Annotated in this window: 102 protein-coding genes (1 of these 102 only partly in view); 27 read left to right on the top strand and 75 right to left on the bottom strand. The window is 73.9% G+C overall.

From position 1 onward, the window contains the following. Positions 1-25 precede the first annotated feature (25 nt). The gene (locus tag ACU4ZT_RS07435) at positions 26-640 is read right to left on the bottom strand and encodes a sulfite oxidase-like oxidoreductase (protein ID WP_445338561.1); all 615 of its coding nucleotides are present in this window, start codon (positions 638-640) and stop codon (positions 26-28) included. Between the two features lie 112 nt (positions 641-752). Between ACU4ZT_RS07435 and ACU4ZT_RS07430 the strand changes: the two genes are divergently transcribed. Beyond that, positions 753-1,259 (top strand): metallophosphoesterase family protein, encoded by a 507-nt coding sequence (locus ACU4ZT_RS07430; RefSeq protein WP_063072721.1) that lies wholly within the window; start codon positions 753-755, stop codon positions 1,257-1,259. Between the two features lie 39 nt (positions 1,260-1,298). Here ACU4ZT_RS07430 and ACU4ZT_RS07425 read toward each other — a convergent pair whose 3' ends face one another. Beyond that, positions 1,299-2,516: a M20/M25/M40 family metallo-hydrolase gene (locus tag ACU4ZT_RS07425; protein ID WP_414748017.1), complete on the bottom strand. Its 1,218-nt coding sequence runs from the start codon at positions 2,514-2,516 to the stop codon at positions 1,299-1,301. Continuing rightward, positions 2,513-2,881, bottom strand: a complete 369-nt coding sequence (locus tag ACU4ZT_RS07420) for a hypothetical protein (RefSeq protein WP_063072720.1) — start codon at positions 2,879-2,881, stop codon at positions 2,513-2,515. The genes ACU4ZT_RS07425 and ACU4ZT_RS07420 overlap by 4 nt, the downstream gene beginning before the upstream one ends. Before the next feature lie 167 nt (positions 2,882-3,048). On the opposite strand from ACU4ZT_RS07420, the gene ACU4ZT_RS07415 reads away from it, so the two are divergent. Further along, positions 3,049-3,978 (top strand): oxidoreductase, encoded by a 930-nt coding sequence (locus tag ACU4ZT_RS07415; RefSeq protein ID WP_063072719.1) that lies wholly within the window; start codon positions 3,049-3,051, stop codon positions 3,976-3,978. Here the strand turns inward: ACU4ZT_RS07415 and ACU4ZT_RS07410 are convergent. Beyond that, a complete protein-coding gene (locus ACU4ZT_RS07410) occupies positions 3,966-5,297 on the bottom strand; it encodes an MFS transporter (protein ID WP_063072718.1) in 1,332 nt (443 codons plus the stop codon). The two genes, ACU4ZT_RS07415 and ACU4ZT_RS07410, sit on opposite strands and share 13 nt — an antisense overlap. A 152-nt stretch (positions 5,298-5,449) precedes the next feature. On the opposite strand from ACU4ZT_RS07410, the gene ACU4ZT_RS07405 reads away from it, so the two are divergent. The 3 genes from ACU4ZT_RS07405 to ACU4ZT_RS07395 all read left to right on the top strand — a co-directional run bounded on the left by ACU4ZT_RS07405 (position 5,450) and on the right by ACU4ZT_RS07395 (position 9,692). After that, a complete protein-coding gene (locus tag ACU4ZT_RS07405) occupies positions 5,450-7,138 on the top strand; it encodes a long-chain-fatty-acid--CoA ligase (RefSeq protein WP_445338558.1) in 1,689 nt (562 codons plus the stop codon). A 97-nt stretch (positions 7,139-7,235) separates the two neighbouring features. Further along, positions 7,236-8,234 carry an SDR family oxidoreductase gene (locus ACU4ZT_RS07400; RefSeq protein ID WP_063072716.1) on the top strand — a complete coding sequence of 333 codons (999 nt, stop codon included), beginning with the start codon at positions 7,236-7,238 and terminating at the stop codon, positions 8,232-8,234. A gap of 9 nt (positions 8,235-8,243) precedes the next feature. Next, complete coding sequence (locus tag ACU4ZT_RS07395; protein WP_270980341.1) at positions 8,244-9,692, top strand: phytoene desaturase family protein; 1,449 nt, start codon at positions 8,244-8,246, stop codon at positions 9,690-9,692. A gap of 16 nt (positions 9,693-9,708) precedes the next feature. On the opposite strand, the gene ACU4ZT_RS07390 is transcribed toward ACU4ZT_RS07395, so the two are convergent. From ACU4ZT_RS07390 to ACU4ZT_RS07345, 10 genes are all read right to left on the bottom strand, one after another. After that, positions 9,709-10,251, bottom strand: coding sequence for a hypothetical protein (locus tag ACU4ZT_RS07390; RefSeq protein ID WP_445338556.1), 543 nt, complete (start codon positions 10,249-10,251; stop codon positions 9,709-9,711). Beyond that, positions 10,226-10,810, bottom strand: a complete 585-nt coding sequence (locus ACU4ZT_RS07385) for a hypothetical protein (RefSeq protein WP_270980344.1) — start codon at positions 10,808-10,810, stop codon at positions 10,226-10,228. Before ACU4ZT_RS07385 ends, ACU4ZT_RS07390 begins: the two co-directional genes overlap by 26 nt. A gap of 318 nt (positions 10,811-11,128) precedes the next feature. Continuing rightward, positions 11,129-11,647, bottom strand: a complete 519-nt coding sequence (locus tag ACU4ZT_RS07380) for a hypothetical protein (protein ID WP_270980345.1) — start codon at positions 11,645-11,647, stop codon at positions 11,129-11,131. Positions 11,648-11,949: 302 nt separating this feature from the next. Further along, positions 11,950-12,348, bottom strand: coding sequence for a hypothetical protein (locus tag ACU4ZT_RS07375; protein ID WP_414748024.1), 399 nt, complete (start codon positions 12,346-12,348; stop codon positions 11,950-11,952). A 130-nt stretch (positions 12,349-12,478) separates the two neighbouring features. Next, positions 12,479-14,755 (bottom strand): hypothetical protein, encoded by a 2,277-nt coding sequence (locus tag ACU4ZT_RS07370; RefSeq protein WP_445338554.1) that lies wholly within the window; start codon positions 14,753-14,755, stop codon positions 12,479-12,481. Beyond that, positions 14,752-15,072: a DUF6507 family protein gene (locus ACU4ZT_RS07365; protein ID WP_445338552.1), complete on the bottom strand. Its 321-nt coding sequence runs from the start codon at positions 15,070-15,072 to the stop codon at positions 14,752-14,754. Before ACU4ZT_RS07365 ends, ACU4ZT_RS07370 begins: the two co-directional genes overlap by 4 nt. A 31-nt stretch (positions 15,073-15,103) precedes the next feature. Then, the gene (locus tag ACU4ZT_RS07360) at positions 15,104-15,475 is read right to left on the bottom strand and encodes a hypothetical protein (RefSeq protein WP_445338550.1); all 372 of its coding nucleotides are present in this window, start codon (positions 15,473-15,475) and stop codon (positions 15,104-15,106) included. After that, on the bottom strand, positions 15,472-16,476 hold the full coding sequence (locus tag ACU4ZT_RS07355; RefSeq protein WP_414748027.1) for a DUF6177 family protein: 1,005 nt from the start codon (positions 16,474-16,476) through the stop codon (positions 15,472-15,474). Before ACU4ZT_RS07355 ends, ACU4ZT_RS07360 begins: the two co-directional genes overlap by 4 nt. Before the next feature lie 17 nt (positions 16,477-16,493). Next, positions 16,494-16,808 carry a pore-forming ESAT-6 family protein gene (locus tag ACU4ZT_RS07350; protein ID WP_063072706.1) on the bottom strand — a complete coding sequence of 105 codons (315 nt, stop codon included), beginning with the start codon at positions 16,806-16,808 and terminating at the stop codon, positions 16,494-16,496. Between the two features lie 18 nt (positions 16,809-16,826). Beyond that, positions 16,827-17,168 carry a WXG100 family type VII secretion target gene (locus tag ACU4ZT_RS07345; protein WP_414146362.1) on the bottom strand — a complete coding sequence of 114 codons (342 nt, stop codon included), beginning with the start codon at positions 17,166-17,168 and terminating at the stop codon, positions 16,827-16,829. A gap of 186 nt (positions 17,169-17,354) precedes the next feature. Between ACU4ZT_RS07345 and ACU4ZT_RS07340 the strand changes: the two genes are divergently transcribed. The 8 genes from ACU4ZT_RS07340 to ACU4ZT_RS07305 all read left to right on the top strand — a co-directional run bounded on the left by ACU4ZT_RS07340 (position 17,355) and on the right by ACU4ZT_RS07305 (position 27,822). Next, on the top strand, positions 17,355-18,494 hold the full coding sequence (locus tag ACU4ZT_RS07340) for an RDD family protein (RefSeq protein WP_414748028.1): 1,140 nt from the start codon (positions 17,355-17,357) through the stop codon (positions 18,492-18,494). Further along, a complete protein-coding gene (locus ACU4ZT_RS07335; protein WP_063072704.1) occupies positions 18,484-18,741 on the top strand; it encodes a hypothetical protein in 258 nt (85 codons plus the stop codon). Before ACU4ZT_RS07340 ends, ACU4ZT_RS07335 begins: the two co-directional genes overlap by 11 nt. Next, a complete protein-coding gene (locus ACU4ZT_RS07330) occupies positions 18,738-20,048 on the top strand; it encodes an EsaB/YukD family protein (protein ID WP_270980355.1) in 1,311 nt (436 codons plus the stop codon). Before ACU4ZT_RS07335 ends, ACU4ZT_RS07330 begins: the two co-directional genes overlap by 4 nt. A gap of 2 nt (positions 20,049-20,050) precedes the next feature. Further along, positions 20,051-20,962 carry a hypothetical protein gene (locus ACU4ZT_RS07325; RefSeq protein ID WP_063072702.1) on the top strand — a complete coding sequence of 304 codons (912 nt, stop codon included), beginning with the start codon at positions 20,051-20,053 and terminating at the stop codon, positions 20,960-20,962. Further along, positions 20,959-24,897, top strand: coding sequence for a type VII secretion protein EccCa (gene eccCa / locus ACU4ZT_RS07320; RefSeq protein WP_063072701.1), 3,939 nt, complete (start codon positions 20,959-20,961; stop codon positions 24,895-24,897). Before ACU4ZT_RS07325 ends, eccCa begins: the two co-directional genes overlap by 4 nt. Further along, the gene (locus tag ACU4ZT_RS07315; RefSeq protein WP_063072700.1) at positions 24,890-25,525 is read left to right on the top strand and encodes a hypothetical protein; all 636 of its coding nucleotides are present in this window, start codon (positions 24,890-24,892) and stop codon (positions 25,523-25,525) included. Before eccCa ends, ACU4ZT_RS07315 begins: the two co-directional genes overlap by 8 nt. Positions 25,526-25,589: 64 nt before the next feature. After that, positions 25,590-26,036 (top strand): SRPBCC family protein, encoded by a 447-nt coding sequence (locus ACU4ZT_RS07310; protein WP_063072699.1) that lies wholly within the window; start codon positions 25,590-25,592, stop codon positions 26,034-26,036. Positions 26,037-26,133: 97 nt separating this feature from the next. Beyond that, a complete protein-coding gene (locus tag ACU4ZT_RS07305; RefSeq protein WP_063072698.1) occupies positions 26,134-27,822 on the top strand; it encodes a long-chain-fatty-acid--CoA ligase in 1,689 nt (562 codons plus the stop codon). A gap of 89 nt (positions 27,823-27,911) precedes the next feature. Here ACU4ZT_RS07305 and ACU4ZT_RS07300 read toward each other — a convergent pair whose 3' ends face one another. Both ACU4ZT_RS07300 and ACU4ZT_RS07295 read right to left on the bottom strand, forming a co-directional pair. Beyond that, entirely contained in the window at positions 27,912-28,610 is a 699-nt protein-coding gene (locus tag ACU4ZT_RS07300; protein WP_445338546.1) for a hypothetical protein, read from the bottom strand. Between the two features lie 110 nt (positions 28,611-28,720). Beyond that, entirely contained in the window at positions 28,721-29,431 is a 711-nt protein-coding gene (locus ACU4ZT_RS07295; protein WP_445338545.1) for a DedA family protein, read from the bottom strand. 140 nt (positions 29,432-29,571) lie between these two features. Here ACU4ZT_RS07295 and ACU4ZT_RS07290 point away from each other — a divergent pair, with 140 nt between their 5' ends. Beyond that, on the top strand, positions 29,572-31,212 hold the full coding sequence (locus ACU4ZT_RS07290) for a hypothetical protein (protein WP_445338543.1): 1,641 nt from the start codon (positions 29,572-29,574) through the stop codon (positions 31,210-31,212). Between the two features lie 29 nt (positions 31,213-31,241). Here ACU4ZT_RS07290 and ACU4ZT_RS07285 read toward each other — a convergent pair whose 3' ends face one another. From ACU4ZT_RS07285 to gatC, 4 genes are read right to left on the bottom strand one after another with little or no spacing between them, the layout of a single operon-like run. Next, entirely contained in the window at positions 31,242-32,879 is a 1,638-nt protein-coding gene (locus tag ACU4ZT_RS07285; RefSeq protein WP_270980359.1) for an ABC-F family ATP-binding cassette domain-containing protein, read from the bottom strand. Continuing rightward, positions 32,876-34,378, bottom strand: coding sequence for an Asp-tRNA(Asn)/Glu-tRNA(Gln) amidotransferase subunit GatB (gene gatB, locus ACU4ZT_RS07280; protein ID WP_063072694.1), 1,503 nt, complete (start codon positions 34,376-34,378; stop codon positions 32,876-32,878). Before gatB ends, ACU4ZT_RS07285 begins: the two co-directional genes overlap by 4 nt. Then, positions 34,378-35,925: an Asp-tRNA(Asn)/Glu-tRNA(Gln) amidotransferase subunit GatA gene (gene gatA / locus ACU4ZT_RS07275; protein WP_063072693.1), complete on the bottom strand. Its 1,548-nt coding sequence runs from the start codon at positions 35,923-35,925 to the stop codon at positions 34,378-34,380. The genes gatB and gatA overlap by 1 nt, the downstream gene beginning before the upstream one ends. A 7-nt stretch (positions 35,926-35,932) precedes the next feature. After that, entirely contained in the window at positions 35,933-36,301 is a 369-nt protein-coding gene (gene gatC / locus ACU4ZT_RS07270) for an Asp-tRNA(Asn)/Glu-tRNA(Gln) amidotransferase subunit GatC (protein WP_414748031.1), read from the bottom strand. Positions 36,302-36,357: 56 nt separating this feature from the next. On the opposite strand from gatC, the gene ACU4ZT_RS07265 reads away from it, so the two are divergent. Then, positions 36,358-36,849 (top strand): META domain-containing protein, encoded by a 492-nt coding sequence (locus ACU4ZT_RS07265; protein ID WP_414748032.1) that lies wholly within the window; start codon positions 36,358-36,360, stop codon positions 36,847-36,849. A 10-nt stretch (positions 36,850-36,859) separates the two neighbouring features. On the opposite strand, the gene ACU4ZT_RS07260 is transcribed toward ACU4ZT_RS07265, so the two are convergent. The 4 genes from ACU4ZT_RS07260 to ACU4ZT_RS07245 all read right to left on the bottom strand — a co-directional run bounded on the left by ACU4ZT_RS07260 (position 36,860) and on the right by ACU4ZT_RS07245 (position 43,291). After that, positions 36,860-38,158 carry an alpha/beta hydrolase gene (locus tag ACU4ZT_RS07260; RefSeq protein ID WP_445338540.1) on the bottom strand — a complete coding sequence of 433 codons (1,299 nt, stop codon included), beginning with the start codon at positions 38,156-38,158 and terminating at the stop codon, positions 36,860-36,862. 282 nt (positions 38,159-38,440) lie between these two features. After that, the gene (gene ligA, locus ACU4ZT_RS07255; protein WP_445338538.1) at positions 38,441-40,918 is read right to left on the bottom strand and encodes an NAD-dependent DNA ligase LigA; all 2,478 of its coding nucleotides are present in this window, start codon (positions 40,916-40,918) and stop codon (positions 38,441-38,443) included. Between the two features lie 7 nt (positions 40,919-40,925). Then, positions 40,926-42,089 (bottom strand): tRNA 2-thiouridine(34) synthase MnmA, encoded by a 1,164-nt coding sequence (gene mnmA / locus ACU4ZT_RS07250; protein ID WP_270980367.1) that lies wholly within the window; start codon positions 42,087-42,089, stop codon positions 40,926-40,928. Further along, on the bottom strand, positions 42,086-43,291 hold the full coding sequence (locus ACU4ZT_RS07245) for a cysteine desulfurase family protein (RefSeq protein ID WP_445338537.1): 1,206 nt from the start codon (positions 43,289-43,291) through the stop codon (positions 42,086-42,088). The genes mnmA and ACU4ZT_RS07245 overlap by 4 nt, the downstream gene beginning before the upstream one ends. 19 nt (positions 43,292-43,310) lie before the next feature. Here ACU4ZT_RS07245 and ACU4ZT_RS07240 point away from each other — a divergent pair, with 19 nt between their 5' ends. Further along, positions 43,311-45,368, top strand: coding sequence for a glycogen debranching protein (locus ACU4ZT_RS07240; protein ID WP_445338536.1), 2,058 nt, complete (start codon positions 43,311-43,313; stop codon positions 45,366-45,368). Between the two features lie 60 nt (positions 45,369-45,428). On the opposite strand, the gene glgP is transcribed toward ACU4ZT_RS07240, so the two are convergent. After that, the gene (gene glgP / locus ACU4ZT_RS07235; RefSeq protein WP_445338535.1) at positions 45,429-47,984 is read right to left on the bottom strand and encodes an alpha-glucan family phosphorylase; all 2,556 of its coding nucleotides are present in this window, start codon (positions 47,982-47,984) and stop codon (positions 45,429-45,431) included. A 581-nt stretch (positions 47,985-48,565) separates the two neighbouring features. Between glgP and ACU4ZT_RS07230 the strand changes: the two genes are divergently transcribed. Further along, the gene (locus tag ACU4ZT_RS07230) at positions 48,566-50,671 is read left to right on the top strand and encodes an alpha-1,4-glucan--maltose-1-phosphate maltosyltransferase (RefSeq protein ID WP_445338635.1); all 2,106 of its coding nucleotides are present in this window, start codon (positions 48,566-48,568) and stop codon (positions 50,669-50,671) included. After that, complete coding sequence (glgB, locus tag ACU4ZT_RS07225) at positions 50,668-53,256, top strand: 1,4-alpha-glucan branching protein GlgB (RefSeq protein WP_414763280.1); 2,589 nt, start codon at positions 50,668-50,670, stop codon at positions 53,254-53,256. The genes ACU4ZT_RS07230 and glgB overlap by 4 nt, the downstream gene beginning before the upstream one ends. Positions 53,257-53,333: 77 nt before the next feature. Here the strand turns inward: glgB and ACU4ZT_RS07220 are convergent, their stop codons facing one another. Beyond that, positions 53,334-54,320, bottom strand: coding sequence for a tetratricopeptide repeat protein (locus ACU4ZT_RS07220; protein ID WP_445338533.1), 987 nt, complete (start codon positions 54,318-54,320; stop codon positions 53,334-53,336). Further along, on the bottom strand, positions 54,317-56,167 hold the full coding sequence (locus tag ACU4ZT_RS07215) for a DUF8094 domain-containing protein (RefSeq protein ID WP_270980376.1): 1,851 nt from the start codon (positions 56,165-56,167) through the stop codon (positions 54,317-54,319). The genes ACU4ZT_RS07220 and ACU4ZT_RS07215 overlap by 4 nt, the downstream gene beginning before the upstream one ends. A 292-nt stretch (positions 56,168-56,459) precedes the next feature. On the opposite strand from ACU4ZT_RS07215, the gene ACU4ZT_RS07210 reads away from it, so the two are divergent. Both ACU4ZT_RS07210 and ACU4ZT_RS07205 read left to right on the top strand, forming a co-directional pair. After that, entirely contained in the window at positions 56,460-58,229 is a 1,770-nt protein-coding gene (locus ACU4ZT_RS07210; protein WP_063072685.1) for a coiled-coil domain-containing protein, read from the top strand. Positions 58,230-58,255: 26 nt separating this feature from the next. Continuing rightward, complete coding sequence (locus tag ACU4ZT_RS07205) at positions 58,256-59,314, top strand: AI-2E family transporter (protein ID WP_063072684.1); 1,059 nt, start codon at positions 58,256-58,258, stop codon at positions 59,312-59,314. Between the two features lie 12 nt (positions 59,315-59,326). On the opposite strand, the gene ACU4ZT_RS07200 is transcribed toward ACU4ZT_RS07205, so the two are convergent. The 11 genes from ACU4ZT_RS07200 to ACU4ZT_RS07150 all read right to left on the bottom strand — a co-directional run bounded on the left by ACU4ZT_RS07200 (position 59,327) and on the right by ACU4ZT_RS07150 (position 69,728). Then, positions 59,327-60,058, bottom strand: coding sequence for an alpha/beta hydrolase (locus ACU4ZT_RS07200; protein WP_445338532.1), 732 nt, complete (start codon positions 60,056-60,058; stop codon positions 59,327-59,329). Then, positions 60,055-60,351, bottom strand: coding sequence for a hypothetical protein (locus tag ACU4ZT_RS07195; protein WP_063072682.1), 297 nt, complete (start codon positions 60,349-60,351; stop codon positions 60,055-60,057). The genes ACU4ZT_RS07200 and ACU4ZT_RS07195 overlap by 4 nt, the downstream gene beginning before the upstream one ends. A gap of 34 nt (positions 60,352-60,385) precedes the next feature. Continuing rightward, positions 60,386-62,116, bottom strand: a complete 1,731-nt coding sequence (locus ACU4ZT_RS07190; protein WP_414748038.1) for a cation:proton antiporter — start codon at positions 62,114-62,116, stop codon at positions 60,386-60,388. A gap of 68 nt (positions 62,117-62,184) precedes the next feature. Next, positions 62,185-62,814, bottom strand: a complete 630-nt coding sequence (locus ACU4ZT_RS07185) for a lytic transglycosylase domain-containing protein (RefSeq protein ID WP_254654591.1) — start codon at positions 62,812-62,814, stop codon at positions 62,185-62,187. 193 nt (positions 62,815-63,007) lie between these two features. Next, positions 63,008-63,553 (bottom strand): DivIVA domain-containing protein, encoded by a 546-nt coding sequence (locus ACU4ZT_RS07180; protein ID WP_063072679.1) that lies wholly within the window; start codon positions 63,551-63,553, stop codon positions 63,008-63,010. A 10-nt stretch (positions 63,554-63,563) separates the two neighbouring features. Next, the gene (locus ACU4ZT_RS07175) at positions 63,564-64,604 is read right to left on the bottom strand and encodes a phosphatidate cytidylyltransferase (protein ID WP_270980381.1); all 1,041 of its coding nucleotides are present in this window, start codon (positions 64,602-64,604) and stop codon (positions 63,564-63,566) included. Further along, complete coding sequence (frr, locus tag ACU4ZT_RS07170; protein ID WP_063072678.1) at positions 64,605-65,123, bottom strand: ribosome recycling factor; 519 nt, start codon at positions 65,121-65,123, stop codon at positions 64,605-64,607. 148 nt (positions 65,124-65,271) lie between these two features. Continuing rightward, positions 65,272-65,988 (bottom strand): UMP kinase, encoded by a 717-nt coding sequence (gene pyrH, locus ACU4ZT_RS07165; RefSeq protein ID WP_063072677.1) that lies wholly within the window; start codon positions 65,986-65,988, stop codon positions 65,272-65,274. A gap of 155 nt (positions 65,989-66,143) precedes the next feature. Beyond that, positions 66,144-66,971: a translation elongation factor Ts gene (gene tsf, locus ACU4ZT_RS07160; protein WP_063072780.1), complete on the bottom strand. Its 828-nt coding sequence runs from the start codon at positions 66,969-66,971 to the stop codon at positions 66,144-66,146. Between the two features lie 110 nt (positions 66,972-67,081). Then, positions 67,082-68,044 (bottom strand): 30S ribosomal protein S2, encoded by a 963-nt coding sequence (gene rpsB / locus ACU4ZT_RS07155; protein ID WP_445338529.1) that lies wholly within the window; start codon positions 68,042-68,044, stop codon positions 67,082-67,084. Positions 68,045-68,270: 226 nt separating this feature from the next. Beyond that, complete coding sequence (locus tag ACU4ZT_RS07150; protein ID WP_063072675.1) at positions 68,271-69,728, bottom strand: sugar porter family MFS transporter; 1,458 nt, start codon at positions 69,726-69,728, stop codon at positions 68,271-68,273. Positions 69,729-70,361: 633 nt separating this feature from the next. Here ACU4ZT_RS07150 and ACU4ZT_RS07145 point away from each other — a divergent pair. After that, positions 70,362-70,757: a murein hydrolase activator EnvC family protein gene (locus ACU4ZT_RS07145; protein WP_270980386.1), complete on the top strand. Its 396-nt coding sequence runs from the start codon at positions 70,362-70,364 to the stop codon at positions 70,755-70,757. Between the two features lie 170 nt (positions 70,758-70,927). Here ACU4ZT_RS07145 and ACU4ZT_RS07140 read toward each other — a convergent pair whose 3' ends face one another. The 9 genes from ACU4ZT_RS07140 to ACU4ZT_RS07100 form a co-directional block, all read right to left on the bottom strand. Continuing rightward, positions 70,928-71,857 (bottom strand): tyrosine recombinase XerC, encoded by a 930-nt coding sequence (locus tag ACU4ZT_RS07140; RefSeq protein WP_445338527.1) that lies wholly within the window; start codon positions 71,855-71,857, stop codon positions 70,928-70,930. Between the two features lie 88 nt (positions 71,858-71,945). Further along, complete coding sequence (gene dprA, locus ACU4ZT_RS07135) at positions 71,946-73,337, bottom strand: DNA-processing protein DprA (RefSeq protein WP_445338632.1); 1,392 nt, start codon at positions 73,335-73,337, stop codon at positions 71,946-71,948. 119 nt (positions 73,338-73,456) lie between these two features. After that, positions 73,457-75,004, bottom strand: a complete 1,548-nt coding sequence (locus tag ACU4ZT_RS07130; protein WP_445338525.1) for a YifB family Mg chelatase-like AAA ATPase — start codon at positions 75,002-75,004, stop codon at positions 73,457-73,459. Then, positions 75,004-75,360 carry a YraN family protein gene (locus ACU4ZT_RS07125; RefSeq protein WP_445338523.1) on the bottom strand — a complete coding sequence of 119 codons (357 nt, stop codon included), beginning with the start codon at positions 75,358-75,360 and terminating at the stop codon, positions 75,004-75,006. Before ACU4ZT_RS07125 ends, ACU4ZT_RS07130 begins: the two co-directional genes overlap by 1 nt. A 107-nt stretch (positions 75,361-75,467) precedes the next feature. Continuing rightward, complete coding sequence (locus tag ACU4ZT_RS07120) at positions 75,468-75,791, bottom strand: DUF2469 domain-containing protein (RefSeq protein WP_063072670.1); 324 nt, start codon at positions 75,789-75,791, stop codon at positions 75,468-75,470. Positions 75,792-75,906: 115 nt separating this feature from the next. Further along, the gene (locus ACU4ZT_RS07115) at positions 75,907-76,566 is read right to left on the bottom strand and encodes a ribonuclease HII (protein WP_445338522.1); all 660 of its coding nucleotides are present in this window, start codon (positions 76,564-76,566) and stop codon (positions 75,907-75,909) included. Then, on the bottom strand, positions 76,566-77,318 hold the full coding sequence (gene lepB, locus ACU4ZT_RS07110) for a signal peptidase I (protein WP_063072668.1): 753 nt from the start codon (positions 77,316-77,318) through the stop codon (positions 76,566-76,568). The genes ACU4ZT_RS07115 and lepB overlap by 1 nt, the downstream gene beginning before the upstream one ends. 66 nt (positions 77,319-77,384) lie before the next feature. Beyond that, positions 77,385-77,729: a 50S ribosomal protein L19 gene (rplS, locus tag ACU4ZT_RS07105; protein WP_063072667.1), complete on the bottom strand. Its 345-nt coding sequence runs from the start codon at positions 77,727-77,729 to the stop codon at positions 77,385-77,387. A 172-nt stretch (positions 77,730-77,901) separates the two neighbouring features. Beyond that, the gene (locus ACU4ZT_RS07100) at positions 77,902-78,393 is read right to left on the bottom strand and encodes a hypothetical protein (protein ID WP_414748040.1); all 492 of its coding nucleotides are present in this window, start codon (positions 78,391-78,393) and stop codon (positions 77,902-77,904) included. Between the two features lie 70 nt (positions 78,394-78,463). Between ACU4ZT_RS07100 and map the strand changes: the two genes are divergently transcribed. Further along, the gene (gene map / locus ACU4ZT_RS07095) at positions 78,464-79,231 is read left to right on the top strand and encodes a type I methionyl aminopeptidase (protein ID WP_270980390.1); all 768 of its coding nucleotides are present in this window, start codon (positions 78,464-78,466) and stop codon (positions 79,229-79,231) included. Between the two features lie 15 nt (positions 79,232-79,246). Here the strand turns inward: map and trmD are convergent, their stop codons facing one another. From trmD to rpsP, 4 genes are read right to left on the bottom strand one after another with little or no spacing between them, the layout of a single operon-like run. After that, entirely contained in the window at positions 79,247-79,933 is a 687-nt protein-coding gene (gene trmD / locus ACU4ZT_RS07090) for a tRNA (guanosine(37)-N1)-methyltransferase TrmD (RefSeq protein ID WP_063072664.1), read from the bottom strand. Between the two features lies 1 nt (position 79,934). Further along, positions 79,935-80,621, bottom strand: a complete 687-nt coding sequence (gene rimM / locus ACU4ZT_RS07085; RefSeq protein ID WP_107490213.1) for a ribosome maturation factor RimM — start codon at positions 80,619-80,621, stop codon at positions 79,935-79,937. Continuing rightward, positions 80,599-80,835 carry an RNA-binding protein gene (locus ACU4ZT_RS07080; RefSeq protein ID WP_012038054.1) on the bottom strand — a complete coding sequence of 79 codons (237 nt, stop codon included), beginning with the start codon at positions 80,833-80,835 and terminating at the stop codon, positions 80,599-80,601. Before ACU4ZT_RS07080 ends, rimM begins: the two co-directional genes overlap by 23 nt. Positions 80,836-80,838: 3 nt before the next feature. After that, on the bottom strand, positions 80,839-81,252 hold the full coding sequence (gene rpsP, locus ACU4ZT_RS07075; protein WP_063072662.1) for a 30S ribosomal protein S16: 414 nt from the start codon (positions 81,250-81,252) through the stop codon (positions 80,839-80,841). Positions 81,253-81,523: 271 nt separating this feature from the next. Between rpsP and ACU4ZT_RS07070 the strand changes: the two genes are divergently transcribed. Both ACU4ZT_RS07070 and ACU4ZT_RS07065 read left to right on the top strand, forming a co-directional pair. Continuing rightward, a complete protein-coding gene (locus ACU4ZT_RS07070) occupies positions 81,524-82,657 on the top strand; it encodes a glutamate--cysteine ligase (RefSeq protein ID WP_063072661.1) in 1,134 nt (377 codons plus the stop codon). Between the two features lie 19 nt (positions 82,658-82,676). Then, entirely contained in the window at positions 82,677-83,870 is a 1,194-nt protein-coding gene (locus ACU4ZT_RS07065; protein WP_063072660.1) for a MarP family serine protease, read from the top strand. A gap of 28 nt (positions 83,871-83,898) precedes the next feature. On the opposite strand, the gene ACU4ZT_RS07060 is transcribed toward ACU4ZT_RS07065, so the two are convergent. The 4 genes from ACU4ZT_RS07060 to ACU4ZT_RS07045 all read right to left on the bottom strand — a co-directional run bounded on the left by ACU4ZT_RS07060 (position 83,899) and on the right by ACU4ZT_RS07045 (position 90,734). Beyond that, complete coding sequence (locus tag ACU4ZT_RS07060) at positions 83,899-84,276, bottom strand: VOC family protein (RefSeq protein ID WP_063072659.1); 378 nt, start codon at positions 84,274-84,276, stop codon at positions 83,899-83,901. Positions 84,277-84,421: 145 nt separating this feature from the next. Beyond that, positions 84,422-85,993 carry a signal recognition particle protein gene (gene ffh, locus ACU4ZT_RS07055; RefSeq protein ID WP_063072658.1) on the bottom strand — a complete coding sequence of 524 codons (1,572 nt, stop codon included), beginning with the start codon at positions 85,991-85,993 and terminating at the stop codon, positions 84,422-84,424. Between the two features lie 38 nt (positions 85,994-86,031). Then, entirely contained in the window at positions 86,032-86,907 is an 876-nt protein-coding gene (gene ftsY / locus ACU4ZT_RS07050) for a signal recognition particle-docking protein FtsY (RefSeq protein ID WP_063072657.1), read from the bottom strand. A 20-nt stretch (positions 86,908-86,927) separates the two neighbouring features. Beyond that, positions 86,928-90,734: a chromosome segregation SMC family protein gene (locus tag ACU4ZT_RS07045; protein ID WP_445338518.1), complete on the bottom strand. Its 3,807-nt coding sequence runs from the start codon at positions 90,732-90,734 to the stop codon at positions 86,928-86,930. Positions 90,735-90,888: 154 nt separating this feature from the next. Between ACU4ZT_RS07045 and ACU4ZT_RS07040 the strand changes: the two genes are divergently transcribed. Beyond that, a complete protein-coding gene (locus ACU4ZT_RS07040; protein WP_445338516.1) occupies positions 90,889-92,013 on the top strand; it encodes a GNAT family N-acetyltransferase in 1,125 nt (374 codons plus the stop codon). A gap of 13 nt (positions 92,014-92,026) precedes the next feature. Here ACU4ZT_RS07040 and ACU4ZT_RS07035 read toward each other — a convergent pair whose 3' ends face one another. The 12 genes from ACU4ZT_RS07035 to ACU4ZT_RS06980 all read right to left on the bottom strand — a co-directional run bounded on the left by ACU4ZT_RS07035 (position 92,027) and on the right by ACU4ZT_RS06980 (position 104,842). Beyond that, positions 92,027-92,803, bottom strand: a complete 777-nt coding sequence (locus tag ACU4ZT_RS07035) for a hypothetical protein (RefSeq protein WP_445338514.1) — start codon at positions 92,801-92,803, stop codon at positions 92,027-92,029. Then, positions 92,800-93,360 (bottom strand): acyl carrier protein, encoded by a 561-nt coding sequence (locus ACU4ZT_RS07030; protein WP_445338512.1) that lies wholly within the window; start codon positions 93,358-93,360, stop codon positions 92,800-92,802. The genes ACU4ZT_RS07035 and ACU4ZT_RS07030 overlap by 4 nt, the downstream gene beginning before the upstream one ends. After that, on the bottom strand, positions 93,357-94,616 hold the full coding sequence (locus ACU4ZT_RS07025; protein WP_445338510.1) for an MFS transporter: 1,260 nt from the start codon (positions 94,614-94,616) through the stop codon (positions 93,357-93,359). Before ACU4ZT_RS07025 ends, ACU4ZT_RS07030 begins: the two co-directional genes overlap by 4 nt. A gap of 288 nt (positions 94,617-94,904) precedes the next feature. Then, the gene (mutM, locus tag ACU4ZT_RS07020) at positions 94,905-95,819 is read right to left on the bottom strand and encodes a bifunctional DNA-formamidopyrimidine glycosylase/DNA-(apurinic or apyrimidinic site) lyase (RefSeq protein ID WP_445338508.1); all 915 of its coding nucleotides are present in this window, start codon (positions 95,817-95,819) and stop codon (positions 94,905-94,907) included. A 6-nt stretch (positions 95,820-95,825) separates the two neighbouring features. Beyond that, positions 95,826-96,542 (bottom strand): ribonuclease III, encoded by a 717-nt coding sequence (gene rnc, locus ACU4ZT_RS07015; RefSeq protein WP_414748053.1) that lies wholly within the window; start codon positions 96,540-96,542, stop codon positions 95,826-95,828. A 25-nt stretch (positions 96,543-96,567) separates the two neighbouring features. Continuing rightward, the gene (gene rpmF / locus ACU4ZT_RS07010) at positions 96,568-96,771 is read right to left on the bottom strand and encodes a 50S ribosomal protein L32 (RefSeq protein WP_012038043.1); all 204 of its coding nucleotides are present in this window, start codon (positions 96,769-96,771) and stop codon (positions 96,568-96,570) included. Between the two features lie 2 nt (positions 96,772-96,773). Further along, positions 96,774-97,346 carry a YceD family protein gene (locus ACU4ZT_RS07005; RefSeq protein WP_270980461.1) on the bottom strand — a complete coding sequence of 191 codons (573 nt, stop codon included), beginning with the start codon at positions 97,344-97,346 and terminating at the stop codon, positions 96,774-96,776. A gap of 19 nt (positions 97,347-97,365) precedes the next feature. Beyond that, on the bottom strand, positions 97,366-97,857 hold the full coding sequence (coaD, locus tag ACU4ZT_RS07000) for a pantetheine-phosphate adenylyltransferase (RefSeq protein WP_063072651.1): 492 nt from the start codon (positions 97,855-97,857) through the stop codon (positions 97,366-97,368). 26 nt (positions 97,858-97,883) lie between these two features. Further along, complete coding sequence (locus tag ACU4ZT_RS06995) at positions 97,884-100,067, bottom strand: ATP-dependent DNA helicase RecG (RefSeq protein ID WP_445338505.1); 2,184 nt, start codon at positions 100,065-100,067, stop codon at positions 97,884-97,886. Then, positions 100,064-102,544 carry a transglutaminase TgpA family protein gene (locus ACU4ZT_RS06990; protein ID WP_414748057.1) on the bottom strand — a complete coding sequence of 827 codons (2,481 nt, stop codon included), beginning with the start codon at positions 102,542-102,544 and terminating at the stop codon, positions 100,064-100,066. The genes ACU4ZT_RS06995 and ACU4ZT_RS06990 overlap by 4 nt, the downstream gene beginning before the upstream one ends. Further along, positions 102,541-103,863, bottom strand: a complete 1,323-nt coding sequence (locus tag ACU4ZT_RS06985) for a DUF58 domain-containing protein (protein ID WP_254654462.1) — start codon at positions 103,861-103,863, stop codon at positions 102,541-102,543. Before ACU4ZT_RS06985 ends, ACU4ZT_RS06990 begins: the two co-directional genes overlap by 4 nt. A gap of 4 nt (positions 103,864-103,867) precedes the next feature. After that, a complete protein-coding gene (locus tag ACU4ZT_RS06980) occupies positions 103,868-104,842 on the bottom strand; it encodes an AAA family ATPase (RefSeq protein ID WP_270980537.1) in 975 nt (324 codons plus the stop codon). A gap of 283 nt (positions 104,843-105,125) precedes the next feature. Between ACU4ZT_RS06980 and rsmD the strand changes: the two genes are divergently transcribed. Then, positions 105,126-105,698, top strand: a complete 573-nt coding sequence (gene rsmD, locus ACU4ZT_RS06975; RefSeq protein ID WP_063070746.1) for a 16S rRNA (guanine(966)-N(2))-methyltransferase RsmD — start codon at positions 105,126-105,128, stop codon at positions 105,696-105,698. Here the strand turns inward: rsmD and ACU4ZT_RS06970 are convergent. Then, complete coding sequence (locus ACU4ZT_RS06970) at positions 105,695-106,777, bottom strand: thiamine-phosphate kinase (protein WP_445338503.1); 1,083 nt, start codon at positions 106,775-106,777, stop codon at positions 105,695-105,697. The genes rsmD and ACU4ZT_RS06970 overlap by 4 nt on opposite strands. A 24-nt stretch (positions 106,778-106,801) precedes the next feature. Between ACU4ZT_RS06970 and ACU4ZT_RS06965 the strand changes: the two genes are divergently transcribed. Beyond that, positions 106,802-107,311 (top strand): DUF3515 domain-containing protein, encoded by a 510-nt coding sequence (locus ACU4ZT_RS06965; protein ID WP_063070744.1) that lies wholly within the window; start codon positions 106,802-106,804, stop codon positions 107,309-107,311. On the opposite strand, the gene ACU4ZT_RS06960 is transcribed toward ACU4ZT_RS06965, so the two are convergent. The 7 genes from ACU4ZT_RS06960 to leuC all read right to left on the bottom strand — a co-directional run. Further along, positions 107,268-108,212 carry a glycosyltransferase family A protein gene (locus tag ACU4ZT_RS06960; RefSeq protein WP_445338501.1) on the bottom strand — a complete coding sequence of 315 codons (945 nt, stop codon included), beginning with the start codon at positions 108,210-108,212 and terminating at the stop codon, positions 107,268-107,270. The two genes, ACU4ZT_RS06965 and ACU4ZT_RS06960, sit on opposite strands and share 44 nt — an antisense overlap. A gap of 98 nt (positions 108,213-108,310) precedes the next feature. Next, the gene (locus tag ACU4ZT_RS06955) at positions 108,311-109,420 is read right to left on the bottom strand and encodes a D-alanine--D-alanine ligase family protein (RefSeq protein WP_445338499.1); all 1,110 of its coding nucleotides are present in this window, start codon (positions 109,418-109,420) and stop codon (positions 108,311-108,313) included. A gap of 2 nt (positions 109,421-109,422) precedes the next feature. After that, positions 109,423-110,520 carry an NAD(P)H-dependent glycerol-3-phosphate dehydrogenase gene (locus ACU4ZT_RS06950; RefSeq protein ID WP_063070742.1) on the bottom strand — a complete coding sequence of 366 codons (1,098 nt, stop codon included), beginning with the start codon at positions 110,518-110,520 and terminating at the stop codon, positions 109,423-109,425. Next, entirely contained in the window at positions 110,513-111,250 is a 738-nt protein-coding gene (locus ACU4ZT_RS06945) for a lysophospholipid acyltransferase family protein (RefSeq protein ID WP_445338497.1), read from the bottom strand. The genes ACU4ZT_RS06950 and ACU4ZT_RS06945 overlap by 8 nt, the downstream gene beginning before the upstream one ends. Positions 111,251-111,376: 126 nt before the next feature. Continuing rightward, positions 111,377-112,747, bottom strand: coding sequence for a UDP-N-acetylglucosamine 1-carboxyvinyltransferase (murA, locus tag ACU4ZT_RS06940; RefSeq protein ID WP_063070740.1), 1,371 nt, complete (start codon positions 112,745-112,747; stop codon positions 111,377-111,379). Continuing rightward, positions 112,748-113,362, bottom strand: a complete 615-nt coding sequence (leuD, locus tag ACU4ZT_RS06935; RefSeq protein ID WP_063070739.1) for a 3-isopropylmalate dehydratase small subunit — start codon at positions 113,360-113,362, stop codon at positions 112,748-112,750. It lies immediately after the preceding gene. A 3-nt stretch (positions 113,363-113,365) separates the two neighbouring features. After that, positions 113,366-114,062, bottom strand: the 3' portion of a protein-coding gene (gene leuC / locus ACU4ZT_RS06930; RefSeq protein ID WP_445338495.1) for a 3-isopropylmalate dehydratase large subunit. It continues 773 nt past the right edge of the window; 697 of the gene's 1,470 nt are visible here — the last part of the coding sequence; its start codon lies off the right edge, out of view; the stop codon is at positions 113,366-113,368.

Here is a 114,062-nt window from a genome sequence, read left to right as displayed (position 1 = left end):
GCCGGGGACGCGCCCGCGAGCGCGCTCAGCGGTCGCCCTGGTAGCGCTGCTCGCGCCACGGGTCGCCGCGGTCGTGGTAGCCGTTGCGCTCCCAGAACCCCTGCCGGTCGCGGTCGAGCAGCGTGAGGCGCGCGATCCACTTGGCGCTCTTCCAGAAGTAGAGGTGCGGCACGAGGAGCCGCGCGGGTCCGCCGTGGTCGGCGGTGAGCGGGCGGCCGTCGGCCTCGAACGCGATCCACGCGCGGCCGCCGCGGAGGTCCTCCAGCGGGAGGTTCGTCGTGTAGCCGGAGTGCGAGGTCGCGAGGACGAAGCGGGCCTCCGGCAGCGGGCCGGCGGCGTCGAGCAGGGTGTCGACGCTGACGCCGGCGAAGCGCGTGTCGAGCCGGGTCCAGGTGGTGACGCAGTGGATGTCGCCCGCGTACTCGGAGCGGGGCAGCGCGTGCGCCTGGTCCCAGTCCCACATCGTCGGCCGTTCGACGAGGCCGTCGACGGCGATCGACCAGCGCGACTCCGGCAGGTTCGGCACCGCCTCCGCCGTGAGGACGGGCCAGCCGCCCCCGGTGTCGTATTGGCCGGGCGGGAGGCGGTCGGCCGGGCCCTTCCGGGGGCGGCCGACGAAGCCGCGGGTGATGCCGGTCATGCGCGCCTCCTGGAGGGCGGTCGGGGACGGGTCCCGTCCATCATGCCGCGCCCGCCCGCCCGGCGGCCGCCCGGTGACGCCCCCGACGACACCCGGCGCGTAGCGTGGTCGCGTGACCGCATCGCTCGTCCTCCTCAGCGACACCCACCTCCCGAAGCGCGCGAAGGACCTCCCGGCGGCGCTGTGGCGGGCGGTCGAGGCCGCCGACCTCGTGATCCACGCCGGCGACTGGGTCGACGAGCCCGCGCTCGACGCGCTCGAGGCGCGCTCGCGGCGGCTGGTCGCGTGCTGGGGCAACAACGACCCCGCGGGGCTGCGGGCGCGTCTGCCCGAGACGGCGCGCGTGGTCGTGGAGGGGATCCGCATCGCCGTCACGCACGAGACGGGCGCGTCCACGGGACGCGAGCGGCGGATGGACGCGGCCTTCCCCGAGACCGACGTGCTCGTGTTCGGCCACAGCCACATCCCGTGGGACACCGTGACGCCCGCCGGCCTCCGGCTGCTGAACCCCGGCTCCCCCACCGACCGGCGGCGCCAGCCCGACTTCACCTGGATGACCGCGACGGCCGACGCCGGGCGGCTCGACGTGGAGCTCGTCCGGTCGGCGACGCGGGACTGACGCGCCGCCGCCGCCGGGTCGGGCCCGGCGGGCGCGACCTCAGGCCGTCGGGTCCGCAGCGTCCGCTCGACCGCAGAAGTCGAGGATCGCGCCCTCGAGCACGTCCGCGAGCACGCGGACCGAGGCGACCTCGGCCCACTCCTCGGCCGCGTGCGCGCCGCCGCCGGTGACGCCGAGCAGGATGCACGGGATGCCGGCCTCCTGCACGAGCCCGGCGTCGGTCCAGAACGGCTCGCCGCGGTGCGCGACGGGTGCGCCGGTGACGCGCGCGCCGCTGTCGAGGACGGCGCGGGCCAGCGGTCCGTCGACGTCGGCCTCGAAGGCCGCGCGGGCGACGAGCGGCACCAGCTCGGCGTCCATATCGGGCGTGCGGGCGACCACGGCGTCGAGGATCCGCCGCAGCTCCGCCTCCACGCCCGCCGGGCTCTCGCCGGGCAGGTAGCGCCGCTCGACGGTGAGCGTGCAGGCCTCGGCGACGGTCGCGGCGTCCGTGCCGCCGTGGATGCGCGATACGCGCACCGCACCCGTGCCGAGCAGCGGGTGCCGCGGGCCCGCCGCGAGCCGCGCGCCGAGGGCGTCCAGCTCGCGGAGCACGAGGCCGGCGTGCGCGATGGCGTCGACGCCCTGCTCGGGCATGGAGCCGTGCGCGGCGCGTCCGCGCAGGCGGATCTCGTACCAGCCGAAGCCGCGGTGGGCGACGATCGCCTCGGACTGGCTGGGCTCCGAGATCACGGCGCCGTCGACGACCGTGCCGTCGGCGGCCAGGGTGCGGAGCGCCTCCTCGGTGCCGATGCTGCCGAACTCCTCGTCGGCGACCAGGGCGAGCACGATGCCGCCGCGCGTGCCGATCCGCCGGGCGCGGTCGGCGGCGACCATCATCGCCGCGAGCCCGGCCTTCATGTCGAACGCGCCGCGGCCGAGCAGGCGGCCGTCCTCGACGCGCGGCAGGAGGCCGCCGCGCTCGGGGTCGCCGGGCGGCACGGTGTCGAGGTGCCCGTCAAGCAGGATGGTGCGCCCGCCGCCCGTGCCCGCCGCGGTCGCGAGGACGGTGGGGCGGCCGGGTACGTCCTCGAGGATCCGGACGGCGAAGCCGCGGGCGCGGAGCCAGGCGGCGACGTGCGCGGCGACCGCGGCCTCCCCCGCGGCGCCCGGGACGAGGTCGGGGTTCGTGGAGTCGATGCGGATGAGGTCGGCGGCGAGGTCGACGGGGTCGACGGCGGACGGGTCCGCCGGGCCGGGGATGGCCGCCTCGCTCACGGGCGCGGCGGCAGGTCGTCGGCGGGCAGCACGGGCGCGCCCGCTCCGGCGTCGGCCGCGTCGGCGTCGTCCGCGAGACGCAGCGCGCTCTGCGGCACCACGACCCGGCGGCCGGGACTCTCGTCCTCGTCGGCGCCGAGCTCCACGAGCCAGGCGCGGCCGCGGGCGGTCGGCACCGGGCTGACGCTGCGGAGCCCGTCGGACGCGGATGCGACCACGAGGCCCACGGGCTCGCCCGCGAGCGTCGCGTCGCCGGTCGCGGCGGCGCCGTCGACGATGACGACCACGGCGCCCACGCCGATCGCGTGCGTGCCCTCACCGCCGCGCTCGTCCTCGGAACCGTCCCGGCCGCGTCTCATCCACATGCGCCCATCGTCCCATCGGACGCTCCCCGCCGCCGCCCGGCACGCGGCCCGCCGCGGTCACGGGGAGCCCGTCCGGCGCATCCGGCGCGCCCGGCCCCGCCCGCCGCACGGACGACGCCCGGCCGCGGCGGCTAGCGTGGGGATCCCACCCGCAATGAGGAGTCCGCGTGCCCCGTCCCACCGACATCATCATCAGCCCGCTCGACGGGAAGCGCGCCGTCGTCACCGGCGGCAACAGCGGCCTCGGCCTCGAGACGGCACGCCGCCTCGCCGCGGCCGGCGCCTCCGTCGTCCTCACGTCGCGCGACCCGGAGCGCGGCGAGGACGCGGCGGGCGCGATCCGCGACCGCCACCCCGGCGTCCACGTGGAGGTCGGCTCCCTCGACCTCGCCGACCTCGCCTCCGTGCGCGCCTTCGCGGCACGCGAGATCGAGGCCGGGCCGATCGACATCCTGGTCGACAACGCGGGCGTCATGGCCCCGCCCGACCGCCGCGAGACCCGCGACGGCTTCGAGCTCCAGCTCGGCACGAACCACCTCGGCCACTTCGCCCTGACGGGCCTCCTGCTGCCCGCGCTCCAGTCGGCCGACGCCCCGCGCGTCGTCGTCGTGTCGAGCCTCGCGCACTGGATGGGGCGCATCGCGTTCGGCGACCTCCAGTCGGAGGAGCGCTACAGCCCGTGGGCCGCGTACGGCCAGGCGAAGCTCGCCAACCTGCTGTTCATGCGCCGCCTGCAGGCGCTGTCCGACGAGCGCGGCTGGGGGCTCACCGCCGCGGCCGCGCACCCCGGCGTCACGTCGACCAACCTCGCGAAGAACGGCCCCGGGTCCGGCCCGCAGGGCGTGATGAGCGACCTCGCCGCGAAGTTCGGCCCGGCCGCCCTGGGCCAGGACGTGCGCGTGGGCGCCCTGCCGCAGATCCAGGCGGCGACGGGCCTCGGCGTGCACCCGGGCGACTACTACGGACCCGCGGGCGCCGGGGGCATGAGCGGCATGCCGCACCTCGCCGCGTCGAGCCCGTGGTCGAAGGACGCCGAGCTCGCCCGCCGGCTGTGGGACGCGTCCGAGCAGCTGACGGGCGTGGTCTACCCGGCCTGATCCGCGGAGCGGCCCGCCCGACGGCCGATCGACCGGGCGGCCACGCGGCGCACGACGAGCGGCTGCACGAGGGCGAGCGCGACTCCCCCGAGGCCAAGCGCGACCCAGGTGCCGGCCACGCCGATGCGCGCCAGCAGCTGGGTGCCGAGGAGCGGTCCGACCATCGCGGCGATGCCCCAGCTCACGCCGTACGCCGAGAGGTAGCGGGCCCGGGAGGCGACCGGCGCCAGGGCGACGACCAGCGCGGGCGCGCGTCCGAGCAGGAGCAGGTCGCCGACGCTCCACACGACGGCGGCGGCCGCCAGCCCGAGCGGACCGCCGGCGGAGCCGGTCACGGCAAAGCCGGTGCCCAGCAGCGCGAAGCCGAGCGCCATGGCGGGCCCCGGACGGAGACGCGACAGGGGCCCGCTCCGGAGCAGCGGCTGTCCGAGCACCACGACGAGCGCGGAGAGCGCGAACAGCAGGCCGGCCCGCGACGGCTCCGTCCCCCGCGCCGCGAGGGTCAGGGGCAGGAGCACGTCGAGCTGGAGGTAGAGGACCGCGAAGCCGGTGCCCGAGGCGAGCATGCCGAGGAGGACCGGATCGCGCCATGGCGACCGCGCGGCGCTGTCGTCGGCCATCGCGCCGCCGTGGGCCACCCCGCTGCGCGTGCGAGAGTCCGCAGCCCGATCCGCCGATGCCCTGGGTCCCGCGGCCGGGGCCGTCAGGCCGAGGCGCACCAGGGCAGCGCAGGCGAGGCAGCTCGCCGCGTCCGCCACGAAGAGGAGACGGAGGTCGACGCCGCCGACGGCCGTGGCGAGGACGCCCGCGAGGACGCCCGCCGCGGCGAGGCACGCCGCCAGCATCCCGTACGCCGCGACCCGGTCCCCGTCCCCCTCGACGAGGTCCGCGACGAGGGCCTGGCTGGCCGGCTCGTAGAGCTCGAAGGACAGTCCGAGGAGCACCGCCGCCACGGCCGCCGTCCGCAGGTCGGGCGCTGCGGCCAGCGCCAGCTGGCAGACCGCCGTCAGCACGAGGCCCGTCACGATGGCGGTCCGCCGCCCCACGGCGTCCGCCAGCCGGCCGCCCAGCAGCCGGGACGGGATCGTCGCCGCGCCGAAGAGCGCCACCACGGCGCCCGCCGCGGCGACGGAGGCGCCCATCTGCCCGGTCAGCACGACCGCGAGGAACGGCAGGGTGGCCGCGCCGAGCCGGTTCACGCTCCGGGCCGCGATGAGGACGCGCACGGGCCGCGGCAGCGCGCTCCATGCGGCGAGGTGACCCGCGCCCACCGTCCGCAGGGCGCGGGCGATGCCGCTCCGCGCATCGCGTCCCGTCATCCCGCTCCCCGTCCCGCGGCTCGCCGTCGGCGGCCGGTGCCACGGTAGGGGCATCCGCCGTCGTCGCCGCGGCCCGTCCCCCACCCTGGCGCGCCTGGCCGATCCGCGGTCGCGCCCGGGTCCCACCCGGCCGCATTCCCTATGGTGGGGACATGAGCCTCGACGCCGACCGCCCCTGGGTACGCAGCTACGCGGACGGGGTGTCGGCGGACATCCCGCACGTCGTCGGATCGCTCGGCGACATGGTCGAGCGCAGCATCCAGCGGCACGCCAAGGCCGTCGCGCTGGAGTTCTTCGGGCGCGAGACGACCTATCGGGAGCTCGGCGACTTGATCAGCCGCGCCGCGGAGGGGCTGCGCAAGCTCGGCGTGAAGAAGGGCGACCGCGTCGCGCTCGTGCTGCCCAACTGCCCGCAGCACGTGATCGCGTTCTACGCGGTGCTGCGGCTCGGCGCCATCGTCGTCGAGCACAACCCGCTCTACACGCCGCGCGAGCTCCGCCACCAGTTCGAGGACCACGGCGCTCGCGTCGCGATCGCCTGGAACACCGTCGTGGGCACGATCCAGGACATGCCGCGCGACGTGCCCGTCGACACGATCGTCTCCGTCGACCTGCCGGCCGCCATGCCGCTCGCCATGCGCCTCAAGCTCCGCCTGCCGGTACCCGCGGCCCGACGCGCCCGGGCCGCGATCACCGCGCCCGTCACGGACACCGTCACGTGGGAGCAGCTCGTCGACCACCGCCGCATCGCCGCCTCCCGCCCGCGGCCGGCGCTCGACGACGTGGCGATCCTCCAGTACACGAGCGGCACCACGGCGAGCCCCAAGGGCGCGATCCTCACCCACCGCAACCTGCACGCCAACGCGATGCAGGGCCGCGCCTGGGTGCCGGGCCTCGCCGACGGCGGCGAGACCGTCTACGGCGTGCTGCCCATGTTCCACGCCTACGGCCTCACGCTCTGCCTCACCTTCGCCATGGCGATCGGCGCCCGGCTGGTGCTCTTCCCGAAGTTCGACGTGGACCTCGTGCTCGCCGCCGCGCGGAAGCACCCGCCGACGTTCCTGCCCGCCGTGCCGCCCATCTACGAGCGCCTGGCACGCGGAGCGAAGGAGAAGCGGGTCGACCTCACGGGCGTCCGCTTCGCGATCTCCGGGGCCATGAACCTGCCCGTCGCCACCGTCGAGCTGTGGGAGGGCCTCACGGGCGGCTACCTCGTCGAAGGCTACGGCCTCACGGAGACGTCGCCCGTCGCGCTCGGCAACCCCATCGGCCCGTCCCGGCGGCCCGGCACCGTGGGCGTCCCGTTCCCGAGCACCGAGGTGCGCGTCGTGGATCCCGAGGACCCGACGGTCGACCGCGCCCCCGGCGAGGAGGGCGAGCTGCTCATCCGCGGCCCGCAGGTGTTCCAGGGCTACTGGCGCCGCCCGGACGAGTCGCGCGCCGCGCTCCTCGAGGGCGGCTGGTTCCGCACGGGCGACATCGTGCGCGTCGACGCCGACGGCTTCACGACCATCGTCGACCGGATGAAGGAGCTCATCATCACGGGCGGCTTCAACGTCTCGCCCAGCGAGGTCGAGGACGTCGTGCGCGGCGCCCCCGGCGTGCAGGGCGTCGCCGTGGTCGGTCTCCCGTCGGCGGATGGCGGCGAGGACGTCACGGCCGCGGTCGTGCTGGATCCCGGCGCGACCCTCGACGAGGCCGCGATCCGCGCCTACTGCCGCGCGCACCTGACCGCCTACAAGGTCCCGCGCCGCGTCGTGCGGGTCGACGCGCTGCCGACCTCCCTCATCGGCAAGGTGCTCCGCCGCCAGGTGCGCGAGGAGCTGCAGCGCGAAGGCTGACCGCCGCCTGGCAGGTCCCGGCCGCGACGCCTCCGCGGGGCACCGCGGTCCTACGGTGGACAAGCACGTTTCGTGCACCAACCATCGAAGGAGCGCAATGACCAGAGGCATCGCCGTCGTCACGGGAGGATCCGCGGGACTGGGACGGGCCACCGTCCGGGAGCTCGCGGACCGCGGCTGGGACGTCGCCGTCCTCGCGCGCGGCGAGGACGGGCTCGCGGGAGCCGTCGCCGACATCGAGGCGCGCGGACGCCGCGGCCTCGGGATCTCCACCGACGTCGCCGACCGCCTGGCCGTCGAGGCCGCCGCCGACCGCGTGGAGGACGAGCTCGGCCCCATCGACCTCTGGGTCAACGACGCCATGGTCGGCGTCTTCGGCGAGTTCCTCACGACGGACCCCGCCGACTTCGAGCGGGCCACGGCGGTCAACTACTTCGGCTTCGTCAACGGCACGCGCGCCGCGCTCTCCCGGATGGTGCCGCGCGACCGGGGCCACGTGATCCAGGTCGGCTCCGCGCTCGCCCACCGCGGGATCCCGCTGCAGGCCGCGTACTGCGCCGCGAAGCACGCCGTGCAGGGCTTCACCGAGTCGGTGACGACCGAGCTGATCCACAACGAGAGCGCCGTGAAGATCTCCACGGTCGACATGCCCGCCCTCAACACGATCCAGTTCAACTGGGTCAAGTCGCAGCTGCCGCACCACCCGCAACCGGTGCCGCCCATCTTCGAGCCCGAGGTGGGCGCGCAGGCCATCGCCGCGGTCGCCGAGAAGCCGAAGCGCCGCAACTGGGTCGGCGAGCCCACCGTGATGACCGTGCTCGGGAACCGCTTCGTGGCGAACTGGCTCGACGGCTACCTCGCGAAGACGGGCTACTCCGGCCAGCAGGCCGAGGACAAGACGCAGCCCATGCTCACGACGAACCTCTACACGCCCACCGCGGGCGATCACGGAGCGCGCGGCATCTTCAGCGACCGGGCGCGGATGACGAGCCCGCAGGTCTGGATCATCCGCAACCGCGCCACGACCGTCGCGATCGGCGCGGGCGCCCTCCTCTCCGGCGTCGTCGCCGGGGTCGCCGCGCTCCGGCGCCGATAGCCTCGACGCATGGGTGACATCGACGCGATCGTGGTCGGATCGGGACCGAACGGCCTGGCCGCGGCCGTGACGATGGCCCGGGCCGGCCTCTCCGTGCAGGTGCACGAGCGGGCGGACACCGTCGGCGGCGGCAGCCGCACGGCCGAGCTCACTCTCCCCGGCTTCCACCACGACATCTGCTCGGCCGTGCACCCGATGGCGCTCGCCTCCGGGTTCTTCCGCGCCTTCCAGCTCGACCGGCGGATCGACCTCGTCGTGCCGGAGATCTCCTACGCGCATCCGCTCGACGGCGGTCGCTCGGGCATCGCCTACCGCGACATCGACCGCACCGCCGACGCGCTCGGCGTGGACGGCCGGGCGTGGCGGCAGCTGATGGGGCCGCTCGCCGCATCCGCCGACCGCGTCGCCCAGTTCACGAACGGCCCGCTGCTCCAGGTGCCGCGCCACCCGCCGACCGCGATCCGGCTCGGCCTCCGCGCGCTCGAGCAGGGCTCCCCCGTCTGGAATGCGCGGTTCCGCGGCGACGTCGCGCCGGCCATGTTCACCGGCGTGGCCGCCCATGCGATCCAGACCATGCCGAGCGTGTCGACCGCCGCCGCCGCGCTCTCCCTCGGCGCGTACGCCCACGCCCGCGGCTGGCCGGTGCCGGTCGGCGGCAGCCAGTCCATCGTCGACGCCATGATCGCCGACCTGCGTGCCCACGGCGGCGAGGTGATCACGGGATCCGAGGTCCGCCGGCTCCGCGAGCTGCCCGCCGCCCGCGCGGTGCTGTTCGACACCAGCGCGCGCGCCCTCGCGCGCATCGCGAGCGATCGCCTGCCCGCCGGCTACCTCCGCGCCCTCCGCCGCTTCCGCTACGGCAACGCGGCCTCCAAGGTCGACTTCGCGCTCTCCGGTCCCGTGCCGTGGACGGATCCCGAGCTCCGCCGCGCGGGCACGCTCCACGTCGGCGGCACGCGCGCGGAGATCCAGGCCGCCGAGCGCGACGTGGCCGCGGGGCGGCACAGCGACGATCCGTACGTGCTCGTGGCGCAGCCCTCCATCGACGATCCCGGCCGCGCGCCCGCGGGGAAGCACGTGCTGTGGGCGTACACGCACGTGCCCGCGGGATCGACGGTCGACCAGACCGAGGCGATCACGCGCCAGATCGAGCGCTTCGCCCCCGGATTCCGCGACCTCATCCTCGCCTCCTCCAGCATCGACGCGGTCGGCATGGAGGAGCACGACCCCAACTACATCGGCGGCGACATCGCGGCCGGCGCCGCGAGCGTCTGGCAGCTGCTGGCGCGTCCGGTGCTGTCGCCGGACCCGTGGCGCACGCCGACCGCGGGCGTCTACCTCGCGTCGAGCTCGGCGACGCCCGGCCCGGGCGTGCACGGCATGGCCGGGTACCAGGCGGCGCGGAGCGCGCTGCGGCACGAGTTCGGGATCACGCGGGGGCCGGACCTCTCGTCGTGATCCGCCGGCTCCCGGCCTAGCCGCGCCAGCGCCCCACGTGCTCCCACGCGCCGAACATCGGGACGATCTCGTACATCTCGTCGACCGGCACCTCCCGGTACTCCCGCACCTCGACGTCGTCGCGCACGCAGTCGGTGCGGGTCCAGCGCCCGCATCCGTCCTCGCGGTACTGGAACTTCTCGATGAGCACGGCGTCCTTCCGTCGCAGGTATCCCTCGACGGCCGGGTAGTGGTGCTCCACCACCTGGCTCTTGAACAGCTGGTCGCCAGTGCGCGTGAGGCTGAAGCTGTACCGGATCCGGTGCCATTCATCGAGGTAGCGCGCCTTGATGCACGCGGCGTAGGGCATCACCTCCAGCAGGAAGTCCGGCGGCGTCGTCACGTCACGGCCGTCGTGCCAGGCGGCCACGGTGAACCAGTTGGCGGGCCCGGGGACCCGCGCCGCGTACCGCAGCCAGGCCTCCTCCTCGGTCATCACGTCGATGGGCCGGCCCCTGCCGTGGTGCCACCGCGCGCAGTACACGTAGATCACGTCACCGCTCCCCCGGCTCGGGCTCATGGACCCTTCCTCGCGCGTCGCGCACGATGACGTCCTGCTCCCGCGCGTGCTCGAGGAACGCGGGCGGGAGGCGCCGACGTTGCACGGGGAGCTCCAGCACGAGGTCGCCGTCGAGCTCGCCCACGCGGTCGCCCGCCTGACCGGGGTGGTACAGGGCCACCAGATCGTCGATCAACGCCCGTGCCTTCTCCGCGGACAGCCGACCGATCTGCACGCGCGGCTTCGAGATGATCTCCTGATCCGACATGTAGGTGTTCACGACGAGCGTCGCCTGCAGGGCCCGCTGCCACGGCCGGCGGAAGCCGGCGGGGAGCGGCGGCACCAGCGACGGGGCCGGCGACGGCGCCATCACGCCGTCCTCGAGGAGCACCGAGTTGAGGATGCGGCCCTCGACCGTGCGGATGATCACGCGCTTCTCGGTCGCCTCATCGAGGAGGGGCTGGGGGACGACCTCCGCCTGGGCCGCGATCTCGAGGACGGGCCTGCCGCCGATCGGCGCCGCCTCCCGCGCGACCCCGAAGCCGGAGTGGTAGTCCTGCGCAGGGGGTGGGAAGTCCATGGTGATGAGCGCTCCTCGGTGGTCCGGGAGACGGGCGGGTCTCCGGTGCTCAGGGTGGCCGAAGCGCCGTGACGGCGTCGGTCGGATCCCCAGGAATGGACCGCATGCGGCCCTCGACTGCCTGCACACCGCGAGCGGCTCGGCTGGGTCACCGTCGGACCCCATCGCCCACGAACCTTTGAAGGGGATCGACTCGCGTGACCGCAGCGATGCTCTAGCGCGACCTCACATCAGTGCTCGACGTGCACGCGGAGCCAGTCCGATCGGTTCGATCGCCCTTCACACCATGCGCCTTCGTCTACTCGCTGATGCGCGTGATCACCAGCGACCGAACTTCCCCAACGACTCCCAGGCACCGAACTCGGGTACCGGCTCCCAATGCTTCGACACGTCGACATCGCGGTATTCCGACACGTGCGTCAATGGATCAGAATCGTCCATCACGACCTCCTTGGCGTACCCATCGAGCTTATACAGGTATTGCGCGACGTAAATCGCCTCATCGAGGCCATGATGCTGAGGCTTTCCGGGATACCTGTGCTCCGTCCCGTGGCTCATGAAGAGCGAATCATGCAATGGCGTGAATCCGTAGCCATATCGCTCATTGCAGTACGGATCGAGGAACTTCACATTGATATACGACGCTCCGGGTAGAACTTCCAACAGATATTCGGGCGCCACTCCCTCTACGCCCGGATGCTTTGAAGCAAAGACCGAGAACCAGTGATGCGGTTCCGCGACCTCACCCCTGAAGCGCCGCTCCGCCTCTTCTTCAGAGATCGGATCATCCGGCGTTCGCGACGCGGTGTCCCATCGGTGGCAGTATTCGTAGTCCATGAATACACCACTCTCAATGTAAAAGCACGCTTGGCGTTGCACTCGGTGAATCTGGACCCATGGCAGCATAGGGCTCCTCGCCTGAGCCGACTGCGTGCCTTAAGTTTGGAATGCGTAACAGGCTCAGCACGCGCCACGACAATGGCGCTGAATCGCGCCATGACGGTGGGGACTTGTTTATTCCATTCATCGATCAGATGCAGCCATGCGCTGTAATATTCCGCGGTCGGGTGCAATTCATGCGCTCACGCGACACGTAACGCTTTCACCTGCTCGAGCACCGTGAGTGGCAATGTGACCGTTCAGCGAAGGCGAACCAATGCACTCCAGTGACCGAATTCGGGGATAGGCTCCCAGTTGGCCCGAAGATCCACATCCCGATATTCCATCGTCTCAACGGTGGCCTTTTGTAGATCACGAATCGCCCGCTTCATTGTATTATCCTTCGGGTCGAATTGGATAGTTTCTACTTGCACGGCTTCATTCAAGCCCATGTATCGATCCGCATCTGGATACCGGCGCTCTGAAACCTGAGCAAGAAAAAGACGTTCATCGAGATTCTTGAAATTGTACGTCAGGCAGCTCCTATTAAATTGGTCGAGAATTCTCGTACGCACATGTGCCGCAAACGGAAGCACTTCAAGAACGCCCATCAGCACATCTTCATCGCTAACTGCGCCGATGCTGAACCATCCCCCCATCCCCGGCTGCTCCCCGGTATAAATACTACGGGCCTCGCTCACAGTAAGTTCACCGTGTGGCGCTCGCCGCCTATCACTCCACCGGTTGCAGTAGATGTATCTCATGTGAATTTCCGATCTTCAGGCTCGCTCAATACACATATCCTAGTGTGTCACGGATGATAACAGGCGGCTCCAAGCCGGCCGCGTACTCGAGGACTTCCATAGGAACTGGATCGATCTGCGGCGGGATTTGCAGGATAAGGGCTCCGTCGATGTACTCATCGGTTCCGGCAATTCGCGTTCCTGGCGGGTACTTTATCACGGCTTCGCGAAGATACGCCTGCACGCTCCTGATGTTGATGCGACTAAGTTGTGTAAACTTACGGGAAATAATCTCGCTCTCTTTGAGGTACGAATCTACTATTACAATCTTTTCCCGGATATTCGTTACCACACCCTCAGACGAGGTGACCTGCTTCGCCTCCACATGAACCAGGCGCAACTCATTATCGCCATGCTCGAGGTGATTCAGGTAATTAAATTCCTGCCCCTTAAGCAAGGGTATTCGCCAGGGGTCCGTGTTGGGATCCGCTAGCTGCGCTCTCACTAATTCCAGACCCCTGAGCTTGGGTGTGGCGCCCACATCGTCAGTCGACTCCCCCGGTGGCAAGCTGTCTTTCTCCATCGGGCTGTCATGTCGCCCGGAATCTTCTACACCGTGTGCGCTTCGGTCCTCGGTGGACTCGATAGTTGAGTGATCGTCGCTGTGTGGCAAGTGCCCCTGAGTCGACCCGTCTGGACCCGCGAGCGCATGTTGCGCTCCGGAGAAGTCTTGTTGATGGCCAAATGTCTGAGAACTGAGCCGCCGCCCGCCCCCTGGACTCATATCTCCGAACACGTCAATGTTACCGCTCTTCGCGACCAGTTCACCATCCGAAACTTGGGGTTTCCAAGGCTCAGAAGATGAGTCAACCGTCTCGGCGGTGCGATCAATCCGTGGCCCCTTATCGGCCAGGGCAGCATCGATCGGTCCTCCGAAATCTCGAGACGATATTGAATCCTGCTTTTGGGGGCCACCATCACCGCCTACACCCCGTTGGGTAGATCGCGCTGCCTCGGAGACTGCTTCCGATGCCGCATCGTGATTTATATTGAGACGTACACCCGTCGGCACCCGCATCCCGTCCGGCGTCACCATGTGCTCTACGCGAACGCTCACCTTCGGCACCCGCGCCAGCAGATCCCGGAACCCCGTCACGGATCCCGACACCGACGACTCCACACCCCGCGACACACCCGCCACGAGATCCCCGACCCGTCCCGACACCGCGCCGGTGCCCCTGAGCACACGCCCTAGCCCCGATGATGCCTCCCCCGCACGAGCCGCATCGGCGGCACCCTCGGCACCCATCTCCGTGGCGCGCGCCCCGAACCGCAGACCGCGCGCACCGCTCGCCAGGACCTTCAGCCCCGCACCCGCCTCCGCGCCCGGCATGAGCACGCTCCCGACGTTGAACTCCAATCCGCCCAATGCCCGACCCGGGTTCGTCTTCCAGGCCTCCTCGCTTCCGAGGAACCCCTCCACCACCTGCCCCCTCTGCGCCCGGAATCTCGGCGCCAACGTCTTCAGTAGATCCGGAGCGCCCTCGCCGGGATCCGTGAGAGGCGAAGGCAGCACAAACGTCGTCACCAGGTAGACGGATGCCGCGGCTCCCCGCCACGAGTTGAGCGCGAGGTCCCCGTCGAATGCCTTTCGGGTGTGGGCGTTGAAGCCGACCATGGCCAGCCCACCCTTCACCGACTCTCGGAAGGCATCCTGCGCGCCGTGCGCCTGCGCCTCCTGGCAGGACCGCTCCTTCATCGTCCCGAAAGGCAGCACCGTCCCGATGCTCGTGTCCAAGGCGGCTGGCGCGGCCGGCCCTTGCCCTGCTCCGCGGGACAGCCAGTACATGGGGGAATCCAGCCCGGAGAGCGCGGCCACGCACGTGTCGCGGGCGTGCGCCAGCGCATCCACCTGCGCCGCGACGCGCCGCATCAGGTCGTTGTTCCTGTCCGCGAACTCCGGGATGTAGTCAAAGATCTTCGTGCCCTCAGCCGTGGTGCCGACGACACTCGTGATGAACTGCTCGGCCTCGCCCGTGAGCTGCAGCAGCTCCGGCTTGATCCGGTCCACCTCGTCCGCGAACGCGGTGAGCGCGTGGGACGCTGCGAGGAACACCGCGCTCAGCGACTCCGTGCCCGTCTTCACCGGCGCCATCGTCTCGATGAGGCTCGGGGCCTCGGGTGCCCGGTACGAGGCCGAGATGCCCGACCACTTCGACACCACGTCAGCGCCGTGCGTGGTCACCGCCGTGGATGCGGAGGTGAAGCTCGCAGCGGCACGGCGGATCAGATCCGCGTATCCGCCGGAGTCGCTCGGCATCATCGCTGGACGCCCGACCGTTCGGTGAACCAGCTGAAGTCGCCCGAGCCCGCGGATTCCACCGCGTGCGTCTGCGCCGCCCGCACGTCTTCCGACATGGTGTCGTCGGCCGCGACGTAGTCCGCCGTGGCGGTGGACACGCCGAGCAGGCACGCCGAGATGCGGTTGCCCACGGTCGTCATCCTCGGTGCCTCCCGTTGCAGGAGCGCCGAAACGGCGGTCGCGACCTCGACGCAGTCCGACGTGCCGTTCGTGACGTCCGTCTCCGCGGATTCCAGGCTCGAGAACGCCTCCACGAGCGCCCCGGCCGCGTCCTGCACGTCCTTCACGACGGCCGACACCCCCGCGGGGTCAATGCTGTAGCTCGACCTCCGATCCACCGTGCCCTTCTGTGCTCAGTCGATGCGCGTGACCGTCCGCCGCGGCGGCGATCGCGGTGATGAGCGCCCCGGCGTCTTCCGCTCCCCAGCCGCGCGCGTGCGCCTCCGTCCAGTGCGTGGCCGGCTCGACGCCGACGCCGAGGATCCGAACGGCGTCGCCCGCGTGCTCGAGCGGCCGGGAGCCGGTCACGGTGAGCTGCCCGCCGCGCAGGTTCGAGAGGAGCACCGCTCCCCCGTCCCAGAGCGAGGCGATCCGGAGGTCCGGATCCGTGGCAGCTGCCCCGACGACGCACTCGCCGACGGTGACGGGCCGGGGCGAGAGGATCACCCACTCGCCGTTCACGGGGTCTCCCCCGCCAGGGCCGAGACGACGGTCTCCGGCCCGAAGGCGCGGAGCGCGGTCTCGAGGTCGGCCCACGCTGGCGCCGGTCCGCTCCCGAACTGCAGGAGCAGGGACGGCGTGCGCGGATGCCCGATGCGCGTCAGCACGCCGGCGGCCTCCAGATCCGCCGTGGGGAAGGCCCAGTCGCGGACCGCGCGCGGGCCGACGAGGGCCGCGCGCGGCTCGACCGCGTGCGGGGGGTCGGCGGAGAAGGTCAGGTCCTCCGCCCCCGCCATGGCGACGGCGAAGGCGAACTGGATCTGGGCGACGCCGTGCAGACGCCGCATCAGCCGGGCCGCTCCCTCCGCGGGGATCGCGCCGCGCACCACCAGCTTCGTCTCCTCGTAGATCCCCGAGGGCGCCTGCCAGGCCCGGAGGGTGCCGCTGGCTCCCGACCCGTGGACGACGATCCGCGAGACGTCCGGCAACCGTCCGCGCACCCACTCGGTCATGCCCCGCGGCGACCAGTCCGACGCCGCGGGCTCGATCGCGCCCCAGCCCTCCAGCCGGGTTCCCGTCTCCGAGGCGACGACCTCGGCGACGCGTCCCGCCTCGAACGCGGACGCGTCCACGTACCGGGCGCTCACGGTGACCTGCGTCCAGGCGGCGGACGCGCCGTCGCGACGGCGCTCCCCCGCGGCCGCCGCCGCCGTCCACGCCTCCGACGGACCGGCGATCAGCGTGTCCGTGCCGGCGAGACGGAGCCCGTCGCCGGCGGAGACGGCCCATCGGCCGTCGAAGAGCCGCAGCGCCTGCAGCATCGCGAACGTGAGCCGCGTCTGCGGTGGCGTCACGATCAGCACGCGCTTCGCGGCTGCCCCCGCGTCGGCCAGGAGGCCGGACCGGAGGGCGCTGAGGTGCAGGATCCGCGCGGTGCTGCGGATGACGAGGAAGCCGTCACCCATCTCCTCGATGAGGGGATGGGTGACGGCCGGTGTCGCATCCGCGACGGTGTCGCTCATGCGGTGACGCTCGACGCCTAGCCGATGGCGTCGACCGCCGCCTTCCCGCGCGACATGGCCGTCTGCGCGGTCTCGTCGTTGCGTGCCATCGCCTGGCGGAGCGCGTGGATGATGTCCCGCACCTGCTGGGCGACCGCATTCCAGCGGGCCTCCTTGGCCGCGTACTCCGTGGAGACGCCGTCGGCCTGGTAGTCGGCCATGGCGGCCTTCACGTCGGAGTCGCGCTGGTCGAGCAGCGACTCCAGGTGGCTCGCGACGGCCTGGAACTCGTCCTGGGCCGACTGGGATGCCGCGATGTCGTAGTCGCGGCGGTCTGCGCTGTTCCCGCTCATGTTCGTCGGATCCCTTCTCTAAGCCCGGCCGGAGAAGCGGGCGGAGTCGAAGCCCGCCCCGCTCTGCGCCGCGCGCGTCTGGTCCGACATGTCGGAGTCGCCCTGCTGGAAGGCCGTGTCCTGGCCCTGGATGCCGCCGAGCACCGCGGCCAGCGCCGCGTTCAGCTCGGTGGCGATGGAGTCCGTGTGCGCCTTGAACTGGTCGAACGCCTGGCGCCCCGCGCCGTTGAAGCGGCCCTCGAGCGGTGCCGCCGACTGCTCCAGCCGGCGCACGAGCGCGCCGAGGTCCTCGTGCGACGAGCTGGTCCGCTGTCCCAGCTGCGTGAGGGTGGATGCCCCCATCGCGAATTTCATGCCCATGTACCGCTCCTCTCAGCCACGCGGATGCCGCGCGCTGCTCGCCGATGCGACCGGACGACAGCCGTCCGATCGCACCGGATGGTACCCCCGATCCGGGGGCGCGGGAACGGTTAACAGAGGTACGGATTCTTGACGCTAGGATCGCGCTGGCTCGGGCGTCGGGCCGGTACCCGCTGGGAGGCATCGATGGCGCATGCGCTCCTCGGCGCGGTCACCTGCGGACGGTGCGGTGCGCGCGTCGCCGTGGCCGTCTCCACCTGCGCCCGCTGCGCGTCACCCCGCCTCGACGCCGCGCCGGGCACGGCGACCGGCCCCTACCAGGGCATGCTCATCGGCGTCGTCCCCGCCCCGGCCGGACGGCGGTATGCCGCCCGGGCGATGGACGCGGTCCCGCCCGCGGCCCTCCTCGCGGCGGCCGTGATCGGCGCCGGCGACGCGCGCTGGCCGGTGCTCGTCGTGCTCCTCCTCGTCGGAGCGGCATTCGCCGTGCTGTCCGCGAACGCCGCGTCCTCGCTCCGCAGCGGCCAGACGCTCGGGCGACGCCTCCTCCGGCTCCGGACGGTCGACGACCTCTCCGGCGCGCCGCTCACCGCCATGGACCGGTTCGGCCGGATCCCCCGGCTGCTGCGACAGCGCACGACCGTGACCGCCGACCTCCGTGCCGGACGGGACCCCCTCGGGGTCGCCCGGCCCCCGGCCGACGCGCTCGGCGACGACGTGGCAGACGACGACGCCGGTCCGACCGTGGACGAGGCCGTCCGCCGTGCCCATCGCCGGACGACGTCGATCCGGGTCGAGGCGCCCGCGCCGACGGGAGCCGCCCTCGTGCTGGACTCCGGCGAGCGGCTCGCCGTCACGGAGCCGCTGGTCGTGGGCAGGAAGCCCGAGGCGCAGGTCGACGGCGTGACGCACGTCGTGCACACGTGGACCGACCTGTCGCGCACCGTCGCCAAGTCCCACGCGCTGTTCGCGTGGTCCGGCTCGAGCATGTGGATCACCGACCTGGGCAGCCTCTCGGGCACCGCCGTCATCACCCCCGAGGGCGAACGCCGTCCTCTGGTCGCGGGCGTGCCGACCGCGGCGAGCGTCGGCTGGACCGTCGAGCTCGGCCGCCGCCGCATCGTCATCGAACCGGACGCCCCCGAGGCCACCGCCTCCGAGTCCCCGACGGCCGTCCCGGACGCGACCGACGCGAGCCCGGCGGACGCCGTGTCCGACCCCGGACTCCGCTCCCGCACCGGCTCCCGTCCCCCGACCGCGGCCCCGTCCCCGGCCGTCGCCCCCGCACCGACCCCCACCGAGAGGACGGCGCCCCGTGCCGACTGATCCCGACGTCATCCTCCTGGAGACGATCCGCACCCACCGCTCCCGGCTCCGGTCGGCGTTCATCTTCGGGGAGCTCACCGAGCGCCGAATCGTGGACGACAACTCGAAGCGGTTCATCGCCAGCGTCGTGGTCGCGGCCGTCGTCTGCGCGGGCTGCGTGGGCGTCTCGTTCGTGGGGCACCTGCTGGGCGCAGCACCCGCGGGCGGACTCGGCGGCGTCGTCTCCACCCCGGTGCCCAGCCCGTGAGCACCTTCACGCGCGTCACCGTCCTCGGCTCGCACCGCCGCGTCGACCTGGTCGCCCCGAGCGACGAGGCCGTCGCCGCCCTGATCGCGCAGCTCGTCGAGCTGCTGGGCGAGCGGACGGAGTCGGCGGCCCGGCCGATGACGCTCATCCGCGCCTCCGGCGACCAGCTCGGCGCGGAGGAGTCCCTCGACGACCAGGGCGTCCTCGCCGGCGACGTCCTCCGGCTCGTGCGCGTGGACGACGCGCCGGCGCCGCCCGAGGTCGCCGACGTGACCGACGTGGTCGCCGAGGCGCGCGACGACCAGGGCTCGCTGTGGGCGGACGTGCACCGCATCTCGGCGTGCTGCGTCGCGATCGCGCTGCTCGCGGGGGTCGCCGGTGCATCGCTCGTCTCCCCGGACGCCGTCCCGGAGCTCGGCGGCGGCGCGCTCCTCCTCGCGGTCGCGGCCGCGGTGCTCGGGCTCGTGGGGGCCGCGCGTCCCGCGCTCGTGCTCACGGCCGCGGCGGCCGGTCTGGCCGTGCCCGCCACCGTCGCGGCGGTGGACGCCTGGATGCCGGGGGGCGCCTCGCTGCCCGTGCTCGCGTTCGCGACCTCCGGAGCGGCCTGGCTCGTGGTCGGCGTCGGCATCGGGGTCGGCCTGCGTCGGCGCACGCTGCTGCGCGGGAGCGTCGTCGGGGTCGCCGCCAGCGCCGTCGCCCTCGGCGTCGACCTGCTCGGGATGACGGTGCCGCAGGAGTCCGCGGTCGTCGGCACGGCCGCCGTCGTGCTGATCGGCCTCCTCCCCTGGTACTCGATGACGGCATCCGGCCTCACGGGCCTCGACGACCTCGTCATCGCCGGCACGCTGTCCGACCGCGACACGCTCCGGAGCACGGTCGACGAGGCGTACCGGTCGCTCAGCTGGGCCAGCCTCGCCGCGGCGGTCCCGGCGGCCATCGCCGCCGGAGCGCTCGTCGGCACGACGGATCCGTGGCCGATCGCCCTCGGCGTGTGCCTCACCCTGGTCCTCGCCCTGCGCACGCGCGCCTTCCCGCTGGCCTGGCAGGCCCTGCCGCTGTGGGCCGCCGTCGCCGCGGTGATCGTGATCGCGGCCCTCGCCCACGGCTCCGAGCGCGACGCCGTCGCCGCGGGCCTCGGAGCGGTGATGCTCGCGTGCGCCGCGGTCTGCGTCGCGCGGCCGTCGCTCCAGACGCGCGCACGCCTCCGCCGGGTGGGCAACCGCGTCGAGACCCTCGCCGTCGTCGCGCTGGTGCCGTGCGTCATCGGCGTCTTCGGCGTGTACCCGTCCCTGCTCGGGACCTTCTGACGATGGGACGCCTGATCAGCTCGCTCGGCACCACGGCCCACATGCTCCTCACGAGCCCCGCCTCGGCCTTCCGCGAGGCGACGGAGGCGGACGCCGCCGTGCGCATCCCGCTGCCGGTCTCGCGCCGGGTGGGCTTCGCCCAGCTCGCCGGCGGGAGCGGCACCTCCGCCGCCGCCGCCGCGGTCGCCGCCGCCCTCGCCTCGCGTCGCGCCGGCGTCTCCCTCGCCGTCAACGCGTCGGGCGGATCCACGCACGTCCTGCGCCGCCTGCCGGCGGAGGACGCGGATCCCCGCGCCCGGCGCGACGCCCTCCCCACCACGCTGCGACAGGCCGCGGCCGACCTCGCGTTCCCCCTCCCCCGCCTCGCCGCCCTCGACCTGCAGCGCCGGGACCGGCCGACCACCGCCGCGGAGGCCCGCACCTGGTTCGACGAGGTGAACCCCATCTCGCGGTTCTTCGACCTCGTCGTCACCGACTGGGGCGTGCGACCGGCCGCCGCCGACCTCGCGCTCACGGCCCTCGCCAGCCACGTGCTGTGCCTCGTCTGCCGGGCGGAGCGCCACGCGCTGGAAGATGTCGTGGCCATGGTCCCCGCCCTCCGCGCCGAGCCCGACCCTCCGCGCATCGTGATCGTGAGCGTCGACGTCGGCGCGCGCGGCCGGCACGACGCACGCGACGTGATCGCGCGCGAGGTCGGCGTCCCGCTCATCGGCATGCCCTACGACGCCGCCTGGTCCACCGCCATCCCCACGCCGAGCCGGCGCCTGTCGCTCGCCTCGCGCACCGCCGTGCTCCGGCTCGCGAGCACCGTCATGGGGGAGGCGGTCGCCTCGCTGCCGTCCAACCGGGCGCCGTCCAACGGCGCGCCGTCCGACCGACCGGCCGACGACGCGCGCTCGGCGGCCGTCGCGTGAACCGCCTCGTCCACCGGCCGAGCCGCGTCACGCGCCCGCTCGAGCAGCCCGAGCAGGAGGCGCTGGCCGCGCCGCCCGCCATGCAGGACGGACCGCAGGGCGGCTTCCCCATCCAGTCCCTCATCCCCATCCTCGGCGCCACGGTCAGCGTCACGATGATGACGCTGCTCCGCGGCCAGCAGATCTACATGGTCATCGGCGCGCTCGTGCTCGTGGTGGCCGCGGTCGGCGGGCTCGCGATGGCGTTCACCCAGCGGAGCAGCTCCGCCCGGACGCGGCGCGTCCAGAGGGAGCGCTACCTCGACTACCTGGAGCGCGTGCGGTCCCGCACCCGGGCGCGCGCCTTCGAGGCCCGGGAGCAGGCCGCCCTGCTGGACCCTGCCCCCGTCGCGCTCACCGAGATCGTGCGCGACCCGGCCCGCCTGTGGGAGCGGCGTCGCAGCGACGCCGACTTCCTTCGCGTGCGCCTGGGATCCGGCACGCGGCGCTGGCTCGAGCTGGCGCTCCCCCCGGAGGCGAACCCCGTCGAGCCGTACGACCCGATCATGGCCGCGGAGGCCGAGCAGGTCGTGGCGCAGCACGAGGTGGTGCGCGGGATGCCCATCACCGTCGACCTCGCGGGAGCCGGGCACGTCTCCGTGATCGGGCCCCGGGACGACGTGCTGAACGCCGCGCGCGCCCTGATCGCGCAGCTCGCGGTCTTCCACGCGCCCGACGACATGGTGATGGCGCTCACGTTCCCCGAGCACGCCGCGTCGGACTGGCGCGGCGTCGACCGTCTCCCGCACCTCGTGGTGGAGGACGTCTTCGACGGCCCCGTGCCCGCGCGCCGCGTCGCCCCCACCCCGCAGGCGCTCCGCACGGTCATCGGCGAGGACCTCGCCGACCGCGCCCAGCTCGCCGCCACGGCCCGCCGCGGCGGTCTCGACCAGGGGCCCGCCGACATCCCGCGGCTCGTGGTGTTCATGGACGACTACGGCAGCATCGCGGGGTCCCTGCCCGTGCCCGACGCCGAGCTCGACCTCCGCGACCTGCGGATCACGATCGTCCACCTGCTGAGCGACCGGCTGCACGAGCCCTCGGACGTGACGCTCCGCATCCTCGTCGGCGACGGATCGGCCGTCATCTCGGACGCGCGGCTCGCGCACCCCGTCTCCGAGGTCACGCCCGACCGGATGCCGGTGGCGCTCCTCGACGTGCTCACGCGCGCCCTCGCGCCGCTGCGCCTCAGCATGTCGCGCAAGGACGAGGCGGAGTCCGCACGGGCCATCGACATCTCCGAGCTGCTCGGGATCGGCGAGGTGAGCGCGCTCGACCCCGCCGTCACGCAGGCCCCGCGCTCCCCGCGCGACTTCCTGCGCGTGCCGGTCGGCCTCGACGACTTCGGCGAGCCGCTCCTGCTCGACATCAAGGAGGCCTCGCAGCTCGGCATCGGGCCGCACGGCCTGTGCGTCGGGGCGACCGGATCCGGCAAGAGCGAGTTCCTCCGCACCTTCGTGCTCGCCCTCGCGTCCTCGCACAGCCCCGAGGACCTCGCGATGATCCTCGTCGACTACAAGGGCGGCGCCGCGTTCGCGCCGTTCGCGAGCCTCCCGCACGTCGCCGGCCTCATCGACAACCTCGCCGACGACCCCCAGCTCACCCAGCGCGCCCGCGCGAGCCTCGCGGGCGAGGTGGTCCGGCGGCAGAAGATGCTCAAGGACGCGGGCAACGTCCCCTCCATCACCCACTACGCCGAGCTCCGCACCACCCGTCCCGACCTGCCCGGCATGCCGCACCTGCTGCTGATCATCGACGAGTTCGGCGAGCTCCTCACGGCCGAGCCGGACCTCATCGACCTGCTCATCCAGATCGGGCGCATCGGCCGCACGCTCGGCATCCACATGCTCCTGTCGAGCCAGCGCCTGGAGGCCGGCAAGCTGCGCGGCCTCGACACCTACCTGTCGTACCGGATCGCGCTCCGCACGTTCTCGGAGGCCGAGAGCAGCATGATCATCGACACCAGCGACGCCTTCCGGCTGCCCGCGGTGCCCGGCTACGCGTACCTGAAGTTCGACACCACCCTCCGCCGCTTCCGCTCCGGGTACGTCTCCGGGGCCATCGCCGCGTCGGATCCCGACCCCCAGTCCACGGGTGCCGACGCGCCCCGCGGGATGATCAGGCTGCCCACCTACAACGGCATCGCGACGCGCGAGAGCAGCCAGAGCGCCGAGGAGGCGCTCGCCCGTCCGGTCGTCGGCCGCGTCCTCGTCGACCTCGCCGTGGAGCGCATCCGCACCCGCGGCGAGCCCGTCGCCCCCGTCTGGCTGCCGCCGCTGCCGGAGCGGCTCACCCTCGCCTCCCTCGTCGACCGCGCCGACCAGCACCGCGCGCTCGCGGTGCCCGTCGGCCTCCTCGACGAGCCCGATCGCCAGCGCCAGGAGCCGTGGATCCTCGACCTCACGCGCAGCGGCGGCCACGCGGCGATCTTCGGCGCGCCGCAGTCGGGCCGCACCACCTTCCTCCGCACGGTCGTGGCCGGGCTCGCGCTCACGCACTCCCCCGATCAGGTCGCCGTCTACGGCCTCGACTTCTCCGGCGGAGGCCTGTCGCGCGTCGAGGGGTTCCCGCACGTCGGCGGTATCGCCACCCGGACGAGCCGCGAGAAGCTGCAGCGCGTCGCCGAGGAGATGCGCCGCATGCTCACGGAACGCGAGGCGGTCTTCCCCCGCCACGCGATCGACTCCCTGGCGACGCTCCGCCGCCTGCACGCCGAGGGCCGCGTCCCGGAGCTCGACGCGGCCGACGTGGTGCTGGTCGTGGACGAGGCCGGCGCCCTGCGCGGCGACCACGAGGACCTGGAGCCGGTCGTGCAGGAGCTGCTCCAGCGCGGCGGGTCGTACGGCATCCACGTGGTGCTGGCGCTCACGCGCTGGAACGACCTCCGCACGACCCTGCAGCCGTTCATCGGCACGCGCATCGAGCTGCGGCTCAACGACGCGCTCGAGTCGCTCGCCGGGCGGCGCCTCTCGGAGACGCTGCGCGCCGAGCAGCCGGGACGGGCGATCACCGACGACCGGCGGTTCGCGCAGATCGCCCTGCCGGTCCTCGAGACCGAGCCCGGCCTCGACGTGGGCGACGCGCTCGAGCGGCTCGCCCGCGACACCGCCGCGCGGTGGCAGGGATCGGGGGCGCGCGCCATCCGCCTCCTCCCGGAGAACCTCCCCGCCGCGCTCCTGCCCGACGCCGTCGAGGTGCCCGTCGCCGTGCCCGTCGGCCTCGCGCAGGAGACCATGCAGCCCGCGCTGCTGGACCACCGCGGTCCGGATCCGCACCTGCTCGTCTTCGGCGACCCGGGCGCCGGCAAGAGCAACCTGCTCCGGGTGCTCATCGACGGTTCCGTGCAGCGCAGCAGCTCGGACGAGCTCGTCGTCGCGCTCGTCGACTTCCGCGGCGCGCTGGCCGACGCGTGCCCCGACGACTACCTCGGCGGCTACGCGGGGGACGCCACGCAGGCCGGCGAGCTCATCACGGCGATCGCCGGGGAGCTGACGCGTCGACGTGCGGAGCACGACACCGCGGCGGCCCGGATCCTGCTGGTGATCGACGACCACGACATCGTGGCCGCCTCCGGCGCCGACGCCCTGCGCCCGCTCCTGCCGTTCATCGCGAGCGCGCGCGACCTGCGGCTCACCGTCGCCCTGGCGCGGCCGGTCGCGGGCACGTCGCGGGCGTTCTTCGACATCGTGCTGCAGTCCCTCCGCGACAACGGGGCGACGGCGGTCGTCATGTCGGGCGAACGGTCGGAGGGGCAGATCGTGCCCGGCATCCACGCCGAGCGCATGGTGCCCGGACGCGCCCGGGTCGTGCGTCGCGGCGCCCGCGCGCAGCTGATCCAGATCGCCCTGCACGAGGTCGCCGCCCCGGCGGAGGAGGAGATGGCCGCGCATGGCTGAGACGCCGAGCCCCCTCCTCCGCCCCCGCGAGCGCGCGGCCGTGCGCGTCGTCTTCGCCGGCACCTCGGGCGGCGTCGGCACCACGACGACCGCGGCGCTGGTGTTCGCGGCCCTCCAGGGCGGCACCGCCGGCGCGCCGACCCTCACCGACCACACGGGCGGGACGCTCGGGGGGCGTCTGCCGCTCGGCGACGAGGCCGGTGCCGTCGATGCGCGGCTGGTCCTCCACGACCTCGGCCCGCACGCCCGCGGCGAGGGCATCGACCTGCTCGAGTCGCCCGCCACCCTGCTGGCCATCACGACCGCGTCGACCCCCACCGGGATCGCGGCGGCCACGGAGCTGCTCACGGACATCACCGCCCGGTACGGGATCGAGGCGATGGCGCGCGTCACGATCGTCGCGAGCCGCACCAACGGACGCCACGACGTGCAGTCGGAGTCGCGCCGCCTGTTCGCGACCCACGGGCGCACCATCGTCTACGACATCCCCGACGACCCGGGGCTCGCGGTCGGCGGTCGCATCCCGGTCGCGCGCCTCCGGCGGCGCACCCGCGAGGCCCAGGCCCGGCTCGCGAAGCACCTCGACGACGTGGCCCGCCGGTTCCACCAGGCGCGCTCGAGCCCGTGAGCACGCGCGGCACGGCGGCCTCGCGCGGGTCGTCGTCCTCGGGCCGCTCCGGCAGACTGGTCCCATGTCCGTGACCCGACGCCGCATGACGTGCTCCCCCTCCGACGTCGCGGAGGTGGTGTCCGACGGCTGGCTGTTCCCCGCATGGGTCGTCGGCGCCTCGCGGATGCGCGCGGTCGACGACGCCTGGCCCGCCGTCGGCGCGAAGCTGCACCACTCGTTCGGCTCCTGGCCCGTCCTCCTCGACGACGCCACCACGATGCTCGAGTGGGACCCGCCGCGCAGGATGGTGATGCAGCCCAAGGGCTGGCCCGTCGGAGAGGCCCGGGTGACCCTCGAGGTGCGGACCCTGCCGGACGGCTGCGAGGTGCGGATGACCGAGGTGGCCGTGCGCGGACCCGGCCGGCTCGTCCCCGCGCCGATCATGGACCTGATGCTGCACGCCCGCAACGTGGAGACGCTCCGCCGGCTCGCGTACCTGGCCGAGGGGCGGCGCGCCGGCCGTCGGTGATCCCCTCGCGTGCGCGCCTCAAGGGACGATGCCGCCGACCCCACCCGGTCGCCCGCGCGTCGCCGGCCGCGCGACCCCCGCGGCCTAGGGTGGACGCGTGAGCACCCCCACCGACCGGCCCTGGCTGGCCAGCTACGCGCCCGACGTCCCGCACGAGATCGACCTGCCGCAGGGGTCGCTCGTCGACATCGTCGACCAGTCCGTGCTCCGCTTCCCCGGCGGCACCGCGCTCGACTTCCTCGGCGCCGAGACGAGCTACGCCGAGCTCGGCGACCTCATCGCGCGGGCCGCGCAGGGACTGCACGACCAGGGCGTCCGCGCGGGCGACCCCGTCGCGATCGTGCTCCCCAACTGCCCGCAGCACGTCGTCGCGTTCTACGCCGTCCTCCGCCTCGGCGCCGTGGTCGTCGAGCACAACCCGCTCTACACGCCGCGTGAGCTGCAGCACCAGTTCGAGGACCACCGCGCCCGCACCGTCATCGCGTGGGACCGGTCGGTCGCGACCATCCAGGCGCTCCCGGACGGCGTGCGCCCCGAGCGCATCGTCTCCGTCGACGTCACGCGCGCCATGCCCCGCCGGACGCGTCTGCTGCTCCGGCTCCCCGTCCCGAAGGCCCGCGCCGCGCGTGCCGCCATCGCCGCGAAGGTCACCGGCACGACCCCCTGGGAGCGGATCGCCGCCGCCGCACCGCTGCCGGTCGACCACCCGCGGCCCGCCGCCGACGACCTCGCGGTGATCCAGTACACGAGCGGCACCACCGGGGCCCCCAAGGGCGCCGAGCTCACGCACCTCAACCTCAGCGCGAACGCCGCCCAGTCTCGCGCGTGGGTGCCCACCGTGCCGCGCGGCACGAGCGTCGTGTACGCCGTGCTGCCGATGTTCCACGCGTACGGCCTCACCCTCTGCCTCACCTTCGCGATGAGCATGGGATCCCGCCTCGTGCTCTTCCCCCGCTTCGAGCCCGACCTCGTGCTGCAGGCGATCCGCCGGCACCCGCCCACGTTCCTCCCCGCGGTGCCGCCCATCTACGCGAAGCTCCGCCAGGCGGCCGAGACCGAGGGCGTGTCGCTCGCAGGCATCTCCATCTCCATCTCCGGCGCCATGGCGCTGCCGGAGTCCGTGGTCGTCCCGTGGGAGGAGCAGACCGGCGGCTGGCTCGTCGAGGGCTACGGCCTGTCGGAGTGCTCCCCGGTGCTGATGGCCAACCCCGTGGGCGATACGCGCCGCGCCGGGACCGTCGGCCTGCCGCTGCCGAACACCGAGGTGCGCGTGGTGGATCCGGACGACCCGTCGGTCGACCGGCCCGCGGGCGAGCCCGGCGAGCTGCTCGTGCGCGGGCCGCAGGTGTTCCGCGGATACCACGGCCGGCCCGAGGAGACGGCCTCGGTGCTGCTCGAGGGCGGCTGGTTCCGCACGGGCGACGTGGTGACGATCGACGCGGACGGCTTCGTCCGCATCGCCGACCGGATCAAGGAGCTCATCATCACCGGCGGCTTCAACGTCTCGCCGTCCGAGGTGGAGGACGCCGTGCGCGAGCTCGCCGGGGTGCGCGACGCGGCGGTCGTCGGGATCCCGCGCGACGGCGGCGACGAGGAGGTGGTCGCGGCCGTCGTGCTCGACGAGGGCGCGACGCTCGACGAGCAGGCCGCGCGCGCCGAGCTCCGCGGGCACCTCACGCCGTACAAGGTGCCGCGTCGGATCGTGGTGCTCGACGAGCTGCCGACCTCCCTGCTGGGGAAGGTGCTGCGCCGCGAGGTGCGCGAGGGGATCGTGGCCCGGGGCTGACGGCCACGCCACGGCGGAGGGAGCGCGGCACCGCGACGCGCGCCGCCGCGCCGCCGCCGCATGTCGCCGTGCCGCTCCCGTCCGCGCCGCTAGAAGAAGTCGCCCCCGCCGAAGTCGGCTCCGCCGCCGAAGTCGCCACCGCCGAAGTCGCCGCCCCCGAAGTCACCGCTGCCCGCGTCGCCGCTGCCCGCGTCGCCGGCGCCCGCGTCCGTCCCGCCGGCGTCGGCCGCTCCCGCGTCCCCGCCCGCGTCCTGCGCGCCGGCGTCGCCCGCGCCGTCGGCCCCGTCGGCTCCGGCCTGGTCGCCTCCGACCGCATCCGGGATCAGCGCCTGCGCGATGGCCGACCCGACCACGACGCCCGCGATCGTGCCGAGCATGGATCCCGCGATCATGCCGCCCATGCCCATCCCGCCGCCGCCGCCGGCGAGGCCGCCGCGGGGGCCGAGGGTGCGCTCGAGCGTGCCCGGGGCGCGCATCTCGGATCGGGTGGCCGAGCGCGCGAGAGACTCGGGACGGTCGTCCACGGGCGCGTCGCCCTCGGCGGCGTCCGAGCTCAGCTGGCGGAAGAGGATCTCGCGCTGCTCGGGGGTCAGCTTCCGGAAGGCCTCCAGGTGGACCTCCTCGATGCGCTCGGGCGGCGCCGTGCGGAGGAGGTAGCGGTAGCGCTCGACCGCGACCTCGTCGGCGCTGCGCTCACGCGGCGCGGGCGCCGATGCGGGGTCCGGCGCGGATCCGCGTCGGTCGTGGGGCTGCTCGTCGCGGCCCAGGAGCCTGTCCAGGAATCCCATGGTGGTGCCTCTCGCAGAGGGCCGGATCGGCGGGGTTCGCCGACCGCATCAGCCGCGGCCACCGTATTCCGTCCACCGGGGAGACCCGTGGGAGGGGCGTGGGGATCCGGTCAGCGCTCCGCGCGACCGCGCCGCGCACGACGGCGGACGGCGCGCCCGACCAGCAGGAGCAGCAGGGTCCCGAGCACCGCGTACACGGCGTAGTCGAGGTACCGGGCGTACCGGTCGATGAGCTCGTACTGGCTGCCGAGCGCGGCGCCCAGCCCGATGAGCGCCCCGTTCCAGAGCCCGCTGCCGGCGATCGTGTAGGAGCTGAACGTGCCGAGGTGCATGCCGGCGGCGCCGGCCGGGAGCGAGATGAGGCTGCGGACCCCGGGCACGAGCCGCCCGAAGAAGACCGCCGAGCGGCCGTGCCGGTGGAACCACGCTGCGGCGACCTCGAAGTCGTGGCGCTCCACCAGCGGCAGCCTCGAGAGCACGCGGATGGTGCGCTCCTCGCCCGCCTTCCGGCCGAGCAAGTAGAGCAGCAGGGCGCCGAGGTACGCGCCGAGGGTGCTCGCGACGATCACGAGGACGATGTTCATGCGCCCCGTGGCGGCCACGAAGCCCGCCAGCGGGAGCACGACCTCGCTGGGGATGGGCGGGAACACCGTCTCGACGAAGGTCATCGCGCCGACGCCGACCTCGCCGAGCGCCTCGATGACGCAGGCGGCGGCGCCCACGAGCCCGTCGAGGCCCTGGAGCGGATCCTCGCCCGTCGCGGCGGGGCGCACCCCGGCGATCGTCGTCGGCAGCAGGGTCGGCGGCAGGAGAGCGGTCACCCGACCACGGTACCGGCCGCCTCGCCCGAGGGGCCGGCGGGCGGACGGCGGCATCGACGCGGGACGGCGGGCGACCGGCGGGACGCGCCCGGGCACCGTGGACGGGGGCGCGCCGCGGAGGCGTCCCGTACCGTGGACGCGTGCCGTCCCCGATCCGACTCCCCCGGTCCCTCCGCACCTCCGTCTCCCTCCTCGTCGCGCTCGGTGTCGTCGCCGGCCTCGGCGCGTGCACGTCCGCGACCGATCCGGACGGGGTGCAGCGCCCCGTCACGGGCGCCCCCGACGCGGCCCTCACGGTGGTCGGCGACGCCGACGACTCCGGCGCGTCGGTCGCGATGAGCGGCAGCCTCTTCCGTTCCGCGCCCGTCGCCGTGCTGGCGCCGGCCGGCGACGTCGCCGCGCAGGAGCTCGGCGCCGCGGCCGCCGTCGCGCTGGGGGCACCGCTCCTCGTGGACGGCGCCGGTGCCGTGCCCGAGATCGAGCGCCTCGGATCGGACGACGTGCTCGCCGTGGGCGGCGTCGGCGAGGGCGCGACACAGGCCCTGCCCGGATCCACCACCGTCGTACGGGCGGCGCACGCCGAGGACGTGGCGCGCCTCACCGGGGCCGACGTCGGCGCCGCTCCCGACGCGGACGACGCGGCCGCCGCCGTCACACGCGCCGCCGCGCTCACGGCCCCCGCCGACGCGCTCCCGTCGTCGGCGGATCCCGACGCGGGGCTCCCCCGCACGGCGCCCGCCGCCGCCCTCGACGCCGCGCACGCGCTCGCGACCGACGCCGCGTCCTCGCTCGCCGCCGTCGCCACGGCCCGTGCGGCCGGGGTCGGCGTCACCGTGCTGCCCGAGGCCTCGCCGGATCCGCGCTCCTCCGCCGACGCGATCACCGCCCTGCACGACGCCGGGGCCGCGCACACGCTCGCGATCGGCGCCCCGTACGCCGACGACGCGTCGCTCGAGGGCCGGATCCGCACCGCCGCCACCGGCGACCAGCTCCCGGGCGGCGGCCAGCTCGTCTTCCCGGACAAGCGCTACGTCGCCGTGTACGGCGCGGCCGGCTCGGGCGCGCTCGGGGTCCTCGGCGAGCAGGGCCCGGCCGACGCGGTGGCGCGCGCGAAGGCGCAGGCCGCCGAGTACCAGCCCTTCTCCGACGCGCCCGTGGTCCCGATGTTCGAGCTCATCGCCACCGTCGCCTCGGGCTCCGCGGGCACGGACGGCGACTACTCCTCCGAGGTCCCGGTCGAGACGCTGCAGCCGTGGCTGGACGCGGCCCGCGACGCCGGCGTCTACGTGGTGATCGACCTGCAGCCCGGCCGCACCGACTTCCTCACCCAGGCGAAGCGGTACGAGTCCGTCCTCGCGCAGCCGGGCGTGGGCCTGGCGCTCGACCCCGAGTGGCGGCTCGGCCCGGACCAGGTGCCGCTGAAGCAGATCGGCAGCGTCTCCGCCGCCGAGGTCGACGCCACCACCGACTGGCTGGCCGGCCTCGTCCGTGACCGGGGGCTCCCGCAGAAGATGCTCGTGCTGCACCAGTTCCGGCTGAACATGATCACCGACCGGGCGTCGCTCGACATGACCCACCCCGAGCTCGCGATGCTCATCCACGCCGACGGCCAGGGCGGCCAGCCCGACAAGCAGGCCACGTGGCGCGCACTGCACACCGACGCTCCCGCCGGGATGCGCTGGGGCTGGAAGGACTTCATCGACGAGGACAAGCCCATGCTCACGCCCGAGCAGACGATGCGGGACGTGTCCCCCACGCCGGACCTCGTCACCTACCAGTAGGGACGCGGCCGGCCGGGGGGCCCGCCGGCTCAGGACTCGGTGACGACGCCCGCGTCCACGTGCCAGTGCCGGTCGAGGCGCACCGCGTCGAGCATCCGCCGGTCGTGGGTGACGAGCAGGAGCGTGCCCTCGTAGGAGTCGAGCGCCTGCTCCAGCTGCTCGATGGCGGGCAGGTCGAGGTGGTTGGTCGGCTCGTCGAGCACGAGCAGGTTGACCCCGCGCGCCTGCAGGAGCGCGAGCCCCGCGCGCGTGCGCTCCCCCGGCGACAGGCCGTCGACGGGACGCGTGACGTGGTCGGCCCGCAGGCCGAACTTGGCGAGCAGCGTGCGGACCTCGGCGGGCGAGAGATCCGGCACCTGCTCGGCGAAGGACTCGGCGAGCGGCAGATCGCCACGGAGCGACGCGCGGGCCTGGTCGATCTCGCCCACCTGCACGCTGCGGCCGGGCGACGCGTCGCCGGAGTCGGGCGCGAGGCGTCCGAGGATCAGGCCGAGGAGCGTCGACTTGCCGGCGCCGTTCGGGCCGGTGATGCCGATGCGGTCGCCGCCGTCGACCTGGAGGGAGACGGGGCCGAGCGTGAACGCGCCGCGCGTCACGGTCGCCTCGCGGAGGGTCGCCACGACGGCGCTCGACCGGGGCGCGGACCCGATGGTGAACGCCAGCTCCCACTCCTTGCGGGGCTCCTCGACCTCCTCGAGGCGCGCGATGCGGCTCTCCATCTGGCGGACCTTCTGGCCCTGCTTCTCGCTCGACTCGGCGCTCGCCTTGCGCCGGATCTTGTCGTTGTCGGGCGCCTTCCGCATCGCGTTGCGGACGCCCTGCGACGACCACTCGCGCTGGGTGCGGGCGCGGGATACGAGGTCGGCCTTGGTGTCGGCGAACTGCTCGTACGCCTCGCGCGCGTGGCGGCGGGCGACCTGCCGCTCCTCGAGGAACGCGTCGTAGCCGCCCTCGTAGACGCGGACGCTGTCCTGCGCGAGGTCGAGCTCGACGACGGTCGTGACGCAGCGGGCGAGGAACTCGCGGTCGTGCGACACGAGGACGACGCCGCCGCGGAGGCCGCGCACGAACGACTCCAGGCGCGCGAGGCCGTCCAGGTCGAGGTCGTTGGTGGGCTCGTCGAGGAGCACCACGTCGAAGCGGCTGAGCAGGAGCGCGGCGAGGGCGACGCGGGCCGCCTGCCCGCCGGACAGGCCCGCGGTGGGGAGCGCGGGATCGAGGTCGAGGCCCAGCTCCGCGAGCGTGACAGGAAGGCGCTCGTCGAGGTCGGCCGCGCCGCTCGCCATCCAGCGGTCGAGCGCCGTGCCGTACGCGTCGTCGGCGCCGGGCAGGCCCTCGCCGAGAGCGACCGCCGTACGATCCAGCTCGGCCGACGCCTCGGCGCACCCCGTGCGGCGGGCGACGTAGCCCGCGACGGTCTCGCCGGGGATCCGCTCGTGCTCCTGCGGCAGCCAGCCGATGAAGGCGTCGGCGGGCGAGAGCAGCACACGCCCGTCCTGCGGCGCGTCGACGCCCGCGAGGAGCCGGAGCAGCGTGCTCTTGCCGGCGCCGTTCGCGCCGACGAGGCCCACGACGTCCCCGGGCGCGACCGTGAGGTCGAGCCCGGAGAACAGCGTGCGGTGACCATGGCCCCCGGCGAGGCCCCGTGCGACGAGGGTGGCGGTCACGAGGCCTGCGCGCGCTCCAGCACGAGCTCGCGGACGCGGGCCGCATCCGCCTGGCCGCGCATGGCCTTCATCACGGCGCCGATGACGGCGCCGGCGGCCTGCACCTTGCCGTCGCGGATCTTCGCGAGCACGTCGGGCTGTGCCTGGAGCGCCTCGTCGATGGCCTGGATGAGCGGGCCGTCGTCGGACACGACCGCGAGGCCGCGGGCGTCCACGACCTCCTGCGCCGTGCCCTCGCCGTCGATGACGCCCTCGAGCACGTCACGCGCCAGGCGGTTCGTCAGCGTGCCGGCCTCGACCAGCTCGATGACGGACGCCACCTGCTGCGGGCTGATGAGCGTCGCCGCGTCCACGCCGCGCGCGTTGGCGATGCGGGCGATCTCGCCCGTCCACCACTTGCGCGCGGCCTGCGGGGCGGCCCCGGCCTCGACCGTGTCGACGAGCTCGGTGAGGAGCCCGGAGTTCACGACGTCCTGGAACTCCAGGTCGGTGAAGCCCCACTCGGCCTTCAGCCGACGGCGGCGGATCGCGGGCGCCTCGGGGAGCGCCGCCCGGAGCTCCGCGATCAGCTCGGCGCTCGGCTGCACGGGCAGCAGGTCGGGCTCCGGGAAGTAGCGGTAGTCGTCGGCGTCGCTCTTCGGGCGGCCGGCGGAGGTGCGGCCGGTGTCCTCGTGCCAGTGGCGCGTCTCCTGCGTGATCGTGCCGCCCGCGGCGAGGATCGCGGCCTGGCGCTGGATCTCGTAGCGGATGGCGCGCTCGACGCTGCGGAGCGAGTTGACGTTCTTCGTCTCCGTGCGGGTGCCGAGCTTCCCGGATCCGCGCGGGCTCAGCGAGATGTTCGCGTCGCAGCGGAGGTTGCCGCGCTCCATCTTCGCGTCGGAGATGCCGAGCGCCACGACGATGTCGCGGATCGTCGACACGTACGCCTTCGCGAGCTCGGGGGCCTCGCCTTCCGCGCCGTAGATGATGTCCGTGACGATCTCCACCAGCGGCACGCCCGCGCGGTTGTAGTCGACCAGCGAGTGGTCGGCGCCCTGGATCCGGCCCGTCGCGCCGCCCACGTGCGTGAGCTTCCCCGCGTCCTCCTCCATGTGCGCGCGCTCGATGGGCACCGTGACGATGCGGCCGTCGGGCATCTCCACCTCGACGGAGCCGCGGAACGCGATGGGCTCGTCGAACTGGCTGATCTGGTAGTTCTTCGCGAGGTCCGGGTAGAAGTAGTTCTTCCGGGCGAAGCGCGAGCTCTCCGCGATCGAGCAGCCGAGGGCGAGCCCGAGGCTGATCGAGTGCTTCACGGCCTGCTCGTTCACGACCGGCAGCGAGCCCGGGAGACCCAGGTCGACGGGAGTGATGTTGGTGTTGGGCTCGCCGCCGAAGAAGTTCGGGGCGTCGGAGAACATCTTCGTGCGCGTGTTCAGCTCCACGTGCACCTCGAACCCGAGCACGGGCTCGAACATCTCGATGGCCTCGTCGTAGTCCATCAGCTCGGCTTTGGCCATCAGTGCGTGTCTCCGTCCGTGGTGCGGCGCGCGGCGCGCGCGAGCTCGGGTGCCTGGGCGAGCAGGGGCCCGCCCCACTGCCGCTCGAGGATCTGCTCGAGGGCGGCGCCGACCGTGTAGAGGCGCGCGTCCTCGCGGGCGGGCGCCATGAACTGGATCCCGACGGGCAGGCCGTCCTCGGGCGCGAGCCCGATGGGGAGGCCGATGCCGGGGACGCCCGCGAGGTTCGCAGGGATCGTCGTGAGGTCGTTGAGGTACATCGCCAGCGGGTCGTCGAGCTTCTCGCCCAGCTTGAACGCCGTGGTGGGCGCGGACGGCGTGACGAGCACGTCGACCTGCTGGAACGCGGCGTCGAAGTCGCGCTGGATGAGCGTGCGGACCTTCTGCGCGCTGCCGTAGTAGGCGTCGTAGTAGCCGGCGCTCAGCGCGTAGGTGCCGAGGATGATGCGGCGCTTGACCTCGGGGCCGAAGCCGGCCTCGCGGGTCGCCGCCATGACGTCCTCGACGGTGCCGCCGCCGGGCGGGTTCACCCGGAGGCCGAAGCGCACCGAGTCGAACTTGGCGAGGTTGCTCGACGCCTCCGCGGGGAGGATCAGGTAGTACGCGGCGATGGCATGCTCGAAGTTCGGGGCGGACACCTCGACGATCTCGGCGCCGGCCTCCTCGAGGAGCGCGAGCGCCTCGCGGAAGCGCTGCGTGACGCCGGGCTGGAAGCCCTCGCCGTCGAGCTGCTTCACGACGCCGACGCGGACGCCCTTCAGGGCGCCCTCGCGCTGCCCGGCGCGGGCGGCGTCCGCGAAGGACGGCCACCGGTCGGTGAGCGAGGTGGAGTCGCGCGGGTCGTGCCCGCCGATGACGTCGTGGACGAGCGCCGAGTCGAGCACCGTGCGGGACACGGGGCCGACCTGGTCGAGGCTCGACGCGAGCGCGATGGCGCCGTACCGGCTGACGCCGCCGTAGGTGGGCTTGACGCCGACCGAGCCGGTGACGGCCGCGGGCTGGCGGATGGATCCGCCGGTGTCGGAGCCGAGCGCGACGGGTGCCTCGAACGCGGCGACCGCGGCCGCGGATCCACCGCCCGAGCCACCGGGGATGCGGTCGAGGTCCCACGGGTTGTGCGTGGCGCCGAACGCGGAGTGCTCGGTGGAGGAGCCCATCGCGAACTCGTCCATGTTGGTCTTGCCGAGCGGCACGAGGCCCGCGGCGCGGAGGCGCTGGACGACGGTCGCGTCGTAGGGCGGCGTCCAGCCCTCGAGCATGCGCGAGCCCGCGGTGGACGGCATGTCGATGGTGCAGAGCACGTCCTTGATGGCGATGGGCACGCCCGCGAGCGGCCCGAGGGCGGCGCCCTCGGCGCGCTGCGCGTCGATCTCCGCGGCGCGCCGGAGCGCCGCTTCACCGGATACGTGCAGGAACGCGTGGACGTCGCCGTCGACGTGGTCGATGCGGTCGAGGTGGGCGCGCACGGCGTCGACGCTGGAGACGTCGCCCGATGCGAGGCGGTCGGCGAGGGCGGACGCGCTGAGGCGCGTGAGGTCGTCGGTCATGGTGCTCCTACTGCTCTTCGCCGAGGATCGCGGACACCTTGAAGCGCGATCCGTCGTGCTCGGGCGCGCCCTGGAGGGCCTGCTCCGTGGTCAGCGTCACGCCCGGGACGTCGGGGCGGTACACGTTGACCAGCGGGATCGGGTGGCTCGTCGCGGGCACGTCCGGCCCCGCGACCGCGGTGACCTTCGCGACCGACTCGACGATGAGGCCGAGCTCGGTCGTGAGCGTGTCGATCTCCTCGTCGCTCAGGCGGATGCGCGCGAGCCCCGCGAGGTGCTGCACCTGCTCCCGGCTGATCTGCTCCGTGGGGGTCGGCGCCGGGGGGTTCTCGTCCCCCCGCGTCGCGTCGGCGTGCTCGGGCCGGGTGTCGGACATGCGTCTCCAAAGGACTGTGTGCGGGGGTACCGGGAGATTCTATTAGCGTGACCCCCATGCCCACCGCAGCCCGGATCCCCGCCCCCCGTCGATCCGCTGCGCGCCGTGCCGCCCGCGCGGGCACCGGCCGCGTCGGCGGGACCCGTGTCCGCGCGGGTCTCGCGGCGTCCGCCGCCGCGCTCGCCCTGGTGCCCCTCGCGGGCTGCGCGCCCGTGAGCGACGTGCGCGGCAACTGGCACCTCGTCGCCGCACGCGACTCGGGCGGTGCGCTGGCGATCGGCGACACCCTCATCACCATGCGCGTGGGCGGCGGGGAGATCAGCGGGCGCGGTCCGTGCAACGACTACTCGGGCCCGATCCGGGACCCGGGCGAGGGGATGCTCGCCGCCGTGGCGCCGGGCGCCCTCCCCTGCGATGACGCCGGTGTCGAGGCGGAGTACTTCCACGACCTCGCGGAGGTCACCTCCTGGCGCGTGGACGACGGCCACCTCGTCGCGTCCGGCGCCGACGGCGTGCGGCTCGAGTACGCCGAGCGCAGCCGGGGCTGATCCCGCGCGCCTACCGGCCGCTCGCGTCGGTCGCGACCGCGTCGCGCACGGGGCGGTCGATCCCGATGAGCGCGAGGTTCCGGAACGACTCCGTGCCCCGGTCGAAGTACCCGTTGTGGCCCGCGACGCCGGCGAGGGCCCCGTCGGCCGACACGCCCGCCGCGCCGCCCGTGCCCCGCACGCCGAACGGCCGCGCGCCGAAGCCGGGGCTGCCGGGATCCGCGCCGAACCAGGACGACCCCGCGACCGGATCCCCCGGCGCCTCCCCCACGAACACCCGGTCGGCCGGCACGCTCAGCTCGGAGACGTCGCGGACGACGCCGCCCGGCGAGCCGACCAGCGCGAGCGCGTCGGCCGACGCCCGGCCGCTCGACAGCGCGAGGAGCGCGGCCGTCGAGCCGTACGAGTGCGCGATGACGGTGAGGCGCGGCGGCGCCTCGACGCGTGCCCCGCGGATGCCCTGGATCGCGGCCTCCAGACGCACGGCGCCCTCCTCCGCCAGGGCGAGCGAGCCGATGCCCGTGAGGTCGGGCGTGCGGTAGCCGAGCCACGCGATCGTCGCGACGCCGCCGCCTCGGCCCGGGCCGCCCAGGAGGCGCGTCTGCTCCTCCTGCAGGCGCGCGGCCACCTCCGTCCAGTCGACGAGGCGCTCGGAGACGGCGTAGAGCATGCCCGGCACGACGACGTCGACGTACGCGGCGGTCGCGAGGTCGCCCGTGACGACCGCGGCGCGACCCGGCCAGCGCGTGTCCAGCGCGAGCAGGGCGCGCTCGGGCCCGGCGCCGGGCGCGAGGGCGGCGCGGACCCCGGCGAGCATGCCCAGCTCCCGCCCGATCACCTGCTGCGCGCCGCGGCCCGGCGTCCTGCGCGCCACCTCGTGCAGGTGGTGTCGGCGCTCGGCGAGGTGGCGGCGGTTGGCGGCGTCCCGCACGTCGACAGGCAGGCCCTCGAGGTTCCCGACCAGCTCGGGGACGCCGTCGGCCAGGTCGTCCCGGTCGTCGGGTGCCAGCGCGTCCCACCAGGCCCGGACGGTCGAGGCCGTCGGCGGGCGGCGCACGAGGTCGTGGATCAGGTCGGGGGTCGTGCGTGCGACGCGCCGGAGCTCGGCGGCGTCGAGGGCGGGCAGGGCCGCCAGGAGCGCGACGGGCGGCATGCGGCGCAGAGCCGGATCGGTCGCGCGGCCGTGGCGGAGGAGCTGGAGCACGCGCGGCGGAGGCGGCGTGCGAGCGGCGAGGGTGGGATCCGCGGCGTCCGGCCCGGCGAGGAGGGCGGTGGATGACGGGGCGGCGAGCACGGATGCCGCGTGCACGGCGGAGGTGGGCGGGGAAGCCGCGGGCCCGGCCGCCGCGGCGGACGCGGCGGTAGCGGCGGTAGCGGCGGTAGCGGCGGTAGCGGCGGTAGCGGCGGACGCGGCCGACGCGGCGGGGACGCCGAGGGAGCCGACCGGGCCGAGGCACAGGGCCGCGGCGGTCAGCAGCGCGGGGACGCGAGGAGACACGGGTGGGAGCCCCCAGGAGAGCCGGCCGGGATGCGCCGGGATCCGGCCGACGCGCTCCCATGCTACCGACGGGATCGCGCGCCGCCCGACCCGTCAGGTGGTGGTGGTGGCGGTGGCGTCCGCGTCGCTCGCGGTGGAGTCCCCGTCGGCGGCACCTGCGGCATCGGACCGGGCCCCCGCGTCCGGCTCGGCCGCGGGCTCCGGCTCCAGCTCCAGCTCCGACTCCGCCTCGGGCTCCGCCTCCAGCTCCGGCTCCGGAAGCGCGATGGCCTCCGGCCCCTGCTCCACGAGCAGGCGGAACTCCGCGGCGTCGATGATCCGCACGCCGAGCGCCTCGGCCTTGCCGAGCTTGGATCCCGCGCCCGGCCCGGCGGCGACGTAGTGCGTCTTCTTGCTCACGCTGGATCCGGCCTTGCCGCCGGCCGCCATGATCGCCTCGAGCGCCCCCTCGCGGGTGTACCCCTCGAGCGACCCGGTGGCGACGACAGTGAGGCCGGCGAGCACGCCGCCCGCGGCGGCCGCGGCGCCGGGCCCGGGGTGGCCGGGCACGGACGTGACGACGCCCGCCCGCTCCCAGCGCTCGACGATCTCCCGGTGCCAGTCGACCTCGAACCAGTCGAGCAGGGCATCGGCGATGATGCCGCCCACGCCGTCGACCGCGGCGAGCTCCTCGCGGCTGGCGGCGCGGATGGCGTCGAGCGAGCCGAACCAGCCCGCCAGGGCGCGCGCGGCGACCGGGCCGACGTGTCGGATGCTCAGGGCCACGAGGATCCGCCACAGGTCCTGCGTCTTCGCCTTCTCCAGGTTCTCGAGCAGCACCTCGGCGGACTTCGACGGCACCGACAGCTCGTCGCCCCAGGGCTCCGCCGGGTCGAACGCGCCGTCGCGCTTCGGGACGCGCTTGCGGCGGAACGGCGTGACGCGCTTGGCCTCGCCCGTCTTCTCGTCCACCTTGACCATGCCGGTCTCGGCGTCGCGGACCACCACGGTGATGGGCACGAGGTCGGCCATGGTCAGCTCGAAGAGGCCCGCCTCGGTCTCGAGCGGCGGGTCCTCCGGCTCGAGCGGCTGGGTGAGCGCGGCCGCGGCGACCTCGCCGAGGCCCTCGATGTCGAGCGCGCCGCGGGAGGCGACGTGCTCGACGCGCCCGCGGACCTGCGCCGGGCAGCTGCGCGCGTTCGGGCAGCGGAGGTCGATGTCGCCCTCCTTCGCCGGCTTCAGCGGCGTCTGGCACTCGGGGCAGAGAGTGGGCATGACGAACTCGCGCTCGGTACCGTCGCGGAGCTCGACGACCGGCCCGAGCACCTCGGGGATGACGTCGCCGGCCTTCCGCAGCACGACCGTGTCGCCGATGAGCACGCCCTTGGCCTTCACCACCTGCTGGTTGTGCAGCGTGGCCTGACGCACCTCGGATCCGGCGACCTCCACCTTCTCCATGACCGCGAACGGCGTGGCCCGGCCGGTGCGGCCGACGCTCACGACGATGTCGAGGAGCGTCGTGTTGACCTCCTCCGGCGGGTACTTGTACGCGGTGGCCCAGCGCGGCGCGCGGCTGGTGGCGCCGAGCTCCTCGTGCAGCCCCAGGTCGTCGACCTTGACGACGATGCCGTCGATCTGGTGCTCGACCTCGGCGCGGTGGGCGCCGTGGCGACGCACGAACTCCACCACCTCGGCGACGTCGTCGAACACGCGGAAGTGCGTGGAGATGGGCAGGCCCCACCCCTCGAGCAGCCCGTAGACCTCGGACTGCGCGGACACGTGCGCGTCGCGCTCGAGCTCGCGGACGGGCCAGGCGCCGATGCCGTGCACGAGCATGCGGAGGCGGCGGATGCGCGCGCGCATCAGGTCGAGGCGCGCGGGGGTCTTGCCCTCCTCCTTCTGGCGCAGGGATCCCGCGGCGGCGTTTCGCGGGTTCGCGAACACGCGCTCCCCCACCTCCAGCTGCCGGGCGTTGAGCTCGTCGAACTCGGCGACGGGGAAGAAGATCTCGCCGCGCACCTCGACGAGCGGCGGATGCCCGGATCCGGCGAGCCGCTCGGGCACGGTGCCCATGGTGAGCACGTTCTGCGTGACGTCCTCGCCGACGACGCCGTCGCCGCGGGTCGCCGCCGTGACGAGCACGCCGTGCTCGTAGCGGAGGTTGATGGCGAGCCCGTCGATCTTGAGCTCGCTGAGGTAGCGGACGCGCCCGCTCCCCGCGTCGCGCTCGACCTTGGCCGCCCACTCGGCGAGCTCCTCCTCGCTGAACACGTTGTCGAGGCTGAGCATGCGCTCGGCGTGCGTGACGGGCGCGAAGAGCGTGGTCTCGGCGCGGCCGCCGACCGTCTGCGTGGGGCTGTCCTGGCTGCGGAGGGTGGGGTGCGCCTCCTCGAGCGCCTCGAGCTCGTGCACGAGCGCGTCGTACTCGGCGTCGCTCAGGGTGCTCGCGTTCGACGCGTAGTACTCGTCGCGGTGGCGCTCGATCTCGGCGCGGAGCGCGTCCACGCGGGCGGACGCGGCCTCGAGGTCGGCGGGAGTGGTAGTGGGGACGGCGTCGGCGGCCGCGTCGGATCCGGTCGTCGTGTCGCTCACGGGACGCTCACTCCCCCGCGGCCGCGCCGGCGAGGGCCGCGTCGCGCATCGGCGGCCGCGCGTCGTCGACGGCGCTCACGGTGCGGTCGATGGTGACCTGGCCGAGCACGCGGGTGCCGGCGTAGACGACGGCGGTCTGCCCGGGGGCCACGCCGATGAGGTGCTCGCGGGGGGTGATCACGAGCTCGATCATGCCGTCGACCCCCGACACCCGGGCGCTGGCCGGCACCGGGTCGGCGTGCGCGCGGATCTGCACGTCGCAGTCGAACGGCTGGTCGGGTCGCGTCGGCGGGGTGCCGGCCCAGGTGAAGGAGGATCCGGCGATCTCGCGGATCGCGAGCGCCTCCTGCGGGCCGACGACGACCGTGTTGTCCTTCGGCCGGATCTCCAGCACGAACCGCGGGCGGCCGTCGGGCGCCGGCGTGCCGATCGCGAGGCCCTTGCGCTGCCCGACCGTGAACGCCGCAGCGCCGGCGTGCGTGCCCACCACCGCGCCCCGGCCGTCGAGGATGTCGCCGGGAGCTGCTCCCACGCGGTCCGCGAGCCAGCCGCGGGTGTCGCCGTCGGGGATGAAGCAGATGTCGTGGCTGTCGGGCTTCTGCGCCACCTGGATCCCGCGCGCGGCGGCCTCGGCGCGCACCTCGGCCTTCGACGGCGTGGATCCCAGCGGGAAGTAGGAGTGCGCGATCTGCTCGGCCGTCAGCACGCCGAGCACGTACGACTGGTCCTTGGCCCACGCGGCCGCGCGATGCAGCTCGGGCTTCCCGTCCGGCCCCTCCAGCACGTCCGCGTAGTGGCCGGTGCAGACGGCGTCGAAGCCGAGGTCGAGGGCCTTCTCCAGGAGCGCGGCGAACTTGATCCGCTCGTTGCAGCGCATGCACGGGTTCGGCGTGCGGCCGGCCTGGTACTCGGCCACGAAGTCGTCCACCACGTCCGCGGCGAAGCGCTCGGAGAAGTCCCACACGTAGAACGGGATGCCGAGGAGGTCGGCGGCGCGGCGCGCGTCCATGGAGTCCTCGATCGTGCAGCAGCCGCGGGATCCGGTGCGGAGCGTGCCCGGCATGCGGCTGAGGGCGAGGTGCACGCCCGTCACGTCGTGCCCGGCCTCGACGGCGCGGGCGGCGGCCACGGCGGAGTCGACTCCACCACTCATCGCTGCGAGGATCTTCACCCGCTGAGCCTACGCGCCGCGCGTCCCGCGAACCCCGCCCGGGAGGCCCGCGCGACGGCGTCGGGCAGGGCGGCCAGCAGCGCGTCGACGTCGGCGTCGGTCGTGGTGCGGCCGAGCGTGAAGCGGAGCGCTCCCCGGGCCTCGTCCGCGGGCACGCCCATGCCGAGGAGCACGTGCGAGACCTCGGGGACGCCGGCCTGGCACGCGGATCCGGTGCTCACCGAGACGCCCGCCATGTCGAGGAGGAGCAGGAGCGAGTCGCCCTGGCAGCCGGCGAACGTGAGGTGCGCGTTGCCGGGGAGGCGGCCGGCCGGATCCGGGTCGCCGCGGAGGACGGCGCCCGGCACGTCGCGGAGCACCGTCTGCACGAGCCGGTCGCGGAGGGCGGCGAGGCGCACGCGCTCGGCGTCGAGCTCCGCGACCGCGAGCGTGACGGCGGCGGCGAACGCGACCGCGGAGGCGGCGTCCTGCGTGCCCGAGCGCACCTGCCGCTGCTGGCCGCCGCCGTGGATCTGCGCATCGACCGTCGCCTGCCGCGCGAGCACGAGCGCGCCGCTGCCGACGGGCCCGCCGACCTTGTGCGCCGAGACGCTGACCGCGGACACCCCCGCCTCGCGCCAGCGGCGGAACGGGACCGGCATGTGCCCGAGGGCGGCCACCGCGTCGACGTGCACCGGCACGCCGTGGGCAGCGGCGAGCGCCGCGAGCTCCTCCACGGGCTGGATCGTGCCGACCTCGTTGCTCGCGGCGAGGAGGGTGAGGAGGGAGACGGATCCGGGATCCGCGGCGAGCGCGGCGGCGACCGCGTCGACCCGGATGCGCCCGAGCGCGTCGATCGGCAGCCGCTCGACCACGGCGCCCCGCCGCTCGAGCCACTCCACCGTGTCGACCGTGGCGTGGTGCTCGCCGTCGGGCACGAGGATCCGCGTCCGCCGTGCGTCGGCGGCGACCCGGGCGCCGTGCAGCCCCTTGATCCCGAGGTTCACCGACTCGGTGCCGCCGGACGTGAGGATCACCTCGACCGCGTCGGCGTCGAGCGCGCGGGCGATGTCCTCGCGCGCCTGCTCGAGCACGCGTCGGGCCTCCTGGCCGTGCGAGTGGATGGAGGACGGGTTCCCCACGAGCGTGAGCGCGCCGGCGAGCGCCGCGATCGCCTCCGGCCGCATCGGGGTCGTCGCGGCGTGGTCGAGGTAGACCGTCATGCCCCCTACCCTAGGTCGCATGCCGCGCCCCGGACCGCCCGAGCCCCTGGGGCTGACGCTCCACGAGACCGGCGGCACGCTCCGCCTCGTGAGCCACGGCGCGTCCGCCGTGGAGCTCACCGTGTCCGCCGTCGACGACCCGCGCCGCGTCGCGCAGGTGGTCGCGATGGAGCGGGGCGATCACGGCGTCTGGACCGGGTGGAGCGAGCGGCTCGTCCCCGGCACCGCCTACTCGGTGCGCGTCGACGGGGACCCCGCGCCGGGCGACTCCTTCGACCCCACGCGCCACCTCATCGACCCGTACGCGCGCGGCCTCGTGCAGGTGGGGCCGGCCGCGTGGCGCTCGGTCGTCACGCGCGAGGTGCCTGCGGAGGAGCGCGCCGCCCGTCGGGCCGCCCGGCCGGCCGTGCCGCGCGACCGCCAGGTCGTGTACGAGCTGCACGTGCGCGGCTTCTCCAAGCTCGACGAGCGCGTCCCGGAGGAGCTGCGCGGCACCTACGCGGGGCTCGGCCACGCGGCGTCCGTCGACCGGCTCGTGGAGCTCGGCATCACGACGGTCGAGCTCCTGCCGGTGCACGCCTCCACGAGCGAGGAGCGGCTGCGCGCGCAGGGCCGCATCAACCACTGGGGATACAACACGCTCGCCTACCTCGCGCCGCACGCGCCCTACGCCACGCGTCGGGCGCGGGACGCCGGGGCCGACGCGGTGGCGGACGAGTTCCGCGCGATGGTGGACGCGCTGCACGCCGCCGGCATCCAGGTCGTGCTCGACGTCGTCTACAACCACACCGCCGAGGAGGGCGCCGACGGCCCCGTCACGAGCCTCCGCGGCATCGACGGGTCCCGCTACTACCGGCACACGCCGGACGGCACGCCCATCGACGTGACCGGATGCGGCAACACGGTCGACCTGTCCCGGCCGGACGCGCAGCGCCTCGTGCTCGACTCGCTCGAGCACTGGTCCGACGTGATGGGCGTCGACGGCTTCCGCTTCGACCTCGCGGTGACGCTCGGCCGCGACGAGCGCGTCGACTTCGATCCAGAGCACCCGCTGCTCCGCGCCATCGTCGAGGACGAGGCGCTCCAGGGGCTTCTGATGATCGCCGAGCCGTGGGACGTGGGCATGGGCGGCTGGCGCACGGGCGGGTTCGGCTCCGGCTGGAGCGAGTGGAACGACGGCTACCGCGACGTGGTGCGCGACTTCTGGTTGACGGACGTCGCGGAGGCGCGTCGCACGGGTGGCGCGCCGCACGGCGTGGGCGCGCTCGCGTCCTGCCTCGCCGGATCCTCGGGCACCTTCGCCGCCGACCGCGGGCCGCTCGCGTCCGTCTCGTTCGTCACGGCGCACGACGGGTTCACGCTCGCCGACCTCACCTCCTACGACCACAAGCACAACAGCGGCAACGGGGAGTCGAACCGCGACGGGACCGACGCCAACCGGTCCTGGAACCACGGCGTGGAGGGGCCGACGCGCGATCCGGCCGTCCTCGCCGCGCGTCGCCGCACGTCGCGGAACCTGCTCGGCACCCTCCTCGTCTCCGCCGGCATCCCCATGATCACGATGGGCGACGAGCGGGGCCGCACCCAGCGCGGCAACAACAACGGCTACTGCCTCGACAACGCGGCGACCTGGCTGCATCGCGACGAGGACGCCTGGCGTCTCGACCTCGAGGCGACCACACGGCACCTCATCCGCATCCGCCGCGAGAACCCGGCGCTCCGTCCCGTCCGGTACGCCCAGCCCGACGTGCGCGTGCCGAGCGCGTCGGTGCTCGCCTGGCGCGACGCAGACGGCGCGCCCATGACGGACGCGGCCTGGGAGTCCGCGGGCACGCGCACGCTGCAGTGGATCACCACCTCGACGCCCGAGACCGAGGAGCCGAACACCGTCCTCGTCGTGGTGCACGGGCTGGAGACGACGGCGACCGTCACGCTGCCGGAGCACGACGGCGTCACGGCGTGGCGCCTCCTGTGGTCGAGCGCGTGGGAGCGCCCGGAGGCCGTCTCCGCGGACGATGCGCCCGGCGACCGCATCGAGGTGCGCGGCCCGGCGATGCGCATCTACCGCGCGGCCTGAGGCGGACGTCCGCCCGGACGGGGCCGCCTGCCGGGCGGCGACGGCCCCGCCCCCGCGTGCTCAGCCCGCGACCGCGACCAGCCCCGGCTCCGCGCTCGACGCGAGGAGCTCGTGCCGCGGCACCACGCGCACGGTGTAGCCGAAGGGACCCGCGGAGCGGAGCGGCACCGTGCCCACGTGCTCCTGCTGCCCTCCGGATCCGCCGACGGGTGCGAGCGCGTGCCGCACGACGTCCGTGAGCACGTCCCCCTCGCCGGTGCGCCCGTGCACGACCTCGACCGTCACGTCGTCCGCGTGGAGCCCGCCGAGCGCGACCCACGCCCGCACGCGCAGCTCGTCGCCCACCTGCGCCTGGGGACCCACGCCCTCCGACTCCACGTGCGCGACCTGCACCGACGGCCAGGCCGCCACGATGCGCCGTCGCCAGGCCGCGAGCTCCCGGGCCCGGGCGTGGTCGTCGGCCGCGACCATCCGCTGGGCGCGCCCCGCCGGGACGTACAGCCGCTCCACGTACTGCCGCACCATGCGGTCGGCGCTGAGCTCGGGCGAGAGCGTCTGCAGCGTGTGGCGGATGTCGTGCACCCAGCCCGCGGGCACGCCGTCCGCGTCGCGCTCGTAGAAGCGCGGCGCGATGCGGTTCTCGATGAGGTCGTACAGCGCCGTCGCCTCCATCGCGTCGCGCTCGGCGCCGTCGTGCGCGCGGTCCGCGGACGGGATCGCCCAGCCGTTGCCGCCGTCGAAGTACTCGTTCCACCAGCCGTCGAGGATCGACAGGTTGAGCGCCCCGTTGAGCGCCGCCTTCATCCCCGACGTGCCGCACGCCTCGAGCGGCCGCAGCGGGTTGTTGAGCCACACGTCGGTGCCCGGGTAGAGGAGCTGCGCCATGCCGATGTCGTAGTCGGGCAGGAACACGAGGCGCCCGCGGATCTCGGGCTCGGCCGCGAACCGCACCAGCTCCTGGATGAGGCGCTTGCCCTCGTCGTCCGCCGGGTGCGACTTGCCGGCCACCACGATCTGCACGGGCCGGTCGGGGTCGGTGAGGATGCGACGGAGGCGCTCCCGGTCGTGGAGCATGAGCGTCAGGCGCTTGTAGGTGGGCACGCGGCGGGCGAAGCCGATGGTGAGGACCTCGGGGTCGAGCACGTCCTCGAGCCACGACGGCTCGACGCCGCCCGGGTTCTGCTCGCGCCAGGCGCGCACGACGCGGCGGCGGGCGTCGGCGACGAGCTGGCGGCGCATCCGGCCGCGGACGTCCCACAGGTCTCCGTCGCTGACGGCCGAGGAGGACCAGTCGGCGCCCGTCGTGTCCGTGGTGCCGAGGCGCTCGCCCGCGAGCGACATGAGCATCGGATCCGTCCACGTGGGCGCGTGCACGCCGTTCGTGACGCTCGTGATCGGCACCTCCTCGGTGTCGAACCCCGGCCAGAGACCGGCGAACATGCCCCTGCTCACCTCGCCGTGCAGCTGCGAGACGCCGTTCGCGCGCTGCGCGAGGCGCAAGCCCATGAGCGCCATGTTGAACACGCCCGGATCGCCGCCGTCGTGCGCCTCCGCGCCGAGCTCCAGCACGCGGTCGCGGGGCACGCCGGGCAGGAGGGCCTCGGTCACGTGCGCGCGGACCAGCTCGACGTCGAAGCGGTCGATGCCGGCGGGCACGGGAGTGTGCGTCGTGAACACGGTGCCTGCGCGCACGACCTGCAGCGCTTCGTCGAAGTCGAGGCCGTCGCCCATGAGCGCGGAGATCCGCTCGAGCCCGAGGAAGCCCGCGTGGCCCTCGTTCGTGTGGAAGACGCGCGGCACGGGCGATCCGGTGATGCGCGCGTGGGCGGCGATGGCGCGCACGCCGCCGATGCCGAGCAGCAGCTCCTGGTGCAGCCGGTGCTCGCCGCCGCCGCCGTAGAGCCGGTCCGTCACGCCGCGGAGGTCGTCGTCGTTCTCGGGCACGTCCGTGTCGAGGAGCAGCAGCGGGATCCGGCCGACGCGCGCCTGCCAGATCCGCGCGTGCAGCGTGCGGTCGGCCGGCAGACCGAGGGCGATCTGGACGGGCCGCCCGTCGGCGTCGCGGAGCACCTGGAGCGGCAGGCCGTCCGGGTCGAAGACGGGGTAGGTCTCCTGCTGCCAGCCGTCGGAGGAGATCCCCTGGCGGAAGTAGCCGGAGCGGTAGAAGAGGCCGACGCCCACGAGCGGCACGCCGAGGTCGGATGCGCTCTTCAGGTGGTCGCCCGCGAGGATGCCGAGGCCGCCCGAGTACTGCGGCAGCGCCGCGGCGATCCCGAACTCCGGCGAGAAGTAGCCGACGGCCTCGGGCACGTCGCCCGCGAGCGACTGGTACCACCGCGGCTGCTCGCAGTACGCGCGGAGGTCGGCCCTCTGCTCCTCCGCCCACGCGACGAAGCCCTCGTCGGCCGCGAGCTCGCGCAGCCGCTCCTGGTCGACCGCGCCGAGGAGCGCCACCGGGTCGTGCCCCGTGCCCTCCCACAGCTCCGGGCTGACATGCGCGAACACGCGACGCGTCGGCTCGTACCAGGACCACCGGAGGTTCCCGGCGAGCTCGTCCAGCGCGGACAGCTCCTCCGGGAGGACGGCACGGACGGTGAATCTGCGGATGGCCTTCACGGGACTCCCTCGGACCGGATCGGCGGCGAGAGGCACCCGCGCGCTCGGCCCCGAGCCTAGGGGCGCGGGGTGGACCGCACCAGGGTCCGCCGCCCGCGTGGACGGCGGCCGGACGCCGGGTGACGGGTCGGCGTCGGGCGTCCCTCCGGCGTCCTCCGGCGCCACGGCGAGCGACAGCCGGAGGGCGCACGGGCTACGGTCGAACAGTGACCACACCCCAGGACGGACCCGATCCCCTCCCCCGCCCGGTGCGCGGCCGTGCGGCCCGCAAGGCCGCCAAGGCCCAGAAGGCCCAGGACGCCCAGCGCCCGCCCGCCCCGCGACCCCCGCTGATCCCCGAGGCGCCTGCCACGCCTGCCACGCCTGCCACGGTGCAGCCCGCCGCGGCCGAGGCCGCCGCCGTGCAGCCCGCCGCCGCCGAGGCCGCCGCCGTGCCCGCATCCGCTCCCGCCCCGCGTCACGCCGCCCCGGACGCCGAGGTCGACGCCAAGCCGGTCGCCGACGCCGAGCAGCTCGACCCGTCGGAGCCGCACGACCCGGCGGACCCGCACGACCCGGCGGAGCACGTCGCGACGACGGTCGTGGAGGCCCCGGCCGCCGAGCCCGCGACCACCCCCGAGACGGCCGAGCCCGCGGCGCCGGCCACCACCCCCGAGACGGCCGAGCCCACGGACGACTACGTCCCCGTCATCGGCCGCATCCCGATCCTGTCGCTCACCCCGCAGATCGAGGACGACCTCTGGCCCGCCAAGAGCTTCGTCCACGACGTCGTGCCCTTCGGCGCGACGGTCTTCCGCGAGGGCCACGATCTCATCGGCGCCGACGTCCTGCTCACCGACCCGTCGGGCGCCGTGACCGCGCACCGCATGTCGCTCGACGCCACGAAGCCCGGCCTCGACCGCTGGATCACGACCGCCCAGCTCGAGACGCAGGGCGTCTGGACCTGGCGCGTCAGCGCGTGGTCCGACGACTTCGGCACCTGGCTGCACAACGCGGAGATCAAGGTCCCCGCGGGCCTCGACGTCGACGTGATGCTCGCCCTCGGCGCCGAGCTCCTCGAGCGCGCCGCCGCGGACGCCGAGCGCGCCGACGACGACCGCGCGGTCCTCCGGGAGGCGCTCGCGGGCATCGCCGACGCCGGTCTCTCCCCCGCCGAGCGCCTCGCCGCCGCCACCTCCCCCGAGGTGCACGCCGCGATCGACCGGATCCCGGTCCGCAGCCTCATCACCCTCTCGCCCGAGCGCACGATCGTCGTCGAGCGCGAGCGCGCCGCCGTCGGCTCCTGGTACGAGTTCTTCCCGCGCTCCGAGGGCGCCGTCCAGCACGAGGACGGCTCCTGGACGAGCGGCACGTTCGCCACCGCCGCGCGCCGCCTCCCCGCGATCCGCGACATGGGCTTCGACGTGGTCTACATCCCGCCGGTGCACCCCATCGGCCGCACCAACCGCAAGGGCCCGAACAACACGCTCACGGCGGGACCGCACGACCCCGGCTCGCCCTACGGCATCGGCTCCGAGGACGGCGGCCACGACAGCATCCACCCCGAGCTCGGCACGGCCGACGACTTCCGCGAGTTCGTGCGGGCCGTCGCGGACCACGGCATGGAGCTCGCGATCGACATCGCGCTGCAGGCGTCCCCCGACCACCCGTGGGTCACGACGCACCCGGAACTCTTCACGACGCTGCCCGACGGATCCATCGCGTTCGCGGAGAACCCGCCGAAGAAGTACCAGGACATCTACCCCCTGAACTTCGACAACGACCCGGAGGGGTCGTACCGGGAGATGCTCCGCGTCATGCGCGTGTGGCTCGGGCTCGGCGTCAAGATCTTCCGCGTCGACAACCCGCACACCAAGCCGCTCGTGTTCTGGGAGCGCCTCATCCACCAGGTGATGCGCGACGAGCCCGACGCCATCTTCCTCAGCGAGGCCTTCACGCGCCCCGCGATGATGCGCACGCTCGCCAAGATCGGGTTCCAGCAGTCGTACACGTACTTCACCTGGCGCAACACGAAGCAGGAGCTCGAGGAGTACCTCACGGAGGTCAGCCACGAGACGAGCGACTACCTGCGCCCGAACTTCTTCGCGAACACGCACGACATCCTCACGCCCTACCTGCAGTTCGGCGGGCGCGCCGCGTACCGGATCCGCGCCGCCATCGCCGCTACCGCGTCGCCCTCGTGGGGCATCTACTCGGGCTACGAGCTGATCGAGAACGTCGCGCGCCCCGGCGCCGAGGAGAACATCGACAACGAGAAGTACGAGTACAAGCCGCGCGACTGGGCCCGCCAGGAGGAGCTCGGCGGATCCATCGCGCCCGAGATCACGCGCCTCAACGAGATCCGCCGCCAGCACCCCGCGCTCCGCCAGCTGCGGAACCTCGACGTGCACTGGAGCGACGACGACTCGATCCTCGTCTACTCCAAGCACCTGGCGGCCGAGCACACGGGCACGGGCGACGCCGACACGATCCTCGTGGTCGCCAACGTCGACCCGCACTCCGCGCGCGAGACCCAGGTGCACCTCGACCCCACCCGCTGGGGCCTCGCCGAGGACGCCGTCTTCGACGTCGAGGACCTCCTCACGGGCGACGTCTACACGTGGTCGACCTCCAACTTCGTCCGGCTCGACGCGTTCACGCACCCCGTGCACGTGTTCCGGGTCCACCCGACCGCATCGAAGGGATGACGGACATGACCGACACCACCCCCCAGCAGGACCCGAGGGACGGCGCCGACGTCGCCGTGCCGACCGCCGCCGAGACGCACCCCGAGGCCGGTGCCGACGTGGTCGTGCCCCCGGCCGGAGGCGACGCGCCCGCCGCGGACGCGCCTGCCGCATCCGACGCGGGCACCCCCGCGGCCTCGTCCGACCCGATCCGCCTGCCCGAGGTCTCCGGCCTCGACCTGCGCGCGATCGCCGAGGGCGTCCACTCCGGACCGCACTCGGTCCTCGGCCAGCACCCCGTCTCCGTCGACGGCGTCTCGGACGACCTCGTGGTCGTCCGGGCCCTCCGCCCGCTCGCCGAGGGCGTCTCCGTGATCCTCTCCACCGGGGCCCGCGTGGAGCTCGCCCACCTCGGCCACGGCGTCTGGCAGGGCGCGCACGTGCTCGGCCTGCAGGACTACCGGGTCGAGGCACGGTACGGCGACGGCGGCACCTGGACCGCCGAGGACCCGTACCGGTTCCTGCCGACGGTCGGCGACCTCGACCTGTACCTCTTCGGCGAGGGCCGCCACGAGCGCCTCTGGGACGTCCTCGGCGCGCAGCACCGCGAGCACTGGGGCGTCGCGCGCACCTACGTCGGCGTCTCCTTCGCCGTGTGGGCGCCGCACGCGCGCGCCGTCCGCGTCATCGGCGGGTTCAACGGCTGGGACGGCGTGCAGCACGCGATGCGCCGCCTCGACGGCAACGGCGTCTGGGAGCTCTTCGTGCCGGGCGTCGAGCCCGGCGTCTCGTACAAGTTCGAGATCCTCACGCAGGCCGGGCACTGGATCGAGAAGGCCGATCCCATGGCCCGCATGACCGAGGTCCCGCCGGCCACCGCATCGCGCGTCGAGACCAGCCACCACGTCTGGGACGACGCCGCCTGGCTGGAGGAGCGCGCCGCGCGCGACCCGCACGACTCCCCCATGAGCGTGTACGAGATGCACCTCGGATCCTGGCGCCCGGGCCTCGGCTACCGCGAGGTCGCCGGCGAGCTCGTCGCCTACCTGCAGGAGCTGCACTACACGCACGTGGAGTTCCTGCCGCTCGCGGAGCACCCGTTCGGCGGGTCCTGGGGCTACCAGGTGTCCGGCTACTACGCGCCCACCTCGCGCTTCGGCAGCCCGGACGACCTCAAGTTCCTCATCGACTCGCTGCACCAGGCCGGCATCGGCGTCATCGTGGACTGGGTCCCGGCGCACTTCCCCAAGGACGCGTTCGCGCTGGCGCAGTTCGACGGCCAGCCGCTCTACGAGCACACCGACCCGCGCCGCGGCGAGCAGCAGGACTGGGGCACCCTCGTCTTCGACTTCGGCCACTCGCAGGTCCGCAACTTCCTCGTCGCGAACGCGCTGTACTGGTTCGAGGAGTTCCACATCGACGGCCTCCGGGTCGACGCCGTGGCCTCGATGCTGTACCTCGACTACTCCCGCGAGGAGGGCCAGTGGCTGCCGAACGTGCACGGCGGCCGCGAGAACCTCGAGGCGATCTCGTTCCTCCAGGAGGTCAACGCCACCGCGTACCGCACGCACCCCGGCATCGTGATGATCGCCGAGGAGTCGACGAGCTTCCCCGGCGTCACGCGCCCCACGAGCGACGGCGGCCTCGGCTTCGGGCTCAAGTGGAACATGGGCTGGATGCACGACTCGCTCGACTACGCGGCCGTCGACCCGATGTACCGCGCTCACCACCACGGCCAGATCACGTTCTCGATGGTCTACGCGTACACGGAGAACTTCCTCCTCCCCATCAGCCACGACGAGGTCGTGCACGGGAAGGGCTCGCTCGTCGGCAAGATGCCGGGCGACCACTGGCAGAAGCTCGCCAACGTGCGCGCCTACCTCAGCTTCATGTGGTCGCACCCCGGCAAGCAGCTGCTGTTCATGGGCCAGGAGTTCGGCCAGCCGTCCGAGTGGAGCGAGGAGCGCGGGCTCGACTGGTGGATCCTCGACCAGCCCGTGCACCGCGCCCTGTTCGACCTCGTCGGCTCCCTCAACCGCACCTACGTCGACACCCCCGCGCTCTGGGCGCTCGACAACGACCCGGCGGGCTTCGAGTGGATCGACGCGGGCGACGCCGAGCGCAACGTGCTCGCGTTCCTCCGCCGCGACCGGGAGGGCAACCAGGTCGCCGTCGTGCACAACTTCTCCGGTGCGCCCATCTCGGGCTATCGGCTGGGGCTGCCGCAGGCGGGCGTGTGGGAGGAGATCCTCAACACGGACGCCGAGCAGTTCGGCGGATCCGGCGTGGGCAACCTCGGCGCCGTCCACGCGGGCGACGACGGCTGGCACGGCCGGCCCGCCTCGGCGGAGCTGACGCTGCCGCCGCTGGCCGGCCTCTGGCTGCGGCTCGAGCAGGATCCGGAAGACCTCACGCCCGTCGAGGTGCCCGCGCACCACGCGCCGGACGCGGACGAGTCGCGCGTCGACGGCACGCCGTTCGGGGACGCGGCCGACGTGCCCGTGCTCCCGCAGTCGCCCGACGCGCAGCCGCCCGCGGAGGGGCTGTCCGCGACCGACGACGCGCCCGGCTCCGACGACGGCACGCCGCGGGTGCCCACGGTCTGATCCCGACCCGACCCGCACGACGACGACGGCGCCGCCCCCTCGGGGTGCGGCGCCGTCGTGGTCCGTGCGGATGCGCGTCAGTAGAGCAGGCGCGTGAGCCGGCGGCGGGCGACCGCGACGCGCGGATCCTCGAGCCCGACGACCTCGAAGTGCTCCAGGAGGCGCTGGCGGATGGCCTCGCGCCCCGCGGCGTCCGCGGACGGGAAGAGCTCGAGCAGGCGCGCGAACGCGTCCTCCACGTGCCCGCCGGACAGGTCGAGGTCGGCGACGAGCAGCTGCGCGTCGACGTCGCCCGGGGCGGCCGCGGCGGCGCTGCGGATCTCGTCCGCGGTCGTCCCGTCGAGGCGGTGCAGGAGGTTGACCTGCGCGAGGCCGGCGACCGCGAGCGCGTCGCGCGGGTTCTGCGCGATGGCCGTGCGGTACTCCGCGGCCGCCGACGCGTAGTCGCCCTGCTCGATGAACGCGTAGGCCTCCGCGTGGTGCGGGGGCAGCGGCTCCTCGACCGGCGCCGCCGGGGCGGCGGACGCATCGGGCGCGACGGCCGTGCCGGTCACCCCGTTCTGCTGCGCGAGCTCCAGGACCTGCTGGAGGACGTCGCGCACCTGGTCCTCGGGGATCACGCCGGCGAACAGGCCAACGGGCCGACCGCCGATGAGCGCCGCGACCGTGGGCACGGGCTGCGCCTGGAACGCCTGGCCCAGCTGCGGGCTCTGGTCGACGTCGATCCGGACGAGCAGGACGCGCCCCGCCTGCTCGGTGATGATCCGCTCGAGCACGGGCGAGAGCTCGCGGCTGCTCGCGAGCCCCGTCGACACCAGCTCGACGACGACGGGCACGATCGACGAGATGTCGAGGAACTGCGTGAACGACGCGTCGTCCGCGGCGAGCACGAGGCCCGGGACGTCCACCGTCTGCGGCGAGGCGGGCGCACCGGCAGGAGCACCGGGTGCGCCGGGTGCGCCACCGGCGGGCGCGGCACCCGCCGGGGCCTGCGCGCGGTTCACGAGGGACGAGAGGTCGACGGCGCCGCGGAGGCTGGCGGCGGAGGGGGGCACGTTCGTCATGGGAGCTCCTTGGCCGAGGTGATGTGGGTGCTGGAGGCGTAGAGGCGGATCTTCTCCCCCGAGTTCACGGGGGGCACGTACATGAGCATCTGCGCCGTGCGGACGGTGTCGAAGCCCTTCGCGGAGTCGGTGAGCCCGGTGATGGCCTGCACCTCCGGGTTCGCGTTGACCTTGGCGCCCTGGGCGGTCGGCTTCGCGACGATGCCGAGCTTCACGGTGACGCTCACGAGCGCGCCGGACTCGACGGTCGACATGGCGACGGGCGTCGCGGAGTCGGCCGCGGCCGAGAACTCCACCGAGCCGGTCTCGCCGATCGAGGCCGGGAAGTCGACCTTGCGCTTGGCGTCCTGCGCGCGGACGCCGTCGTCTGTCGCGTCGAAGAGGGACGCGAACTCGCTCTGGTCGCCCTTGTTCAGCAGGTCCGCGTACGCGGCGGAGAGCTGGTCCGGCTGGACCGCGAGCAGCTTCACGTCGGGCGCGAGCCGTGCGGCGCCGATCGCGGCGGGCGCCACGTCCGGCAGCGCCGCCGTGGTGGAGATGGGCATGGCGTACAGCACGCGGTAGTTCTCCCGCGGGCTCGTCTGCACGAGCGTGAGCGAGAGGGTCGGCGCGTCGTCCGCGTCCGGGTTCTTCACCACGGCGGCGATCGTGCGGGGCCAGGCGACGGTCGCCTGCGGCAGCGTGAGCTGGAGGTCGCCGGCGGGGATGGCGGGGACGGCCGCGATGTCGGGCTTCGCCTTCCGCACCTGGTAGTCGGACGTGCGCTCCTGGAGGGCGGGGCCCGCGAAGCGCGGGGACAGCTGGCCGGCGTCGAGCGCCTGGTCGGCCGCGGTGGCGACCGCGGAGACGCGCGAGACGATGCGCGCGGCCTGGTCGTCGGTGACGACGGGCGGATCCGCGTCCTCGGCCTCGCGCGCGGCGTCGAGCGACGACGTGGGGGTCGGCGTCGGGGTGGACGCGGCACCGGCCGTGAGCGCGGCGGGCGCTCCCGTGGTCGTGCAGCCGCTCAGAGCGAGGCCGGTGACGACGAGGACGGGCAGGGCGATCATGCTGCGACGACCGCGTCGCGGGGCGGGCGGGGCGGCGCCCGTGCCGGCGGTGAGCGCGGCACGGCGGGCGGCCGGGCCGATGCGCGGGATGCGGGGGCCGCCGCGCGGCGGCAGGTTGCGGCGCGGGCCGCGGCTGCGGCGGAGGTGGCGGATGGCGAGGAGGTAGAGCACGAGGCCCACGATCAGCAGGACGATGCCGCCGATCACGAGCGGGAGGACCCATGGTGACTCGCCCTCGGAGGGCCAGGACAGCGTGACCTCCGCGGGGGCCGCCGCCGTGCCGTCCGCGGCGAGCAGGACGCTGACGTCGTCGGGGAGGCGCGTGCTGAGCGACAGCTCGCCCTCGCCGGTCTCCTCGGAGAGCCAGAGGTCGGATCCGCGCGGGTCCGTGACGGCGGAGGTGACGGTCGCGGGCGTGCCCGAGCCGCCCTCCGGCGCGGGCGAGCTGCTGGGCGCGGGCGTCGGAGTGGCGGCCGCGGGTTCGACGACCTCGCTGGTCAGGGCCCCGGTCTCGTCCATCGCGATGCGCGTGTAGGGGCTGGTGCCCACCCACGCCTCGACGTCGGTCGTGGGGCCGTACGCGGCGAAGACCTCGCCGTCGCCGCGGGCGACGGTGTCCTGCAGGCCGGGGTGCGCGTTGAGCGTCTTCCCGCTGATGACCGTGTAGGCCGCGCCCCCGGCGGAGGACGTCGACGCGGTGATGCGGTCGGGTCCGGCCAGGAAGGTGTGCTGGGCGACCCCCAGGCCGATCATGAGGGCGGCGACCACGAAGGTCGCGATCGCCAGGACGAATCGCACGGGTGTCTCCTCTCGTGTCGTCGCGGGCGGCTGCGGTGATGGGCGGCGGCCGGCTCGGCGACCGCGGCGGCCGACGAGCGCGATGCCCGGGCGACGCTCCGCCGACATGCGGGCGGGCGGCGGCGGACGACGACATCGAAGGATACCGGACGACCCTGGGAGCGCCTCCCCTCCCCGCCCGCGACCCGGAGGCGGCCCGGGGGCGTACCGCGGACCGGGAACGCCGGTCTCGGTAGGATCGGCACCTGCCGTGCCCGCCACCGCGTGCGCGGACGCCCGACAAGGAGTCCCCGTGCCCCACGACGACACCCCGTTCAGCCCTGCCATGCGCGGCTACAACCGCGACGAGGTCGACCGGGCGGTCGGCGACCTGCGCCGCGAGCTGATCCGCTCGAACCAGTTGGCGGCGGAGGCCCGCGCCGAGGCCGAGCGCCTGCGCCGCGTCGAGGGGGAGCTGCGCGACGAGCTGGAGGAGGTGGGCAGCCCCACGTTCGCCGGGCTGGGATCCCGCCTCGAGGCGACCCTCCGCGTCGCCGAGGAGCAGTCCACGCGGCTCGTCGCGCAGGCCGACGCGGACGCCGCGCGCCTCCGCCGCGCCACCCAGGAGGAGACCGACGCGCAGCGCGCCGAGGCCGAGGCCACCGCGCGCCACCTCGTGGACTCCGCCCGGGCGCAGGCCGAGCAGATCGTCGACGCCGCCCGGCGCGAGGCCGACGACCTCCGGGAGCGCGCGGACGACCGCGCCGAGGGCCTCCGCAGCGACGCGGAGCGCGAGGCCGCCGCCCTCCTCCTCCGCACGCGCACCGAGGTCGCGGACCTCCGCGGCACGGCCGAGCGCGAGACGGATTCCCTGCGCGCCGAGGTCGCGCGCGAGGTCGCCGAGCTCCGGGCCCGGGTCGACCGCGAGACCGACGAGGCCCGCCGGGATGCCGCCGACCTCGCCCGCGACAACGCCCTGGCCCGCGGCGCCCTCGAGCGCGAGCTCGCCGATGCCCGCGCCCGCCACGACGAGTCCGTCGCCGAGGAGCGCGCCGACCTCGACCGCGAGATCCGCGAGGTCGAGGAGCGCCTCGGGCTCGATGCCGAGACGCAGCGCATCGCCCTCGCCCAGCTCGACGAGCAGACCCGCGCCGACCTCGACCGCGAGGTCGAGCAGGTGCGCACCGACCGGGATCGGGAGCTGCAGGCGTCCCGCGAGGACTTCGACCGCCGGATGCAGGCGGAGCGCACCGCGTTCGACCGAGACGTCGAGGAGACCCGCGCCTCGCTCGAGCGCGAGATCGCCGAGACACGCGAGGCGCTCGACCTCGAGGTCGCCACCGCCCGCGCCGAGCTCGCCCGCGATGTCGACGAGGCCCGCACCGACCTGGCCCGCGACATCGCGGCGGGCACCGAGGCGCTCGCCCGGGAGACCCGGGCCACGCGGGAGCAGCTGGAGCTCGAGGCGGTCACCGCGCGCACGGCCCTCGAGCGGGAGATCGCCGAGGCCGAGGCGCTGGAGGCCGACCGTCGCGAGGCCGAGCGGCTCCGGCTGGAGCGCGAGGCCGCTGAGACGCGCCGGATCCTCGCCGCCGAGGCCGACGAGGCGCGACTGGCCCTCAGCCGCGAGATCGAGCAGGGGCACCTCGACCTCGACGCCGAGATCACCGCCCGGCGCGACCACGACGCGCGCGACGCCGCCGAGCGCCAGCGGGATGCCGCCGAACGCACCGCCGCGTACCTGGGCGAGGCCGAGGCGCGCCTGCAGGAGGTGACGGCGCTGCTCGCCTCCACCCGTCAGGAGGCGGAGGAGCTCGCGGTCGAGAGCCGCGAGTCCGCCCGCACGGTGCGCGAGGAGGCCGACCACGACGCCCGTGCGGCCATCGCCGACGCGGAGCGCCGCGCCCGCGAGACCCTGGCCGACGCCGAGCGCCGCGCCCGCGAGACGGTGGCCGACGCGGAGGAGCGCCTCGACCGCATTAGGATCGAGCGCGAGGCGGTGGCCGCGTACCTCGAGAACGTCCGCGGCGTGCTGACCCAGGCGGATGACGCCTCCTCCGACGATTCCCGCACCGTGCGCTGAGCGCCCGCCGACTCGGAGGTCCCGACGTGAAGATCCACAACCCCTACCGGCTCGGCCTCCTGGCCGGCCTCGGCGTCCTCACCGCCCTCGTCATCGGCGGCGCGCTCGTCTCGCTCGGCAGCGTCCTCACGTACGTCGGCACCGCCATCTTCCTGGCGCTCGGCATCGATCCGCTCGTGACCTTCCTCGAGCGCAAGGGGGTGCCGCGCCCCGTCGCCATCCTCGTGATCTTCCTCGTGCTCCTCGGCTCCCTGGCCGGGGTCCTCCTCGCCGTGATCCCCGTGGTCGTGAACCAGGCGAGCGCGCTCGTCACGCAGATCGTCGAGTACGCCCAGAGCGTGAGCGGCGACCAGTTCATCGCGAACCTGCAGTCGTTCGTGCCCCGCGAGGTCTTCGACGTGCAGAGCGGCGCCGACCAGCTCATCACCTACCTGTCGAACGCGTCCAACGTCGCGACCATCACGGGCAACGTCATCAACGTCGCCTTCACCATCGGCAACTTCCTCTTCGGCACGGTCATCATCCTGATCCTCACGATGTACTTCACGGCCTCGCTCAACTCCTTCAAGAGCGGCCTCTACAAGCTGGTGCCGGCGACGCGGCGCGCGCGCTTCGCCGACATCGCCGAGCAGATCACCCAGTCGGTCGGCCGCTACGTCACGGGCCAGGTGGGGCTCGCGCTCTGCAACGGCGTGCTGAGCTTCATCTACCTGAGCATCGTGGGCGCGGCGCTCCCCGCCGTGTGGGCGTTCATCGCGTTCCTCTTCTCGCTGCTGCCGCTCGTGGGCACCATCACCGGCTCCACGCTCATCGTGCTCGGCCAGGTCGTGCTGCTGCCGGAGTCGACGAACACCTGGATCGCGGTGGCGGTCTACTACCTCGTCTACATGCAGATCGAGGCGTACGTCCTCAGCCCGAACATCATGAACCGCGCGGTCAAGGTGCCCGGTGTGGTGGTGGTGATCGCCGCGATCACGGGCGGCACGCTGCTCGGCGTGCTGGGGGCCCTCATCGCGGTGCCGGTCGCCGCCGCGGTGCTGCTCATCATCCGGCAGGTCGCCGTGCCGCTCCAGAACGAGCGCTGACGCCCGTCCGGCTCAGGCCGGAGGCCACTCCGTCGGGAGCGGCAGCGCGGCCGGGTTCACGGTCCGCACGATCTCGGTGAGCACGCGGGACACCTGCGACTCCCCCACCCACAGGTGCTTGGCGCCGTCGACCGCGATGAGCTCCGCCTCGGGCACGGACGCGAACCTCCGGCGTGCCTCGTCCGGCTGCAGGAAGTCGTCGTGCTCGGGCACCAGGATCACGAGCCGGCGGGGGTCGCCGTGCCAGGCGGCGACCTCCTCGGCGCTCGCCCGGTGCAGCGGGGGCGAGAGCAGCGCCGCGCCCTCGACGGGGTGCGCGCGTCCGTGCCGCAGCGCGATCTCGGTGCCGAACGACCAGCCGACGATCCACGGCGCCGGGAGCCCGCGCTCGGCGACGAGGTCCATGGCGGCGGCCAGGTCGTGGCGCTCCCCCTCGCCGCCGTCGAAGGCGCCCTCGCTGGTCCCGCGGGCGGACGTCGTGCCCCGCGTGTTGAAGCGCAGCACGGCGAGGTCGGCGAGGGCGGGGAGGCGCAGCGCCGCCTTGCGCAGCACGTGCGAGTCCATGAACCCGCCCGCGGTCGGCAGCGGATGCAGCGTCACGAGGGTGGCCACGGGATCCCGGTCGGCCGGCAGCGCCAGCTCCCCCACGAGGCGCAGGCCGTCGGCGGTGACGAGCTCCACGTCCTCGCGCAGGGCGGGCAGCTCCGTGGAGCTCGTGATGGGGCGGGGGGCGGTGTCCGTCATGAGACCTTCCAGCAGTGGGAGTGCCAGTGCCGGCGGGCGGCGAGGTCGCTCTCCTCGCCCATCATCCCGTCGGCGCGCCACGCGACGACGTGCGCGTGGCCCGGCTCGATGTCGAGCAGGCATCCGGGGCAGCGGTACACCTTGAGCGCGCGGGCGGCGGAGACGGGCTGCACGTTCCAGACGCGTCCGCGCCGGGTCTCCGTGTGCTGCGATCCGCTGAGGAGGCGCGTCAGCACGTCTTCGTCCTCGTCCCCCGGGCGGCGTCTCCCCCGGGGTCGATTGCTGCGCGGCATGATCCGATCCTAGGCCGCGCGCCGCGCCGTCCCGTCAGCCGGCGTCGCCCTGCCGGCCGAGGCGCGCCTCCTCGTGGTCAAGCATCCGCTGGGCGCGCGCGAGGACCCGCGAGGGGTGCCGTCCCGTGCCGCGCGCCTCCAGCAGCGCCTGGCGCTCGGCGTCGAGGACGTGGCGGCGGAGCAGGAGGTAGGTCGCGCGAGGGGTGAGCGGCGCGTCGTCGTCGGCCGCCATCGCCTCGGCGCGCTCGCTCGCCCACTCCGCGCGCAGAGCCGTGTCGCGGCGCACGCGCTCCACCACCTGGGGGTCGACCTCCTGGCCGTGCGGCAGGGTCCGCGCGCCCTCGTCGAGCGCGCGGATGCCCGCGTCGGCGAGCTCCGACACCAGCTCCGCGAGGTCGCGCTCGTCCTCCACCTGGTCGCTCCCCCGGATCCCGCTCAGGCGGATGACCGCGGGGAGCGTCCCGCCGTTCACGAGCAGGGACACGATCGCGACCGTGAAGGCGATCAGCACCAGCTGTGCCCGGTACGGGGTCCCGTTCGGCAGCGACTGCGCCGCCGCCAGCGTCACCACGCCCCGCATGCCGGCCCAGCCGAGCACGAGGCCGCCGCGCCAGCCGAGACCCTGCGAGCGGAGCGCCTCGATGTCCGCCCGGCGGCGTCGGAGGATCCGCGCGGCCCGGCGCTCCCGACGGCTGGGCCGGTCGTCGCCGCGCGCGCGGCGGAGGCGATCGAGCCAGCGCCCGACGCGTCGCGCCCGTTCCGCGGCGCGCTGCTCGTGACGACGCAGGCCCAGCAGCAGCGGCACGAGGAAGGCGAAGCGGATGAGGGTCAGCACCGCGAGGGTGAGGAGCCCGTAGAGGATCGCCGTGTCGACTCCGAGGTCGGCCTCGTGCACCTCGTCGAGGATGTCCCGGAGCTCCAGCCCCATCACGAGGAACACCCCGTTCTCGAGCAGGAACAACGCGGTCCGCCAGTTGAGCCGCTCGTTGATCCGCGACTGCGCCGACAGCGTGGAGGCGCTCCGGTGCCCCGACCAGATGCCCGCGGCGACGACCGCGAGCACCCCGGACGCCCCGATCTCCTCGGCGGGGATGAACGCCACGAACGGCACCGCGAAGGAGATGGCCGTGTCGAGCACGGGGTCGTCGAGGCGACGTCGGATCTCGGTCGTGAGGGCGCCGACGGCGATGCCGATGGCCAGGGCGCCCACCGCGGAGAGGAGGAAGCCGCCGGCGGCCTGCCACAGGTCGACCGAGGCGCCCACGGCGGCGATCGACGTCCGCAGCAGCACCAGGGCGGTCGCGTCGTTGACGAGGCCCTCGCCCTCCAGCACCGTCACGAGGCGCGGCGGCAGTCCGAGACGCCGGGCGATGCTCGTCGCGGCCACGGCGTCCGGCGGGCTCACCACCGCCCCGAGGGCCAGCGCGCCCGCGAACGACAGGTCCGGGAACAGCGCGTAGAGCAGGAGGCCGATGCCCGCGGCCGACACCAGCACGAGGACGACGGAGAGGCTGACGATCGTGCGGAGGTTGCGTCGCAGGTCCACGAGCGGCACCGTCACCGCGGCGCCGTACAGCAGCGGCGGGAGGACGCCCGCGAGGATCAGCTCGGGCGGCACCTCCACGGGAGGAACCCCCGGGAGGAAGGAGACGCCGACACCCACCAGCACGAGCACGAGCGGCGTCGCCACGCGGATCCGTCGGGCAAGGAGGGTGACGGCGACCAGGGTCGCGATCCCGGCGACGCCGAGAGCCGCGTAGTCCATGCTCCGAGGCTAGTCCGACGGGCGGACGACGGACGCCCGTCCGGATCGGGATCCGGACGGGCGTCGGGTCAGTACCAGTTCTTCAGGACGCTGTGCGCCTTGGCGCCGCACGGGGTGCCGTAGCGCGAGTCGATGTAGCCGAGGCCCCAGGTGATCTGCGTTGCGGGGTTGGTCTGCCAGTCGGCGCCGGCGGACGCCATCTTGCTGCCGGGCAGCGCCTGCGGGATGCCGTACGCGCCGCTCGGGTTGTACGCGTTGGTGCGCCAGCCGGACTCCTTGTTCCACAGGTAGTCGAGGCACGCGAACTGGTCGTCGCCCATGCCCTGCGACGCGAGGATGCTGCGGGCGATGCCGCGCGCGCTGCCGGGATCCGGGACGGCCACCGGTCCGCCGGAGGACGGGGACCCGCCGGACGCCTTGGCACCGGTACCCGATCCCGAGCCGGTCGACGGAGCGGGAGCGACGACGGGCGGGGGCGGTGGCGGCGGCGGGGCGACGGACTGGAAGCCCGGCTCGATCTCGACCGTCGTCTCCGCGGACGCCACGGTGAGCGTCTGGGCGTCGGCCCGGGCGAGCTGGGCGACCGTGGCCTGGTACTCCTGGTACTGCGGGTTCGCGACCGCGCCCGACGTGGGATCCACGACGTTGACCAGCATGAACGCGGCGGCCGCGCCGAAGGCGATGGTGGGGGCCGCCACACGGGAGAACGCCGATCGGCGTCGGCGGACGGGCCTCGGAGCGGCGGTGAGCGGCTGGCGAGGGGCGAGGTCGTGCGCGTGTCTACCCATAACTCCGCTCGACTTTACCCATCCGTTACCTCGATGGCGAGTCGAGAGCCGGATCGGGGGCGTCCTGCCAGGCGCGGATGCGGTGGAGGAACCGTGGGTCGCCTCAGCGGACGGCGTTCATCACGTCGACCACCGCGTCGAGGAGCAGGTCCACCTGCGCCTCGCGATAGCCGCCGCGACGCGGGTGGAAGGCCACCGTGCGCACGTCGTCGACGCTCATGGGCTTCGTGCCGCGGAAGTACTTGGCGACGCGGTCCGCGAAGCGGTCGACCTCGCGGCGGTCGTACCCGGTCGTGAGGAGCCCCGCCCGGTCGAAGCGCTCCCCCGCCGGACGGCTGACCCGGTCGAGGATCTCCTGCGCCGCCCGTCGCGCCTCCGCGTTCCAGGCGTCCGCGCCGACGCGGGCCACCGTGCGGTCGCGCTCGCGCACCGCGAAGGCGTCCTCCAGGCGCTCGAGCACGCGGTCGACCGCGGCAGCCGAGTAACCGCCACGGCGCATGTCGAAGGACACGCGGCGGATGGTCTCCGAGGTGAGGGAGCGGTCGGCCTCGTCGTCGTAGCAGCGGCGCGCGTCCTGCAGGAAGGCGTCGACCTGCGCGGGGTCGTAGCCGCGCTCGCGGCGCCCGGCGGTCGGGAAGGTGGTGGTCATCCGGGACATCCTACGAGGGAACGCCCTGGACGATGAGGAACAGCGCGTAGGCCACGGCGGCGGACGGGAGGATCGAGTCGAGCCGGTCGAGGAACCCGCCGTGGCCCGGCAGCCAGGAGCTGATGTCCTTCACGCCGAGGTCCCGCTTCATCAGCGACTCGGCGAGGTCGCCCATCGTCGCGGTCACGACGATGACGAGGCCCATGACCACGCCGAACCACCACGGCTGGTGGATCATGAACTCGGCGACGAGGACGCCGGCCAGGACCGCCGCGACCGCCGCACCCGCGAATCCCTCCCACGTCTTCTTCGGGCTGATCGTCGGGGCCATGGGGTGCTTGCCGAAGTTGAGGCCCGCCGCGTAGGCGCCCGTGTCGCAGCAGACCACGAGGATGAGGAACGCCAGCGTCCACCACTCGCCGCCGTCCTCGGCCGTGAGCAGGACGGCGAACGACCCGAGGAGGCCGACGTAGGCGAGCAGGAAGAGGCTCGAGCCGATGTCGCCCGCGAGCGCCCGGGAGGACGTGCGTCGGGCCGGTACCGCCTGCTCGACGACGCGCCACAGGGCGAGGCCGGCCATGGTGCCGAGCAAGCCGAGCCACTGCCCGTCGGGCCGCCAGAGGTAGGTGAGCGGCAGGTAGGCGACCACCGCCACCACGGACCCGACGCGCGGCACGCGCCGACCGGCCTGACGGAGGGCCGTCGCCAGCTCGTACGCCGTGAACGCGATGAGCGCCATGGCGATCAGGACGAACAGCTCCTTCACCACGACGAGGCTGACGAGCACGACCCCGCCGAGCAGCAGGCCCACGGACACGGCGAACAGCAGGTTGCGTCCGGTGCGCGCGTTGATGCGGTCGTTCGTCGCCTCCAGCGAGGCGCGGGTCGCCCGCACCTGGGCGGTGAGGTCGGCACGCGTCGCCTGCACCTGCGCCTCGAAGTCCGCGCGGGTCACGCGGCCGCGGTGCCGCCGGATCCGCGGAGCGCCGCCGGGCCCCGTCGCGGGCGGGACGACGGGCGCCCGCTCGGCGGGATCGTCGGGGCTGTCCACCTAGACCTCGAGGAGTTCGGTCTCTTTGCGCTTCAGCGCGTCGTCGACCTGGTCGGTGTGCGTCTTGGTGAGGGCCTCGAGCTCCTTCTCACCACGGGACACCTCGTCGTCGCCGACCTCGCCCTTGAGCGCGTCCAGCTCGTCCTTGGAGCGGCGGCGGATGTTGCGGACGCTCACGCGCCCCTCCTCGGCCTTGCCGCGGACGATCTTGACGAACTCCTTGCGGCGGTCCTCCGTGAGCTCAGGGAGCGTGAGGCGGACCATCTCGCCGTCGTTGCCGACGGTGGCGCTGAGGTTGGGGACGTTCACGAGCGCCTTCTCGATCTCCTTGAGCGCCGTCTTGTCGTAGGGCGTGACGATGAGCGTCCGCGCCTCCGGGTTGTTCATGCTGGCGAGCTGGCCGAGCGGCGTGGGGCTGCCGTAGTACTCGACGAGGACCTTCTGGAAGAGGGCGGGGTTGGCGCGGCCCGTGCGGACGGATCCGAAGTCCTCCTTCACCGACTCGACGGCCTTGCCCATCCGGTCTCGGGCATCTGCGAGGACTTCGGCGACGGTCACGGGATCTCCTTCGGTAGCGCGGACGCGGCAGGCGCCCGATCGATCTTAACGCGGATGGGGAGGCCATCCCGCCCGGCGCGGCCGCGGGGCCGGCGGGCGGACGACCTCGTCAGTTGGAGACGATGGTGCCGATGCGCTCGCCCCGGATGGCGCGCGTGACGTTGCCGCCGGGCTCCATGCCGAAGACCACCATCTTCATGTCGTTGTCCATGCAGAGGGAGAACGCGGTCGAGTCGACGACCTTGAGCCCCTGCTGGAGCGCGTCCTGGTAGGTGAGCGTGTCGAGGAGCGTGGCGGACGGATCCGTGCGCGGGTCCCCCGTGTAGACGCCGTCGACGCCGTTCTTGGCGACGAGCACCTCGACGGCCTGGATCTCCAGCGCGCGCTGGGCGGCGACCGTGTCGGTGGAGAAGTACGGCAGACCCGCTCCGGCGCCGAAGATGACGATGCGGCCCTTCTCGAGGTGGCGCTCCGCGCGACGCGGGATGTAGGGCTCGGCGACCTGGGTCATCGAGATGGCGGACTGCACGCGCGTCGCCGCACCGGCCTGCTCGAGGAAGTCCTGGAGGGCGAGGGCGTTCATCACGGTTCCGAGCATGCCCATGTAGTCGGCACGGCCTCGGTCCATGCCCCGCTGCGAGAGCTGCGCGCCGCGGAAGAAGTTGCCGCCGCCGACGACGATGGCGACCTCGACGGTCTCGGCCGCCTCCGCGATCTCGCGCGCCAGGGCGCTCACGACGTCCGGGTCGACGCCCATCTGGCCGCCGCCGAAGGACTCCCCCGAGAGCTTGAGGAGGACGCGGCGCCTGGTGGTCTGATCGGTCATGGTGCTGTTCCCGTCCCTCGGTCGGAGCCGCATCAGGCCCCGGTCCAATCTACTGTGGCGCCAGGGTGGGGACGACGGCGGATCACGCCGCCGTCCGGGCCCGGGCATGGCGAAGGGAGCCCGGGTCGCGATGACCCGGGCTCCCCGTGGTGGTGCTACGCGCCGACCTTGAAGCGGGCGAAGCCCGTGATCGTGAGGCCCGCGGCCTCGACGACCTTCTTGACCGACTGCTTGTTGTCCTTCGCGTAGTCCTGCTCGAGGAGCGCGACCTGCTTGAAGAAGCCGGTGAGGCGACCCTCGATGATCTTCGGCAGGGCGGCCTCGGGCTTGCCCTCGTTGCGGGAGATCTCGGTGACGATCGCGCGCTCGGCCTCGACCTTGTCCGCCGGGACGTCCTCGCGGGCGAGGTACTCCGGGTCAGCGAACGCGATGTGCTGCGCGATGCTGCGGGCCGTCTCGGCGTCGGTGCCCGAGTAGTCGACGACGACGCCGACCTGGGGCGGGAGGTCCTTCGACGTGCGGTGGAGGTAGACCTCCTGGTGCTCGCCGGCGAGGCGGACAACGCGGCGGAGCGCGATCTTCTCGCCGAGGATGGCGGCCTGGTCGCTGATGAGCTGGTCGACGGTCTGCTCGCCGGCGGGGGCCTGCAGGGCCTCCTCGACGGTGGACGCGCCGGCCGCGACGACCGCGGCGAGGACGGACTCGGACAGCGCGATGAACTTGTCGTTCTTCGCGACGAAGTCGGTCTCGCACGCGAGCTCGATGAGGGTGGCGGCGCCGCCCTCCTCGGATGCGGCGACGAGGCCCTCGGCGGTGGAGCGGTCGCCGCGCTTCGCGTTGCCCTTCTGGCCCTTGAGGCGCAGGATCTCGATGGCCTTCTCGATGTCGCCGTCGGCCTCGACCAGCGCGTTCTTGCTGTCCATCATGCCGGCGCCGAGGCGGTCGCGCAGCTCCTTGACGTCAGCGGCAGTGAAGTTCGCCATGCTCATGGACTCCTTCTGTAGGTGATGATCCGGGGGTGTCCCGGTGGTGAGTGCCCGACGGGCGGGCGCGGTTCCCCGCGCCCGCCCGTCGGGATGGTGCGTGTGGCGGACTACTCGGAGACAGGGACCGTCATGGAGGGCGCTGCCTCGGCCTCGGTCGCCTCGGCCTCGATTTTCGCCTCGGTGGCGTCGTCGGACTCGGGGGCGTGCACGGGGGCGGGGACCTCGTCCTCGGACTTCGCCTCGTTCTTGGCGGAGACCTCGGCGTCGACGTCGTTCTCCTCGACGGGCAGCTCGGCCTTGGCGGCGTCGCCCTGCTCGAGCAGCTCGCGCTCCCAGTCGGCCAGCGGCTCGGCGGGCGCGGAGCCCTCGGCGTCGGGCTTCTGGTGGCGCTGGATGAGGCCCTCGGCGGCGGCGTCGGCGATGATGCGCGTCAGCAGCGCGACGGAGCGGATCGCGTCGTCGTTGCCCGGGATCGGGTACTGGACCTCGTCCGGGTCGCAGTTGGTGTCGAGGATGCCGATGACGGGGATGCCGAGCTTGCGCGCCTCGTCGATCGCGAGGTGCTCCTTCTTGGTGTCCACGACCCACATCGCCGACGGCGTCTTGGTCAGGTTGCGGATTCCGCCGAGGCTCTTCTCCAGCTTGTCGCGCTCGCGACGCTGGATGAGGAGCTCCTTCTTGGTGAAGCCGCGCGTCGTGTCGTCGAAGTCGACGAGGTCGAGCTCCTTGAGGCGGTTGAGGCGCTTGTGCACGGTCTGGAAGTTGGTCAGCAGACCACCCAGCCAGCGCTGGTTGACGTAGGGCTGGCCGACGCGCTGCGCCTGCTCGGCGATGGACTCCTGCGCCTGCTTCTTGGTGCCGACGAAGAGGATGGTGCCGCCGTGGGCGACGGTCTCCTTGACGAAGTCGTAGGCCTTGTCGATGAGGGCCAGCGACTGCTGGAGGTCGATGATGTAGATGCCGGAGCGCTCGGTGAAGATGAAGCGCTTCATCTTCGGGTTCCAGCGCGTCTTCGGGTGACCGAAGTGGACGCCGCAGTCGAGCAGCTGGCGGATGGTGACGACGGCCATGGCCGTACTCCTGTTCCGGCGCGCGCTCGCGCGGCGCGCCTCGTCGGTTCGCTCGGCGGTCGGGACGACCGCTGATCCTGGTGCCCGGCGCGCATCCGCTCCTCGAGCGACAGGGATCATCGCCGGGAGGAGACCGAGTGGATGCGGAGGCCTGATGGGCACGCGTAGTCACCCGACCTGGATCGGGTGCTGGTCGATGGTACCACCCGCGGAGCGGTCCGCCGGGTCAGCGGCGCGCGGCGTCCTTGCGCTTCTTGGGCTTGTCGACGAAGAGCGTCTCGGCCTCCTCGAGCGACATGCCGTTGGTCTCCGGGATCTTCATGAGCACGAAGACGAACGAGAGGGCGGCGAACGCCGCGTACATGCCGTAGGTGAAGGGCAGCGAGAACGCGGAGAGCGCCGGGAACGAGACGGTGATGACGAAGTTGGCGATCCACTGGGCCATCGCGGCGACGCCGAGCGCCTTCGCGCGGATGCGGTTCGGGAAGATCTCGCCGAGCAGCACCCAGACGAGCGGGCCCCACGAGGCGCCGAAGCCGATGACGAAGACGTTGGCCGCGATGATCGCGATGACGCCGAAGGGCTGCGGCAGGGCGACCTCGCCGTCGACGGTCGCGGACTGGCTGAAGCAGACGGCCATGACGGCGAGGGACACGGCCATCGCGAGCGAGCCGGTCAGCAGGATCGGGCGGCGGCCGATGCGGTCGACCAGCGCGATGGCGATGAAGGTGACGGCGACGTTGGTGACGGCCGTGATGACCGAGGTGGTGAGCGACTGGGACTCGTCGAAGCCGACGGCCTGCCAGAGCGTCGTGGAGTAGTAGAAGATCACGTTGATGCCGACGAACTGCTGGAACACGGACAGGATGATGCCGATCCAGACGATGCCCTGCAGGCCGAACTTCCGTCCGCGGAGCGTGCCGGTGCGCTTGGCGACGCGGTCCTCCTCGATCTGGCGCTCGAGGTCGCGGCTGGCGCGGTCGATGTCCTCCTGCTTCCAGACGCTCGCGAGGATCGCCTGGGCCTCGTCCTTGCGGCCCTTCTCCACGAGGAAGCGGGGCGACTCGGGGAGGCGGAAGGCGAGGAAGCCGTAGACGATGGCGGGGATGGCGCAGACGAGGAGCATCCAGCGCCAGGCCTCCAGGCCGAGCCAGAAGCCCTCCGACGCGCCTCCCGCGGCCCCGGCGAAGACGGCGTCGGAGAGCAGGGCGGTGAAGATGCCGAGCGTGATCGCGAGCTGCTGGAGCGACGCGAGCCGGCCGCGGAGGAGCTTCGGAGAGATCTCCGCGATGTACGCGGGGGCGACGACCGACGCGATGCCGATGCCCAGTCCGCCGATGACGCGCCAGATGGTGAGGTCCCAGACGCTGAACGCGAGACCGGAGCCGAACGCGCTGATGAAGAAGAAGAACGCGCCCGCGATCATGGTCCAGCGCCGTCCGAAGCGGTCCGCGATGCGACCCGCGAGGTAGGCGCCGAGCGCGCAGCCGAGCAGGGCGCTCGCGACGGCGAGTCCGATGAGCGTCTCGCTCAGCGCGAACCGGCCCTGGATCGCGGAGACCGCGCCGTTGATGACCGAGGAGTCGAACCCGAAGAGGAAGCCCCCCACCGCGGCGGAGACCGCCAACCCGATCGCGCGTCGCTGGAGCTTCTTCTCATCCCGGGGGGTCGTCGTCTCGTTCACAACGGACCACTCTGCCACTTCTCCGCGGTGCGGGTCGCCCGGCGACGCCCGTGCTAGCGGGCCCGCATCCTGGACCGCGTGACGTCGGCGCGCGCGGCGTCGACGAGCGGGAGGCGGGAGCGGATGCGGGCACAGGCGGGACGGGCGAGGGCGCGAGGGGCGGACCGGGCGGGACGGGTGGGATCGGCAGGGGCGGAAGCGTCGGGGCATCGGGTGGCGCTGGCAGAGGGTGCCGGCGGCGCGTGGCGGGGACGGAGGGGGACGGTCCGGGCGGCCCGCGTCGTGGTCGCCGCCCTCACCACCGCATGCGCCCTCGCCGTGGGGCCCACCTGCCCGAGCGAGACGGCGGTGGCGCTCGGGGCCGTCCCGCGATCGCACGCGATGCGCGCGATCGGCGCGGAGCGGTGGACGACGCCGACCGCAGGCGCGGCCTCAAGTGCGGCCGTAGCCGTTGGTGCGGCCTCATGCGCGGCCGTAGCCGTTGGTGCGGCCTCATGCGCGGCCGTAGCCGTAGCCGCGGATGACGGCAGCGCGGGTCGCGGGTCCGGTGCCGACGGCGCCGACGGCGCATCCGCGTCGTCCGCGTCGTCCGCGTCGTCCGCGTCGTCCGTGGCGCCCCGGTGGCGGTGGCCGGTGCGCCCTCCGCACACGGTCACGCGCCCCTTCTCGCCGCCGGCCACCGCGTACGGCCCCGGTCATCGCGGCGTCGACATCGCCGCGGATCCGGGCGCCGAGGTCCTGGCGCCCGCCGACGGCACGGTGTCGTTCGCGGGCGTCGTCGTCGATCGACCCGTCGTCAGCATCCGTCACGCGGACGGGCTCGTGTCCTCGGTGGAGCCCGTCGTCCCGACCGTCTCCGCCGGGGAGCGCGTGTCGGTCGGGCAGGTCATCGGGACCGTGGCCGCCGCGCCCCGGCACGAGCCCGACGGCGGCGTGCACCTCGGGGCCCGGCTCCACGGCGAGTACGTGGATCCGGCTCTGCTCCTCGCGTCGCTCCGCCACGCGGTGCTGCTGCCGCTGGACCCCTGAAGCGTCCGGCCCGTGCATCGGCGCGCACGGACCAGGCGACCGCGACGGCCCGGTGGCCCGCGGCGACGGACGCCGCCGGACGGGCGCGTCGCGCGCGAGCGCTCCCCGCTCCGGCATCCGACGCGGGCACGCGTGCATCCACGCGCTGCCGCAGACGCGCCCGCCGCGTCTCAGGCGCGCGGGTGCGCACCCGCGTAGCTGCGGCGCAGCCGGTCGACGGAGACATGCGTGTAGATCTGCGTGGTCCCGAGGCTGGCGTGCCCGAGCATCTCCTGCACGGTGCGCAGGTCCGCCCCGCCGTCCAGGAGGTGGGTGGCCGCCGTGTGGCGGAGCGCGTGCGGCCCCTGCGGCCCCGAGCCGGGGATGCCCTCGAGCAGCGACGCGACGAGCCCGTAGACGGCGCGCGGACCGAGACGCCCTCCGCGGGCGCCGAGCATGAGGGCGTCGCCGCTCCGCGGGGTGACGAGATGCGGTCGGCCGCGCGTGACGTAGGCGTCCAGCGCCTCGGCAGCGGGGACGCCGAACGGCACGACGCGCTCGCGGTCGCCCTTCCCGACGACGCGAGCGGTCAAGCGCGACGGATCGATGTCGCCGAGGTCGAGGCCGATGAGCTCGGACACGCGGAGCGCCGAGGCGTACAGCAGCTCGACGACGGCCAGGTCACGCAGGGCAGCCGGCTCGTCCTCCGCGGCGCGCGCGGCGAGTCCGTCGAGGAGGGCGGACATCTGCTCGCGGGCGAGGACGCGCGGGAGATGCGTCCCGGCGCGGGGGGCCTTCAGCCGCGCCGCGGGATCGGCGTCGATCCGCCCCTCCCGCAGGAGCCATGCGCAGAATCCCCGGACGGCCGCGGAGCGTCGTGCGAGGGTGGCGGGGGCGAGCCGCGCCTGGGATCCGCGCCACATCCAGTCCCTCAGCAGCTCGAGATCGAGATCGGCGGCGGCCTTGACGCCCTGGCTGGCCGCATGCGCGGCCAGGTCCTGGAGGTCAGACGCGTAGGACCGCACGGTGTTCGCCGAGCTGCCCCGCTCCAGCCGGAGCGCGACGCCGAAGCCGTCGATGTCCCGCTCGAGGGGCGTGCGACCGGTCCGAGACGTCTCCATGCCCGAAGGCTATGGTCTCCTCCCCCGCACGCCGACGCTCCGCGCCGGACGAGGGGCGCCGCCCGTCCGCATCCGGCGCGGTCCCGGTTCATCGCGAGGACGGACGACGGACCCAACCCCCGTCCGGACGCGCGACGTGGCCCTCGAGCTCGAGCCGTCCGAGGACGGACGACGTCTCCGCGATGCCCAGACCCGCCTGGGAGGCGACCTCGGAGGTCTCCCGCGCTCGCCGGGTGCTCAACGCGTCGAGGACGCGTGTCACCCGCGGGTCGGCCACGGCGTCCGCGCTCGACGTCCGAGCGCGTCCCGCCTCGTCCGGAGACGGCCCGGACGGACGCGGGGCCGGCGCGTGCGACGGGGACGTCCGGGGCCCGGCAGCGGCTCCCGCAGGATGCCGCGCGATGTCATCGGGTCTCGATGCCCGGACGACGCCCGCGTCCTCCCACGCGCCTCCCCTGTCGGCCGGGACGAGCTCCATCGCATCCTCCGCCGAGGTGATGCACACGGCTCCGGACTCGCGGATCAGCCGGTGGCAGCCGGACGAGGAGACGCTCGTGACGGGTCCGGGCACGGCTCCCAGCGGTCGCTCCAGCGCCAGCGCGTGGTTGGCCGTGTTGAGCGATCCGCTGCGGGCCCCCGCCTCCACGACCACCGTCGCGGCGCTGACGGCGGCGATCAGCCGATTGCGCAACAGGAACCTCCAGCGAGTGGGCGAGGCGCCGCAGGGCAGCTCGGACACGAGCGCCCCGTCCCGGCGCATCCGGCCGAAGAGCTCCGTGTGCCCAGCCGGGTACAGGCGATCGACGCCCCCCGCGAGGAAGGCGACGGTCCTGCCTCCGGATGCGACGGCCGCTCGGTGAGCGACGCCGTCGATGCCGTAGGCCCCGCCCGACACGATCTCCATGCCGCGGTCGACGAGCCCGCTGGCGAGCTCGGCGGTGACGTGCTCGCCGTACCCCGTGGCGGCACGGGCGCCGACGACCGCGACGGATCTCGGGAGGGCGGCCAGAGCCCGCTCCTCGCCGGTCCACCAGAGGACGAGCGGGGCATGCGGCCCGAGGTCGTCCGCGCCGTCGGGCCACGCCGGGTCCCCGGGCACGAGCACCCGAGCGCCGACAGCGCGGGCCGCGTGCAGCCTGGCCATCGCCTCGGTGCGCACGACACGCGGCCTCCACCGCTCGAGCGCGGCGCGCACCTCGTCGACGAGCGCATCGCGGCCGTCGGCCTCGAGGACGAGTCCGGCGTCGACCATGCGACCCACGACCCCGTCCGCGGACCGCACGTCGACCACGGCAGCGAGGGCGCCCGCCGCCCCGAGGACCCCGACGACCGCACCGGCGACGCGGTCACCCGGCTCCGCGATCCCGGACCAGGTGCAGCGCGCCACGATCTCGGGCGCATCGTCTCCGTCGCCGACGCCGTCGGTGGGGGCGGTCGGCCGGAGGGCCGCCACGAGCTCCCGCGCCTCCGCCGCGGACATCCCGAGCCGCGCGACCGTCCGAGCCCGTGCATCGCCGGGTGCGGGCGCGCGCTCGAGGCCCGCGAGGGGTTCGGTGCGCTCGCCGTCCGGCGCGGCGCCCACGTCCACGCCGCCGTCGGTCACGATGCGCCCCGCAGGAGGAGGGCGCGCCCGAGGTGGTCGGCATCGGGGCGCGGGGCGCCGTCGAGGTCGGCCAGCGTCCACCCGATGCGGAGCACGCGGTCGTAGCCGCGCATGGTGATGAGCCCGCGGTCGAGGGCGCGGTCGAGCGAGGCGGTGGCCCCGCGGCCGAGGCCCGCCTCCCGCCGGAGCCAGGGCCCGGACGCATGGGCGTTGAGCCGCCACGGCGTCCCGGACCAGCGCTCGGCGGCGGCAGCGCGGGCGACGGCGACGCGGGCACGGCCGGACTCCGTGGTCGTGCGGGGAGCCCCGTCGGCGGCTCGGTGGACGGCGCTCGTGACCCGGCGCACGGTGAGCCGGATGTCCATGCGGTCCATCAGCGGTCCCGACAGGCGGGCGAGGTACCGGCGGCGGGCCTGCGGCGGGCACGTGCAGTCGGCGCCGGGCACGCCGAACGACCCGCACGGGCACGGGTTCGCGGCCATGACCAGCTGGAAGCGGCCGGGGAAGTGGGCGACGCCGTTGGCCCGGTGGATGCTCACGACCCCCGACTCCAGCGGCTGCCGCAGGCAGTCCAGCACCGCCCCCGAGAACTCCGGCGCCTCGTCGAGGAACAGCACTCCCCCGCTGGCCCGGACGGCGGCTCCGGGTCGGATGCGGCCGCTGCCGCCGCCGACCAGGCCGGCGGCGCTCGCCGTGTGGTGCGGTGCCTCCAGCGGCGGACGCACGGGCAGCTCCGGGCCGAGCTGGTCGCCGCACAGGGAGCGGACGCAGCCGACCTCGAGCGCCGCCTCCTCGTCGAGGTCGGGCAGGAGACCGGGCAGCCGCTGGGCGAGCATCGTCTTGCCCGCGCCAGGTGGCCCGAGCAGGAACATGTGGTGGCCACCGGCCGCCGCGACGACGAGCGCGTCCACGGCCTCCTCGTTGCCCACCACGTCCCCGAGGCACGGCCTCGGATCGGCCGTCCCCGGCTGGACGGCGGCCGATGCCGGCGGGCCGTGGACGACATCGCCGGCGTCCGGCTCCGGTTCCAGCTCCGCGCCATGGTGGATGGCCGCCTCGCGCAGGCCGGACACGGCGACCACCCGCATGTCCGGCACGAGCGAGGCCTCGTCGGCGTGGCACCGCGGCACCATGACCCGCCGGCATCCCGCCCGACGGGCCGCGAGCACCGCGGGGAGCACGCCGTGCGTGGGACGCAGCCGCCCGTCGAGCCCCAGCTCGCCCAGGTGCACCGTGCCGGCGACGGACTCGGCCGACACGGATCCACCGGCGGCCAGGACCGCCAGGGCGATGGCGAGGTCGAAGCCCGAGCCGTGCTTGGGCAGGACGGCCGGCGAGAGGTTGACGGTGACGCGTCGGACCGGGAACTCGCATCCGGCGTTCCCCGTGGCCGCCCGGACGCGCTCCCGCGCCTGGCTGAGCGCGGCGTCCGGCAGCCCGATGAGGACGAAGCCGGGCAGCTGGCTCGTGATGTCCGCCTCGACGTCGACGAGCGACCCGTCGAGGCCGGAGAGGGCGACGGCCAGCGTGCGTCCGACGGCCATCAGCAGGCGCTCCGCACGACATCGACGGTCGGCTCCGCGCCGGGAGGCCACACCACCCCCACCACGTCGATGCGGACCGGGCCGCGATGATCGGGATGCTCCTGGCACCACAGCCCGGCGAGCACGCGGAGCCTCGCGGCCTTGACGCGCGTCACGGCCTCCAGAGGATGCCCGTATCCGAGGCCCGCGCGGGTCTTCACCTCCACGAGCACCGTGGTGCCCGCGTGGCGCATGACGAGGTCGATCTCCCCCTCGCGGCACCGCCAGTTGCGCTCGACGAGGGTGTACCCCCGTTCGATCAGATGCCGTGCGGCGAGCTCCTCGCCGCGTCGTCCCAGGTCCTGCGTGCGTGTCATGGGCACCTCCGCGAAGAGGATGCGCGATGCGCGCGGAGACGGACGTGGTCCGGGACGGGATGGTGCCGGATGGGCGGAGCCCCCGCCTGGGGAGGGAGCGACGCGCCCTACTCGTCGATGGCGAGCTCCTTGGGGAGCTCGAACTCCTTCGCCGACAGCTCCTCGACGTTGACGTCCTTGAAGGTGAGCACGCGGACGGACTTCACGAACCGGTCGGAGCGGTACACGTCCCACACCCACACGTCGGTCATGGTGAGCTCGAAGTAGAAGTCGTGCTCCGTGTCGCGTCGCACGAGATCGACCTCGTTGGCGAGGTAGAAGCGCCGCTCGGTCTCGACCACGTACGTGAACTGGGACACGATGTCCCGGTACTCCCGGTAGAGCGCGAGCTCCACCTCGCGGTCGTAGTCCTCGAACTCGTCGTCATCCATGGTCCGTCGATCCTAACCGCCCCCGCGGCCACCGTCGTCCGGCCGGGGCCGACGCCGGGCCCGCGCCGCATGACACGCGACCCGTGCGCCGCATCCGCTCCTGAGGGGACGGGGCTCAGACGCCCGGGGCCGCCAGCACGCCCGTGAGCCAGGTGCGCCGGTGGATCGGCGACGCCCCGCTCGCCCGGATCGCGTCCAGGTGCGCCGGGCTGCCGTAGCCCTTGTTGCCGGCCCAGCCGTACTCGGGCGACTCATCGTGCCATGCGGCCATCAGGCGATCGCGGTGGACCTTCGCGAGCACGGACGCCGCCGAGACGGAGGCGCAGTCGCGGTCCGCCTTGACGCGCAGCCGCACCGGCACCGGATGCGCGAGGGCGGGCGTCAGCCAGTCGTGCGACCCGTCGAGGAGGACGACGCTGTCGAGGAGGGGCACGCCGAGGTGGTGCAGCTCGACGAGCGCGCGGCGCCCGGCGAGGCCCAGGCACGCCGTGATGCCGAGCGAATCGACCTCCTCCGCCGATGCCATGCCGACGGCGGAGTGCCGCACCCAGGCGGAGACGAGGGGGTGCAGGGCCTCGCGGCGCTTCTCGCTGAGCATCTTCGAGTCGCGCAGGCCCACCGGGAACGCGCCGGCGTCGTAGCCGACGGCCGCCATGCCCACCGCGACGGGGCCGGCCAGGGCCCCGCGCCCGACCTCGTCGCAGCCGATCACGAGCGCCGATCCCGCGCGGAGCAGCTCGCGCTCGAGGTCGAGGCTCGGATCCGCGACCGGCATCAGCCGGCGGGGACCGCGTCCGGCACGTCGCCGAACGTCTCGGGGTGGTCGCCCAGGATCGTCCAGCGGTCGATGGGCCACGTGATCACGAACGCGCGGCCGACGACGTGGTCGATGGGCACGAACCCCCTCGTCGGCCCCTCCTGGTTGTAGCGGGAGTCCGAGGAGTTGCCGCGGTTGTCCCCCATGACCCAGAGCGAGTCCGCCGGGACGGTGACGTCGAAGTCCACGTCGGATGCCCGTGTGACGCCCGGGACGAGCTTGATGTAGGGCTCGTCCAGCGGGACGTCGTTCACGCTCATCTGACCGAGGGAGTTGCAGCAGAAGACGTGGTCTCCCGGCAGGCCGATGAGGCGCTTGATGAGGTGGTCGTTGCTGTCGGACGCGGACAGCCCCACCGTCGTGAGTGCCCAGTCGACCGCGGCGGCGATCGGCGGCTTGTCGACCTGGGGTGAGGGCGTGAGCCACCCGCCCGGATCACGGAACACGACGACGTCGCCCCGTTGCAGCGGCATGAGGCGCGGGGTGAGCTGGTTGACGACGATGCGGTCGTTGATCTGCAGCGTGTCCTCCATCGATGCGGAGGGGATGTAGAACGACCGGATCAGGAACGCCTTGATCAGGACCGATACGAGGAGGGCCACCACGAAGATGACGAGGACGTCCCGGAGGAACGTCTTCCATCCTCGGGACCCGCTGCCGCTGTGCCTGCCCGAGGACCTGGTGTCCGCGGGCGTCGTGCTATCTGTCATTTAACCGCCTGAGCTCCCGGCAAGTGTAGATGCCGGGAGCTCGGTCGGAGGACAGGTGGGGATGCGCTAGGAGCGCTTCTCCTTGATCTTCGCCTTCTTGCCGCGCAGGTCGCGCAGGAAGTAGAGCTTGGCGCGACGCACGTCGCCGCGCGTCACGACCTCGATGTGGTCGATGACCGGGGAGTGCACCGGGAAGGTGCGCTCGACGCCGACCTGGAAGCTGACCTTGCGGACGCAGAACGTCTCGCGGACGCCCTCGCCCTGACGGCCGATGACGATGCCCTGGAACACCTGGATGCGCGAGCGGCTGCCCTCGACGATGTTGACGTGGACCTTGACGGTGTCGCCGGCGCGGAAGTCGGGGATGTCCGACCGCAGCGACGCCTGGTCGACGGAATCGAGGATGTGCATGGTGTACCGCTCTCTGCAACCGCCACGGGTCGACTGCGCATCAATGTCTGGAAGGGGAACGGCCCGCACGAGTGGCCGACTCCCCCGTGGCAGGGTCGGCGGCAGGCACGATCGCTCATTCTGCCACCTCGGGCGCGTCGAAAGCAAAGCGCCGGGCCGACGGGGGCGCGGATCAGTCGAGGCGGATGGTGCGGCCCGCGTCCGGCCCCTCGGCGGCCTTCCACTCCGGCGGACGCGGCTGGGCGTCGCGCTCGATCGTGGAGAGGACGTCCTGCATGCGCTGCCGGGTCTCCACGAGCAGCTGGCGGACGGCCAGGACGAGGAGCGCGACGACCGAGAGCACCGCCAGGACGGCGCACCAGGTGCTCACGACGGAGTAGGTGCCCGTGCCGATGACCGCGACCGTGGTCACGCCCAGCGCGACCGCGTCGAGGGCCGACAGGGCCCGCGACTCGCGCACCGACCGGCGGGCGCGCACCAGCCCGAGGCCCGCGACGAGCGCGACGCCGAGGGCCCCGGCCGCGATGATCACGAGGAGCAGCTCCCAGCCGCCGGAGCCGAAGGCGGCCCAGCCCACCAGGAGCCACGCCGGGAGCACGACGACGGCGAGGGGCTGCCAACGGTGCAGCGCGCGACGGAGGGCGAGGGCCGGGGACTGCTGCATGACCCCATGGTAGGAGCGGAACCTGGGCGGTGCGGAGGCTCCGCGGAGCCCCTCGCGTAGGATCGATCGGGTGATCGAACTGCGAACGCCCGCCGAGATGGACCAGATGCGACCCGCCGGGGAGTTCGTGGCGAAGGTGCTCACGACCCTCGCCGCCCAGGCGGACGTGGGGGTCAACCTGCTCGACCTCGATCGCGCGGCGCACCGCATGATCCGCGAACGCGGCGCCGAGTCCTGCTACATCGACTACCACCCGTCCTTCGGCGCGAGCCCCTTCGGGAAGGTGCTCTGCACCTCCGTGAACGACGGCGTGCTGCACGGCCTCCCCCACGACTACCGGCTGCAGGACGGCGACCTCCTGAGCCTCGACTTCGCCGCGTCGGTGGACGGCTGGGTCAGCGACTCGGCGGTCAGCATCATCGTCGGCACCCCGCGACCGGAGGACGTGCGTCTCATCGAGGTCACGACGGCCGCGCTCGACGCGGGCATACGCGCCGCGCAGCCCGGGGGCCGCACCGGCGACATCTCCGCGGCCATCGGCGCCGTCGCGACCGAGGCGGGCTACTCCGTCAACACCGACTTCGGCGGCCACGGCGTCGGCCGCACCATGCACGGCGACCCGCACATCGCGAACCAGGGCCGTCCGAACCGCGGCGTGCCGCTGCGCCCCGGCCTCGTCATCGCCATCGAGCCGTGGTTCCTGCAGAGCACCGACAAGATCCGCACGGACGAGGACGGGTGGACGCTCCGGAGCGTCGACGGCTCCCGTGGCGCGCACATGGAGCACACGGTCGCCATCACGGAGGACGGCCCGCTCATCCTCACCGCGCGCTCCTAGCGGGCGACGCGGCCGTCAGTCGGGCAGCAGGTCCGGACGGACCCGGCGCGTGCGCTCGAGCTGCTGCTCGCGCCGCCACGAGGCGATGGCGCCGTGGTTGCCGCTGCGCAGGACCTCGGGCACGGCGAGGCCGCGCCACTCGGGCGGCTTCGTGTAGCTGGGGTGCTCGAGCAGACCGTCGGAGTGGCTCTCCTCGACGAGGCTCGCGGGGTTGCCGACGACGCCCGGCACCAGTCGCCCGATGGCCTCGATCATCGCCATCACCGCGACCTCGCCGCCGTTCAGCACGTAGTCGCCGAGGCTCACGAGCCGCACGCGGGCGCGGGTCGCGGTGTGGTCCACCACGCGCTGGTCGATGCCCTCGTACCGGCCGCAGCCGAAGGCGAGGTGCGGCTCGGCGGAGAGCTCCTGCGCCATCGCCTGCGTGAAGACGTCGCCCGCGGGCGACGGGAAGATGACGACGGGATCCGTGTCGTCGGCGAGGACCTCGTCGATCGCCTCGCCCCACGGCTCGGGGCGCATGACCATGCCGGCGCCGCCGCCGTACGGGGTGTCGTCGACGGTGCGGTGCCGGTCGTGCGTGAAGGAGCGGAGGTCGTGCAGGCGCAGGTCGATGAGGCCGGACTGCCGAGCACGGCCGAGGAGGGAGATGTCGAGCACCCCGAAGAACTCCGGGAAGATCGAGACGATGTCGATCCGCATGTCAGCGGGCGTCGTCGGCCTCGGACGCGGGATCCGCGCCGGGTTCGGATCCGCCCTGCCCGGCCGCGGGAGCGTCGCTCGCGGAGGCATTGGACGCGGGCGCGTCGGACGCAGGCTCCGGAGCCTCGGCGACGTCCTCGAAGAGCCCGAGCGGCGGCGTGACCACCAGGGTGCCGGCCTCGACGTCGACCGAGGGCACGATGGCCTGGACGAAGGGGACGAGGACCGTGCCGGAGGGCGTGTCGACGTGCAGCAGGTCCTGCGCCGGGAAGTGGTCGACGAGCGAGACGGTGCCGACCTCGACGCCGTCGCGGAGGACCTTCAGCCCCACCAGCTGGTGGTCGTACCAGGCGTCGGGCTCGGCGGGCTCGTCGGCGGGGGGCGTCATCCAGAGGATGGCCTTCGCGAGCGACTCGGCGGCCGTGCGGTCGGCGACGCCCTCGAAGAAGCCGACGGGGTGGCTGTTGTACCAGCGCAGCTCGGTGAGCGTGAGGGTGCGGCCGTGCCAGGGCGAGGACTCCGGGACCTGCAGGCTGAACTCGGCGCCGGGGACGAAGCGCTTGGCGGGATCGTCGGTGAACAGCTCGAGCTTCACGGCGCCCTTGAGCCCGTGCGCCTTGGTGAGCCGACCCACGCGGAACGCCGCGGGGTCCCGGCCCTCGACCTCAGGAATCGGTGTCCACCACATCGACGCGGACGCGCTGGCCGTCGGCGAGAGCCGACACCAGGGTCCGGAGGGCCTTCGCGGTGCGACCCGCGCGGCCGATGACCCGGCCGAGGTCCTCGGGGTGCACGCGCACCTCGAGGACCTCGCCGCGGGGGGATCCCTTGCTCGTCACGGAGACGTCGTCCGGGTGCTCGACGATGCCCTTGACCAGATGAGCGAGCGCGGGAGCGAGCATGGGCTAGGCCTGCTCCTCGGTCGCCTCGGCAGGGGCCTCGACGGCCTCCGGCGCGGGGGCGGCCTTCTCGGTCTTGGGCTTGAGGACCGGCTTCTTCTTCTCGTCGGCGACGTAGGCGGGCTTCGCCTCGCGGGTGCGGACGGTGGAGACCGCGTCCTTGTCGCCCTTGAAGCGACCCCAGTCGCCCGTGAGCTTGAGGAGGGCCTCGACCTGCTCGGTGGGCTGGGCGCCCACGGAGAGCCAGTACTGCGCCCGCTCCGACTGGACCTCGATGAACGAGGGCTCCTCGGTGGGGTGGTACTTGCCGATCTCCTCGATGACGCGGCCGTCGCGCTTGGTGCGCGAGTCGGCGACGACGATGCGGTAGTACGGCGCGCGGATCTTGCCCAGGCGCTTCAGACGGATCTTGACAGCCACAATTCTCCTGAATTTCTTTGTGTGGGGTGAACTGACGGCCGTGAGCGTGGGGGCACACTCGGCATAGGTTCGATGGGGTCTCGCGGCGCCTGATTAGAGGGTCGGACGATCGCGGACTCGACAGATCATTATGGCAGACGCCGGCCGTCGCCAATACCCCGTCCCCGGCGCGCCGCACGGCGCCACCGCCCGGCTGCCCCGGAGGGTGCGTGGCATGATCGGACGACACCCGGCGCATGCGCCCCGAGACCCCGTGGACGGCAGGACCCGCATGCAGATCGACTTCGCCCGGCAGCCGCCCTCCCGCGTCGGGATCGAGTGGGAGCTCGCGTGCGTCGACCGCGGCTCCGGGGAGCTCGCGGGGGCCGCGCCCGAGATCCTCCGCTCGTTCCCGCATGACGACGCGCATCCGCACGTGACCGGGGAGTTCCTCACCAACACGGTCGAGGTCGTGAGCGCGCCGCACGCCCGGGTCGGCGACGCGGTGGACGACCTCGCCCGCCTCATCGAGCGCGTGGTGGACGTCGCCGACCCGCTCGGCATCGACCTGATGTGCGCCGGCACCCATCCCTTCAGCGCCTGGCCGGACCAGGACGTGACGCCCGACAACGAGCGGTACGCCACCCTCCTCGACCGCACCAGGTGGTGGGGTCGGCAGATGATGATCTGGGGCGTGCACGTGCACGTCGGCATCGACGACGCGTCCAAGGCGCTCCCCATCCTCAACGCGCTGCTCGTGCACCTCCCCCGGTTCCAGGCGCTCAGCGCGTCGAGCCCCTACTGGTCGGGGCAGGAGACGGGGTACGCGTCCAACCGCGCGCTCATGTTCCAGCAGCTGCCGACCGCGGGGCTGCCGCCGGACCTGACGACCTGGGCCGATTACGAGCGGCTCGTGGGCGACATGACGCACGTGGGCGTCATCGACCACCACAGCGAGCTGCGGTGGGACATCCGGCCGGCGCCGAAGTGGGGCACCCTCGAGACGCGCGTGTTCGACGGCGTGTCCACGCTGCGGGAGATCGCGTCGCTGGCCGCCCTCGTGCAGTGCCTCGTGCACGACATGTCCGCCGCGCTCGACCGCGGCGAGGAGCTGCCGCGGATGCAGCCGTGGTTCGTGCGCGAGAACAAGTGGCGCGCGGCGCGGTACGGGATGGACGCCATCGTGATCCAGGACGCGGCGGGCGACGAGGCCCTCGTCGGCGACGACACGCGGGCCCTCGTGGAGCGCCTCTCCCCCGTGGCCGAGGAGCTCGGCTGCGCGGCCGAGCTCGGCGGGATCCTCGACATCGTCGACGGCGGCGCGAGCTACCAGCGGCAGCTGCGCGTCGCGGAGGAGAACGACGGGGCGCTCGCCCCGGTGGTGACGCACCTCGTGGAGGAGCTGCGCTCAGGACTCGGTCGGTGACCCGGGGCAGACTGTCGAGGTGAGCCCCGCCGTCGACATCGTCATCCTCGTCGTCGCGGTCGTGGCCGCCCTCGCCGGCTGGCGTCGCGGGGCCATCGTCACCGTCGCCGGGTTGGCCGGGATCGTGCTGGGCGTGCTGCTGGCGCTCGCAATCACGCCCGCGTTCCTCGCGCTGCTCGACCGGTTCGGCGTGGCCACGGGGATCATGCGGACCGTCGCCGCGGCGCTGCTGATGCTCGTGACGACCTCGCTCGTGAGCGGGATCCTCGCCCAGGTCGCCAGCGTCCTCACGCGCCTGCTGCGTCCCCGCGGCGCGGCGCAGGGCCTCGACCGCGGGGTCGGCGCGGTCGCCGGCCTCGCCGCGTGGGCGGTGTCGGTGTGGTTCATCGGCGGCTTCCTCGGATCCAGCGGCGTGATCCCGGCCGTGCAGCTCGCGTCCTCCTCGCGCATCCTCGCGACCCTCGACCGCGTCAGCCCGATCTCCAGCGGCTCCGCGCTCTCCGCGCTCGACGACGCGCTGCACGACGTGGGCTACCCGCGCGTCTTCGCGAACGGCCAGGAGTCGATCGCCGACACGGCGGCGCCCGACGCCGACGTGCCCGACGCGGTGCGGCGGTCCGCTGGCAGCGTCGTGAAGATCCTCTCCTCGGCGCCCGCGTGCGGCACGTCGTCGTCCGGCAGCGGCTGGGTCGTGCAGGACGGGCGCGTGGTCACCAACGCGCACGTCGTGACCGGGTCCGACGAGGTCTACGTGCAGCCGGGCGGCACGGGAGAGCTGCTGCGGGCCCGGCTGGTCGTGTTCGACCCGGCCCGCGACGTCGCCGTCCTCGCGGTGCCGGGGCTCACCGCCGCACCCCTCGCGCTCGGCGACGAGCTCGGCCCGTCCGACGAGGCCGTGGTCGCGGGGTATCCCGGCGGCGGGCCGTACCAGGCCACCGGTGCGCGCGTCCGCGAAGTGGTGCAGGCGCTCGGCACGGACATCCAGCACGAGCAGCCGGTGACGCGCGAGATCTACTCCGTGCGCGGCACCGTCCGCCCGGGCGACTCGGGCGGCGCCCTGTTCGACGTGCAGGGCCGTGTCGTCGGCCTGGTGTTCGCGACCTCGACCGTCGACTCCCAGACGGGCTACGCGATGACGCTCGACGAGATCGCGCCCGTGCTGCAGCAGGCCGGCGCCACGGCGCCCGTCGACTCGGGCCGCTGCTCCGTCTGATCCGGCTGCGCGGCCCGACCGCGACGCCTCACGCCGCGACCACCGACAGCACGTTGCCGGCCGGATCGTGGAACCACGCGATGTCGGGGCCGTGCCCGCGCATGATGCCGCGGGCGTCCGTCGGCATCCCCTCGTCGATCGCGGTGACGATGCCGCGGTCGTTCAGCTCGACCACCGCCGCCTCCACGTCCTCCACCGCGAGGTTCAGGACGGTGAACGCGGCGGGGACGTGGTCCGGCTTGGGATAGACGAGGACGTGCGCGCCGGATCCGGGGAGCACGAGCCGGAGCATGCCCATCTCGGGCACCTCCTCGACCTCGAGGCCGAGCGTGCCGCGGTAGAAGGCGAGCGCGGCGGGGACGTCGTCCACGCTGAAGCCGCTGAAGGCGGCGACGGGTGCGAACACGTGGGGCTCCTGACGCGCGGGCCGCGACGGACGGCCGCGACGCTGACCCCACCGTGGCACGCCGCGCCCCGCGCGTCGAGGGCGTGCGACGACGGCGCCCTCCCCGTGGGGAGGACGCCGTCGAGGGCGGTGCGGGTCGACCGGGTCAGCGGCCGAGGAACTTCTGCAGCGAGGCGAGCTCCTCCTCGCTCGGGGCGCCCTTCGCGCCGCCCTTCGCCGCCCCGGCCAGGCCGAAGCCGGAACCCGCGGGAGCCGTCGGGCCCCCGATCCGCTGGCCGGACGCGAGCGCCGCGTTCTCCTGCGCGCGCTTGGCGGGATTGCCTGACTTCGAGCCCTTCTTCTTCTGCTGCACGGGCTTCCGGCTCGAGTGCGCGCCGGGCATCGGGCCCATGCCGGGGATCTGCGGCATGCCGCCGCGGGCGACCGTGCGCATCATCTTCGAGGCCTGCTCGAAGCGCTGCACGAGCCCGTTGACGTCGGTGACGGTCATGCCGGATCCGCGCGCGATGCGGAGGCGACGCGAGCCGTTGAGGAGCTTCGGGTTCTGGCGCTCCGCCTTGGTCATCGACTGGATGATCGCCTCGGTGCGGACGATCTCCTTCTCGTCGAAGTTCTCGAGCTGCTCCTTCATGGCGCCCATGCCGGGGAGCATGCCCATCATCTTCTTGATGGAGCCCTTGCCGCGCAGCTGCTGCATCTGCTTGAGGAAGTCGTCGAGCGTGAAGCTGTCGTTCGCGAGCTTCGCGGCTACCTCCATGGCCTCCTCCTCGTCGAAGGCCTGCTGGGCCTGCTCGATGAGGGTGAGGATGTCGCCGAGGTCGAGGATACGGCTCGCCATGCGGTCGGGGTGGAAGGGCTCGAAGTCGTCGAGGCCCTCGCCCGTGGACGCGAACATGATGGGGCGGCCGGTGACGGAGGCGACCGACAGGGCCGCGCCGCCGCGTGCGTCGCCGTCGAGCTTGGAGAGCACGACGCCCGTGAAGTCGACGCCGTCCTGGAAGGCCTTCGCGGTCGCGACCGCGTCCTGGCCGATCATGGCGTCGATGACGAAGAGGACCTCGTCGGGGTCGGTGGCCTTGCGGATGTCCGCGGCCTGCTTCATGAGCTCCTGGTCGACGCCGAGGCGGCCGGCCGTGTCGATGATGACGACGCTGTACTGCTTGTCGACGGCGTGCTTCATCGCGTCCTTGGCGACGCGCACCGGGTTGCCGCGGCCGTTGCCGGGCTCGGGCGCGAAGACGGGGACGCCGGCCTGCTCGCCGACGACCTGCAGCTGCTGGACGGCGTTGGGGCGCTGGAGGTCGGCCGCCACCAGCATGGGCGTGTGGCCGTCCTTGGCGAGCCACTTGCCGAGCTTGCCGGCGAGGGTCGTCTTGCCCGCGCCCTGGAGCCCGGCGAGCATGATGACCGTCGGCGGGCGCTTGGCGAACTGGATGCGACGCTGCTCGCCGCCGAGGATCGCGACGAGCTCCTCGTTGACGATCTGCACGACCTGCTGGGCCGGGTTCAGCGCCTGGCTGACCTCGCCGCCCAGGGCGCGCTCGCGGACGGACGCGGTGAAGGCCTTGACGACATCGAGCGCGACGTCGGCCTCGAGGAGCGCGCGGCGGATCTCGCGGACGGTGCCGTCGACGTCGGCGGCGCTGAGCTTGCCCTTGCCGCGCAGGTTCTTGAAGGTCTCGGCGAGGCGGTCCGAGAGTGTTCCGAAGGTAGCCATGGTGGGTCCAGCTTAACCGGCGCCGGCCGGGCGCCGGGTCAGCCGACCAGGTTCTGCGCGAACACGTGCGGCGTGAACCCCGTGAGGTCGCCGATGCCCTCGCCCTGGCCGATGAGCTTGATCGGGATGCCCGTGCGCTCCTGCACGTTGAGGATGAAGCCGCCCTTGGCGGATCCGTCGAGCTTCGTGATGACGAGCCCCGTGACGCCGCCGTGCTCGATGAAGGCCTGCGCCTGCGCGAGCCCGTTCTGGCCGGTCGTCGCGTCGAGCACGAGGAGCACCTCGGCGATGGGCGACTGCTTCTCCACGACGCGGCGGATCTTCGACAGCTCGTCCATGAGGCCGCCCTTGGTGTGCAGGCGGCCGGCGGTGTCGATGATCACCATCTCGGTGCCCGTGCGCATCGCGTGCTCGACGGTCTGGAAGGCGACGCTCGCGGGATCCTGCCCCGGCTGCTGGGGACGCACGATCTCCACGCCCGCGCGCTCCGCCCAGGTGGCGAGCTGGTCGACGGCCGCGGCGCGGAACGTGTCGGCCGCGCCGACCACGACCGTGCGGCCGTAGTTGCGCAGGAACTTGGCGAACTTGCCGATGGTGGTGGTCTTGCCGACGCCGTTGACGCCGACGACGAGGATCACGGCGGGCCGGGCGCTGAGCTTCAGCGTGGGGTCGTGCTTCGCGAGCCGCTCCTCGATGCTCTCGCGGAGCATGCGCTGGAGGTCGCGCGGGTCGGTCGTACGGTAGCGCTCGACCTTCTGGCGGAGGTCGTCGATGGTGGCCTCGGTGACGTCGGGGCCGAAGTCCGCGGTGATGAGGGCGGTCTCGAGGTCGTCCCACGTGGTCTCGTCGATCGTCGGCTTCGCGAACATGCCGCGGAGCGCGCCGGAGAGGGACCAGGGGGTGCGGGCTGCCATGTGCCCAGCGTAGCCGCGGGTCAGGAGGCGGCCGGCGCCTCCGCGGCGTCGACGTCGGCGGGGTCCGCGTCGACAGCCGCGGCGTCTGCGGATGCGGCGGCCGGCGTCGTCGGACGCGCCTCGCGGCTCACGCGCTGGCCGACGACCGCGCTGACGCCGTCCTGCCGCATCGAGACGCCGTAGAGCGCGTCGGCGATCTCCATGGTGCGCTTCTGGTGCGTGATCACGATGAGCTGCGACGTGTCGCGGAGCTGCTCGAGGATCGTGAGCAGGCGGCCGAGGTTCGCGTCGTCGAGCGCCGCCTCCACCTCGTCCATGATGTAGAACGGGCTCGGCCGGGCCGTGAAAATCGCGATGAGCAGGGCCACGGCCGCCAGCGACCGCTCGCCGCCGGACAGCAGCGACAGCCGCTCGATGCGCTTGCCTGCCGGACGCACGCTGACCTCGATGCCGGTGGTGAGGAGGTCCTCCGGGTCGGTGAGGTGGATGCTGCCGGTGCCGCCCGGGAACAGGATCGGGAAGACGCGGTCGAAGGCCTGGCGCGTGTCCTCGAAGGCGGCGGCGAAGACGCCCTGCATCGTGCGGTCGATGTCGTCGATGATCGTCAGCAGGTCCTTGCGCGTCGCCGTCAGGTCGGCGAGCTGCTCGGTGAGGAAGAGGTGCCGCTGCTCGAGCGCGGCGAACTCCTCGAGCGCGAGCGGGTTGACCCGGCCGAGCTGCGCGAGCTTCCGCTCGGCCGACTGCAGCCGCGCGCGCTGCTCGTCGCGGTCGAAGGGGCGGGTGGGGACCGGATCGGCGTCGTGCGCGGGGGTGTCGTCGTCCTGGTCGGTGTCGGTGTCGGCGGGGGCGGCCGTGACGGCGGAGGCGGCCGCCGCGGAGGAGATGGCCGCGGGCGCGTCGCCGGGGACGGCATCGGCACCGGCACCGGCACCGGCACCCGGGTCAGCACCGGGCTCGGCGGACGGGGCCGCCGGGCGGGGCCGCTGGCGCGGCGGGAGCGGCGCCTCCTCGGGCACGGGCACGTCCGGCCCGTACTCGGCGACGAGCACCTCCTCCCCCAGGCCGAGCTCGCTCGCGGCGCGCTCGAGCAGCTGGGAGACCTGCAGGCGCTTCTCGTAGATCTGCAGCTCGAGGCCGTGCACGTCCTCCGTGATGCCGTGCAGGCGCTCCCGCAGCTCGGCCTCCTCGCGGCGGAGGGCGGCCAGCTCGGCGTTGCGGCCCGCCCGCGACTCCTCGGCGCGGGCGAGGACGAGCCGAGCCTCGGCGGTGCTGCGGTCGGCGGCCCGCACGACCGCGGGCAGCGCGTCGGCGACGGAGGCAGCCCGGGCGATCTGGCGGCGCCGGATCACTTGACGGCGCGCGGCCTCCTCGGCGGCGGCACGCTCGGCGGCGAGCCGGCGCTCGAGCGCGACCGTGCGCTCCTGCTCCGCCCGCACCCGCTCACGGGCGGTCTCGACCTGCAGGCGCGCCTCGATCTCGGCCTCGCGCGCGGCCTCCCACTCGGCGACGAGCCCGTCGCGGCCGCTCGCGTCGAGGACGGGCCGCGGGCGGGACCGGGCCTCGTCGAGCGCCCGGCGGGCGGCGTCGGACGCGGCGACGGCCTCCTCCACGGACGCGCTGGCGAGGTCGAGGCCGCGCTGCACGCGCGCGAGCTCGGCGGCCGCGGACTCGGCCTGGGCGCGCGACCTGCTGAGGCGCTCGGCGTGGGCGGCGAGGCGCGCGTCGGCCTCGCGGAGGCCGCCGAGCGCCGTGGCCGCGCGCTCCCGGGCGGCGCGGAGGCGCTCGCGGCAGGCCGCGAGGTCCACCTGCAGGTCGTCGATGCGGGCGCGCACACCCGTGAGCGTCCACGCGGCGGCCTCGCGCGCGGCGACGAGCTCGAGCTTGGAGCGGGTGGCGCCGGATCCGCCGCGCAGCACGTGAGCGGAGACGACCTCGCCCGCGCGCGTCATGACGGTGGTCGGTGCATTGGGGCGGGCGAGGAGGGCGACGGCCTGCGCCAGGTCGTCGACGATGACGACGTCGGCGAGGATCCGCCGCACGCCGTCGGGCGCGTCGACCACGGACGCCGCGGGGACCGGGCCGTCCGCGGCGGGGTGTCGGGCGTCCGGGGCGTCGGCCGTCCCGCCGGATCCCGCGACGACGACCTCGACGCGGCCGAGGTCGTCGTCGACCGCGCGCCGGAGGGCGGCGACGGCGTCCTCGTGCGTGTCGGCGAGCACCGCGTCCGCGAGCGTGCCGAGTGCCGCGGCGACCGCCGCCTCGAATCCGGGCTGCACGTGCACGTGCTCCGCGAGGAGGCCCCGCACGCCGGGGAGCCCCGCGGCCACGAGGTCGCTGGATCCGTCGCGCTGGTCGAGCGCGCTCGCGAGGGCCTGCTCGCGCGCGGCCAGCGCATCGCGCTCGCGCTCCTTGGCGTGCAGCTCCTCGCGAACGGCCTCGATGGCCGACTCCTCGGTGGCCACGTCGGCCTGCGCGTCCTCGTAGGCGCGCGTGAGCTCGGATCCGCCCTGCTCGTCGGCCTCGCCCTCCGCCTCGCCGCGCTCCCGCTCCGCCTCCGCGGCGGCCAGCCGTGCGCGCGCCGCGTCGAGCGCGTTCTGCTGCCGGAGCACCTCGCCGCGCACGGCCGCGAGCCGGGAGCCGGCCGTCTCGGCGCGTCCCGTGAGCCCGGCGATCTCGAGGTCGTGCCGCGAGACCAGCGCGCTCTGCGCCTGGATCTCCTCGTCGAGCGCATCGAGCGCCTGCCGGGCTGCGGCGGTCGCCTGCCGCGCGGAGGCCCAGCCCGCCTCGGCCTCGGCGATGAGCGCGACCAGCCGCTCGGCCTCGTCGCGGGACTCCTGCACCTGCGCGGGCGTGGTGCCGGTCGCGGCCTCGGGGGCGTCGTCGGCGGATCCGAGGAGCGCGAGCCGCTGCTGCGCGAGGGAGAGCAGGTTCCGCAGGCGCTCCTGCACCTGCTCCAGCGCGAAGGCCGTGCGGCGCGCTCCGTCGACCTCGTCGCCCTCCTGCTCCTCCACGATGCGCTCGGAGCGCAGCACCGCCCGGTCGAGCTTCTCCTGCAGCACCATGCGCTCGGTCGTGCGCTCCTCCTCCGTGCGGGTGTGCTCGGCGAGCGCGCGGCGGAGGCCCACGACCTCGTCGGCCACGAGCCGGGCGCGCGCGTCGCGCACGACCGCGGCGACGGTCTGCGCCTGCCGTGCGACCTCCGCCTGCCGCCCGAGGGGCTTCAGCTGGCGGCGGATCTCCCCCGCCAGGTCGTTCAGCCGCGTGAGGTTCGCCTGCATGCCCTCGAGCTTGCGGAGGGTGCGCTCCTTGCGGCGGCGGTGCTTGAGGATCCCCGCGGCCTCCTCGATGAAGCCGCGCCGCTCCTCGGGGGTCGCGCGCAGGACGTTGTCGAGCCGGCCCTGGCCGACGATGACGTGCATCTCCCGGCCGAGCCCGGAGTCGCTCAGCAGCTCCTGCACGTCGAGCAGGCGGCAGGACGTGCCGTTGATCGCGTACTCGCTCCCGCCGTTGCGGAAGAGCGTGCGGCGGATCGCGACCTCGGTGTAGTCGATGGGCAGCGCGCCGTCGGCGTTGTCGATCGTGAGCGTGACCTCCGCCCGGCCGAGCGGCCCGCGCGTCGAGGTGCCGGCGAAGATGACGTCCTCCATCTTGCCGCCGCGGAGGGTCTTGGCGCCCTGCTCGCCCATGACCCAGGCGAGGGCGTCCACGACGTTCGACTTGCCGGATCCGTTCGGCCCGACGACGCAAGTCACGCCCGTCTCGAACTGGAACGTGGTCGGCTGCGCGAACGACTTGAACCCCTTGAGGGTCAGGCTCTTCAGGTGCACGCCCGTCGCCCTCCTCGCGTGATGGTCTGGATCACGGTACCGGACGGGAGGCGTCCGGCCGGGAGCCGCGCGCGGGGCCCGGCCCGTCGCGCCGCCGCTACCGTGGTGGGGCGCCGGCCGCCGACGGTCGCGCGCGCCGACGAGGGAGCCGACCATGCCGCACGCCGACGACGACCCCGCCTTCGACGTGGAGGAGATCCGCCCGCCGAGCGCGCCCGGTGCCGCGGGCTGGGACGACTTCGTCGCCCTCACCGACGTCGTCAACCGCGCGCAGTCGCACGACCTCGGACACGACGCGTTCGTCTGGCTGCCGCAGGAGCTGATCGCCGACTACGCCGACGTCGCGCACGTGCGGAAGCGCCTGTTCGCCGCGCGGGTGGACGGGCGGATCGTCGGCCGCGGCCTCCTGACCACCTGGCTCAACGACCCGACCACCTCGGACGTCGCCGTGTCCGTGCTGCCCGAGCACCGCGGTCGCGGCGTCGGCCGGGCGCTCCGCGAGCGCGTGGAGCGGATCGCGCGCGACGAGGGCTGCCGCACCCTCATGGGCTTCACGATGCACCGGGCCGAGCCGAACGGGACTCCCATCCCCTCACCCACGGGCATCGGCGCGATCGGCGCCGACGACCCCGCGGCGCGCTTCGTCGTGGCCGCCGGGTATCGGCTCGGCCAGACGGCCCGCACCAGCTCGCTCGACACGACGGCCGCGGCGCCGAAGCTCGCCGCCCACCTCGCGGACGCCCGCCGCGCCACCGGGGACGCCTACCGCGTGGTGTCGTGGGTGGATGGGACCCCGGAGCACCTGCTCGACGACCTCGCCGTGCTGCACACGCGCATGTCGACGGACACCCCGGCGGGCGACCTCCCGCAGGAGGAGGACCCGTGGGATGCCGCGCGGCTCCGCGAGGCCGAGGCGCGCCGTGCGTCCGCGGGCCGCACGGGCCTCACCACGGCGGCCCTGCAGGTGGCGACGGGTCGGCTCGTGGGCTTCACGGAGATCGCCGTCTCCCCCAGCGGTCGGCGATCCGACGGCCACGAGTACACCTACCAGCAGGACACCCTCGTGCTCGCCGAGCACCGGGGTCACCGCCTCGGGATGCTCCTCAAGGCCGAGAACCTGCGGCTCCTCGCGCGCGAGGCCCCGAGCGCGGACCGCGTCGTCACCTGGAACGCCGACGAGAACCGGCCGATGCTCGCAGTGAACGAGGCGCTCGGCTTCCGTCACGTGGGCACGAGCGGGAGCTGGTTGCGGGAGGTCGCGTCGGCCGACGGCGGCTGAGACGCCCCGTGTCTCACGAGCGTCCTCGTCCGAGTTCCTCGCGGATGTCGGGGCTCCAGATCAGAGCACCCCCGGCGTGGACCGCACCGCGCCAATCGAGTCGCTGCCCGCGCCATTCCTCGATGGGCTGCTCAGTCACGAACATCCAACTGTCGGAATCCCTGCGCCACTGCTCATCCGACAGCGTCCACGCACCCAGGATGATGGAAGTCGACTTCTGGACGGCGAGGAGACGATCGACATCCCGCGGGAGGCCCGCGTCGCCGACGCGCTTCTGGGCGCGACGCGCATACGCCGCCCCCAATCCCCACCACCTGGTGGCGCGCTCGTGGAATATCTCCGCGCCTCGCCCGCCATGCAGCGCCGGGCGCCGGGTGCCGTCACCGACGTCGTCGATGTCGTCGTGGTGCAGGATGACGATCGCGGTCCGCGTCAGCTGGTCATAGCGCACGGAACCCTCGCGCGCGAACACCGCTGGCGTGAGGTACTTGGACGAGCCGACCTTGGCGATGTTCGTCACGTTCGTGAGGTCCTCCGCACGCTCGTCGTCGACGATCACCTCGACACCGGCGGCGGCGGCGGCACAGATCGCGGCGCTCTCCGCGCGTTCCGCCGACGCTCGATCGGGGAAGGGCTTGCTCGTGATGAAGACCTTCGTGCCGGATTCGTCGCGCAATGCATCCGCGGCCGAGTTGTGATGCCCCCAGACGCGTCCAGGACTGCTCCCGATGCCGATGTAGACCGTCTTGCGATCATTATTCCGGTAGATGTAGAGATACGTGCTCGTCATGATGTGTCCCCCTCATAGGGCATAGGCGTCGCGACCACGTCGGTCTCGAGCAAGCGGACTGCTCGCCGTCGATTCGTCTTCACGCCGGTCGCCGATCCGGCCCAGATGGGCGTGAGTGGATCCGCGATGATGTCCTCGATACGGCCCGCTGTCTCCTCGGACCCTATTGCCGCCCCTTCGCACCCACCAATCCCCCTTTCGAGGCGGGCGCATTCGCCTGCGTCCTCGAGAGCACGCCTTCTCAGGCGACCGCGGCGAGGGCGACCCCGGCGCTCGCGGAGTCCGTCGGGGACGTCGGGCGACCCGCCCTCGACCCTCTCCTCGACCGCACCCTCGCCGAGAGCCCGGCTCAGCGCCGCGATCGACCTGTGCCCCCAGACGACCGTCGCCGGTGTGTCGACCTCGCGCAGCTCCGACAGCTCCCCGCGCAGCTCCATCAGGTCCCGCGAGGCGAGGCCGAGATCCGCGAACGGCGCATCCACGTCGACGGCCGCCTCGATCCCCGTCGCCCTCGCGACCCGGGCCGCCATCTCGGCCGCAAGCTCGTGCGCTCTCACACCGACTCCTCCCTGCCCACAGGCGACGAAGCCAACGGCGTCAGCAGCCCGAGCCCCAGTACCACGACGAGAGCCGCCCCGGTCGGATACAGCACTGCCGCGAACCCCCACTGCTCGCAGGCGGCGGTCAGCACCACCGCGCCGAGCGGCGCCAGGCACGTGGTGACCGTCCAGAAGGCCGCGGTCACCCTCCCGATCAGTCTGGGCGGAGTCACCTGCTGACGCAGGCTCATCGAGCAGACACCGCCGAGCGTGCTGCCCAGCCCGAAGGCGAGGCCGACGAGGGCGACAGCGACCGCGTGATGAGCGAGAGGAAGCAGCCCGACCGAGAGCGCCACGAGCAGGAACCCCCCGAACCAGCAGCGCGCGAAGCCGAACCGGCGGTGGAGCGGACCCGCGCCCACCGCGGCGCCCAGCGAGCCGACCGCGGCCACCGCGAAGACGATGCCGACGACCCAGGACGGGCTCCGCACCGAGTCCTTGAGCCAGAAGACCAGCAGGTCGTCGGCCGAGACGGTGACGAGGGTGAACAGCGTGAGGAGCACCATCAGCCAGCGCAGGGTCGGGTTCTCCCACAGGAAGGCGACCCCCTCCCTGAAGCCGGCGAACCAGCCACCAGGGCGAACGGCGTAGGGGTCGCGCTCGGCGTCGGGCTCCTCCGACGGCGGCGGGCGCAGCAGCCACACCGAGATCGCGGACACCGCGAAGGTGAGCGCGTCGACGCCGATGGCGTTGGCCGGGCCGGTCAGGGCCGCCAACGCTCCGGCCGCGGTCGGTCCGACGAGGTAGGCCACCGAGTTCGACGTCTCCAGCCTGCCGTTGGCGTCGACGATCTGGTTCTTCGGCACCAGCGCCTGCACCATCGACACGTGGGCGACCTGGAAGGTCAGGCCGAGCCCGGACCCGATCGCCGCGCACGCGTAGACCAGCCACAGCTGCGGCTCGATCCACCACACGACGGGCACCGCTCCGAAGACGACGAGACGGCCCAGGTCGCAGCCGATCATCAGCCGCCTGCGGTCGACGCGGTCGATGAGCGGTCCGACCAGGACACCGGCGACGAGGCGGACCGCACCGTAGACCGCCGAGACCGCACCCATCTGGAACAGCGATCCGGTCAGCTCGAGCACCAGGAGCGGCAGGGCCAGGCTGCCGAACGCGTTGCCGAACGCCGAGAGACCCTGCCCGGCCCAGTAGAGGTTAAAGGTCGCGTTGCGATGCAGCGGGACCTCAGGGTGGCGACCGACGACTGGCATCAGCGGACCGCTCGCGCGATGTGCGGGAGCGCGTCGACGAACCGCGCCACGAAGTGGGACGCGCGGCCGAATCCGTGGCGCGCTTTCGACTTCCCGCTGATCACCACGCAAATGCGATCACGCCTCACCACGATGCCATCCTTCACAACGCGTCACTTGACTTGATGCGCGCTGCGGAAGACAGCGCGCTCGTGTCTGCCCGTCGAGCGGCCGACGGCACGAACTGCCCGCGAATCTTGCTGTGACGCTGGGCTTCTGCATCGCGGCCCACTTCGGAATGCCGTCAAGCTACCGTTCTCGCTGACAGACCGGGCAGAAGTGACTCGAGCGGTTCATGAACGCCTCGCGCACGATCGGCGTGCCGCAGCGCGGGCACGGCTTGCCCTGCTGTCCGTAGGCGTTGAGGGAGTGCGAGAAGTAGCCCGAGGCGCCGTTCACGTTGACGTACTGCGCGTCGAAGCTCGTGCCGCCCTCGGCCAGCGCCCGGGCGAGCACGTGCCGCACCTCCGCGAGCAGCTTCAGCGCGCGGCCGCGGCCGAGCTGATCTGTGGGGTGCGCGTAGTGGATCCGCGCGGCCCAGAGAGCCTCGTCCGCGTAGATGTTGCCGATGCCGCTCACGAGCGTCTGGTCGAGCAGCGCGCGCTTGATCCCCGTGCGCCGCCGGGCGAGGCGGTCGAGCAGCAGCTCGTCGTCGAACGCCGGGTCGAGGGGATCGCGCGCGATGTGGGCCACCTGCGTCGGCACGACGGCGAGGGCGGATCCGCGGCCGCCGGCGTGCCTGTCGGGCGTGGGGACGAGGCGGTCGACCGCCATGGAGCCGAAGATCCGCTGGTCCACGAACGCGACCACGAGCTCGCCGTGCGCCGGATGCTCGATGCCCAGGCGGATCCGCAGCAACCCGTCGGGGTCGGAGCCGGGCTCGCGGAGCAGCACCTGCCCGCTCATGCCGAGATGCGTGACAAGCGCGCGGGGCCCGGTCGCGTCGCGTGCGGCGTCGGGCTCGAGCGGCAGCCAGAGGAACTTGCCGCGGCGGACGGCGGACGAGATGACGCGGCCCACGAGCAGGTCGACGAACGCGCCCTCGAGCGGGTCGTGCCGCTTGAGGGACCGGGCGTCGAGGATCTCGACGCCGGTGATGCGCGCGCCGGTCACGGCGGGCTCGAGGCCAGCGCGGACGACCTCGACCTCGGGGAGCTCGGGCACCGCGGGTCAGGCCGTGGTGCGCGCCTCGAGGCGCGTCCACGCCTCGAGCGCGGCCGTCATCTCGGCCTGCTTCTTGCTGGATCCCTCGCCCGTGGTGCGGACGGCCGAGCCCACCGTGACGACGGCGTGGAAGCGCTTGCTGTGGTCGGGACCGCTGTCGCTCACGTCGTAGACGGGGGCAGGCAGGCCCTGGCGTGCGGCGCTCTCCTGGAGCGCGGTCTTCGGATCCATGGCGGCGCCGAAGCGCGCCGGGTCCTCGAGGAGCGGCGCGATGAGGCGCAGCACGAGGCCGGTCGCGGCCTCCCCCCCGGCGTCGAGGTACGCGGCGCCGATGATGGCCTCGACCGTGTCGGCGAGGATCGACGACTTGGCGCGGCCGCCCGTGAGCTCCTCGCCGCGGCCGAGCAGGAGGTGTTCACCGAGCCCGATGCGGGTGGCGACCTCCGCGAGGGCCACGCTGGAGACGAGGCTGGCGCGCCGCTTGGCGAGCTCGCCCTCGTCGAGGTCGGGGTTCTCGAGGTAGAGCATGACCGTGACGGCCTGCCCGAGGATGGAGTCGCCGAGGAACTCGAGGCGCTCGTTGTGCGGGATGCCGCCGTGCTCGTACGCGTACGAGCGGTGGGTGAGCGCGAGCTCGAGGAGCTCGGGGCTCACGTCCACGGCGAGGAGGCGCCGGAGCGCGTCGCGGTCGCCGTGGACGTGGGATCCCGGGGTGTCGGTCATGTCCGACGTACCGTGCGGGTCGCGACTAGACGTCGGCGACCTTGCGGCCCTTGTACTCCATGTACAGGGGCGTGCCGGCGGCGTCCTCGACCACGCGCGCGCGGTGGGGCATGGAGTAGACGACCTTGCCGTTCTCGATGGTCTTGACGAGCGTGGGAGCCTCGGCCTTCCACTGCGAGCGACGCGCGCGCGTGTTGGATCGGGACATCTTTCTCTTGGGAACAGCCATGGCTAACTCTCATCTCTCTGCGTTTCGGTGTCGGCGTCTTCACGCGCCGCACCGCTGTCTTCGGAAGCTCGGAAGCCGGACAGGGCTGCCCAGCGCTGGTCGATCACGGGCTCCGGGTCGGAGTCCGCGAGGACCAGGCTGATGCCGGGACCCAGATCGAGATCGAGGTCCTCGCCCGGCACTTCGGGCTGGAACGGCAGTGAAAGGACCACCGCATCCCGGATGACCGGCTCCAGGTCCACGTGCTCGTCCTGGACCTGGTAGTCGAAAGCTTCATCAAGAGAGTACGCGAACATCTCCGCGAAATCGACCTGGACACGCTCCTGCATGTCGGCGAGGGTGCGCGCGGACTGCCCGTCGGCCACCGTGTCGACGTCGCCGGTGACCAGGATCCCGTCGTGGAGGGACTCCAGCCGGACGCTCACCTGCATCTCGCGGCCCGCGGGGACGGCGATGAGGCCCTCCCCCATGCGCTCCGGCAGGGTGATGGTCAGCTCGAGCTCGCGCATCTCACCGGGGCGGTGCACGATGTCGTGGACGTTGACCGTGAATGGGGTCTTCTGGAACCGGGACACCCGTAAATCCTACGGGGCGTCAGCCATCCCGTCGGACGGCGAGGGCCTCGGCGACGGCGGCGGGGACGTAGGGCGACACGTCGCCGCCGAGCGCCTCCACCTGCCGCACGAGCGAGCTGGAGACGTGCGCGTGCCCCGGATCCGGCAGCAGCAGCACGGTCTCGACGCCCGCCAGGTCGCGGTTGACGAGCGCCATGGGCGTCTCGTAGGTCACGTCGAGCTGCGAGCGGACGCCCTTCACGAGCACGGTCGCCCCGACCTGCCGGCAGTAGTCGACGAGGAGGCCCGCGCCCCAGGAGTCGACGCGGACGGTCGCGGGCAGGCCGGCGTCGCGGATCACGCGCTCGATGAGCTGCACGCGCTCCGCGAGCGGCAGCATCGGGGTCTTGCCGGGGTTGTGCACGACCAGGACGACGAGCTCGTCGTAGAGGCCGGCGGCGCGGCGGATCACGTCGAGGTGGCCGAGCGTGACGGGGTCGAACGATCCGGGGACGACGGCGATCCGCTGCATCCCGCCAGCCTAGGGCCGGGGCGGGGTCAGTTCTTGTCGAGGAAGGCGCGCTCCTCGTCGTCGAGCCGGCGGGCCAGCGCGCGGGCGAGCGCCGGATGCCCCGCGAGGTCGGGCGACGCCTCGAGCACGTCGTGCGCGTGCTCGCGCGCGGACTCGATGAGGTCGCCGTCCTGCGCGACCCGCAGCAGCCGGAGCGACGAGCGGCCGCCCGACTGGTTCGTGCCGAGCACGTTGCCCTCGCGGCGGAGCTCGAGGTCGACGCGCGCCAGCTCGAAGCCGTCGAGGGTCGCGGCGACGGCGTCGACGCGCTCGCGGGCGACCGTCTCGGGCTCCGCGTGCGTGACCATGAGGCAGAGGCCGGGCACGCCGCCGCGACCGACCCGGCCGCGCAGCTGGTGCAGCTGGGAGACGCCGAAGCGGTCGGCGTCGAGGATGACCATGGTGGAGGCGTTGGGCACGTCGACGCCGACCTCGATGACGGTGGTGGCCACGATGAGGTCGATCTCGCCCGCGGAGAACGCGCGCATGACGCGGTCCTTCTCCTCCCCCGACATGCGGCCGTGCAGCACCGCGCGGCGGACGGACCCGAGGCGCGGGTGCGCCGCGAGCAGCGCATCGACCTCGGTGACCGTGGCGAGCGCGGGCCGGGTCGGCGCGTCATCGGCGCCCTCGGCCGCGTCCTCGTCCTCCGCGTCCGGATCCTGCGGGTCGATCGCCGGGCACACCACGAACGCCTGCCGCCCCTTCTGGATCTCCTCGGCCGTGCGCTCCCAGACCCGCTCGATCCAGCCCGGGTGCTCGTGCAGCGGCACGACGAAGGACTCGATGGGCTGGCGACCGCTCGGCAGCTCGGCGATGGTCGAGACGTCGAGGTCGCCGAACACCGTCATGGCGACCGTGCGCGGGATGGGCGTGGCCGTGAGCACGAGCACGTGCGGCGGGGTGCCGCCCTTCCGGCGGAGCGCCTCGCGCTGGTCGACGCCGAAGCGGTGCTGCTCGTCGACCACGACGAGGCCGAGGTCGAGGAACTCGACGCGGTCGCCGAGGAGCGCGTGGGTGCCGACGACGATGCGCGCCTGGCCGCTGACGATGCGCAGGAGCGCGCGCTTCCGCTCGGCGGTGGACAGTTGGCCGGTGAGGAGCGTGGGCATGAGCTCCGCCGCGAGATCCGGCCCGAGCGACGCCGTGAGCGAGCGGAGGTGCTGGCTCGCGAGCACCTCGGTGGGCGCGAGCAGCGCGGACTGGCCGCCCGAGTCGGCGACCGCGAGCATCGCCCGGAGCGCGACGAGCGTCTTGCCGGAGCCGACCTCGCCCTGCACGAGCCGGTTCATGGGCCAGGTGCGCGCCATGTCCGTCGCGATCTCCTGGCCGACGAGCCGCTGGTCGCCCGTGAGCTCGAAGGGCAGCTGCGCGTCGAGGCGGTCGAGGTGGCCGCCGGGCGTCGGGATCCTCGGGGTGGCGGGCAGCGCGCGCGCCGCCTGCCGCCGCTGCAGCAGGGCGGTCTGCAGCACGAAGGCCTCCTGGAAGCGGAGCGCATCGCGGCCGCGCTTCCAGTCGACGTCCTTCTCGGGACGGTGCACGCCCTCGAGCGCCTCGCGGTGCGGGAGGAGGCCGCGCGCGGCCCGCACGTCGGCCGGGACCGGGTCGTCCAGGTCGTCGACCGCGTCGAGCGCGAGCGCCACCGACTTCGCGACCTGCCAGCTCGCCATGGACGCGGTGGCCGGGTAGATGGGGATGGGCATCTCGGCCCAGCGGCGGGCGGCAGCATCCGGCTCGCCGCCCGAGAGCTCGGGGCCCTCGTGGGCGTCGAACAGCTCGTAGTCCGGATGGGCGAGCTGGAGCGCGCCGCGGTAGTCGCTGACCTTGCCCGCGAAGATCCCGCGGACGCCGGGCACCAGGTCCTTGGCGCGCCACGCCTGGTTGAAGAAGGTGAGGGTGAGGAAGCCGCGGCCGTCGGTGATGCGCACCTCGAGGATGCTGCCGCGCCGCGCGCGCATGGGCCGCTCCCGCACCTCGCGCACCTCGGCGACGATGGTGGCCTGCTGGTCGACCGGCAGCTCGGCCAAGGCGGTGAGCTCGCCGCGGCGGGCGTAGCGGCGCGGCAGGTGCTCGAGGAGGTCGGCGACCGTGCGCAGCCCGAACGCCTTCTGCAGCACGCCGGCGGTGCGGCCGCCCACGACGCCCGCGAGCGCGGCGTCGGGTCCGGTCATCCCCCGAGTGTACGAGGAGCGTCCGACGCCCGGGATGCGGGGGCGCCGCCGTCCTCGGCCTCCCCGCGTGGACGACGGCGGACGAGCGAGCGGGGCGCGACCACGGCGAGCAGCCGGTCGACCCTGCCCGCGCGGGCGCCGAGTGCCGCGCCGAGCACGAGGAGCGCATCGGCCAGCGCGGCGCCCGTCGCGGCGTCGACCGGAGCGTCGGCCCGGGCGAACCGCTCGCGCTCGCGTGCGCCCACGAGCACCGCGACCGGATCCCGGAGGGCGGGGTCGTCGCCCGCGAGCCGCCGGCCGAGCTCGCGCGGCGACTCGGTGTCGGGCACCCGGATCCCCAGGTCGACGGCCCGGTCCTCCGCCTCGTGCCAGGCGGTGCCGGCGGGGGCGTCCCCTGCCGCGAGGGCGCGGAGGCGGCCGGCGCGGCGGGAGCGGCGGAGCAGCGCGGGGGACGCGAGGAGCGCGAGCACGAGCACGACGAGGGCCGCGACGCCGATCGCGCCCCACGGGATCCGGTCGGCGCCCGGGCCGGCGGCCCCCGGGGCGGCGGACGCCGTGGGCGCGGGCGCGGTGGTGGGCGCGGCCTCGGCCGACGGCGTCGGCGCGGCGGAGGGGGTCGGCGCGGCGGTCGGGGCGGCGGAGGGCTGCGCGTACGGCGCGGCCTGCCCGCGGCCGGGGGTCGGCTCGAAGGGGATCCAGCCGATGCCCGCGAAGTACAGCTCCGGCCACGAGTGCAGGTCGTGCGAGCCGACACGGTAGGTGATGAGGTCGCCGTCGCGGCCGACCTGCGAGCCCGGGAGGTAGCCCACGGCCACGCGCGACGGGATGCCGGCCTCGCGCGCCATGATCGCCATGGCCGACGCGAAGTGCACGCAGTACCCCGCGCGCACCCGCAGGAACTCGCCGACGACGTCGACGCCGCTGCCGTCGTAGCCCTGCTGGACGGGCGCCTCCTCGGAGTAGCGGAACCGGCCGTCCGTGAAGAACCGCTGGAGCGCGAGGGCCTTGTCGTAGGGGTCGTCGATCCCGGCGAGCACGTCGGCCGTCGTGGTGCCCACCACGGCCGGCGTCCCGTCCGGGATCTGCAGGAACGGCGACAGGTCGCCCGCGGTCGCCGGCGGTGCGGCCCTCAGCTGCTCGGCGGACGGACGGGGGAGCTCGGAGCGCACGGTGTAGCTCTGGTCGCGGCTGTCGGAGTCGGACGAGCGGATCGCGAGGCCCTGCTCCGACCACCGCCACGTGCCCTCGAGACCGGCGACGCTGCGCGGGGCGTACGGCGCGGGCAGCCAGGCGCTCGAGGAGCCCTCGACCTGCACGCGCGCCTCGACGTCCTCGACGGGCACGTCGCGGCCGGCGCCCAGGTCGGGCCCGATCGCGTCGACCGTGTTCTCCTCGGGCGGCCGGAGCGGCGACGGCGCCCATTCCTCGCCCTCGAAGCGGGACAGCGTGGTGACCTTGAAGTAGAGGGGCGTCGACGACCCGGTCGAGTAGCGGAGCGCGTCGACGTCGACCGGGCGGCGGAGGTCGTCGCCGAGGTCGAGGATCGGGTTGACGACGCGGGAGCCGCTGGCTCCCGCTCCGGAGGCGGTGGGGAACGTGGCGCTCGTGAGCCCGGGGACGATCGCGGGGGCGACCAACGCGACGACGACGGCGCCGGCCGCGAGCGCGCCCGCGGAGACGAGGGTCGCGCGCGCGGCGCCCGGGCTCCCGCGGCCGGATCCGCGGTCGCCCGACGACGCCCGCCCGCCCGGCAGGTCGCTCCCGCGGTCGCGCGCATCGGCCGCGAGCACCGCGAACCACGCCAGCGCCGTGACGGCGAAGGACGCGACCGAGAACTCGCCGACGAGGATCGCGCCCGGCACGGACACGAGCACGAGCAGCGGCAGGCCCGTGACGGCGGGCATGCGGAGCACCGACGCGAGCACGTCGAGCAGGACGGCGAGAGCCCCGATCGACGCGACGGCCACGAAGACGATGGACGCGAGCGGCGGCACGGGCGCGGAGCGGCGGTAGATCTCCTCCCCCGCCTGCTCCCCCACGGCCACGAGCGTCCGCACGGTCTCCGGGGTCGGCAGCACGCCGAGGATCGCCGTGCGTCCCGCGAACACGAGCGTGACGAGGAGCACGAGCACGACGAGCGCGCCGCCCGAGGCGAGGATCCGCGGCGCGCCCGCGGCGCGGAGCAGCGCGGCGGATCCGAGGACCGCCGCCACGACGACCGCGCAGAGCAGGAACCAGGGACCGGTCTCGATGAGCAGGTGGAGGCTCGCGGCGGCGGCCAGGAGCGCGACCGCGAGGGCGGCCGTGAGCGGCCAGCGGGCGGCGGCGCGGCCGCGGGGACGGGGCGGACGGCCGTCGCGCCCGGGCATGCCGGACGCGCCCGCGCCGCGTCCCCCGCGCCGTTCGCCCGGCAGGGGCCGCGGCTCGACGGTCCAGCGCTCGCGGCCGCCGAGTCCGACGGAGCCGAGGTCGGTCATCGGGCCATCTCCTCGGAGCGCGCGGCGTGCCAGGCGTCCGCGGGTCGGATGCCCTCGCCGAGGACCACGGTGGTCCAGCCGGACTCGCGGAGTATGCGGAGGGCCTCCCGGTCGTCGCGTCCGTCGACGCGGCCGGGATGCGCGAGGAACGCGACGGCGGGACGGCAGGTGGATCCGAGCCCGGCGAGGCGCCGGGCCTCGGCCTCGTCGAGGTGGCCGAGCACCGCGTGCAGGGGGACGGCCCGGCGGCTGCGGCGGAGGTCGGACAGCAGCTCCTGCACGGCGTCGCGGTCGGGGTCGGGATCGGTCGGGCGCACCTCGGCGAGGCGGAGCAGCAGGTCGGCCTCGCTCGCGGGCTCGGCGCCGCGGCCCGGGGCGGGGGCGTCGGAGGCGCCCGCGGTCTCGAGGAGCTGCACCGCGTATCCGCCGCGCTGGAGGTGCACGGCGACGCTCGCGGCGAAGGACACCGCGCGCTCGAACGCGCGGTCGCCCTCGTCGTCGTCGTCCGCGTACCGGGGGAAGGCGGACGCGCGGGTGTCGAGGAGCACGAGCGAGCGCGGGCTCGACCGCTGCTCCTCCTGTCGCACCATGAGCTCGCCGTGGCGGGCGGTGGCGCGCCAGTGCACGCGGCGGAGCGGATCCCCCGCCCGGTACTCGCGCGTGCCGAGGTCGTCCTCGCCGCCGTCCGCCCGGCGCTGGACGCGCTCGGACTCGCCCTCCGACGACACCTGGCCGGAGGGCTCCGCCTCGAGGTCGGCGATGCGCGGCGTCACGACGAGCCGCGAGGTGCCGCCGGCGACGTGGCGCAGCAGCATGAGGCGGAACGGGTCGTTCTCCTCGACCGCGAGCGGCCCCACCTCGTGCACGCCGCGGCGCTCGGGCGTCAGGTCGTAGCGGAGGACCGGCCGGACGGCGGCGCGCCGTGATCCGCGGGCGAGCCCCCGAAGGGACGGCAGCGCCGCGGGCGGGGTCGCTCCCTCCACGCCGGGCACGACGTCCAGCACCTGCGCCGGCGGCGTCGCGAAGGGGCCCGTGCTCGACACGGACACGGTGACGGTCGTCGCGGTGCCGGACTCGACGACGTCCGAGGAGAAGGAGCGCTCGACGTGCAGCCGGATGCGCGCGACCACGAGCCAGGCGGCCGCGAGCAGCGGCAGCGCGAGCACCGCGGCGCCGATGAAGACGAACTCGCGCCGCCCCGCGAGGAACGCGCCCGCGAACGCCGCGACGCCCGCGGCGAGCAGGGCGATGCCCCGGAGGGTCGGATGCGGGACGGCCTCGATGCCGACCCTCCGCATCAGGCGCGCGAGGGGCCGCACGACGTCAGCGCGCCCGGCCCGCGGCGCTCAGCGGCACGGACGTGGTGGCGACGATCCGCTCGAGGATCTCGACCACGGCCGCCTGCCCGCTGCCGCGCCGGCCGAGCGCCCGGCCCGTGGCGACGAGCCGGTGCCCGAGCACCGGCGCGGCCAGCGCGTCGATGTCGTCGGGCAGCACGAAGTCGCGGCCGTCGAGCGCGGCGCGGGTCTTCGCGGCGCGGATGAGCTGCAGGGTGGCGCGGGGGCTCGCGCCCAGGCGGATGTCCTCGTGACCGCGGGTGGCCTGCACGATCGCCACCGCGTAGCGCGAGACGGGATCGGACACGTAGACCCCGCGGGCCGCGTGCATCATCGCGTCGAGCTCGTCGGCGTCGACCACGGGCCGCAGCTCGTCGAGCGGGCTCACCGTGTCGCGGTCGCGGAGCATCGCCAGCTCGGCGTCGGCGTCGGGGTAGCCCATCGAGATCCGGGCCATGAAGCGGTCGCGCTGCGCCTCGGGGAGCGCGTACGTGCCCTCCATCTCGACCGGGTTCTGCGTGGCGACGACCGTGAACGGCTGCTGGAGCCCGTGCGTGACGCCGTCGACCGTGACCTGCCCCTCCTCCATGCACTCGAGGAGCGCGGACTGCGTCTTGGGACTCGCGCGGTTGATCTCGTCGCCGATGACGATGTTCGCGAACACGGCGCCCGGCTGGAACTCGAAGCGGTGGTCGGCCTGGCTGTACACGGAGACGCCCGTGACGTCCGAGGGGAGCAGGTCGGGCGTGAACTGGATCCGGTTGACGGTGCAGTCGACGCTCCGCGCCAGCGCCTTGGCGAGCATGGTCTTCCCGACCCCGGGCACGTCCTCGATGAGGAGGTGGCCGCCGGAGAGGAACACGGTGAGGGCCATGCGGGTGGCGTCCTGCTTGCCGGACATGACGGCGTCGATGTTGCCGAGGATGAGGTCGGCGAGCCGGCGCACCTCCGTCAGCGGCATGGCCCGGGACCCGCGCGAGGCGGGGGCGTGCGCCCCCGTCCGCGGGGCGGGGTGGATGCGCGCGGGCGCGACGCCCGGATCGCCGTGCAGGGGAACGGACTCGGACTCGGGGCTCGTCACGCGGATCCTCCAGCGTCGTGGGCGTCTTGCGAGCATACGTCAGCTCCCCCCGCGCGTCCGGGGAGCGGCCGTGAGCGGCTGGACGCGGCCGCGGACGGGTAGCGTGGACGCCCGTGGACCCCGCCCCGATCCCTGCCGCTCCGCGTCCCTCCGGACGCACGTCGTGACCCGCATCGTCGCCGGGTTCGCCGGCTCCCTCGTGCTCCGGGTCCCGAGGACCGGCACGCGCCCCACGAGCGACCGGGTGCGCGAGGCCCTCTTCTCCGGTCTCGAGGCCCGCGACGCGCTCGACGGCGCACGGGTCCTGGACCTCTACGCCGGATCCGGCGCCCTCGGCCTCGAGGCCGCGAGCCGCGGGGCGCGCGAGGTGGTGCTGGTGGAGCGCGCCACCCCGGCCGCGTCCGTGTGCCGGTCGAACGCGCGCATCCTCGAGGGCGCGGCGCCGCGCGGAGCCGAACTGGCCATCCGCGTCGCCGCCCAGAGCGTGCACGCCTTCCTCCTCGGCGACCGCGGCACCTACGACGTCGCGTTCCTGGATCCGCCGTACGAGGTGGGCGACGCGGAGCTCGCCGAGGAGCTGGCCGCCCTCGCGCCGCGGCTCGCCGACGACGCGGTCGTCATGGTGGAGCGGAGCGCCCGATCGGCGGAGCCCGCGTGGCCCGTCGGCATCGCGCTCGACCGACGCCGGGCCTACGGCGACACCGTCGTGTGGTGGGCCGCGGCGGATCGGGGCTAGCGCGCGCCGTCCCAGTCGGCGTACGGGTCCCAGCCGCCGCGCGGGGTCCGCGGGCCCTCGTACGGAGCGCCGTCGACCGTGACCGACGGACCCCGGGCGCCCGCCTCCCGCACGACGCCGACGACCCGGAACGACCCGGGGATCGGGGCGCCCGCGGGGAAGGCGGCGACGAGTCCGTGGTCCTCGCCGCCCGTGAGGACGAGGTCGAGGGCCAGGGGCGGGAGAGCAGGATGCGCGTCCGCGACGCGCCGGACGTCGGCGGCGAGGGCCGCGGTCGCGAGGTCGATGGCGACGCCGCTCGCGCGCGCCATCCGGGCGAGGTCGAGGAGCGGCCCGTCGGAGACGTCGAGCATCGCCGTGGCCCCGGCGCGGGCCGCCTCCACCCCGGCGGCGATGGGCGCGACCGGCGAGAGCTGCGCCTCGACCGCGTCGGGATGCGCGGACCGGAGCGCCCGCGCGAGGTCGGCGTCGGGGACCGGTTCGCCGCCTGCATCGGCCCGGCGCGCGTGGTCGAACAGCAGCCGGACGCCGGCGGCGGCCATGCCGAGCGTGCCCGCCACGGCGATCACGTCCCCGGGGCGCGCGCCGGAGCGCAGCACCGGGGCGCGGCCCTCGAGGTCGCCCGTCGCGGTGACCGTGATGACGAGCGCGTCCGACACGGAGAGGTCGCCGCCGACCACGCCGCAGCCGGGCGCCTGGGCGCGGCAGCCGTCGCGCAGCCCGTCGGCCAGCACCTCGAGGTCCCGCACGGGCGTGTCGGCGGGCGCGGCGATCGCGACGAGGAGGGCGGTCGGGCGGGCGCCCATCGCGGCGACGTCGGCGAGGTTGGAGGCGGCGGCGCGCATCCCGAGGTCGTGCGGCGTCGACCACGCCAGGCGGAAGTCGGGCCCCTCGACCATCATGTCGGTCGTGATGACGAACCGGCCGTCGGGCGCCCGCACGACGGCGCAGTCGTCACCCGGTCCGGCGTCGGCGGCGTCGGCGTCCGGCAGGCGGGGCAGGATCCGCGCGAGGGTCGCGAGCTCCCCCGCGCTGCCCAGGGTCGCGTCGTCGGGCCGGTGCGTCTCAGGAGTCGTCACGGGTGCCACGGTAGCCTGACCCCGATGACTCCCCGCCGCCCCGCCCGCGCCGTGCGCGCCGCCGCAGCCGCCGTCGCCGCGTGCGGCCTCGCCGTCCTCCTCGCCGGCTGCACCCCCACCGTCTCGCTCGAGCCCGCGGCCGACGCGGCGGATCCGCTCTGCGCCGACGTGGTCGTGCACCTGCCCGCCGAGCTCGGCTCCGCTCCGCTCCGCGAGACCGACGCCCAGGGCACGGGAGCGTGGGGCGATCCGCAGAGCACGGTGATCCTGCGCTGCGGCGTGACGCCGCCCGGGCCCACGACCGACGCCTGCATCAGCTACGACGACGTCGACTGGGTGGAGGACGACACCAGGGCGCCGAACATCCGCTACACGACCTACGGGCGCACGCCCGCCGTGGAGGTCGTCATCGACTCCACGCAGGCGAGCTACACGGCCCTCACGGACCTGAGCCGGGTCGTCGGCGCCATCCCGCAGACGAACCGCTGCGTCAGCGCGCAGGACCTCGGCGTGGCACCGCCGCCCGGGAGCTGACCGGCGCGTCGAGCGCATCCGGCCCGTGCCCCCGGCGCGCGGCCACGACCAGCCGGCCCGCGCGCCACCATCGCAGCCACGGCAGCTCGCGCGGCCAGTGCGTCGTGAGCGACGCCATGCCCCGGCTCATCCGCAGCGGCAGTGTCGACGGGCGCGTCAGCGGACGCATGCTGATCCCCATGCCCAGGCGCGGGTCGAGCACGATCCGCCGCTCGGGCCCCAGGTGCACCGAGAGGTCGATGTCGTCGTGCAGGTGCGTCCCCGCGCGGTGCACCTCGTGGCGCACCTGGCGCCAGGCGTCGGCGCGGAGGGCGAAGTTGGATCCGAACAGCGGCGGGTGCCCGAGCGCGAGCGTCACCGAGGCGAAGTAGGCGCCGAGGTAGGCGACGGCCGCGACGCCGCGGAGCGCGCGCGGGCCGTCGAGGAAGCGCGCGGCGCCCGTGACGGCGGCGATGTCGGGACGCGCGGCGAGCACGTCGCCGAGCCGCTCGATCCAGTCCGCGGGCGGTACGCAGTCGGCGTCGAGCCGCGCGATGACCTCGTGCCGCGCCGCGTCGTAGCCGGTCGACGCGGCCGCCGGGATCCCGACCACGGGCTCGTGGACGACGCGCGCGCCGCCCGCGCGGGCGACCTCCGCGCTGTCGTCGCGGGAGGCGTTGTCCACGACCACGACCTCGTCCGGCGCGACCGTCTGGCCGGCGAGGGCCCGGAGGCAGGCCCGCAGGTGCCCGGCGTCGTCGCGGACGGGGATGACGACGGAGACCGTCGGCCGCCGGACGGTCGGGGTCTCGCCCACCGGCCGCGAGCCTTCGCCGCGGACACGGGCCGCCGGGCGCACCGCGAACCCGATCCGGGCGTCGGGGTGGAGGCGGGGCCGGGCGACGGATCGTCCTACGAGCATGCGTCGAGCCTAGGCTCTCCCCGTCGCGGCGACCGGCGTCTGCCGCCTGCCTCGGCCGCCTGCCCCGCGGATCCCCGCCGCGGCCCCGGAGAGCCGCCTCAGGTGCGCCGTCCCTCCGCCTCCCAGGCGAGGGCCACGTCGAGCAGCTCCGAGATGAGGTCGGGGTACGCGACGCCCGACGCGCCCCAGCAGGCGGGGAACATCGAGATGGGCGTGAAGCCGGGCATCGTGTTGATCTCGTTGAGCACGAACCCGTCGGCCGTCAGGAAGAAGTCCACGCGCGCGAGGCCGCGGGCGCCCACGGCGCGGAAGGCGCGGATCGACAGCTCCTGCATGTCGGCGAGCTGATCCGCGGTCACGTCCGCCGGGCACACCAGCTGGATGCCGTCGGCGCCCAGGTACTTCGCCTCGAAGTCGTAGAAGTCGCGGCCGGAGACGACGATCTCGCCCGCGACGGACGCGCGCGGCAGCGTGCCGGGCCCGCCGTCGAGGATCGCGCACTCCACCTCGCGTCCGACGAGGCCGGCCTCGACGAGCACGCGGTCGTCCTCCCGGAACGCGGTCGCGAGGGCGGCGTCGAGCTCCCCCGGCTCCGCCACGCGGCTCACGCCGACGCTCGATCCGGCGCGCGCCGGCTTCACGAACGCGGGCAGGGCGAGCTCCGCCGCCCGGGCGCGGACGGCGTCGGGGTCGGCCTCCCAATCGCGTCGCGTCACGGTGGTCCACGGAGCCACGGCGATGCCGGCGTCGCGCAGCACCGTCTTCGCGAAGTGCTTGTCCATCCCGAGCGCCGAGGCCAGCACGCCCGAGCCGACGTACGGGAGGCCGGCGAGCTCGAGCATCCCCTGCACCGTCCCGTCCTCGCCCTGGGTGCCGTGGAGGATGGGGAACACGACGTCGACGCGGCCGAGCGAGCGCTCGGGGCCGTCCGCGTCCCGCACGTGCAGCTCGCGCGACGACGCGTCCTCCGGCCAGCGCACGCGCGTGCCGTTGTCGGCGACCTCGGGCAGGGCCTCGGCGTCGAGCGCGAGGGCGGACGCGTCGTCCGCCTGCAGCGTCATGGCGCCGCGGCGGGTGACGCCCACCGGGATCACCTCGAAGCGCTCCCGGTCGAGCGCGCCGAGGACCCCGCTCGCCGTCGCGCAGCTGATGGAGTGCTCGCTGGACGTCCCGCCGAACAGCAGGACGACGCGGATGCGGTCGGCCATGGTCATTCCCCCTGCGGAGTGTCGTCGTCGGTCGTGAGGTGCGGGGCGATGTCGCGCGGCGAGAGCGTGCCCGCGAGCACCTGCGACACCTGCTCGACGATGGGCATCACCACGCCGCGCTGGCGGGCGAGCTCGAGCACGGGCGCCACGGAGGAGAGCCCCTCGGCGGTCTGCTGCATGCGCGACACGACGTCGCCGAAGCTGTAGCCCTGGCCGAGCAGACGGCCGGCCGTGTTGTTGCGGGACAGCGACGACTCGCACGTGGCGATGAGGTCGCCGAGCCCCGCGAGGCCCGCGAGGGTCTCGGCCCGGGCGCCGTAGGCGACGGAGAACGCGGTCATCTCGGCGAGGCCGCGGGTGATGATCGACGCCTTCGTGTTCTCGCCGTACCCCACGCCGTCGACGATCCCGACCGCCACCGCGATGAGGTTCTTGAGCACGCCGCCGAACTCCGTCCCGATCACGTCGGTGTTCACGAACGACCGGAAGTAGGGGTTGCGGGCGATCTTGGCGATGCGCTCCGCCGTGGCCGGATCCGCCGACGACACGACCGCGGCGGTCGGCTGCTCGCGCGCGATCTCGAGCGCCAGGTTCGGGCCCGACGCCACGGCGATGCGCGCGGCACCGAGCCCCAGCGTCTCCGCGATGACCTCGCTCATGCGCAGGCCCGTGCCCTTCTCCACGCCCTTCATGAGGCTGACGACGACGGCGTCCGCCGGGATCAGCTCCCGGGCCGCCTCGAGGTTCTGGCGCAGCGTCTGGCTGGGGACCGAGACGAACACGTCCGTGGCGCCGTCGAGCACCCGCTCCAGGGAGGCGTCCGCCGTGAGCCGGCGCGGGAGGTTCACGCCCGGCAGGTAGTCGCTGTTGCGCTGCGCCTCGGAGATCTCCCGCGCGAGCTCGGGGCGGCGTGCCCACATGAGCACGTCGCTGCCGCCGTCGGCCATGACCTTGGCGAAGGTCGTGCCCCAGCTGCCGGCGCCGAGGACGACGACCTTGCGGCGCTCCCCCGGGCCTGCCGTCGCGTCGACGGGCGTCGATGCGGACGCGCTCGGGACGGTGGATCCTGCGGGTCGGGGGCTCGCGGTCGCGTCACTCAAATCGGCCGGTCTCCTTCTGGTTGTTCGAGCGGGGGTCCCAGCGCTCGGTGGGGGCGGTCTCGCCGCGGAGCTCCTCGAGGAGCTCCGTGATGGCGGCCATGACGACCGCGGTCGCCTCGGTCAGGGTCGCGGAGTCGAGGCTCCGATCGCGGAAGCGGGAGAGGTCGACCGGCTCGCCGACGGCCACGTGGATGGTCGAGCGCGGGAACAGGCGCACGCGCTTCGAGTAGCGGCCCATGAGCTGCTGCGTGCCCCAGTGCGCCATCGGGACCACGGGGATCCCGGCCTGCAGCGCGAGCCGCACGGCGCCGGTCTTGCCCCGCATGGGCCAGAGGTCGGGGTCGCGCGTGAGCGTGCCCTCCGGGTACACGACGACGATGCGGCCGTCGCGCGCCAGGTCCTTCGCGGCGGTGAGGGCCTCGCCGCCGCGGACGCCGCCGTCGCGCTGCACCGGGATCTGCCCCGAGCGGCGCAGGAACCAGCCGACCACCGGGACGTCGAACAGCGACGCCTTCGCGAGGAACCGCGGCAGCCGCCCGAGCTTCCACGCCACGGCCCCCATGACCACCGGGTCGATCTCGCTGTAGTGGTTGGGCGCCAGCACGTACGAGCCCGTGCGCGGGAGCCGCTCGGGGTGCCGGATCTCGAACCGGACGGCCGTGTTCAGCACCGGCAGCACGAGGGCAGCCAGCACCCAGAAGATCGACGGTCGGGCCTTCTCGTTCGCCATGGGTGCTCCGGTCGGGTCGCGGTCGTCGTCGGGCGCCCGCCGGGTGCGGTCCACCCGGCGGATGGCCGGGCGCGTCCCTGCGGACGGGCCCGGCCGGCGGGGCGGCGCGGGGCGCCGCCGGCGAGGCTAGCCCTCGTAGGAGAAGTCCGCGCCGAGCTGGCGCAGCTTCCCGATGAAGTCCTCGTAGCCGCGGGAGATGATCCCCACGTTGCTGACGGTGGACCGGCCCTCGGCCGTCAGCGCGGCGATGAGGTGGCTGAAGCCGCCGCGCAGGTCCGGCACGGTGATGTCCGCGCCGTGCAGGTGCGTCGGCCCCGTGATGACCGCGGCCTGCTCGAAGTCGCGCCGCGCCACGCGGCGCTCGTGGCCCTCGAGGCCCTCCTTGTGGACGACGATGTCCGCGCCCATCTCGTTGAGCGCGTCCGTGAAGCCGAAGCGGTTCTCGTACACGGTCTCGTGGATGATCGAGACGCCGGGCGCCTGCGTGAGCGCCACGACGAGCGGCTGCTGCCAGTCCGTCATGAAGCCCGGGTGCACGTCGGTCTCGATGACCACGGGCTTGAGGTCGCCGCCCGGGTGGTAGAACCGGATGCCGTCCTCCTCGATGTCGAACGCGCCGCCCACCTTCCGGAACACGTTGAGGAACGTCATCATCTCGGCCTGGCGGACACCGCCGACGAAGATGTCGCCGCCGGTCGCGAGCGCGGCGGAGGCCCAGCTCGCGGCCTCGTTGCGGTCGAAGAGCGCGCGGTGCGTGTAGCCCTCGAGGCGGTCGACGCCCTCGATGAGGATCACGCGGTTCGGCTCCACGGAGATGATCGCGCCCATCTTCTGCAGGATCGCGATGAGGTCCATGATCTCCGGCTCGATGGCCGCGTTCTTCAGCTCCGTGACGCCCTTCGCGCGGACGCCCGTGAGGAGCACCTGCTCGGTCGCGCCCACGCTCGGGTAGGGCAGCTCGACGTTCGCGCCCTTCAGCCCGTCCGGCGCCGTGAGGCGGATGCCGCTCGGGAGCTTCTCGACGACGGCGCCGAACGCGCGCAGCGCGTCCAGGTGGAAGTCGATGGGGCGGTCGCCGATGCGGCAGCCGCCGAGGTCGGGGATGAACGCCTCGCCGAGGCGGTGCAGCAGCGGGCCGCAGAAGAGGATCGGGATCCGCGAGCTGCCGGCGTGCGCGTCGATGTCCGCCATGTGGGCGCTCTCGACGTCCTTCGGGTCGAGGATGAGGTCGCCCTCCTGCTCGCCCTTGCGGAGCGTCACGCCGTGCACCTCGAGGAGCCCGGAGACGACGCGGACGTCGCTGATGTCGGGAACCGAGCGCAGCAGGCTGGGGCTCTCGCCGAGGAGGGAGGCGACCATGGCCTTGGTGGCCAGGTTCTTCGCCCCGCGGACCTCGATGCGGCCACGCAGCGGGATCCCGCCGTTGATGACGATGGAGTCGGACAGGAGGCCCACCCGCTCCCCCGCCTTCTTGGCGTCGCTGACTAGTGAGTTCATTCAGTTCTCCAGAGCTGCCGGCCGGGCCGGCAAGGTGCGCGGGCGCCATGCGGCCCGTTCGTGTTCGAAGGTGGTGATGGCGTCCTCATCCCGGAGGGTGAGGGCGATGTCGTCGAGCCCCTCGAGGAGCCGCCACCGAGTGTATTCGTCGATCTCGAAGGGGACCGTCAGGCCGGGTGCCGTGGCGACCCGCTCGATGAGATCGACGGTGAGGTCGAGCCCGGGCTCCGCGTCCATCGCGGTCCACAGCCTCTCGACGTCGTCCTCGCTCACGATGCCCGTGAGGAGGCCCTGCTTCCCGGAGTTGCCCCGGAAGATGTCGCCGAACCTCGGGCTGAGCACGGCGCGGAAGCCGTAGTCGCGCAGCGCCCACACGGCGTGCTCGCGGGACGAGCCCGTGCCGAAGTCCGGACCGGCGACGAGGACGGTGGCGCCCTCGTAGACCGGCTGGTTGATGAAGAAGCCGGGGTCCTTGCGCCACTGGAAGAACAGCGCGTCCTCGAACCCGGTCTTGGTGACCCGCTTGAGGAACTGGGACGGGACGATCTGGTCGGTGTCGACGTTGGACTGCCTGAGCGGGACGGCGGTGCCGGTGACGCGGGTGATGGGCTCCACGGCTCAGGCCCCCTGTCCGACGGCGGCGGCCATGCGCACCGTGGACGCGTCGACGACGCCGTCCTCCTGCAGGTCCCACGGGCTCGACAGCGTGCCGCGGATGGCGGTGGCCGCGGCCACGAGCGGCGACACGAGGTGCGTGCGACCGCCCTTGCCCTGGCGGCCCTCGAAGTTGCGGTTGCTGGTGGAGGCGCAGCGCTCCCCCGGCGCGAGCTGGTCCGGGTTCATGCCGAGGCACATCGAGCAGCCCGCGAAGCGCCACTCGGCACCGAAGTCCATGAAGACCTCGTCGATGCCCTCGGCCTCGGCCTCGATCCGGACGCGCGCGCTGCCGGGGACGACCATCACTCGGACGCCCTCGGCCTTGGTGCGGCCGCGCACGATCTCGGCGGCGGCGCGCAGGTCCTCCACCCGGCTGTTGGTGCAGGAGCCGATGAACACGGTGTCGACCCGGATGTCCTTCATGGGCGTGCCGGGGGCGAGGTCCATGTAGGCGAGGGCGCGCTCGGCGGCGGCGCGCTCGTTCGGGTCGGCGACGGCGGCGGGATCCGGCACGGGCTCGCTCAGCGAGACGCCCTGGCCGGGGTTCGTGCCCCACGTCACGAAGGGCTCGAGCGCGTCGGCGTCGAGGTGGACCTCGGCGTCGAACACCGCGTCGTCGTCGGTGGCGAGCGTCTCCCAGTAGGCGACGGCCTCGTCC

The organism is Clavibacter davisi (assembly GCF_052751415.1).
Note: the sequence above shows the minus strand (reverse complement) of the source record. Positions and strands in the feature narration are given on the sequence as shown.

Bases quoted from the DNA above. Each gene is read 5' to 3' on its own strand.
- ACU4ZT_RS07435 (WP_445338561.1), bottom strand. From the start codon at position 640: ATGACCGGCATCACCCGCGGCTTCGTCGGCCGCCCCCGGAAGGGCCCG.
- ACU4ZT_RS07420 (WP_063072720.1), bottom strand. From the start codon at position 2,881: ATGTGGATGAGACGCGGCCGGGACGGTTCCGAGGACGAGCGCGGCGGT.
- ACU4ZT_RS07410 (WP_063072718.1), bottom strand. From the start codon at position 5,297: ATGACGGGACGCGATGCGCGGAGCGGCATCGCCCGCGCCCTGCGGACG.
- ACU4ZT_RS07405 (WP_445338558.1), top strand. From the start codon at position 5,450: ATGAGCCTCGACGCCGACCGCCCCTGGGTACGCAGCTACGCGGACGGG.
- ACU4ZT_RS07400 (WP_063072716.1), top strand. From the start codon at position 7,236: ATGACCAGAGGCATCGCCGTCGTCACGGGAGGATCCGCGGGACTGGGA.
- ACU4ZT_RS07395 (WP_270980341.1), top strand. From the start codon at position 8,244: ATGGGTGACATCGACGCGATCGTGGTCGGATCGGGACCGAACGGCCTG.
- ACU4ZT_RS07390 (WP_445338556.1), bottom strand. From the start codon at position 10,251: ATGAGCCCGAGCCGGGGGAGCGGTGACGTGATCTACGTGTACTGCGCG.
- ACU4ZT_RS07385 (WP_270980344.1), bottom strand. From the start codon at position 10,810: ATGGACTTCCCACCCCCTGCGCAGGACTACCACTCCGGCTTCGGGGTC.
- ACU4ZT_RS07380 (WP_270980345.1), bottom strand. From the start codon at position 11,647: ATGGACTACGAATACTGCCACCGATGGGACACCGCGTCGCGAACGCCG.
- ACU4ZT_RS07375 (WP_414748024.1), bottom strand. From the start codon at position 12,348: ATGGGGGGATGGTTCAGCATCGGCGCAGTTAGCGATGAAGATGTGCTG.
- ACU4ZT_RS07370 (WP_445338554.1), bottom strand. From the start codon at position 14,755: ATGATGCCGAGCGACTCCGGCGGATACGCGGATCTGATCCGCCGTGCC.
- ACU4ZT_RS07355 (WP_414748027.1), bottom strand. From the start codon at position 16,476: ATGAGCGACACCGTCGCGGATGCGACACCGGCCGTCACCCATCCCCTC.
- ACU4ZT_RS07350 (WP_063072706.1), bottom strand. From the start codon at position 16,808: ATGAGCGGGAACAGCGCAGACCGCCGCGACTACGACATCGCGGCATCC.
- ACU4ZT_RS07345 (WP_414146362.1), bottom strand. From the start codon at position 17,168: ATGGGCATGAAATTCGCGATGGGGGCATCCACCCTCACGCAGCTGGGA.
- ACU4ZT_RS07340 (WP_414748028.1), top strand. From the start codon at position 17,355: ATGGCGCATGCGCTCCTCGGCGCGGTCACCTGCGGACGGTGCGGTGCG.
- ACU4ZT_RS07325 (WP_063072702.1), top strand. From the start codon at position 20,051: ATGGGACGCCTGATCAGCTCGCTCGGCACCACGGCCCACATGCTCCTC.
- ACU4ZT_RS07315 (WP_063072700.1), top strand. From the start codon at position 24,890: ATGGCTGAGACGCCGAGCCCCCTCCTCCGCCCCCGCGAGCGCGCGGCC.
- ACU4ZT_RS07310 (WP_063072699.1), top strand. From the start codon at position 25,590: ATGTCCGTGACCCGACGCCGCATGACGTGCTCCCCCTCCGACGTCGCG.
- ACU4ZT_RS07300 (WP_445338546.1), bottom strand. From the start codon at position 28,610: ATGGGATTCCTGGACAGGCTCCTGGGCCGCGACGAGCAGCCCCACGAC.
- gatB (WP_063072694.1), bottom strand. From the start codon at position 34,378: ATGGCCAAAGCCGAGCTGATGGACTACGACGAGGCCATCGAGATGTTC.
- gatA (WP_063072693.1), bottom strand. From the start codon at position 35,925: ATGACCGACGACCTCACGCGCCTCAGCGCGTCCGCCCTCGCCGACCGC.
- gatC (WP_414748031.1), bottom strand. From the start codon at position 36,301: ATGTCCGACACCCGGCCCGAGCACGCCGACGCGACGCGGGGGGACGAG.
- ACU4ZT_RS07265 (WP_414748032.1), top strand. From the start codon at position 36,358: ATGCCCACCGCAGCCCGGATCCCCGCCCCCCGTCGATCCGCTGCGCGC.
- ACU4ZT_RS07245 (WP_445338537.1), bottom strand. From the start codon at position 43,291: ATGACGGTCTACCTCGACCACGCCGCGACGACCCCGATGCGGCCGGAG.
- ACU4ZT_RS07240 (WP_445338536.1), top strand. From the start codon at position 43,311: ATGCCGCGCCCCGGACCGCCCGAGCCCCTGGGGCTGACGCTCCACGAG.
- glgB (WP_414763280.1), top strand. From the start codon at position 50,668: ATGACGGACATGACCGACACCACCCCCCAGCAGGACCCGAGGGACGGC.
- ACU4ZT_RS07220 (WP_445338533.1), bottom strand. From the start codon at position 54,320: ATGACGAACGTGCCCCCCTCCGCCGCCAGCCTCCGCGGCGCCGTCGAC.
- ACU4ZT_RS07200 (WP_445338532.1), bottom strand. From the start codon at position 60,058: ATGACGGACACCGCCCCCCGCCCCATCACGAGCTCCACGGAGCTGCCC.
- ACU4ZT_RS07195 (WP_063072682.1), bottom strand. From the start codon at position 60,351: ATGCCGCGCAGCAATCGACCCCGGGGGAGACGCCGCCCGGGGGACGAG.
- ACU4ZT_RS07190 (WP_414748038.1), bottom strand. From the start codon at position 62,116: ATGGACTACGCGGCTCTCGGCGTCGCCGGGATCGCGACCCTGGTCGCC.
- ACU4ZT_RS07180 (WP_063072679.1), bottom strand. From the start codon at position 63,553: ATGACCACCACCTTCCCGACCGCCGGGCGCCGCGAGCGCGGCTACGAC.
- frr (WP_063072678.1), bottom strand. From the start codon at position 65,123: ATGGGCAAGGCCGTCGAGTCGGTGAAGGAGGACTTCGGATCCGTCCGC.
- pyrH (WP_063072677.1), bottom strand. From the start codon at position 65,988: ATGACCGATCAGACCACCAGGCGCCGCGTCCTCCTCAAGCTCTCGGGG.
- tsf (WP_063072780.1), bottom strand. From the start codon at position 66,971: ATGGCGAACTTCACTGCCGCTGACGTCAAGGAGCTGCGCGACCGCCTC.
- rpsB (WP_445338529.1), bottom strand. From the start codon at position 68,044: ATGGCCGTCGTCACCATCCGCCAGCTGCTCGACTGCGGCGTCCACTTC.
- ACU4ZT_RS07140 (WP_445338527.1), bottom strand. From the start codon at position 71,857: ATGGAGACGTCTCGGACCGGTCGCACGCCCCTCGAGCGGGACATCGAC.
- dprA (WP_445338632.1), bottom strand. From the start codon at position 73,337: ATGTCCGCGGCGGAGGCGCGGGAGCTCGTGGCGGCCCTCCGGCCGACC.
- ACU4ZT_RS07130 (WP_445338525.1), bottom strand. From the start codon at position 75,004: ATGGCCGTCGGACGCACGCTGGCCGTCGCCCTCTCCGGCCTCGACGGG.
- ACU4ZT_RS07125 (WP_445338523.1), bottom strand. From the start codon at position 75,360: ATGACACGCACGCAGGACCTGGGACGACGCGGCGAGGAGCTCGCCGCA.
- ACU4ZT_RS07120 (WP_063072670.1), bottom strand. From the start codon at position 75,791: ATGGATGACGACGAGTTCGAGGACTACGACCGCGAGGTGGAGCTCGCG.
- ACU4ZT_RS07115 (WP_445338522.1), bottom strand. From the start codon at position 76,566: ATGCCGGTCGCGGATCCGAGCCTCGACCTCGAGCGCGAGCTGCTCCGC.
- lepB (WP_063072668.1), bottom strand. From the start codon at position 77,318: ATGACAGATAGCACGACGCCCGCGGACACCAGGTCCTCGGGCAGGCAC.
- rplS (WP_063072667.1), bottom strand. From the start codon at position 77,729: ATGCACATCCTCGATTCCGTCGACCAGGCGTCGCTGCGGTCGGACATC.
- ACU4ZT_RS07100 (WP_414748040.1), bottom strand. From the start codon at position 78,393: ATGCAGCAGTCCCCGGCCCTCGCCCTCCGTCGCGCGCTGCACCGTTGG.
- trmD (WP_063072664.1), bottom strand. From the start codon at position 79,933: ATGCGGATCGACATCGTCTCGATCTTCCCGGAGTTCTTCGGGGTGCTC.
- rimM (WP_107490213.1), bottom strand. From the start codon at position 80,621: ATGTGGTGGACACCGATTCCTGAGGTCGAGGGCCGGGACCCCGCGGCG.
- ACU4ZT_RS07080 (WP_012038054.1), bottom strand. From the start codon at position 80,835: ATGCTCGCTCCCGCGCTCGCTCATCTGGTCAAGGGCATCGTCGAGCAC.
- ACU4ZT_RS07070 (WP_063072661.1), top strand. From the start codon at position 81,524: ATGCAGATCGACTTCGCCCGGCAGCCGCCCTCCCGCGTCGGGATCGAG.
- ffh (WP_063072658.1), bottom strand. From the start codon at position 85,993: ATGGCTACCTTCGGAACACTCTCGGACCGCCTCGCCGAGACCTTCAAG.
- ftsY (WP_063072657.1), bottom strand. From the start codon at position 86,907: ATGGCAGCCCGCACCCCCTGGTCCCTCTCCGGCGCGCTCCGCGGCATG.
- ACU4ZT_RS07040 (WP_445338516.1), top strand. From the start codon at position 90,889: ATGCCGCACGCCGACGACGACCCCGCCTTCGACGTGGAGGAGATCCGC.
- ACU4ZT_RS07035 (WP_445338514.1), bottom strand. From the start codon at position 92,803: ATGACGAGCACGTATCTCTACATCTACCGGAATAATGATCGCAAGACG.
- ACU4ZT_RS07025 (WP_445338510.1), bottom strand. From the start codon at position 94,616: ATGCCAGTCGTCGGTCGCCACCCTGAGGTCCCGCTGCATCGCAACGCG.
- rnc (WP_414748053.1), bottom strand. From the start codon at position 96,542: ATGACCGACACCCCGGGATCCCACGTCCACGGCGACCGCGACGCGCTC.
- rpmF (WP_012038043.1), bottom strand. From the start codon at position 96,771: ATGGCTGTTCCCAAGAGAAAGATGTCCCGATCCAACACGCGCGCGCGT.
- coaD (WP_063072651.1), bottom strand. From the start codon at position 97,857: ATGCAGCGGATCGCCGTCGTCCCCGGATCGTTCGACCCCGTCACGCTC.
- ACU4ZT_RS06995 (WP_445338505.1), bottom strand. From the start codon at position 100,067: ATGACCGGACCCGACGCCGCGCTCGCGGGCGTCGTGGGCGGCCGCACC.
- ACU4ZT_RS06990 (WP_414748057.1), bottom strand. From the start codon at position 102,544: ATGACCGACCTCGGCTCCGTCGGACTCGGCGGCCGCGAGCGCTGGACC.
- ACU4ZT_RS06980 (WP_270980537.1), bottom strand. From the start codon at position 104,842: ATGCCGCTGACGGAGGTGCGCCGGCTCGCCGACCTCATCCTCGGCAAC.
- ACU4ZT_RS06965 (WP_063070744.1), top strand. From the start codon at position 106,802: ATGACTCCCCGCCGCCCCGCCCGCGCCGTGCGCGCCGCCGCAGCCGCC.
- ACU4ZT_RS06960 (WP_445338501.1), bottom strand. From the start codon at position 108,212: ATGCTCGTAGGACGATCCGTCGCCCGGCCCCGCCTCCACCCCGACGCC.
- ACU4ZT_RS06955 (WP_445338499.1), bottom strand. From the start codon at position 109,420: ATGGCCGACCGCATCCGCGTCGTCCTGCTGTTCGGCGGGACGTCCAGC.
- ACU4ZT_RS06945 (WP_445338497.1), bottom strand. From the start codon at position 111,250: ATGGCGAACGAGAAGGCCCGACCGTCGATCTTCTGGGTGCTGGCTGCC.
- murA (WP_063070740.1), bottom strand. From the start codon at position 112,747: ATGAACTCACTAGTCAGCGACGCCAAGAAGGCGGGGGAGCGGGTGGGC.